Raw genomic sequence first — 115,343 nt, forward strand, 5'->3', positions numbered from 1 at the left:
TTGGAGAGGGACTGCATGGCGGCGGCGCCGGCCACTGCCATCACGGAACCGACGGAAAGGTCGATGCCTGCGGTGGAGATGACCAGGGTCATGCCGGTTGCGATCATCAGGTATCGGGCGGATTCCTGAAGCATGGTGATCAGCGGGCCAGCCAGACCGCCGGTGTTGCTGTTCCAGCTCAGTGCCAGGAAGTCATGCTGGAAGATGGTGCAGATGACGATCAGCAGGATGAATGCCACGATGGACCAGGTCAGGTTGTTGCTCAGCAGCTTCTTCACGAGAGCGTTGCCTTCTTCTTTTGCCTTTTCAGCCATCTCACGCCTCCTTTCCGTTCACGTTGGTGTTAGCAATGGTTTCGACGATGGTCGCCTGGGAGACGGTGTCGCCGTTTTCGATTTCTGCGATCTTGTGACGATCCTTCAGGACCTCGATGTCGTCGGACAGACGCACGACCTCTTCAAGCTCGGAGGAGATGAAGACGACGCCCATGCCCTTGGCTGCGAGGTCGAGCACGACCTGCTGGATTTCGGCCTTGGCGCCGATATCGATACCACGGGTCGGCTCGTCGAGGATGAGCAGCTCCGGGTGGGTGGCCAGCCAGCGGCCGATCAGCACCTTCTGCTGATTACCACCGGACAGGTTCTTGATCGGGCGATCGGGGTCGCGCGGACGAACGTTGAGTTCCTCCATGTACTTGTCGACGATCGCATCCGCTTCCTTCTTCGGAATCGGGTTAAACATACCACGGGTGGCCTGCAGTGCGATGAGCATGTTCTGGCGAACGGTCAGGTCGCCGATGATGCCTTCGTCACGACGGTTCTCGGTAGAGTATGCGATCTTGTTCTTCAGGGCGGTGTACGGATCGGAGATGTTGACCTTCTTGCCGTTGAACTCGTAGGTGCCGGAATCCGGCTTGTCGGCGCCGAAGAGCAGACGGCCAAGCTCAGTACGACCGGAGCCCAGCAGGCCTGCGAAGCCGACGACCTCGCCCTTGTAGATGTCCAGATCAACCGGGTTGATGGTGCCCTTCTTGCCCAGACCCTTGACTTCGACCAGCGGCTTTTCGCCGGGTTCGATCTCACGACGGGACTTCTTGGCGCCGATCTGGGACAGCTCGGCGGCGGACTTACCAATCATCATGCCGATGAGCTCGTCACGCGGGGTGTCCTTGGTCATGACTTCCTTGATGAACTTACCGTTACGCAGGATGGTCAGACGGTCGGTGATCTCATAGATCTGATCGAGGAAGTGGGAGACGAACAGGATGGCCACGCCCGAGTCACGCACCTTGCGCATGATTTTGAACAGATCCTGCACCTCGTTGGCATCCAGCGAAGAGGTCGGCTCATCGAGAATCAGCACCTTGGCGTTGATGACCATGGCGCGGGCGATGGCGACCAGCTGCTGCATGGCGATGGAGATGGAGCTCAGCGGAGTGTGCGGATCGATGTTGTCCAGACCCATCTGGGCCAGGTAGGTCTTGGCGGCTTCGTGGGTCTTCTTCCAGTCGATGCCGAACGGGCCGCGCTTTTCGTGGCCAAGCATCACGTTCTCACCAACGGAGAGGTTGGTGCACAGGTTCACTTCCTGGTACACGGTGGCGATACCGGCGTTCTGTGCGTCCAGAGTACCGTTGAAGCTCTGCGGCTTGCCTTCCACGGTGATGGTGCCGGCGTCGATCTTGTACACACCGGTCAGAGCCTTGATCATGGTCGACTTACCAGCGCCGTTCTCACCCATGAGAGCGTGCACTTCGCCTGGGTAGAGGGTCAGGTCGACACCGTCCAAAGCCTTGACGCCCGGGAATTCAATCGTGATGCCCTTCATCACGACGATAGGGGTTTTATCAGTCATGTCTTTGCCTTAAACGAGAAGGGAATTGTTATCGTTTTGTGATATTTGAGCCGAACATGAGTGATGGTGTGGAAGGATCGTTCCTTCTCACACCATCACTACGAGTTCAGTTCAGTTATCGGTTGTGACAGCCGTGCTATCAGTAAGCGCGGGAGTTGCTGTCCAGGGCTTCCTTGGCGCTGGTGGCGTCGAAGGTCTTGGACTCAATCTGGATGTCCTTCTCAACCTTCTTGCCATCCAGGTAATCCTTGACGGCCTGAGCGGTTTCCTTACCGAAGATCGGGTTGTACTCGATCACGTAGGACAGATCGCCATCAACCAGAGCCTGCAGAGCGTTCTTGGTACCGTCGATGGTGATGATCTTGACCTTGCCCTTGAGGCCGGCAGCGTCAACAGCCTGAGCGGCACCGAGGCCCATCTCGTCGTTCTGGGCGAAGATGAACTGCGGGTTCTCGGACTTGTACTTGTCGAGCAGACCAGCGGTCACGGTCTTGGCCTCATCAGTGGACCAGTTAGCGGACTGGGACTCAAGAACCTTGATGTTGGATGCAACCTTGTCGGACCAGCCGGTGCCACGATCCTTCACCACGGACAGGCCTGCAGGGCCTTCCAGGATGAAGCCGTTGGCGCCGTCCGGGAAGTTCTTGTTGACGAACTCAGCAGCCTGCTGGCCAGCCCATTCGTTGGACGGTCCGATGTGGGAGACGATGGCCTTCTTGGCGTCGGCGTCCTTGACCTCGACGTTACGATCCACGGTGAAGACCGGAATCTCAGCCTCAGCGGCCTTCTTCAGGGAGTCATCCCAACCGGAATCCTCAGTGGAGGACAGGATGATGGCGTCAACTTCGTCGTTCACGAACTTGTTGAAAGCCTGAATCTGCTTCTGCTGATCGTTGTTCTGAGTCGGAGAGTAGACCAGATCAAAGCCTGCATCCTTGAATGCTGCCTTGATGTCGTTCTCGTTAGCGGTACGGAAGCCGCCCTCAGGACCAACGGCCACGAAGCCGACGGTCTTCTTGCCATCCTTGCTACCACCGGCGCTGCTAGAACCGCAAGCCGCGACACTCACCAGTGCTGCAGCCGAAACAACGAGGGCAATGGCCTTCTTCCAATTCTTCATGAATACTCCTCCTCGAGCAGTGTTCTCTGGATGTTCTTCCATCCACATTGATGACTTCGTGTCATCGACAATCTCAAGTATGGAGCGAACACGGCAAATGTTCAATCGTTAGCGGTAACAGTTTGATAACAGCTTTATAACAAATTGATAACAGTGGTCCGTAATAGGTGAAACTTGGCGGTTTTGTGCCGTTTATCCCTCATAATGGTATGTGGTTGCACAGCGGCAATGTCGCTTGCTGGCCAAGCGACATTGCCGCCGCCATACAGTACACAGAAAGGCAAACTATGGATACCGTTTTCCTTATCATCAAGCAGGTTGAGGGCGTCAAGCACCTGGCCGGCGTGGCCGCCACCATCGGCGATGCCGCGAAGCTTCTGGCCAAGTGGGAACCGGAGCGCCCGGATAACTTCAACTTCCTGGGTACCAAGGAAGAGTACGGCGTGACCCGTCACCTGTTCAATATTCCGTTCAACATGGAGTACCTGATCTACGAGGTCCCGATGAACTCCGAAGTGCCGGCCGAACTGTTCAAGAAGGAATACGGCGGTATCTGATCGCTGATTGCGGCATCGATCGAAAAACTCCCGGGTCCATCGCTCGGGAGTTTTTCTATGCCCTGATACCGCTCGATATCACTGCAGCATCACTGCAATATCACTGCAACATCACTGCGACCCCAGTGCGGAGACCTGACTATCGGCAATGGACCAGGAGCCGTCAAGGGAACCGGACACCGAACGTACCGTGCCGGTGTTATCGAGCACGGCAAGACGCCGGTACAAGCTGATCTGACCGGAAGCCATCGACACGATGGTGCCTTCGGGAAGCCGCTGGGCGACCGCGGGACCGGGCACGATCTGCCGGTAGGCGCTCTGCTTGGTACCATCCGAGGATGCGCCGGTGGCGTAGATGAGGTTCAGATCATTGTAGAAGGTCAGCATGCTCACATTGTTCACCACACTGACCTGGGATCCGGCTTTGCTCAAACCGGTCACATCATTGTTGGCATCCCTGATGATTCCGGTGATGGCTACGCCGCTCGACGCACCGCCATCGATGGCCACGGCAAGCCTGGAACCTTCGGTGGATACGTTCACCGAAGTCACGTGACCATCCGCGTCCAGCCAGGGAATCTCCAACTTGGAGGATTTGCCGTCACGGTATACGTAGAGTTCCTTGCCGTTTTGGCCCACGGCCCAAACCTCGCCGTTCAGTCCCGCGGTCAGCGAGCGTATGCGCGCGCCGCCAAACAGCACACCGCAGCTATCGCCATCGGAGCTCAGACATTCGGCCACACCATCGGCGCGCAGCACCGCTCCCCCATTCGTGGAGAACGCGAAACCGGATGCGTCATCGAATCCGGGCGCGTCCCCCACGCGCAGCGGACTGGAACTGGACAGCGAAACCACATGGCCGCCGGTCAACGTATAGACGCCCACCGCAGGCTGATCGGTGCTGAGCTTCATAGCAGCATCGGCATCCGAATAGTCCACGCCATCGCCGGTCACCTTGAGGTTGTAGCCGGAGTTGCCGTCTCCCAAAGTCAACCGGATGCGATGCACCAGCGTACTGCGATCTTCGTCGCTTAACGCGGTCATGCCTTTGGTCAGGCTCACCGTAACGGCTGAATCCTCTACCGGCACCGAATCCACCGCCAGCGAAACCGTGGACAGATGCTGCTCCTGGACGGCACCGTCTAGCCAGCTTGGCACTCCCCCAAGGATTTCGCGCACCGCCTGTGTACGCCAATTACGCCAACTGAGCCAGCGCACATCCGGCACCAGCTGTTTGCCGGACGATGAGACCTGATAGATGGAGACTTGACGGAACACCTGGTCGAAGTCGGCGGTGGATATCACCACACCGTTCTCCAACGACGAGATGCGCCACTGCCCTTTTTGCTTGATCAACGTGTAAGAAAGCCTGCGCGCTTGCGTATCCCGCATCGGCGTATACGATCCACGGGAGTCCAAAGTACCGACCACTTGGACTTCCACTTCCACGATCAGTGAGCTTTCCGCTCCTTGCGGCGCGGTCATGGTGTTGGCTCGACGGCGGAATTCGGGAGTGCCACTGTAGATCACTGCAGCGCCATCGCCGTTCCAGCTTGCGGAAGCCGAGGAGGCAAGAAACTCGCGCGCCACCTGATAGCCGTCTGACTGCACACCGGCTGGCATGGCATCATAGAATCCTTGCACAATCCCTTCCGGTTGGGCATCGTCCGTAGGCCCCTGTGGATTGGTGTACACCCGCTGGGTCTGTTGCTGCACGGGTGCCAGAGTTTGCACGCTGCCGCTGGTCGGTAGTGCCAGAGGACTGGAGCATGCGGCCAGTGTCGTGGCGCAGAGCGCTGCCGCGCAGGTGGCGAACGTCGCGCGTATCCGTCGGCTCATCGGGCACCGCCTTCCTCATCATCAGTAGCAGCATTGCCTGTTTCCGGTTCATCATGCCGGGGCATGAGCTGCTTCGATGCCAGAACCAGCGCGCTGCTGCGCTCTGCCACCGGGCTTTCCGCTACACCGAATCCTCCGGTGATCGAGAAATCATCCGCCGCTTCGCCGGCAAAGTCGACCGTCAGGTCGCTATCAGTCACTTCACCCTGTTCGGGGTCTCTGGGCAACAGCACGAGGAACCACGTACCTTCTCCCACCGCAGAGCGCACACGAATCGAACCATGATGCAGCAGCGCATCAGTCATGGAAATCGACAATCCCAGTCCAGTGCCGCCGGTGATACGCGAACGGGAGGGGTCGCCTCGCCAGAATCGATCAAAAATGTGCGCCACCGTGTTGGCATCCATGCCTACGCCGTAGTCGCGTACGCTGATGGCCACGGCTTTGCGATTGGCGGCAATGCGCACTTCAATCGGCTTGTCTTCGGCAAAGTCCACGGCATTGGCCAGCAGATTGCGAATGATACGGGTCACTCGGCGGGTATCCACCTTGGCAAGCACCTGAACATTGGGCAACATGGCGCGAATATCCACCTGCTTGGCCGCCGCGATGCCGGCAACCTGTTCGATTGCCGCGTTCACCGGATCGCGCACATCGGCATCGACCAAATCAAGTGCGGCATAACCGGCATCATAGCGGGAGATTTCCAGCAGATCGGCCAGCAAATCCTGGAATCGGTTGATTTGACCGGACAGCAGCTCGACGGTTCGCTGAGTGGCTGGGTCGAAGGAATCCTTCTTCATTTCCAGCAAATCCGAAGCCATACGCATCGTGGTCACCGGCGTGCGCAATTCATGGCTCACATCGGAAACGAACCGTTTCTGCGAGGCGCTGGCCTCCTCCAATTCATCGATTTTCTGATTCAACGAGTCGGCCATGCCGTTGAACGAGCGTTGCAGCACGCCAAGCTCGTCCTTGCGGTTCACGTCCACGCGGGTATCAAGGTTGCCGGAAGCCAAGGTTTCCGCCGCATAGGCCACATGTTCCACCGGGCGCACAATGCCGCGGATGACCATCCACATCACCACACCCACCGCGACCGACAGCAATGCGCATACGGCAAGCAGACTCAGCTGAATCTGCGTCAATGATTGCTGCTGTAACGCGTACGAATAAATGGCGAAGAACTCGAGGTTGCCGGCCGCCCCATAATCCAGCACCGTGCCCAAAACCGCTCCCGGCGTATCCGCACCCAATGCGTCCGATGAGATCGGCAGCTTGACCGGCTGATAGAACACGTTGCCGTTCAGGTCGGATGCCACGGCGGAGTGGATATCCGAGGTGATGACATCCTCATACGTGGGTTCGGTGGAAATAGGAATAATCGAACGAGCCGTCGATTCCCTGCTCCACATGTAGACGCCCACCAGATTCGAGGCGCCATCGGATTGCAGATTGGAGGCCAGATCGTTGACCAACTGCTGAATCTGCACGGTAGTGGTGGCATCCGAGGCGTCCAGCCCGGTCTGCGCCTGCTCCACCATATTGGAGAAGTCGGCTTGGGATTGTGACGTGGTTTGCGTCAGCAGCGAGGCGCGCACCGACACCATGGACACCGCGGAAAACACCACGGCAACGCATAGGGTCAGAATCACGGTGAGCGCCACGGTTCGGGCCTGCAGCGAACGACGCACTTCCGATCGGCCGTGGCGCAGCAGGCGTCGGAAACTGAAACTGAACCGATGGCGCGGCAATGGTGGCAGATGATGCGCGCTGCCGGCACCCCTCTGCGAATCAAGCGTGCTGGGAGTGGTCACGGTCAGCTCTCAGGCGTGACGAACTTGTATCCGATTCCTCGCACGGTTTGGATAATCTGCGGGTTTTCGGGATCGTCCTCCACCTTGGCACGCAGACGCTGGATGTGCACGTTGACCAGGCGGGTGTCGCCGGAGCTCTCATAGCCCCACACATCGTGCAGCAGCGAAGATCGGCTGATGGCTTCGCCGGCGGCCGCCGCCAATACGAACAGCAGCTCGAATTCCATCGGGGTGAGCCCCAGATCCTTGCCATCCTTGGTGGCGGTGTGTTCCAAGCGGTCGATGACGATGCTGCCACGCTCGAGATGATTCACATTGGCGGCATTGGAACCGGAGCCCCCTTCCGCCGTTCCTGCGGCAGGAGCCGCGATGCGGAAACGGGCGCGGATGCGCGCCAACAGTTCGGCGACCTTGAATGGCTTGGGCACGTAATCGTCGGCACCGGCTTCCGGCCGGCCACGACGTCCGTGGTATCCGACTTTGCGGTCAGCATAATAATCGGCACGTTTGAAGTCTGTCGAATACGGCGGGCGACCTGCGTGCCATCCAGTCCGGGAAGCATGACATCCAGCAGAATCAAATCCGGCTTGACGGTGGGGAACATTTCCACGGCACGCAACCCGTCCATACAGGTTACGGTCTGGAATCCTTCATTCTCCAGCACAAGGCTCAGCATTTCGCCGATGGCCTGATCGTCGTCCACGATGAAAATGACCGCCATGCCGTTCCACGCTCCTTGAGTCGTATATCCGCTCCCCTACACCGCTGAAAGCGTTCAACTGTTCCGTTATACTTTACCCCTTGTTCCCGTCTTCGCTGTGCAAGATCGGGCGAATCTTATTGAGCCGCTGGCTGACCTCATGCTCATATCCGCGATCATTGGGATGGTAATACTCGGTGCCACGCAGTATCTCCGGCATATATTCCTGCGGAGCCACAGCACCCGGCCAATCATGGGCGTACTTGTATCCCTCATGATTGCCCCATTCCTTCATGAGCTTGGTGGGTGCGTTCCTTAAGTACAACGGTACCGCGCCGATTTTGCCGGCATCCACATCGGCGAGCGCCTGATTGATGGCATTGTAGCTGGCGTTCGATTTTGGTGCGGTGGCCACGGCGATGGTGGCTTCGGCCAGAATGATCCGCGCTTCCGGCATACCGATCAGCGCCACCGCCTGCGCGGCGGCCACGGTGACCTGCAATATTTGGGGCGCCGCCATGCCGACTTCCTCGGCAGCGGCGATCATGATGCGGCGTGCAATGAACCGTGGATCTTCGCCGGCACGGAGCATGCGTGCAAGATAGTGAATGGCGGCATCCGGATCGGAGCCTCGCATCGATTTGATGAATGCGGAGATCACGTCGTAATGGTCATCACCGTCTTTGTCGTAGCGCACAGTGGCGGTGTCCATGACGTTGGCGACTACTTCAGAGGTGATCATTGGTCGATGTGCGCCTTTTTTACGCGCCTCGTCTCCGGTTACGGCTCCGGCTGCGGCTTCCAGAATGGTCAGGGATTTGCGGGCGTCGCCTCCGGCCATGCGCACGATGTCGGCGATGGCCTGATCGTTTGCCTTGACCTCGCCTTTGAGTCCGCGTTCACTGATGAGCGCGCGCTGCACCAGTTCGGTGAGTTGTTCAGGCTCCAATGATTCCAGCTTGACCACCACCGAGCGGGAGAGCAACGGCTTGATGACGGAGAAACTCGGGTTTTCCGTGGTGGCACCGATGAAGGTCACGTCACGGTTCTCGACGGCCGGCAGCAGCGCATCCTGCTGGGATTTCGAAAACCGATGTACCTCGTCGATGAACAGCACCGTCTCCTGCCCTTTGGCCACAAGGCGTTCGTGGGCGCGGTTCAACACGTCACGCACATCCTTGACGCCGGAGGTCACGGCGGACAGTTCCTCGAATACACGACCGGACTGGCCGGCCACGATGGTGGCCAATGTGGTTTTGCCCACCCCGGGAGGGCCGAAGAGAATCACCGAGCTTGGAGCGGTGAGACTGCCACGGCTCGCCGGATTGGCGAGACGGCGCAACGGCGAACCCTCCCCCAACACATGCTGCTGCCCGATCACCTCATCCAAGGTCCGCGGCCTCATGCGTACCGCCAGCGGACGGGTCAACGTCTCTGGCGCATCCATGGCCCCAAACAGATCTTGCTCACTCATAGTTCCATACTACCCCAGCGTTCGAACATGTGTTCGATATAGCATCGGCCTGCGGTCGATTCCTTAGTTGCCGACCCGGTAGTCATAGAAGACGACTTCGCCGGTTTCCTGGGTGGCATCGAGATCCACCGTGCCTTCGATGGCCCAGTCATGGTCGCCATCGGAATCATCGATGATCTGACGTACCTTCCATGTGTGCTCGTCCTGCTCATGGGTGTCGTCGAGCATGAACAGCTTGGGCGAGCGCGCATCCGCTCCGATGCCCACATACTCGTGTTCATCGTAGTAGTCGTCGAGCGCGTCCTCCCATTCGTGCACGCCATAACCCCAGTCCTTGTCAAGTGCGCCGAGCTTGTCTGGATCATCCAGATCCATAAGCTGCACACGGCGGAACAGGGCGTTTCTGACCAGCACGATCAGGCCGCGGCGGTCCTCCACCACTTGGTTCTTCTTGCCCGGGGCAGCCAGGGATGCGGCGGCTTCCGACTGGTCGGTGGAGTCTCCCGCGTTCTCCCACTCATCCACCAGCGAGGAGTCGATGGAGCGTACGAGCACACGCAGCCAGGAGATGATGTCCTTCAATTGTTCATCGCGCTTCTCCGGCGGCACCGTGCGGGCGAGCGTTCGGTAGGCATCGGAAAGATAGCGCAGCAACGTGCCTTCCGATCGTGCGATGTTGTAGCGGGCGATGTACCCGGTGAAGTCGGATGCGGTTTCCACCATGTCGCGCACCACGGATTTCGGGCTCAGATAATAATCATTCGCCCACGGCACATCATGCCGGTATTGCTCAAACGCGGCCTCAAGCATATCTTCCAAAGGCTTGGGGTAGGTGATTTCCTGCAGCTTGTCCATGCGTTCGTCGTAGTCAAGACCGTCCGCCTTCATATCGGCGAGCGCCTTGTCCCTTGCCTGACGTTCCTGGGCCCTGAGCACCTGCTTCGGATCCTCCAGCGTGGCTTCGGCCATCGAAATCACGTCCAGCGCATAGGTGTCGGATTCGGGATCCAACAGTTCCAATGCGGCGAGCAGGAAGGGGCTGAGCGGCTGGTCGAGCGCGAAGTCATCCGGCATATCCAAGGTCATGTAATAGTCCTTGCCACCATCCGGACGGTCTTCGGTTTCGATCACTTCCGTATCGAACAGTGTTTGGAAAATCTCATCGGCGCGCTGATGCAGATGCTCTTTCTGCTCCGGTGTCTGGGCGCTGTCTTCAATGAGATCCTCCACACGGGCGCGCGCATCGCCGCCTTGTGCCACTTCGTTCAAGACCATCGAATGGGTGATCTTCAAGTGCGGCACCAGAGTTTCCGGCTCCGCGTCGATGAGCTTGTTGAATGTGTTCTCATTCCAGGTCACGAAGCCTTCGGGCGCCTTCTTGCGCTTGATCTTCTTGAGCTTCTTCGGGTCGCCCCCAGCTTTGGCGATGGCCTTCTGGTTTTCGATCTCGTATTCGGGCGCTTCCGCAATCACCAGTCCTTCGGTGTCAAAGCCCATGCGGCCGGCGCGGCCTGCGATCTGGTGGAATTCACGAGCCCTGAGCCTGCGCATCTTCGTGCCGTCGAACTTGGTCAATGCGGTCAATACCACCGAGTGAATCGGCACATTGATGCCCACACCCAACGTATCGGTGCCGCAGATCACCGGCAGCAGACCTTGCTGAGCGAGCTGTTCGACCAATCGGCGGTAGCGCGGCAGCATGCCGGCATGGTGGATGCCCACGCCGGTGCGCAGCAATCGTTGCAGAATCTTGCCGAATGCCGTGGTGAATTTCACGCCTTTAATGGCTTCGGCGATGGCCTGACGTTGCTCCTTGCTGGAAACTCCGGTGGATGCAAGCGCCTGAGCGGTTTCCAGTGCGGCATCCTGGGAGAAATGCACGACGTAAATCGGTGTCTCGCCGTTACGGAAGGCGAGCTCCACGGTTTTCTCCAATGGATCAACGGTGTATTCGTAGCTCAACGGCACCGGACGCGGCGCATCGGCGATCACGTCCACATCCGGAGTGTCGTTCAGGTCCGCCAACTTATCGGCTACGGCATCCACATTGCCGAGCGTGGCGCTCATCAGCAGGAACTGGGTCTGCGGCAGGGTCAGCAGCGGCACCTGCCATGCCCAGCCGCGTTCCGGATCGCCGTAGTAGTGGAATTCGTCCATCGCCACCATGCCTACATCGGCATGCGTGCCTTCACGCAACGCCTGATTGGCGAGAATCTCAGCCGTGCAGCAAATAATCGGCGCATCTGCGTTGATGTGGCTGTCGCCGGTGATCATGCCTACGTTTTCGCGGCCGAACACTTCCACCAGATCGAAGAATTTTTCCGAAACCAGTGCCTTAATAGGAGCCGTGTAGTAGGAGCGTCGGCCTGTGCACAGCGCGGCGAAATGCATGCCGAGCGCCACCAGCGACTTGCCGGAGCCGGTCGGGGTATTCAAAATCACATGATCGCCGGCCAGCAAATCCATAATGGCTTCTTCTTGGTGTGGCCATGGCTCGATGCCCTTGGTGTCCTCAACCCAACCGAAGAAGCGTTCATAGATGTCGTCGGCCGTGAGGTTGCGTTCTCGCTCGTCCCCATCCCATTCGGGTGCCAGTCGTCCCAAAGAGCCGTATGCTTGTTCCTTCTCGTCAGTCATGGCTCCTAGCTTACTAGCAGACACAGGAGGCTATCGCCCTATACCGCGACGCAATCCCCGGAATCCAGCACACAAGCACACTCCACACGACGCATTCCCCGGAATCCGTCTCAAAACACCCCCAAACACACCACCTCAGCGACGCAATCCCCGGAATCCAACGAAAAACAGGGTGTTTGCAGCAATCGCATTACCACTGCGACTTGCCGCAAACACCCTGTTGGGAAGTGCCAGGATAACAACATCACGCTGTTATCGTCCGGCACCTATGCTCGCGTACTGGTTTGCGTTACTTGCTTGCGCCATTGCGGCGCTTCACCGCGAGCACCGTGCCGCCGGCTGCCAACACCAGTGCGATGGCGGCGATCGGCGCGATGGCGGCGCCGGTGCTTGCCACGGATTTCGCCGTGGTCTTGCCGGCATCGTTCTTGCCTGGCTGCTGAGTGCCGCCGTTGGATCCATTGGCGATGGTCAGCGGCAGCGTCACCGTGGTCTTATTGGTGGCGCCAACCACGGTCAGCGTCACGGTGCCAGCCTTGACATCAGCCGGGATTGTAACCTTGAGCGCGGCGGTATCACCGTTGGTGACGGCCGCTTCGCCCACGTTCTTGCCGTTGATGGTGGCGACCAGCTTGGTTTCCGCAAGCACCCCAAGCGAGGTCAGCGTGAGCTTGGAGAAGTTCAGCGTGAACGAATCGCCGGCCTTGAGTGAACCGGTCGGGAGACCGGTTACGGCCACTGCACGGCGGTCATAGCGCGGTGCGACCGGCTTGTTCTTGCCGAGGTATTCGATCCACGCGTCGCGGTCGACCAGACCGGAGTCGCGCGTATCGGCGCCTTGGGCGAAGACACGGAAGTTATCGCCGCCCTGCAGCAGGAAGCTGAAGGAGCCGATGCGGTAGTTCTTCTTCAAGTCGAGCGGCTTGCCGTTCACCGTCACCGAGGTGATGTGATGGCCTTGCGCGGCATTCGGATCGTAGGTGTACGAAACGTTGTGCGAGAGTCCAAGCTGCAGGTACGGGCGCGATGGCGTGGTGCCATCCGTGGTGGTCTGCCACTGCTGTTCCAATGCCTCCTTGAACTGCGCGCCGGTTAAGGTGGTGGTCCATAGGTTGTTGAGGAACGGCAGCACGGCGTTGGCCTGCGCGTAGGTGATGTCACCGTTCGTCGCCAGCGAGCACTTCTCATTGTCGCCGGTCTTGCACAGTTCGGCACGCAGACCGCCGGGGTTCACCACACCGATTTCGGCACCGCCGCGGTCGGCGCTGGACAGCGAGTCGAGCAGTGAATCGGCCACCAGGTTGCCGAGTGTGGATTCTGAGCCGCGGTCATCACGCTGGCCATCCTTGAACGCGGTGGTGATGTCGGCGGAAACCTTGCCCACCACCTTATTGCCTTCCTCGGTGCCCTTGGTCACGGCCGCATCCACGATGTCCTTGACCTTCTTGACGGCCTCGTCGCCGGATTGGGCGAGTTCGTCATCCGACTTGCTGGCGTCCACCGCCACATTGCCGGACTTCTCATAGGTCACGGTCTTCGTGGTCTTGTTGTAGGCAAGCACCACTTGGCCGACGTTGGCGGCATAGCTGCCGGTCTGGATGATCGGACGACCGTTCTTTGCCGGATCGGTGTAGGAGTACTTCACATGGGTGTGGCCGGTGAAAATGGCGGCGACGGAAGCATCCGTGTCATCAACGATGTGCTTGAACACCGGGCTTGCGGCCTTCTGCTCATCGAGAGTCGGCTTACCAGTGGTGTCATCCTCATTGCTGGGTGCGCCTTCATGGTATTCGGCCACGATCACATCGGCTTCGCCATTGGAATCGTTACCGTCGGTCAGCTGCTTGGCTACACGGTTCACCGCTTCCACCGGATCGCCGAACTGCAGGTCCTTCACACCATTCGGCGATACCAAGGTCGGCGTTTCCTGGGTGACTGCACCGATGATGCCCACGCGTACGCCGTCATTGTTCTGGATGCTGTATTCCTGGAGGGCCGGCTTGCCATCGCTCTTGCGGTACACGTTGGCGCCCAGATAATCCCACTTGGCGTTACGCTTGTTTTCCGGCCCGATGACGCGGTTCACCAGATCGTCGTAGCCCTGATCGAATTCATGATTGCCCACGGAGGAGGCCTTCAAATCCAAGGCGTTGAGCACATCGATGGACGGCTGGTCCTTTTGCACGGAGGAGTTGAACAGGGATGCGCCGATCAGATCACCGGCACCGAGCAGCAGCGAATTGCCCGGGTACTGGGCCTTCAACTGTTCCACAGTTGCCGCGAACGGCACGGTCAGGTTCTTGTCGATGCGCCCGTGGAAATCATTGGTGTTCAGCAGGTTGATGGTGGTCGTATCGCCTGATGCGGCCTTGCCGACTTCCAGCCATCCCTCACGCAACGAGTGACCATTAGTCACGCCATCATCCGACCAGAACACCGGCTTGTAGGTCTTGCCGTTCACCACCTTGGTGGCTTCGGCATCCGGAGTCACGGCATAGCCTTCGGAATTCTGCGTGGCAATCTCGCTTGGCGTCGCGGTCAGCTTGGTCAATGCAAGCGTACCGTCCTGCTGGAATTCGTAGGTGCCGATCTTCGCGCCGGTGTTCGCATCATTGTCGCCTTCGGCGATGAGCTGCTCATGTTCGGCATCCCAGAACAGATCACGAGGACCCGAGTAGCCGGCATCGGTAGCAGCCTTGGGCAGCGGAATCTGCGCCACCGGGTAGGCGACGTCCTGTCCGCCTACCGTGGCGAGTGCGAATGCGTAAATGCCACCGGTCTTCTCCAATGCCGCGAAGAAGATGCCGCCGAAATCATTGGCGGTTCCCTGCGGATTATAGGCGTGCACGTTGTTCGGATCCAGGTTCGACTGGAACTTGTTGGCCAGCAGCACGGCATCCGGGATGAATGCCACACCTTCCACACCAAGATTGGCATCGTCGCCGTTGTCCAGCTGCACGCCGAACTGGGTGAGCGCGCTCTTCAAATCCCATTCGTGTGTGGCGGTCAGATCCTCGGCGCCATCACCATTGGTATCGGTTGCGGCTTTGGTCACATCGTATTCGAGGATGGAGGGAACCGGCACCTTCTTGTCTTCATTGTTGCGTTCGGCACCAATGAACACGCCCTTGCTGGAGTCCAGTACACCGTTGGCGTTCGGCAGCAGCGTGATGCCTTCGGAATCCACGCCGCCCTGACCGTTCTTGAAGTGCAGCTGCTTGCCGCCCTTCGTCTTGCCGTCCTTGGTGAAGGTCCAGCCATCTGCCGGATCCTGCTGCCACTTGCCGTCCTTGTAGACGAACTTGTTGATGGAGCCTGCGCCCTTGGGACCGGTGACGCCCAGTGTCGGGTTCAGATCATTGTCGGCAGCCCACAGCGTACCTTCCGCACCATTGGCGCCCGGCTCATAGACCAGACCAGAGAGGTTGCCGTCGGTATGGTCACCGGTGGCCTGTCCTGCACCGAACTCATCGACGCCGTCAAGGGCGGTCACGTCGGCAAGACCCGGCCAGGCATCCACGGTGAGTTGGCCGCTGCCTGGATTGCTGGGATCGGTACCCGGATTGCTGGGATCGGTGGTGGAGTCGCCTTCCTTAGTCATGCCATCGGCATCGGTGTTGGCCACATAGACCGCGTTCTTATCATCGCCGCTCCAGCTGAAGCTCAGCACCAGCTTGCCGGATTTGTCGTAGACGCGAACCTTATCTTCCTTGCCGAGGCCGATGCCGGCAAGCTGGTCGAGATTGAACTGCGCCTCGCCGGCAGCCGCAACGGTGGTGCCGTCCGGCACTGTGTAGGTATGGTCCGCACTGTCTTTGTCATCGCGGATCAGGTAGCCGGAAATATCCACGGCAACAGTGTTCTTGGAGCCGATGGTTACCGTATCGGTGCCCACATCGATGCGCTTCAAATACAGTGCTGTGGTTTCATCTTTGATGATGTCGTCAGCGGCGGCAGTCGTCGCTGGAGCCGTCGCCGCAGGTGCTGGTGTCGGAGTCTGTTCGGCAAACGCCGAGGGTGCCATGCCGGCCAATCCCGCCAATGTGGCGATGGATGCGACGAGGGCGATGGCACGAGACGCGCCTCGTCTCAAATCACCTCGCCGCAAATCGTAGTGTTGATGCATTGCTCGATCCCCTTCCTCGGTTGACCATGAGCGGATCGCCAAGGTGGCTTTCCGCTGAGCATTCATGGACTTAATGCCGAGCGTAAGGAGCGAACATGAACCGGATGCCCTATGCACACGAATACAGGGAATCCGCAAGTTGAACTCTGGCCGAACTTTCGTGGCTGGATGCCGGCCAAACGTTATTGCCGCTTTCCGCGCACGCGAAGCAGCACACCAACCAGCGCGGCGGCGATCGCGCCTACGGCCACGGCAATCAGCGCAGGCTTCTGCACCTCATGTAGTGTGGCCAGATCGGGGCCGGCCGGTGCTGCGCTGTTCTCCCCCGCCGCCTTATCCGAAGCGGGATGGTTGCCATTATCCGCGTACTGCGCGTTCACCACGCTCGGACCGGTGAGCGTCACCTGATCGGCCGACTCGACCTTGGTCACGTCGCCGTTCTTGTCGAGCGTCACCCGCGCGCACAATGCCTTGGCCCAGTTGATGCGCTGCCAACCATCCGAGGACTTCCACAGCGGGTAGCCGGAGTCCAAGGCGGTGGCTTTCAAAATCGCGTTGCGCTGATCGGCGTGCAGCTGCGGGTATGCGAGCCGCAATACATCCGCCGCACCGCGCGGTGCCGTGAACGCCGCTCCTGCTTCGGACTTGACTTGCGGGAACGTGTACGTCATGCGGGCAGTGTAGACGCGCACCGCCGAAGCCTGATCTTTGACCGGTTCGGTGGCTACCGGGTCAACGAAATCGTTGGTATAGCCGCCGGCGGTGGTGGCCTTGAGGTTGGCGATGCATTCAGGCAAGGTGTCGCCGTGATGGTCGGCTTGGCACCGTTCGGTCAGATAATCGCGCAGCTGACGGGTGGCGGGAATAATCGACGACGCGAATTCATTGTGCCAGTACTGTCCGTTTTGCGCGGAGGCGCCAATGCGCCCGCCCATAATATCGAGCGGATAATGCACGCCGAGCACAATGCGATTGTTGCCCGCCTCCGACGTGCGCGCCATGATCTGCGGGGCGAGTTCGGGAATCATGCCGGCGAGCGCAATGCCCCACGAATATGCCATGGTGGTGTGGCCGGACGGGTAGGAGCTGTTCTTTTGCAGTGTGGAATAGCCGGGGATATGTTCCAACCAGGATGGCGACTGCTGGATATCCAGTGTTGCCGGCAGGCCCGCCAGATCATTGGTGCCGCCCAAGGTGCTTTGCGAACGATCCAGATAGGGACGCGGATGCATGGCCGCACGCTTGGATTGGAAGGTGGACGCCACGTTGAATTTGAAGAGGTCGGATACCTTGTTGAGCTTGCCTTGCTTGAATCCTTCGCTCATGTATTTGCCGAGCACTGGCCCCAGCGAATCCGGCATGGTTTCCTCGCCGTACAGGTCGGAGTCGATCAGCGCGCGCTTGCGTTGCGCGGTCAAACCGTTCTTATCCGCTCCTTTGGCTCCCAAATGATTGATGGTGACTGCCAGATCCTCATCGAGTTTCATGGTCGTGGCATCGAGCACTTTGCCGCCATGCTCGGCATCCACGGGTGCCTGCCAGTAATCCTTCTCATAGTCGGAAAGCAACGCCACCCAGTCCGGGTTCGGCAGTTCGTCGGCTTGGGCGGTGACTGAGACCGCGCCCAAGGCCAGTGGCAGACAGATGGCGATAGCAAAAACGGAGGATAGATTCCGGAACGTACTCATACGTTCCAACCTATCCTCCGTTTGCCTACGTAGCGGCACAGCCAATAGAACACTCGGTGAACTCTTCGTGCCGACTTAGCCGGAGCTTAGTCACGCGAGCGTCTTCAGCCATCAGTAGCAGTCAGCCTCAGATCTTCGGCTTGCCTCCGAACTGTACATGGCCTTTGCCGATATCGTTGCCATGCTTGAACACGGTTCCATGATCGGCCTGCTCATGTTCGTTGGAGGAAAGCTTCGGATTATTGGCTTTGGGACTTGCCGGCTTACCGGTGTCGCGTTCCTTCTTATCCTCGGCTTCCGGATGGGCCACGTCGTAGCCCTGCTCGTACTTGGTTCTACGCCAGTTGCGAATCGAGGCGTTGGTGCCACGGTGGTGCACATGGTACTTGCGCGGCGTGCCACCGAGCGGCAGTTCCTCGACTTCCTTGGCCACAGCGATCTGGTTCACGTTCGAAGCGTCGCCGGCTGCGATGGGAGCGACCGGTTCGGGCTCGGCGGGCGCGGCTGTACGCTGCTGCATACGCTCGGGCAGCCATTCGGCGAGCCTGGAGAGCAGCCAGCAGGCGATGAAGTAGATGACTGCGGCCATGACCAGTGTCTGCAGAATGTTGAAGTACATCGAGCCGAGTCGGCGGGATTCCTGCAGCAGGTCGGTGTACATGATGATGGAGCCCAGTGCGGTATCCTTCAACACCACAACCAGCTGGGTGACGGCGGCCGGCAGCATGGCGTAGACGGCCTGCGGCACTTCGATTTCCATCAGCGATTGGGTTTCGGTCAGACCCAAGGCAAGCGAAGCCTCACGCTGGCCACCGGGCAGGTTGCCGACACCGGATCGCACCAGTTCGGCGACCACCGAGCCGTTGTAGAGCACCAAAGCCAGCACCACAGCCCAATAGGACGGGCTGGGCAGGCCGGCGAATGCGAACCATCGCCAGAAGAAGATCATCAGCAGCAGCACCGGCACCGCACGGCAGAATTCGACGATGACCGCGGAAATGCCGCGCAGCAGCGGGTTCGGCAGCAGTCGACCAACACCGAACACCAAGCCGAATGCCACGGCACCGACCACGGCGAGCACGGTGGCCTTGATGGTCATCCACAGTCCCGGCAGGTAGAAGTCGGTCCAAGCTTCGCGCTCGACTGCCGGCTTCCACAGCTCCCAGCTCAACTGGTTTTCGCCGTCCGGCGGATTATGCAGACGCATGAGAATCAGCACCAGCACCACAGCGAAGAGGAAGCCGGCGACCCAGTTGATGATGCGAATAGTGCGGCGGCCCTTGGGACCGGGGGCATCAAACAGTACGGAATTAGCAGTATCGGCCATTGGTCACCTCCTCACGGCGAGCTTGTTGGACAGGTACGTGGTCAGCATGCCGATCGGGATGATCAGAATCACGTAACCGAATGCGAAGATCAGGAAGATCTGGATGATTACATCCGGACGGAATTCAATCATCTGGCTCATCAGCGATGAGGTTTCGGTGGATACCGATGCGGCGGCGGCCACGGTGGAGTTCTTCAGCAGTGCGATCAGCGTGTTGCCGAGTGGTGCCACCGAGCCGCGGAAAGCCTGCGGCAGAATGATCTCAGTGGCGGACTGCATGAAGCCCAAGCCCAGCGCGCGTGCGGCTTCTGCCTGACCCAGCGGCACGGTGTTGATGCCGGAGCGCAGGGATTCGCAGACGAACGCGGCCGTGTAGAGGCTCAGGCCCGTCACGGCCAGCCAGAAGAAGTTCGTGGCGAACGTGTCGGAGAAGCTCAACTTCAACTGCGCGTAGGCACCGAGCACCATGAACACCATGATGATGGTCAATGGCAGGTTCTTGAACAGTTCCACATAGGCACCGGCCACGGCGCGCAACGAGGAGATCGGGGAAATGCGCATCACCACGAGGATGACGCCGAGAATCATGGAGAACAATGCGCTCCACAAGGTCAGTTCGATGTTGACCAGGAATGCGCCCAGCACATCATACTGGGAGAAGAGTTCCAGGAATCCGTTCATCAGGCGTCCTCCCCTTCATCCGGAGTGGGCGGGTTGTAGCGCACGTCGGGCGTGTAGTTGGTGCCCTTGGTATTGTCGCTGATGGCGTTCTCCCACGAACCATCTTGAATCATGTCCACAATGGCGTTGTTGATCTTCGTGGCGAACTGCGTATCGCCCTTCTTGATGCCCACGCCATAGTATTCCTGGGTGAACGGCTTACCGACCACGCGGAGCTTGCCACGGGATGCGGAAGCCAGGCCGGCCAGAATAATGTCGTCGGTGGTCACCGCGTCCACGATGCCGGAGAACAGTGCGGTGGCGCATTCGGCGTAGCCGGGCTGCTCCATGAGCTGGACCTCGGATGCGAACTTCTCCTTGACGGTTGCCGCTGAGGTGGAACCGGTCACGGAGCACAGTCGCTTGCCGTTCAGATCTTCCGGGCCGTTGATGGACTGATCGTCCTTGCGAACCAGAAGATCCTGACCGGCCACGAAGTACGGGCCGGCGAAGGAGACGGCCTTCTTGCGTTCGTCCGTAATGGAGTAGGTGGCGAGAATCATGTCCACATCGCCGTTCTGCAGCATGGCTTCACGCTGCTTGGACGGGGCTTCCCTCCAAATGATCTCATCCTCGGAGTAGCCGAGCTTCTTGGCGATGTACTTGGCCACATCCACATCGAAGCCCACATAGGTGCCGGACTTCTTGAAGCCCAGACCCGGCTGGTCGAACTTGATGCCGATGCGGATCTTGCCGGCTTCGTCCTGCCCGCATGCCGCGAGCGACATGGTGCAGGCCAACGCGCAGGCAGCCGCGATAATGCGCCCGGCGGTGCGTTTGAATCGTTTGCTCAATGTCATACGTGCCCCCTTGTTCAGTGGGTGAGGATCTTCGAGAGGAAGTCCTTGGCACGGTCGGTCTGAGGATGCTCGAAGAACTCGTCCGGAGTGTTCTCTTCAAGAATCTGGCCGTTGGCCATGAACACGATGCGGTCGGCGGCCTTGCGAGCGAAGCCCATCTCGTGGGTCACGCAGATCATCGTCATGCCCTCGTGGGCGAGTTCGACCATGACGTCCAGCACTTCGTTGACCATTTCCGGATCGAGCGCGGAGGTCGGCTCGTCGAACAGCATGACCTTCGGGCGCATGGCGAGTGCGCGGGCGATGGCCACACGCTGCTGCTGGCCGCCGGACAGCTGGGACGGCATTTTGTTGGCCTGGCTGGCCACGCCGACGCGGTCGAGCAGATCCATGGCGAGCCGTTCGGCTTCCTTCTTGTCCATGTGACGCACCTTGATCGGGGCGAGCGTCACGTTTTCAAGAATGGTCTTGTTGGCGAACAGGTTGAAGGACTGGAACACCATGCCCACTTCGGCGCGCAGGCTGGCAAGCTCCTTGCCTTCCTGCGGCAGCGGCTTGCCATCGATGCGGATATCGCCGGAGTCGATGGTTTCGAGTCGGTTGATGGTGCGGCACATCGTGGACTTGCCGGAGCCGGATGGTCCGACCACTACGAGCACTTCGCCCTTGGTCACAGTGAGGTTGATGTCTTTCAGAACATGGAGGTCACCGAAGTGCTTCTCCACGTGAGTCAGTTCGACCAGCGGTCGTCCTGCAGGTTCATTGCCCGGCACCAGCGGTGCCACAGGGCGTGCTTCTTCTTGTTTCTCTGACATAAGCGGTCAGTATAACCGCACTGTGTTACCGAAATAACACTTGCTAGACGAATGGTGTTCACTATGTGAGACCATCACGCCCAAATTGCGCAACATAGATGCCGTGAACGCTCACAGATCTAGTGCAGAGGTGGGCAACTCGTTTGGCATACGATGGTGCGTCTCACCATCAATGAAGTATGGCATCGCGAGCGTTGCGGTATATGGCATCGCACTTCCCGCATTCGGCTCATCATCCTCGCGGCTTGCCGAGTGCGGAGACGAACTGCACTCCTGGAATATCGGCGAAAATCGAGCCATCCACCACCAGCTTGGATGGGCGGATGCCGGAGCCCAAGTAGAGCTTCGGAATCGAAAGAATATGCTGGTCGACCAGCAGCGGCCAGCCGTCCGGCAAACCAATCGGCGACATGCCACCGGATTCCATGCCGGTCGCTTCCACTGCGGCATCGATTGGCGCAAAGCTCACCTTGGACACCTCCAACGTGTGCTTGACTACACCGTTCAGATCGGCGCGAGTGTCAGCGGTAACGAATGCGGCTGCGAATTCGGGCGGTGCCTTGCGGGTCTTATGCGTGTGGACCACCACCACATTCCCGGTAATGGCAAACGGAACACCATACTTCGGGCACCACAGGTCGGTGTCCGACTCCTCATCGGTGTTGATGGTCACGCCCAGAATCTTGCTCTCCGGCACTCCGGCCGCCACCAATGCGTTCAACTTGTTGAACACCGGTTCGGCCAGCAAATCCCCATCATGCCAGTCCAGAATTTCCAATGTCATAGCGCAATATCCCCTCGATGATTCCTACGAACTGGGGTCCAAGCATAACGAAAGCGCCAGCAGCACATGCCACTGGCGCTATTCGCATTAGCTATGAAGCGTTATTATTCTCACGCCTTTTCATAGGAAAACGGAATAATGTGTGCGGTAGCAAGGCGCACCGAGGGAAGGCGTACGAAGGTACGTCGACCGAGGAGCAACGCAGCTAACGCTCCATTATTCAGTTTTACTCTTCGTCCGGGTCGTAGTCGACGCCAGTCTCAGCGCGCTGCTCGTCGGTGATCGGAGCAGGAGCACCGGTCAGCGGATCGCGGCCGCCGCCAGCCTTCGGGAAGGCGATGACGTCGCGGATGGTGTCGGCACCGGCCAGAATGGACACGGTGCGATCCCAACCAAGGGCGATGCCCGCGTGCGGCGGAGCACCGTACTTGAATGCCTCGAGCAGGAAGCCGAACTTCTCCTGGGCTTCCTCCGGAGAGATGCCCAGCACGTTCAGCACGCGATCCTGAATGTCATCGCGGTGGATACGCACGGAACCGCCGCCCATCTCCTCACCGTTGCAGACGATGTCGTAGGAGTCGGACATGGCGTGCTCAGGATCCTTGTCGAACTTGTCGATCCAATCCTTGCTCGGCATGGTGAACGGGTGGTGCATGGAGGTCCACTTGGAGTGGCCGACTGCAACGTCGTCATCATCCGGGTCATCGGTCGGCTTGAACAGCGGGAAGTCCACAACCCAAGTGAAAGCGAACTTCTTCGGGTCCAGCAGACCCTCACGGCGGGCGAGCTCCACACGGGCGGCACCCAGCAGCAACTGGGAGGATTCGCGGGAACCAGCGGCGAAGAACACGGCATCTCCCGGCTCGGCACCAACGGCCTCGCGCAGGCCAGCGCGCTCTTCTTCGGAAAGGTTCTTGGCCACAGGGCCCTTCAGCTCGCCGTCTTCGGCGAAGACCACGTAGGCGAGGCCCTTGGCGCCGCGCTGCTTGGCCCATTCCTGCCATGCATCGAACTGACGACGAGGCGTGGAAGCGCCGCCCTTGAAGAGCACGGCACCCACGTACGGAGCCTGGAACACGCGGAACGGAGTGTTCTTGAAGTAATCAGTGAGTTCGACCAGCGGGTTGCCGAAACGCAGATCCGGCTTGTCGGAACCGTACTTATCCATGGCTTCCTGCCAGGTGATGCGCGGCAGCGGCAGCTGAACCTCGTAACCAGCGGTCTTCCAGATGGCGGCGATGACCTTCTCGGCCATGGCCATCACGTCTTCCTGATCCACGAAGCTCATCTCCATATCGAGCTGGGTGAACTCAGGCTGACGGTCGGCGCGGAAGTCCTCATCACGGTAGCAGCGAGCCAGCTGATAGTAACGCTCAACGCCGGAGACCATGAGCAGCTGCTTCAGGAGCTGCGGGGACTGCGGCAGGGCGTACCAGGAGCCCGGCACCAGACGTGCCGGCACCAGGAAGTCGCGAGCGCCTTCCGGAGTGGACTTGATGAAGGTCGGTGTCTCGACCTCGGTGAAGTCCATGTCTTCGAGGGCGTGACGAGCTGCCTTGGCCATGTCGGAACGCAGCTTCAGGTTGTGCTGCATGGACGGGCGGCGAAGGTCGAGGTAACGGTACTTCAGACGCACGTCCTCACCGGGCAGCTTGTTCTCGGATTCGTTCTCGAGTGCGGTGGACACCTGGAACGGCAGAGCGTCGGCCTTGGCGAGGATCTCAATGTTCTCGGCCACGACCTCAATCTTGCCGGTGGCAAGATGGGTGTTCTCGTTACCGTCCGGGCGCAGGCGCACCTCACCGGTGACCTGAATAACGAACTCGCTACGCAGCGGGCGGGCCACTTCCTCGTCATAGATAACGACCTGCACCAAGCCGGTGTTGTCGCGAAGGTCGATGAAGGCCACGCCGCCGTGGTCACGACGACGGTCGACCCAACCGGCGAGGGTGACCTTCTGGCCAACCAGTGCCTCGGTCACGTCAGTGGCATGATGTGTTCTGTAAGCCGTCTGGCTCATTGTCTTGTTTCTCCTCGATTTTTCGCGCGAATTCGTCAGATTTCGACGGTTTGCTGGGCAACCACAGTATCCGGTTCCCAAGACGTGCAATCAGCGGCAACCTGCTCGCCGGTAACGATGTTCTTGACCTCGTCGCCAGTGGCTTCACCGTTCTCGCTGTCCGCGGCGCTGGCCGGGAACCATACATAAGGAATACCGAGCTTGTCCGCGTACTTGATCTGCTTGCCGAGCTTGGCCGCGGTAGGAGCCACATCGGTGGCGATGCCGCGGGCACGCAACTGGGCTGCGATACGGTTGGCTGCCGGACGATCCTCCTCATTCCATACAGCCACGAGCACAGCGGCCGGGGATACGCGGTTGGCGTGAGCACCAGCGGTGTGCAGCATGTAGCTCACCAGTCGGCTCAGACCGATGGACAGACCCACGCCTGGGTACTTGCGGTTGCCCTGGGATGCCAGATTGTCGTACCGGCCACCGGAGCAGATGGAGCCAAGGGATGCGGCACCATCGAGGAAGGTCTCATAGACAGAACCGGTGTAGTAATCCAGACCACGGGCGATCTTCAGGTCGGCAATGACCGAACCTGGGCGAATCACAGCGGCTTCGTCCACGATCATGGCCAGCGTATCGAGGCCCTGACGAGCCAGCGCATAAGCTTCCGAATCCTGTGCGATGCCATGTGCGGCGCACAGCGCATCGAACTTTTCCGCCAATTCCTTGCCGTCCGCCGCGGTCAGCTCGGCAAGTTCGAGGCACGCGCGTGCCTGAGCTTCGCTGGCACCGCAGGACTCGGTGAGCAGTCGGGCCACTTCATCGGCACCGATCTTGTCAAGTTTGTCGATCTCACGCAACACGCCTTCGATGTCCGTCAAGCCAAGGCCACGGTAGAAACCTTCGGACAGCTTGCGGTTGTTGGCATGCACGGTCGCCTTCGGCAGACCGAACGCACGCAGCTCCTCCAGAGCGGAAACCATGACCAGCGGCAGCTCGACCTCATAGTGATCCGGCAGGTCGCCGGCACCGATCACGTCGATGTCCGCCTGCACGAACTCGCGGAAGCGGCCTTCCTGCGGGCGTTCGCCACGCCAGACCTTCTGGATCTGCCAGCGCTTGAACGGGAAGGTCAACGCGCCCGAATGCTCGACCACATACCGGCTCAGCGGCACGGTCAGATCGAAGTGCAGACCCAAACGCTCCTCAATGGGAGTGTCGGATTCATGGCCGACTTCCTGCAGACGGCTCAGCAGGTAAATCTCCTTGCTGGTCTCGCCCTTTTTCAGCAGAGAAGCGCCAGTTTCCACCGCTCTGGTCTCAATGCCGATGAAGCCATTGAGCTCAAAAACCTTACGAAGCGTGTCGATAACACGCTGCTCCACAACACGTTCGGAGGGGAGCCACTCCGGGAATCCTGATATTGATGCACCTTTAGCCACGAAATCAATATAATAGGTGAGGGTTGCGTCAAGCCATGCTGTTTTCCAGCATGCGAGGCGCTTCCACTCACTCACACTACGCTTGTAAGGAGCTGGCCATGGCCGACGAGACTGTCACCGAAACCGAAAACACCGCTGCAACCGAAGAGCAGGCAACGACACCCGCACCCGCGGTCAGCGAGGCCAAGCCGACTCCCGCTTCAATGCCGAAGCCGCACGCCCCCTCCCCTGCCGCATTCGCCAAGAAGACCCCGGCCAAGCAGCATGCTGCAGCACCGGCTCAAAACTCCGCTTATTCCGAAGACGACGTCAAGGCCGCTGAGGCTTTCGGCCGCGTGGACGAGAACGGCACCGTATTCGTGAAGGATGGCGAAACCGAGCGCGAGGTCGGCCAGTTCCCGGATGTCTCCAAGGAAGAGGCTCTGGCCCTGTACGCCCGTCGCTTCCTTGATCTGAAGGCCAAGCTCGATCTTCTGGCTGGCCGACTGACCTCCCCGAACATCAAGGCCCGTGAGATTGACGAATCCTTGAAGCTGCTGGGCGAAGAGACCACCGAACCGGCGGTCGTTGGCGATATCGCCGCGCTGAAGGCCCAGTTCGAGGCCCTCAAGGCCGCTGGCGAAGCCAAGAAGACCGAGCTGGCCGAGGCTCGCAAGGCCGCCATCGCCAAGGCCGTCGCCGAGCGTACCGTCATTGTGGAGAAGGCCGAAGCTCTGGCCGCTTCCCTTGGCGACAACACGAACTGGCGTTCCACCGCAGACAAGTTCCGTAACCTGTTCGATGAGTGGCAGAACCACCAGCGCACCACCATCCGCATCGACAAGCCTGAAGCCGAAGCCCTGTGGAAGCGCTTCTCCGCCGCCCGCACCACCTTCAACCAGGCACGCCGCAAGTGGGCTCAGGCTCGCGACAACGAGCGTAACCATGCCAAGGAAGTCAAGGAAGCGATTATCGCCGAAGCCAACGAGCTCAAGGATTCCACCGCTTGGGGCGAGACTTCCCGCAAGTTCAACGATCTGATGGACCGTTGGAAGAAGGCCGGTCGCGCTGGCCGCACCGAGGATGATGAGCTGTGGGCCAAGTTCCGCGAGGCAGCCGACACCTTCTTCAACGCACGTCAGGCCGACCGTGACCAGATGAACACCGCCGAAAAGGAGAACCTGGCCAAGAAGGAAGAGCTGCTGGTCAAGGCCGAGGCTCTGGTGCCGGTCAAGACCGATGCCGAAGCCAAGAAGGCTCGTCAGGAGCTGGCCAAGATCCAGGAGGAATGGGATCAGATTGGCTACGTGCCGCGTGAGGACATGCGTCGCATCGAAAACCGTCTGGATGCCGTGGACAAGCAGATCAAGTCCGTTGAGGATGCTGCTTGGAAGCAGTCCGACCCGGAGGCCGATGCTCGTAAGTCCAGCTTCGAAGAGCAGCTGAACGCTCAGCTCGCCGAGCTGGATGCCAAGATCGCCGCTGAGTCCGACCCGAAGAAGAAGGCCAAGCTGGAGGCTGAGAAGGCCACCAAGGAGCAGTGGCTGAACGCCATCAAGTAATGCCCGAATGTCCGCCTTGGTATAACAACATCGCTTACGCGGTGTAGGCGGTTGTTTCAGGAACGCAATAGTAATGCCCGTCAGATGATTCTGGCGGGCATTGTTATTGTCGGCTGACCTGTGATGACAAGGTCTGGACTGCAATAGGCCAGATGTTGCAGCGTCTTACGCTTTCACGCCAATGGTCGGCATCTTCTTTGGCGCCAATTGCGGATGCGCAGCCAGATACTGCTTCAACGGCTCGCTGTACGACATATTGAGTTCACCGTAATTTGTTCCCGAGCGGAAGGCGTGATAATCATCGCCGCCTTGCAGCAGATAGGAGTTGGACGCCACAATCACCAGATCATCGTCATCGACCGGCTTGCCATCGATCGTCAGATCTTCGATATCCACCGCGCGATCATCATGATCACCATCGAACGCAGTCTCAGCCGGATGATTGCCATCGCCATCCGAATCGCGTTCCACATAGCGGTAGCTGACGTTCGAGGAAATACCGATCCACCGACGGCGCAACTGACCTTCCTTGAAACGGAACTGTTCAGCCAGAACTGACTTCAAATCCCTGCCGGTCAAGGTCTCATGCGCGGCTTTGAACTGCAGAGCCATCAACGAATCCACTTCGCGAACGCTGACCTTGCCGTTACCGTCCAAATCCAGTTTGCCGGTGCGCAGACTACCGTCATTCGAAAAGCCAACTACCGGCAGACGCTCTCCGGCATACAGCGTCCGCTGAATCATCGCCCGGTTGGCATCGGCCACGAGCATGCCAACCGAATCCTCTTGGCCGTTTTCGATGCGCTTATCAAAGTTCGCGCCTGCAGCCAATGTGCCGACGATCGCACCGCCCACTTGTGCCGCATGCGCATGAGCCACCGCATACATGCGCTGCGAACGGTCGACCATGCTCTCGCCTGTCGAGCCGGCGGACATCCAAGCCGATTGCGTGGTATGCGCGTCCAATCCTTCCACACGAATCACACCCGGCACCGTGGGCGATGCCTGTTCGGTACCGTTGCCCAAATCCACGTTCTCAACGGTTACCTTGGCACGGCGTCCAGATCCGGTAATGACCAAATCCTGTACCGCCATAGCCCTGCCGAAGCTTCCGGCTTCATAGATTGGCGCTCCCCCATCCGTATGCCCGAACTTCACCGCATGCGTATGTCCGGTGTACGCCACATCAACATCCTTGCCAAGACCTTGTGCAGCCGTGGCATCGGCGTGAATCAGCGCCACCACCGCATCCACTTTGCCGGACTGCTTGAGCTCGTGCGCCACGCGATTGACCGCATCCACAGCGCGTTCGTCCAAATCAGCGTCCTTTGTGATCTGCGGCGTCGCCACCGAACCCAGCGCGTCAGTCAGTGCACCCACGAATCCGATGCGCTTACCGTTCACGTCACGAATCGCATAATCCTTGACATTGCTCAACTTGCCGCCCTGAGCCTTGTTGCGCGCGGACACGTTGGCGCATAACCAGTCAATGCCGTTGGCGGGTGCTGCGATGCGATTGTTGAAGTCGGCCACGGAGCGATCGAACTCATGATTACCGACCGCCGAAATCGTCAATCCCCAGGCTTTCGCCATATCCAGCGTCGGCTGATCCTTGGCCACCGCGGAATCGTACGGGGAGCCGCCAACCAGATCGCCAGTGGACACTGGCACCATATTGTCTGGATTGTGGCTGTCGGCAAGCGTGAACGCCGCAGCATTATCCGCGCCACGTTCAATATGCCCATGAAAATCGGTGATATCCGCAATGGTCACCGTACGGGTGCCTGTTGCGGCATCATTCCCGGAAAAAGGAACGGTTCCCGCCGCCCCTGCCACAGCATTGGGAACAATGAGAACCGTAAGAACAGTCGATATGATTGCAGCTATGGCGACCCCCGGCCGCCTGCCGGACCACATGCGCCGGCGATTCATGCCCTTGCTCACACTTGTACGCTATGGCTGCTAGTTGAACGGTTTTCCGCGCTCATTTAACGTGGAAGTGAACTCTTAGCGACTTCTATGTTGCCTGCGAAATCAATACGCGTCCGAATCCTCACTATGTACGCGACACCATGGTTCTCACGCAAACATAGTGTCTGTTTACTCCATGGAATCCTCACTATGTACGCGACACCATGGTTCTCACGCAAACATAGTGTCTGTTTACTCCATGGAATCCTCACTATGTACGCGACACCACGGTTCACCCGCAGACATAGTGAGGAATTGCATCTGATGAGGTTCAGAACAGAGGCGTTTCTCGCATATCCCGACTGTTACACTTCCCTAACGTGAATACACCGATTGAGCATACCGAGCACACCCGTACCGTAGCCGACCTGTTCGTGGAATGCCTTGTCAACGAAGGCGTGGAAACCATGTACGGCATCCCCGGCGAAGAGAACATTCCGCTGATGGAAGCCATCGCGCGCGACGGGCGCATTCGTTTCATTCTAACGCGCCATGAACAGGGCGCCGGCTTCATGGCCGCCACACAAGGCCATTTGACCGGCAAACCCGGCGTCTGCCTGGCCACGCTGGGCCCCGGCGCGCTGAATCTCACACTGCCTGTGGCGCAGGCAAACGCCAGCACCACGCCGCTGGTTGCGATTTGCGCGCAGGGCAATGTGAGCCGCTTGTATAAGGAATCGCATCAGATTGTTGATTTGGTCTCCGTGTTCCGTCCGCTCACCCAGTGGACTTCGATGATTGTGGAGCCGGCTTCCGTGCCGGAAATGGTGCGCAAGGCTTTCTCCATCTCCCAGCGCAATCGTCCGGGTGCCACGTGCCTGATCCTGCCAGAGGACGTGGCCGAGATGCCAGCTCCCGCGGATGCGCGTCCGCTGCCATTGCCGAATCCGATGAGCTTCGCCCCTACGAACGACACGATCGCCCGCGCCGTAAGCATTATCCGCGGCGCCAAGCATCCAATCATCCTTGCCGGCAATGGTGTGGCCCGCGGTCATGCCGAGAATCGACTGCTGGCTTTGGCTGAGCAGCTCAACGTGCCGGTGGCCACCACGTTCGAAGGCAAGGGCGTAATCTCCGATCGCATTCCGCTGGCTCTTGGCGTAGTGGGCTTCATGCGCCACGATTACGAGAATTTCGCCTTTGACGAGGCGGATCTAATCATCGCCGTCGGCTTCTCCATCCAGCAGTTCGACCCGAAGAAGATCAACCCGAACGACGATAAGACCATCATCCATATCAACACGTTCATCGAAGATACGGATGCGCATTATTCCACCGCGTTGAACATCATGGGCAACATCGATGCCACGCTGCAGGCCTTGATTGCACAACTGCATGCCGAACGTGTGACGTTTGGCGTTTCGCATCCCAAGATTCATGAGCTGCTGGAGCACGAATACACGTCGTATGCGGATGATGATTCGTTCCCGATGAAGCCGCAGCGCATCGTGGCCGATACTCGCCGCGCAATGGAAACGGATACGGATATTGCTTTGGTGGATACGGGCGCCCTGAAAATGTGGATGGCTCGCCTCTACCCCACGTATTACTCGAACACCTGCGTAATCGACAACTCCCTGTCCACGATGGCTTGGACGCTGCCCGGTGCCGTAGCGGCCTCGCTGGAGAACCCTGGGCGTCCGGTGCTCGCGGTGATGGGTGACGGCTCGTTCATGATGAATGTGCAGGAGATCGAAACCGCCGTGCGCGTAGGCGCGCGCATCGTGATTCTGGTGTGGGTGGACGAGGCATATGGCCTCATCAAATGGAAGATGGATCTGCATGACGGCGGCCACGAGTATGTGGACTTCAATAATCCGGATGTGGTGGAGCTGGGCATGAGCTTCGGTGCCAAGGGCCATTTGATTGAGTCCGCTGACCAGCTTTACCCCACGCTGCGCTCGGCATTGCGCTCAGGCTCCGGTATCGATATCATCGCCTGCCCGGTCGATTACTCCGAAAACATGAAGCTTATCGAAAAGCTTGGCGAGGTGGACTTCTCGGGCTGAGCCGTTAAAAAACAGTCCGGTGGACTGTTTTTAGGCTCAGCCGAGCGGCGACAGCCGCGAGGTAACATTGAGCCTCGTCACAGACGAGTCCATAATTGCAGGACTGAGCCATTAAGCGTACAGTCCAGTGAACTGTACGTAGCATCGGCCTGAGTGCGGCGACAGCCAAACAAAGGAATGACTGAACCACCATCAGGCTCTCCTTATCAGGGTCGCTGTCACCGTAGGTGATTGAAAGGTAGCCCAGTACATAAGATAAGCGCCTCGGTTCCACTTACGGAACCGAGGCGCTTATCTTATGCGTTGTCAGCTGGATTATTCAGCAGGCTGCTCTCCAGCGTCGCCGCTATCGGCGGCTGGTGCTGAGTCATCCGCAGCCGGTGCGCTGACCAGTTCCGGCTTGTCGCCTTCACTGGTTTCGGCGTCAGTGCCAGCTACATCATCAGCCTTGGCTGGCTCCTCGAACTTCTCACCCTTGAAGGTGAACTCGCCTAGGATGCCCTCGCCTTCAGCATCAACCACCACACGCTGGCCGTCTTCGAGATCGCCCATCAGAATCTTCTCAGAAATGGCATCCTCGATGTCGCGCTGAATCACGCGGCGCAGCGGACGTGCACCGAGCAGCGGGTCGAAGCCCTTCTGCGCAAGCAGATCCTTGGCGGCATCGGTGAGTTCGAGCGACATATGGCGATCGAACAGGCGGTCGTTGAGCTGCTTGACGTCCAGATCGACGATCTGACGCACCTGCGGCTCGGTGAGCTGCTTGAAGACGATGATGTCGTCCAGACGGTTCAGGAACTCCGGACGGAACTGCTGCTTGAGTTCGGAGCTGACCTGATCCTTCATGCGCTGGTAGCTGGACTCGGTGTTGGCGCCCAGGTTGAAGCCGGTGTTGGCCGCCTTCGCGATGTCGCGAGTACCAAGGTTGGTGGTGAGGATGATGATGGTGTTCTTGAAGTCCACCTTGCGGCCCTGACCATCGGTCAGGTGGCCATCATCCAGCACCTGCAACAGCGTGTTGAAGATATCCGGGTGAGCCTTCTCGATCTCATCGAACAGCACTACGGAGAACGGCTTACGGCGCACCTTTTCGGTGAGCTCACCGCCCTCTTCGTAGCCAACGTATCCCGGAGGCGCACCGAAGAGACGCGAGGCCGCGTACTTTTCGGAGAACTCGGACATGTCCACGCGAATCAGCGCGTCCTCATCGTCAAACAGGAACTCGGCGAGGGTCTTGGCCAGTTCGGTCTTACCCACGCCAGTCGGACCGGCGAAGATGAACGAACCGGACGGACGCTTCGGATCCTTCAAGCCCACACGGGTACGACGAATCGAACGGGACAGTGCGGAAACCGCTTCATCCTGGCCGATGATGCGCTTGTGCAGCTCGGCTTCCATGTTGAGCAGCTTCTTGGACTCGGCCTGAGTCAGCTTGAACACCGGAATACCAGTGGTGGAGCTGATGACCTCGGCAATCACGTCCTCGTCCACAACCATCTTGACGTCGGACTCGCCTTCGCGCCAGGAATCTTCCTTGGCCTTACGCTCAGACTCAAGTTTCTCCTGATTATCGCGCAGCTTGGCGGCGTTCTCGAAGTCCTGAGCCTTGATGGCCTCATCCTTCTTGGCCGCCACCTTGGCAATCTTCTCGTCAAGTTCCTTAAGCTCCGGCGGGGCGGTCAGACGCTTGATGCGCAGACGTGCACCAGCCTCATCAATCAGATCGATAGCCTTATCAGGCAGGTTGCGATCCTGAATATAGCGGCTGGAAAGTTCGGCTGCGGACTGCAGCGCACCATCAGTGATAGTCACATGGTGATGGTTCTCGTAACGGGAACGCAAACCCTTCAGGATTTCGATAGTCTCGGCGATGGTGGGCTCGTGCACCTGAATGGGCTGGAAACGACGTTCCAGAGCCGCATCCTTTTCGATGTACTTGCGGTACTCGTCGGTGGTGGTGGCACCAATGGTCTGGAGCTCGCCACGAGCCAGCATCGGCTTCAGCATATCGGATGCACCCAAAGCACCATCTGCAGAGCCAGCGCCCACAATGGTGTGAATCTCATCGATGAACAGCACGATGTCGCCACGGGTCTTGATTTCCTTGAGCACCTTCTTCAGGCGTTCCTCGAAATCACCACGGTAGCGGGAACCAGCCACCATGGAACCCAGATCCAACGAATAGACCTGCTTGCCCTTCAGAGTCTCCGGCACATCACCGGCATTGATCTTCTGAGCCAATCCTTCGACCACAGCGGTCTTACCCACGCCGGGCTCGCCAATCAGCACCGGATTGTTCTTAGTGCGGCGGGAGAGCACCACCATAACGCGCTCGATCTCGTTGGTGCGGCCAATCACCGGGTCCAGCTTGCCTTCGGCAGCCTCCTGCGTGAGGTTACGGCCGAACTGGTCGAGAATCGCGGAACCGGACTTGTTCTGCTTATCAGCAACACCGCCGGCGTTGGCCAAATCACCCTTACCATCGCCGGAAGTGCCGGAGTTACCGCGAATCATATCGATGGTGGCGCTGCGAAGTTCACCCAAGTCAACGCCCATCTTGATGAGCACCTGGGTGCCAACGCCTTCGCCTTCACGAATCAGGCCGAGCAGAATATGCTCAGTGCCAATGTAGCTATGACCCAGCTGCAGGGCTTCACGAAGCGAAAACTCCAGTACCTGCTTGGCGTGCGGAGTAAAGGGGATGTGCCCGTTCGGAGCAGCGTTGCCCTTGCCGATCATCTCTTCAACCTGCTTGCGGGTGGCGTCAAGCTCCACGCCCTTCGATGCGAGCGCCTTGGCGGCCACGCCCTCGCCCTCACGAATCAGGCCGAGCAGCAGGTGTTCGGTGCCGATGTAGTTGTGCTGAAGAGACCTTGCCTCTTCCTGCGCCAACACAATCACGCGCCGTGCACGGTCGGTAAACCGTTCGAACATGCTTGTCCTTCCTCAATAGACATTCCGTTTTACTCTACCGATTCACGGTGACGTTTATTCACCTGATTCCATGAATTGCGCCGTAAGCGGGAAAGAAAACGATATGCTGGACTTATATTCATCATCCGCACTGATGCCAAAGGAGGTTGTGATGACTGAATTGAACACCAAGGCCGACATTGTGGTTGGCGTCGACGGCTCGGATGAGTCCTTTGCCGCATTGAAATGGGCTGTTGAGGAGGCTTCCCTGACCGGTCAAAGCGTTAATGCCGTGTTCGGCTGGACGCAGTCATGGGATATGGGAGGAGAACCGGATAGCGAAGAGGCATGGGCTAAAATCCGCCATGACATTGCCAACGAACTTCGCGAATGGGTGGAGCGTGCCACCAAAGGCATCGATTTCGATCCGGCGAACCTGAAGCTCACCTCGGTGAAGGCATCCGGCACCACTGCCCTGCTGCAAATCGGTCACGATGCACAGCAGATCGTCGTCGGACGTCGTTCGCTGAGTCGTGTGGCCCGCTGGTTCCTGGGTTCCTTGTCCGCTTCACTTGCCGAGGAAGCCGAAGTGCCGGTTACCGTGGTGCGTTTGAGCGGCAGTGAGGAGGAGAGCGTCACCGATGCCATCGCCAATGCATTGACTCCCGGCGATGAGCCGGTGCATTACGAGCCACAGTCTCCGGTAACCGAACCCAGCACCCGTCCGATTGTGGTCGGCGTCGATGGTTCCGAGACATCCCGTAGAGCTTTTGATTTCGCCTTGGAAGAGGCTCGCATCCATCATCGTCCGCTGCACGTGATGTTCTGCTGGCAGTTGCGCGACCTTGGCGTAGTGCCCGGCTATGAGAACGCCGTGCCGTCGGTTGAGGTCGGACAGCAACGCGCTGAAGAACTGCTGCAAGGGCTGATGGCCAAGGCTACCGTTCCTGCCGACGTGCCAGTGACCGCGAACGCCTTCCACATCCGTGCCTCCAAGGGACTGATTGCGGCTTCGCGCTACGCCTCGCATCTGGTGGTCGGCTCGCGTGGCCTCTCCGGCTTGGACGCGCACTTCCTTGGTTCGGTGTCCCGTCAGATCGTCAACTTCGCCGAATGCACGGTGACCGTGGTGCACTGAATGATGCACTGATCTAATCAGCCATTTCTCTGATGCAGCATTACGCCAGATGGTGAGATCCCCGTCAATCTCAACATCTGGCTTTGTTGTAAGCCCAAGGCCTTCACTTCCACCATGAATCCTCATTGACCATCGGTGAATATCATTTGAGACACCGCCTCGGGCTGGGCATTGATTGGAACGCTCAGCCCTTAATAGAAATCAATAAGATGGGCGGTGGGGCTCCCCTTCATTAGTCTCGCCGTCCATTTCCATATTGTAGTTCCATAGCGTTCTCTGGGTTAGCTCTGTATGGAACATCACAATTCACTGGCGTTTTCTATCGATAATGCTGCATCGAAGCAACATATCACTCTGGATGCGATTCCTCCAGTGCCCCCCTCGAGGGTTTCTGCCCTCTTCCAATGCCTATGTCACCCTCTTGAAAGTCTCTGGATTCCCATCCAATGCCGCCAACTTTCCCTCGGGGGTCCCTGAATCCTCTTCAATGCCGCCGACTTCCCCTCGGGGGTCCCTGAATCCTCTTCCAACGCCTCTATTGCCCTCTCGAGAGTCCCTGTTTATCCACTTCATCCCCTCCAGCGCGGTAAATTCTCGAGGAAAACGGCCATCCCGAGATTTCGCCGCACTGAGGGAAGCTAAGCGCGGTGAAATCTCGAAAAGAACCCATTGCCCGAGAAATTACCGCACTGACGACAGCTCAGCGCGGTAATTTCTCGAAATCAACGATTGTTTCGAGAATTTACCGCGCCGAGAGGTGCGAAAATACGGTTTTCCTCGAAACGAAAGAACCCCATTCGCCGTAACAGCATAACCGCTACCGCTCAAGGACCACGCTCATCGTCTCACCGTCATACATCCATGTGGCTTTGATGCCGCCCCACGAATCGGTGAGCGTTCCATCCAGTGCTCGTGTCTTCGACATCTTCGCGTGAACCGAGTCCGGCATGCCGAGCTTGTCAAACACGCACGTGGCGATGTCGGCATTGTAATCCGTGATTTCAGCGGTCAGCGTTTTCCCGCCATCACTAATCTCGAACATACTCGGGTCTTCGTTGACATTGAGGTTCCAATGCTCCGAATCAAATTGACTCTGGCACGAATCAATCGCGCCTTGGAACGAACGATGCGAAACCCTCAGATAGAAGAACACGCAAAACGCCAAGACCACCACGCACGCTGCCGCAATCACCACAAGACGCGTGTTCTTATCCAGACTGTTCCATCCACTTGACTTTGCTGTGGCAGCTGTGGCAACCGCGGCAACTGACGGAGCCGAGTTTGGCATCGCTCCCGGCTGAGCCCCCGCAGCAGACGAACCGACTGCTTGCTGCACGAATGGGCCGCTCCCTGGCGACTGCGGCGTTGATGACTGCGGCGATATCTGCGACAGCACTGATGACTGCAGCGATTGTGCTGACGCCACCTGTGCTGACGGCACCTGTGCTGACGGCACCTGCGCCGAGGCCAACGGCATCGCCCCTACCTCGGCCGCCACCAGTTTCGTGCCGCACTGCGGACAGAATTGCTGTCCTGGCACCGCTTGGGCTCCACATTTATGGCAAAACATCGCGCCCGTCCTCTCCTTGTTTTTCCTCATCACTCGTCTTTTTCACTGATCAGCAGCAGGATGCCGCTGACCAGGTTCACAAAAATCAATGTGCATACGGCAAACGTGGTGGTGTTCGGTTTCTCACCGGTGGAGATCTTCCAGCCGTACAGGGTCATTGGAATCATCCAAGCCAAGCAAATCAGGAACAGGATGGAGCTCGCACCCACTTCCGTAAACCCAGTGAGACCCAGCAATCCATACCCTGCGCAGAACACAATATCGACGATGGCGGCAATCAAACGCAGCGTATAGTCTCGGCTGGTTTGTATGTAGCCTTTTGGCGTGAACGTGGGCGCAGGCTGCTGTACGTAGATGTACTGCGGCTGAGGCTGTGGTCCACCGTACTGCTGCGTCGGCGGTTGGAATTGCGTCTGCGACGGCTGTCCGCTCGGCGGCATCGCCTGCTGCTGCGCTTGCTGCCCGGCAGACTGCGGCATCGTTGGTGACTGCGGCATCGCCGGTGACTGTGCCGATGCCGCGAAGTTCGCCGTCGCAGCCGGCTGCTGCACTGGCTGAGCTGACGATGGGACAGAAGAAGGCACCGACCGTGCAGCGATTAGCTTGGCCCCGCATTTGAGACAAAACACCTGACCGGGAATGCTGGTTCTGGCACCGCACTGACCACAGTACGGTGGCACTGCTGCGTCCTTTGCTTGAGCTACGGTCGATGCCTCGTTCTTTGGCAGCTCCGCCCCACATTTGAGGCAGAATCGCTGTCCTTCAATCGGAGCATCGGCCCCGCACTTACTGCAAACCATGCGCCTTTTCCTTTCTCCAATAACCTTGCCAACCGAAAAACAAAGCATCATCCCACTTCATCGGGGTCCCACATACCGTTGCTGTTCTCGTCGACTTGGATATAGCAATACGAACATGAGGGTTTAAGATTGTTTTCTTTGCCAAATGGCAGATGATTCATCTTCCCTGCATCCATATCCGCTTTGATTTCGCTGCAAGGGATAATCATGCCGCTATTGCCCGCCATGCACCCACTATTCTTATATTGCTCATATCCTGGCGTGTCCGCATCATCGGCAGCAGTGGACGAATCAGACTCGTCGTTGGAATCTGAAGCATCAGAAGAATCACCTGATGAGCTTGAGTCTCCGGAAGCCGACCTCATATGGCAATAAATGATGCTGTTCACCAGATCCGTGTCGCAGCGGGCCTCCAAATCACCGCCCAACGACTCATAATCAATGCTGCCCAAGGCATTCTGCGCGGCATCGCCATAATAGGAATTATGTTTTGCAGCGATGCTGATCACGTGTGTGGTCAGCGTCATGCCTTCGGTAAGCTGATCGTTTGACTGGTCCTCGGCATCACTGATACCCGCGCGCGACGCAATGCAGCCCAGCAGCATCGGCGCGGAATAATCATTGGAATTCTCGCTTACATCAAAAGACAGCGACAAATGATCATGCTCATCGGTGAACGTCGCCGTACCATTGTCTACCGCCCAACCGCATCCGGAAGCCACTTTTGCAGTAAGCGGGTCGCCGCTGGGCGTGTCAGAGGAATCAGAAGAATCAGAGGAATCCGAGGTCTGAGATGATTCCGCTGACTCGGCATCGGATTGATCGCGAATCATGGAGAATACACCGAGCGCAACGAGCCCGAGGAACAGCACGATGCCGACGATAATGATGATGCGGAATCGTTTCTTCGTATCGTCGAATGTCGCCGTGGTCGGGGTATCGGCGTCAGTATTCGGTTGCAGTTCGGCAGGCACAGGAGTAACCGAATCGGAGTCGAATTCCGCGGCATCGTCCAAAACCGTGGAGTCGGCAGCGCCAGAATCAACCGTACTGCCGGCAGCGACGGCAGAATCTACAGTGCCAGTACCGGTGCCGGTGCCAGTACCAGTACCAGTACCATCCATGGTGTCTGCAGTGCTGATCCCGTCCGCAGCACCGATAGCAGCATCGATAGCGTCCGTGTCCAACGCTCGCACCGTGGATGATTCGTGTACTTGGTCGCTGGACTGCGGCTCCACTGGTGATGATGCCGCTTCCCCAGCTGCTTGCTGCTGCACCGCGGCCAGCGAATGACCGCAGCTTGGGCAGAAGACAGCAGACTCCACTGTGATATAGGACCCGCAAAATGGGCAGAACATGCGATACGCTCCTTTGACCAATTGAGAGATTCCACCGATGTGATGCCAACGCTTCAGGCAATCAATCTGGCAGTGCACTTAGCAACATCATCATTGCTTGTAGAACACCGTGGCATCGGAAACCGGGTTTGTACCGTAGCTGTCGTAATCAGAATCCGACCCATAGACACCATCTTCGAGTTCACGTATGGAGTTCACTGAACCGACGATGAGATACGCCTTTGAGGAATCAGGAAGATCAGAGGAATCAATATTGAATCCTCTGAGCAACACATCGGTACTGTTAGCACCTTGCCCCGCAACCGCCATCAGATCCATGCCTGCCGGAGCATAGTACAGATGCTGCTCAGTGCAGTCCGATTGCATCATCGAGCCGCACATCTCATCATGCAGACCGGCTTTCAAATAGATTGATTTAATGACCGATGGCAGCAATGTTTCCGCTTGATAGTTGAAGTCCAACTCTAGTGGCCCTGCATCAAATAGCGGATTGCTACCGCCACCTGCATACTTCACAGTGCCGTATACGTAATCCGTTGGTGCATGTGCCACCTGCAGACACGCACCGTCTTTGCGACAATAGGTTCCGTCCAGCGCGTCGCTGCCATTCGTCGGATTGCCCATGCTCAAGCCATCCCACAACTGTTTGAAATTCGAATACAAATCCAGCTGCTTTTGCGTATCGCTTTGCTGTGCTTGCACCGTCTTGTTGACCTCGGCAAGCACACTCGTCATCGTCTTCACCTGCGCCTGATACTGTGCCGCAGTCGTGCGCAGCTGATCGGTTGACGTTGCGGCACATGATTCCTTGCCTACCTTGTCCGCCAACGCGCGCAATTCATCAACGTGCGCATCATCGGTATCCTGTGCGACCTTGCCCAGCGCATCATCGGCATTGCTGCGAGCCTTGACCAATCGTTGATACTGTTCGGAACAGTACGCTGATGCAGCATTCCACTCATCGATCTCACGCTGGCGCATCGGAGCCGCCCAAGCCAACGTGGCGATGCTGATTGCCACGGCAGCCAGCGAGGCAATCATCGATACGATGAACGGAGCCCACGACGGCTGTTTCGACGGGATCGTTGCAGCTTCAGCCGGTAATTGTTCGGCAGTCGATGCTGTGGCTTCGTTACTGTCCTGCGTAGTTTCCTGAGGATTGGATACGACAGCACTAGTGCCAGCGGCATCAGCATCGCCAGTATCAGTGCTCTGAGCATCAGCCGGCGCTTCGTCTGCGCTGGACTGCTGCTCATCTGGCACATCCATGCCGATGGCTGTGGCAATCTCATCCAAAGTGATCGGTAATGGCTTCGCTTCCTGATATGCGTGTTTTCTGCCGGCGAAGTCATTCCTCAGGTCGGCTTTCACCATCGCATCACCGAAGCTTGACGCCGAATCCGATTGCTTGAGCACACGAATCACATACGCTGGATTGCGCAATTTTTCAGGCAACCGGCGTTCCAAAGGCGCGATGGCCTCTTCAATCCCCTGCTGCATGTCGCGGGCTTCTGCCGCTTCCTGTTCAGCCGTGCGGAGCGCGGCAAAGCAGGAACGGAATCTGAGCAGCGCCACTATGTTCGCAATGAACAGGACTGCCGATACGCCGGCGACGCTCCACGCAATCTGCCACATGGAGGGTAGTTGGTAATTGAGTATTGCCCATAATGTAATGCCCGCGGCAATGGCGCAGATTATGGAACATATGAGAGCAACGCGCACGGCTATGCGCACATGAGTCAGCTTGGAGCGCAGCTTCTCAGCCTCGTCGATGGCGACCTGGGCGTCTTCCATCCCCTGATAGGCATCGCGCAGAATAGCGAAAGCCTTGACCGCCTGGTCGTTTTCGAGACCAATCAGATGCACTGTGTTGATGGGAGGCACTTTGCGAGGCTTTGGGCGAGCTGCTGCTGGCTTGGATGCTGCAGAAAATGGTGCTGGCGTCGTAGATGGTGACTTCGATGTTGATGCTGCAGCTGCAGCTGTTGACGCCGCCACTGCTGACGATGCTGCCGTTGCGATCGGCACCCGTGACTGTTGAGCATTCGAGGTGTGCGCTGCTGAATTGTTCTGAACAATCGCAGCCAATGATTTGCCACATTTCGGGCAGAACAGCGGATCATCAGCGTCAATCTTGAATCCACAGAATGGGCAGAATATCGTACTCATTAATCAACCCTCCCGCGACTATGCGAAACAGCAAGGAGAGCGCACGCTCAACCCTTCTTCTGGCTTTGACGCTACCCCCCCCCCGAGGTGGTTTGTCAAACGACAGAGAGTCGAACACATGTACGACAATGCGATGCGTGCTTGCGAGCTATGTTCCACCAACAATGTGGATAACTCGGCAAGCTCGAACCACATACCCCGGTTCAGCTTGAAGAACTCGGCACCATTGTTTTAGCGTCGCAGTATGAAGGAACACAAAGGAGTGTCGGCATTGTTGCGAGCCGCCGAGTATGAAAAACGCTGCGCCATCGGAGACGGCGGCAGGCTTAGCGATGCCTTGCAGCGTCGCGTCCACACCAGAGAAATCGTGTCACCATATCCTAATCTGTTCGCGTCAGCGCAGTACTGGACCTCGCTAACGCCGGAAGACCAGTCATTGCATTGCATTCGCGCATTAGCGCAGTTGCATCCGCAATGGGTGTTCGCAGGGCTGAGCGCTACATGCATATACGGTTATCAGCATGCCTATTCCTTGCATGACGGGTCGATCAGCATTGCCAGTACCGGAGGGCTTACCCATAGGGACTTCAAACAATTACGACGTATCTATATGAATACAATCCCCAGTTGGCAGTGCAATGGCATCTTCGTCACTTCGCCGGCGCGCACACTTATCGACTGCGCGACTCTTCCTTTTGAACGCGCGATCGCCATTTATGATTCGGCGTTACGCGCCAAGCACGTTTCCAAGACGGACATCGATACGCTCAGGCTGCAAACTCGATGCGACGAACAGGCGGTGAAACGACTGCTGCTACACGCTAATCCGTTGCGAGAGAATGGTGGTGGATCATGGGTCTATGCACGTATAATTCGACTCGGCTATGCCGAACCACTCTTTCAGGTTGAATTCGAGAATCCCGATAACGCATCGCTGCCGTACCGGGTGGACTTCTGCTGGAAACTGGCTGACGGACGAATCATCGTGGCCGAATACGACGGCATGGCAAAATACGCCGATACCAGCAATCCGAATCGTGCGAATATGCAAGCGAAGCTTGAATACGAGCGACAGCGTGAACGACGCATCAAAGCGCAAGGTGTCACAACGATTGTTCACTTGTTCTTTGAGCAGGTGGCCAATCTCAATCAGTTGGATGCCAAACTGGCTGATGCTGGAGTACCAAAAATACGGTGAAGCTACGTATGTTCATTTCACGGAACGTCGAGAATATCAAGAACACCTGATGAGCGCTATGTGGACGATTATCGATACAGTACCCGACCTTATTTGGCACGATATCGACTTCCCCATGTGCTCGTCATCTCCCAGCGCGGTAAATTCTCGAGGAAAACGGCCATCCCGAGATTTCACCGCACTGAGGGAAGCTAAGCGCGGTGAAATCTCGAAAAGAACCCATTGCCCGAGAAATTACCGCACTGACGACAGCTCAGCGCGGTAATTTCTCGAAATCAACGATTGTTTCGAGAATTTACCGCGCTGAGTTATTAACGTTCGTTGTCGGAAGGTGTCTCAGAAACGGTGTTCGAAACACTGTCGGCAGTGATACCCGAAGGACTGTCAGACGCAGTATCCAAAGACGTGTCGGAAACGGTGTCCGAAGCGAACTCGGAAACGGCATCCAAAGACGCATCGGAAGGCGTCTCAGAAGCCGCGTCCGAATCCGTCTCGGAATCAGTATCCGGGACAGTGCCGGAAGCACTATTAGAATCAGCCTCGGAGGCGCTACCGGAATCAACGCCAGATTCGTCCCCGGAATCGTCGGAATCATCCACCGTATCAGCCGTAATGACGGAATCGTCAGTATCGGCATCGACCGCGGAATCAGAATCGTCAATACGGCTTTGACGCAGCTGCTCAATCAAATCAATGACGGTTTCAAGTTCCGGAGTCACTTCTTCAGTAACTTCGGCATCATCGTCATCCTCAAAATCGTCGTCACCGGTATCGATGGCGGTGTTGTTGATGATGTCCTCTTCGGTGGCCTCGTCATCGTCAGTGTCCGATTCCGCATCAGCATCCGACTGCTCACCATCAACGGCATCAACGGATTCAACGGAAGCACCGGCACCCACGGCTTCAGTTGCAACGTCATCAACGACAATATCGTTATCAGCCGCACCATTGTCAGTGTCCGCGGCATTATCGACGTTCGCATCAGCCTCAGCAACGCCATCCTGAGCTGCAGCAGCATCACTGACTTCATCAACAGGTGCCGTACTTTCAGCAGCACGAACCTTAGGCTCTGACTCACCTTCGGCATCGCTGGACTGAGACTCAGGCTGAGACTCAGACTGAGTCTGGGACTGAGACTCCGAGTCCGAATCAATGCCGGACTCAGCCGCTTCCTCAGTCTTACGCGCCTTCGGACGGGCCACGATATCGATATGCAGGTCATCCAACGCCGGCTTGGACTGCACCCACAGGTGGCTCGGCTCGGGAGGCTCGATTTCGGAATGCTCGCCGCATCCATGGTCCAACGAGACCACACGGCCATCGTCCGGACTCCATTTGTTGGCGCACACGCCGAACATACGATCCAGTTCGCCGGTCAACGGCACAAAGAACCCGCAATCGGAGCATAGATTGCCGTCCGCGGTTTTGGTGCTCAACGCCTTGGGACCACGCGGCCCTTCATACCAACGCTTGGCAGCCTGTGCACGACCCAACGGGCTCAGCACATGGCGGCGCGTCAGGCGAAACGTCTCCGCAGCATCGTTGACATCCGGCACGGAGGATTCCTCCACTTCGCCGGTTTCCAAACGCTCGTCGTCAGGTTCGGTGCCGATCGAGTCGGTGGGCGACAGATCCGTGGGCTCCAAACGGTCCTTCCACGGAATCCACTTCGGCGGCAGCAACGCATCTTCGGTAGGAATCAGTGAGGATTCGTTGACGGTCCAGGAGTCCAGCTCAATATCGTGATACAGCGTCACCGACCACTGCCAACCCTCATAACCGCGAATATGTGCGGCAAACCGGAAGTCGGTAACATGATCTTCAAGCTCGTTGGCTTGAACGAACTCGCCTACCTGCTCGGGCTCATCAGCCACTTCCAGCAGTACCGCATGGGCAATGGCGCGAGGATCCGGCGTCACCGAGGATTCGTCTGTAGTTTCGGCCGTGGTTTCGATGGTGTCACTCATGAGTGGAATCAGCCGCCCTATCAGTCCTGAACGTCGAATTGGTCTGCCACTGCACGCAGCAATCCCGCCAGCTTCTTGCTTTCGGCGGCGGAAGGATAGCGGTGGCGACGCAGCGTGTTGCCTGCGGAATCAAGCATCTTAATGAGGTCTTCGCAGATGGCAGCCATATCATCCGGCTTCGGACGAGTGGCCTTGACTAGGCTCGGCGTCGAAGCGATCAGCTGCACGCCCATTGCCTGAGGGCCACGGCGGCCATCCACCACGGAATACTCCACCTTGGCACCCTTGCGCAGCGTAGTGGCGCCGGAGGGTAGGGCCTGAGCCGGCAGGAACACATCCTTGCCTTCCTCACTGGTGATGAAGCCATACCCCTTGGCTGCGTCAAACCAACGAACTCGACCGGTGGGCATTGCAAAACCTTCCTTAGTGCTTAGGGAATAATGAACTGAAGGAACAGTGTACCTCACAGGCCTTGACCGACGCTACTTGGCAGGAACGTCTTTCGCTTTGCGCTCACCGGAGAACCATGATGTTTTTGCCTTTGATTCCTTGGCGCTGGCGCCCGAAGCCGTTTGCGCCGGCTGTGCTGGTGCGATGCGCTCGACCGGCAGGATCACGGTAAAGGTCAAGCCGCCTCCATCGGTACCGGTGGCGCAGATGAATCCATGATGTGCCTTGACCACGGATTGTGCGATAGCCATACCCAAGCCGGTACCGCCCTTCTGACGGGCACGCGATGGGTCGGCTGTGTAGAATCGTTCGAAAATCTTCGAGCGCGATTCCGCCGGCACGCCCGGGCCATGATCGATGAATCGCAGCACCGCATACCGGTAGCCGGTTTGCATTGACTGCCCGACTTCCGCAGCATCGATAAAGCGTCGCATGGACGCCTCGGTGGTGGGCATCTGGGCAAGCTGCCGCGGATCGATGGCTGCTGGAATCATGCCAAGAGCCACTTCGGCTGGGGAATCATCCGGCGTATACCGATGGATGTTTCCCACGATATTGGTGACTACCTGGCGCAACCGTGACGCGTCGCCGTGCAAGGTGACCGCATCCCAATCGCCGGCTGCCAGCTGCAATGAGGCTGGATGACTCAGATCCTGTGCCGGCATCAGCTGCAGTCGATTACGGGTGATGGCTCGATCAGGGTCGAGTGCATGCAGGTCATCCATCGCATCGGTGACCAGCGACGACAGGTTCACCGTGCCGGTCACATCAATGCCACGCCCCTCATCCAGACGAGCGAGAGAGAGCAAATCCTCCACCAGCACGGTCATGCGCTGGCTGGAACGTTCGATATGTTCGATGGATTCGTCCGCTCGCTCCAGTGCCCCCGGCATGTCACGCTGCATTTTGTAGAGTTCCGCATACCCGTGGATGGCCGCCAATGGCGTACGCAATTCATGACTGGCATCGGAGACGAATCGCTTCATTTTCTCGGTGGTTTCCTCTTGCTCATGGAAACTCACTTCGATTCTGGTCAGCATGGTGTTGAGCGATGCCGCCAAAGAGCCGACTTCCGTATTCTCCGGTGCGGATGGAATACGCTGGCTCAAATCCCCGGCGGCGATTTTCGCGGCGGTTTTCTCCATACGCTTCAATGGCTGCAGGGTGTGCTGGATGATCAATGTGGACAGGGATCCGCCCAGCAATACCACGGCGATGCCCACCACGATGCAGTAGTAGGTCAGGGTTTTCAAGGTGTCGATCTGATCGGACATGGACAGTCCGATGTAGACCACACCACGAACTTTCTCCGCGCCGTTGGTCTTGATGGTCCATTCTTTGGCGATGATGCGCCACGGAGCGCTGGCAGCGGTCACCGCCGCATGATTGGCACCCGGCTTCGGATTCGAGAGTACTTTGGTCACGGAATCCGAGGAATCCGAACTTCCCGGAGCCGGGCTGCCGGAAGCGTCGGGGGAAGGAGTGGTACCGGTGGACCCATTAGCGTTTCCGGTGCCGTTTGTGCCGCTGTCATTGCCGGAAGCATCAGAGGAGGAGCCACTGGAGGATTCGCTGGCTTGCACTTCCACCACCTGCTTGGCCACGGCCGGGGCCGTGAATACCTTGCCCAGCGTGATGCCATCGGTGTTGCCGTACGTGGGAAGTACCGGAACCGAGACGATCCCGTCTTGCAGCTGCGGCAGCAATGGGGTTACCACCAGTGGCTTGCCGTCCGCATCGGTGGTGCCATCGGTGTACTGAATCTGCAAGAAATATGAATTCGGACCGGACAGTCCGCTGGAATTATCCGTCTTGGAAAGCCAGTCGATGTTGTTGAACACCAGATTGGCCTGCTGGGAAAGCTGGCTATCGGTTTTCTCCAACATATAGTTGCCCACGAGCGCACGCAGCGAGAACGAAATCACCGTAATGCCTACCAGCAGCACGGCGATGGTGGCGGCCATGAGCTTGCCGCCCAACGATATGCGGTCGAAATGCTGGAAGAAGATGTTCTTCTTGCGTTCGTGATGTTCCCGGACTCGTTGGGCGACCTGGTCACGGGGGCTTAATTGAGACTGCTGCTGCCCCATCTGCGGCGTCGGAACTGCTGGCTGCTGCGGATTAGTCATGGTGATAGTCCATATGGTGATAGTCCATCGCCAAGATCAGCGCTTGGGTTCGCGAATCATATAGCCGATGCCGCGCTTGGTTTCGATCAGCGGGGTGACCTTGTGCTTTTCGCCGTTTTCGTCGGTGACTTCCACACCGTCGACCTTCTTGCGCAGGTAGGAAATGTACGATTCCACGATGGCGGCGTCGCCACCCCAGTCATACTGCCAAACATGATCCAGAATCTGGGCTTTGGAAAGCACGCGGCCTTCGTTATCCATGAGATAGCGCAGCAGTTTGTACTCGGTGGGGCTCAAGTCGATAGGCTGGCCTGCACGGGTCACGTCGTGGGAATCCTCGTTGATTTCCAAATCAGCCACGCGGATGATCGGATCATCCTCAACCTGTTCGCGGGTGCGGCGCAGAATGGCGCGGATACGAGCCACTACTTCTTCCAAGCTGAACGGCTTGGTCACGTAATCGTCGCCACCCACGGTCAGACCCATGATCTTGTCTTGCGTATCATCGCGTGCGGTGAGGAACAGGACCGGTGCGTTAATGCCTTCCTGCCTGATACGGCGGGTTACGGTGAATCCGTCGATATCAGGCAGCATGACATCGAGCACAATAAGATCCGGCTGGACCTTCTCGATCACTTCAATGGCCTCGGAACCGGAGGCCGCGGTGTTCACCTCGAATCCGGCGAAATGCAGCGAGGCAACCAGCAGTTCGCGGATGGACGGCTCGTCGTCAACAACAACAATCGATGCTTCAATAGGCTTACTCATGTTTCCTAGAGTGGCGCGGCCATCTGGGTGTTTCCTGAATGCCGGCTTGGAAGTTATTCGTTGTCGGCGTTTTCGGTGCCTGTTTCAGAATCCGTTTCAGAATCGTGGGACTCCTGGGCTTCCTGTTCAGCCGCCTCACGTGCCTTCCTTCTGGCCTTGCGTTCGGCGATTCGAGCCTTCCTTGCCTTCTTCTCAGCACTGGTCAATGCCTGGCGGTTGGCGCGACGCGGCTTCTTGCCCTTGCTACGCACACGGATGATGATCATCAGGACCACCACAATCACCAGAATCACCAGCACCACAACCATGACGATGATGCCGATGGTGATGGAGGAACTCGACGTGGAGGTCTTCTTGGACTGTACAATCTGATCCATCATGGCGGTTGCCGCGCCGGCCCAATCCGGGTCGTCCTTCATCAGCGGTTCCTGGGCAGCGGCGGAAAGCTTGTCTACCGTATCCTGGCTCTTCAACCATTCATCGGAGTTCGATGACACCGCAACGACGAGATTGCCATCGTTCGAGGCAACGGCCAGCATCACCGTGTTGGCCTTGGGCTTGGTGGATTCCAACACATTGCTCGCCCATTTCTGTGGAGTCTGGTCACTGTTGAAGCTCGACAGGTACAGCAAATGCACATGAACGCCGGTTTCCTGCTCGGTTTTGGCAATGGCATCGGATACCTCAGCCGCATGGGAGCCCAGCAGGTTCTCCGTATCGGTGATGTTGTCGGTAATGGTCACACCGCTGTCCGAACTGGTCGAGCTGTTCGAACTGTTCGAATCCCCAGAACCACTGTCTGAGTTATCCCCATATGCCACGGCGGTAAGCCACACACAGCTCAACACCAGCGCCATCAGCATGCAAATGGCTCCAACAAGCCATTTTGAGACCCTGCGATCCTGCCGCGACACTACGTCTGGGGAAGCTAGAACCACATGATTCGTACGAACGGATGCCCAAGAAGAATTTGCCATAAGCTCCACCTTAGCGTTCGGTATTCACAATGACGAACGCTTACATCAGATATGTTCATTTCCTAGAAAGGAGCTCATCATGCCCCAGTATCAAGTGGATTCCGAGCGGATCCAATCTTCGTCGGCCGCAGTCGCCTCGTCGGTCTCCCAAATCCGGCAAGCGGTCAGCGGCATGTACACGAATCTCAACGCGCTGCAGGAAGCGTGGCGAGGCTCGGCGGCTTCCCAGTTCACATCGGTGATGGCGCAATGGCGCGCCGCACAGCAGCAGATGGAGGCTTCGCTGGAGTCCATTCAGCGTTCGCTGTCTTCGGCCTCCACCGTGTACGCGGATGCGGAAGCGGCGGCGTCTCGCCTGTTCGCTCAGTAGTGGAGGCGACGCTTAGTCTTACTACGTTCGACAGCCCGCCTCAAAGAGAAGCCCACAACGGAACATCCTTGCACGTACCAGCTCCTCTCTCAGGGGGAATCCAACCAATACGCGAAAGAGGGGAGCCTCCCGTAGGAGACTCCCCTCTTCAGCTCGCGAACGAGCTAGCTCAAGCTATCGGCTCAGCAGTGCCGATCAGTAGCCCATGTCAGCGCCAGCGGCCGGGGCAGCAGCCTTCGGCTCCGGCTTGTTGGCAACGACGGCCTCGGTGGTCAGGAACAGACCAGCAATGGAGGCGGCGTTCTGCAGAGCGGAACGGGTCACCTTGACCGGGTCGGTGACGCCGGCGGCCAGCAGATCCTCGTAGGTATCGGTGGCAGCGTTGAAGCCTTCGCCGTCCGGCAAGGAACGAACCTTGTTGATCACCACGTCGCCGGACACGCCAGCGTTCTCGGCGATCTGCTTGATCGGGGCTTCGATGGCGCGGAACACAATGGCGGCACCGGTAGCCTCTTCGCCGGTCAGCGAGGTCACAGCCTCGTCGGACTCGGCCTTGGCAGCAGCCTGAACGAGGGCAACGCCACCGCCGGGCAGCAGGCCTTCCTCGATAGCGGCCTTGGCGTTGCGCACAGCGTCTTCAATGCGGTGCTTGCGTTCCTTGGCCTCAACCTCGGTAGCAGCGCCAACCTTGATGACGGCCACGCCGCCGGCCAGCTTGGCGAGACGCTCCTGCAGCTTCTCGCGATCGTAATCGGAATCGGTGTTCTCGATCTCAGCGCGAATCTGAGCCACGCGAGCATCGATGTCTTCCTTGGAGCCAGCACCCTGAACGATGGTGGTCTCATCCTTGGAAACGATGACCTTCTTGGCGTGGCCGAGCACGGAGACGTCGATGGAGTCGAGCTTGAGGCCCAGCTCATCGGAAACGACCTGAGCGCCGGTCAGGATGGCCATATCCTGCAGCATGGCCTTGCGGCGGTCGCCGAAGCCCGGAGCCTTGACGGCGCAGGACTTGAAGGTGCCACGGATGTTGTTCAGGATCAGGGTCGGCAGAGCTTCGCCGTCGACGTCCTCAGCGATGATCAGCAGCGGCTTGCCGGTCTTCATGACCAGCTCGGCAACGTGGACGATGTCCTGCTGAGAGGAAACCTTGCCGCTAGTCAGCAGGATGTACGGATCCTCGAGAACAGCAGTCTGGTCGTCAGCGTTGGTGACGAAGTACGGAGCAATGTAGCCCTTGTCGAAGCGCATGCCCTCGGTGAAGTCGAGATCCAGGCCGAAGCGGTTGTTGTCTTCAACGGTCACAACGCCGTCCTGGCCAACCTTGTCCAGAGCCTCAGCGATCTTCTCGCCAACCTCAGGATCAGCGGCGGAAATGGTGGCGGTAGCGGCGATCTGGTCCTTGGTCTCCACGTCCTTGGCAGCTGCGACGAGCTCCTTGACGATGACTTCGGTGGCCTTCTCGATACCACGGCGCAGGGCGATCGGGTTGGAGCCTGCAACAACGTTCTTCAGGCCTTCGTGAACCAGGGACTGAGCCAGCACGGTTGCGGTGGTGGTGCCATCGCCGGCGACGTCGTCGGTCTTCTTGGCGACTTCCTTGACCAGCTCGGCGCCGATGCGCTCGTACGGATCCTCGAGATCGATCTCCTTGGCGATGGACACGCCATCGTTGGTGATGGTCGGAGCGCCGTAGGTCTTGTCAAGCACGACGTTGCGGCCCTTCGGGCCCAGGGTGACCTTGACGGTGTTGGCGAGCTTGTCGAGGCCCTCCAGCATGCCCTGACGGGCTTCCTCATCATAAGAAATGATCTTTGCCATGGTTGTGTGTTCCTCCAAATGGCTATGTATACCGGTTCTCACCCGTAGCAATCGATCTGTGAGCGCCGGCCGTCAGCTGCCGGTTATCACTCTCGACCTCCGAGTGCTAACTGAGACATTAGCACTCACCACCCGAGAGTGCCAACAAGCGCGTTTGCGATTGCGCTATGGGCATGAAATTCGAGGAACATCAGATACGAAAAAGCCTCGGTCGCAACCCGCCAACCGAGGCCTCAACAGCATTATCGTGGAAGCAAAGATACTCACTCGCCACGTTCTTCGCCAGAAGACAACTTGACGACATCCTTAGCCTGAGTACCTTTACCAGACGATACAGGCGTATACTCCACCCGATCGCCTTCATACAGCATCTTGAATTTGTTGTTGCTGCCGTCGTCCTTAATTTCCGCGTAGTGCACGAAAACGTCCTCGCCTCCGCCGTCCGGCTGTATGAACCCGAACCCCTTCTTGGCAAGGAAGAACTTTACGGTACCTTGTGCCATGTTTGATCTTTCCTTTTGTTCCCTAGGCGTCGCGAAAAATGCCATTTAGGGAACGTAGAAAGAACCGCATCGCGCTCCCCCTACCTCGCGACTAGAGAAAGATTGTACAGTGACGAGGGAACATTACAAATCCAGCACTAGCGAATAGGCAAAACCGTCTCAATAATTGAGCTGCAATCAGACTGCGCTCACACGCCCATACGCCCCGCGAATACTACGAAAATGCCGCCCCGACCTCACGGCCGAGACGGCATTACCACGATTCCGCTATTCGATATGGTTATGAGCCACACTGACCCCGTTGCGACATCGGCACGGCACCATGCAACTAGTTCAGCAACACCACCATAATGGGTGTGGCAAGACCCTGCACCTGCTCGACGCTGGTGATGCCCAAGGAATTCGCCACATCCTGCGCAGTGGCCTTATCGGCTTCGTTCTGGTACCACACCACCGTCGCAGCCGGCAACGAACCGGTCGGGTTCGCGGCTTCCACACTGGTGTAGCCGTTGGTCTTGAGCACATCGGCCTTCTGCCCAGCGTATCCGGCGATTCCGGTACCGTTCACCACGCGAATCTGAGTGGCCTTGTTCACCGTGGACTGGGTTTCAGTCTGCTGCTGACTCGTGTCCGAGCTGGACGAGCTCGACGAATCCGAGGAGGAGCTGGAAGAGTCCGAGCTCGACGAATCCGAGGAATCAGACTTGGCCGAATCCTTGGAGGAACTGGAGCTGGATGCCTTCTTCTTGGTGGTCGATGTCGACGACTTGGTTGTGCTGCTGGTACTGGAGGACGACTTCAGATTCAGCAGGTTCACATATTCACCAGTAGTGACCGCCCAAGCACCGGCGCCAAGCACGGCTGCCACGAGCAGCACGATAATGTACGGGGCGATGCGCGTGAATACCGGACGCGATCCACGGTGAGCACCCACCGGGCCTTCCGGCGGATTGTCAAAGACGTCCTGCTCATATGATTCGTAGGTCACCTTGTCGCGAGCCATAAGCCGCCCTCCTTTATACACAAACTATCCACGAGTGTAACCGTCCGGCACGAAATGAGCCACCGCGCCACAGTGCGTCAACCGCTACATGCACCGTATGTGCACGTTTGATAAGTGGTTTTGATTACAGTAGTGAGCATGATTAAACCGTTGAGTGAACTGGTCGACCCGGGCTGGGCCGAGGCATTGCATGACGTAGAGCCGGCGATTCATCACATGGGAGATTTCCTGAGAGCGGAAAACGCCGCAGGTCGGCCTTGGCTGCCGGCAAGCCATAACGTGCTGCGCGCGTTTACCATTCCCTTCGACTCCATCAAGGTACTGATTGTGGGGCAGGATCCCTATCCCACGCCGGGGCATCCGGTTGGTTTGAGCTTCTGTGTGGCCCCGGACGTCCGCCCACTGCCGAAAAGCCTGATCAACATATACAAGGAATTGGTGGATGACCTTGGCGTGCCGATGCCGCCGAATGGTGATCTAACTCCGTGGACCGAACGCGGGGTCATGTTGCTCAACCGATGCCTGACCGTAGGCGTAGGACACCCGAACTCCCATCAGGGCAAAGGCTGGGAGCAGGTTACCGAAGCGGCAATTCGCGCATTGAACGCGCGCGTGGATGCCAACGGCAAGCCGAAACCGCTGGTGGCTATTCTCTGGGGGCGTAATGCGCAAAGCCTCGAACCGCTGTTGACGAACGCCGTGATCATCAAGTCACCACACCCAAGCCCACTATCCGCATCCCGCGGATTCTTTGGTTCCAAGCCGTTCTCTCGCGCAAACCAGGCGTTGATTGCCATGGGTGCCGAACCGGTGGACTGGCAGCTGTGAACTCCCCCACAGTGAGCGCAAAGCAGTCTGCCAGTTGGCTGATTCATTACTGATGATGGGCATTCTCCCAGCTCCTCAGTCAGCGTAGGTAGTTACAGTGGTGGGCATGACTCTGTTCCCCACGCAACCGAATTTGCCTCCGCAACCCTCGCTTCAGCGTCCGCTGCCGACTCCAGCCGCAGCTCCAGTGCCCGGTGCCGCCGCACCCCTGGGCCTTGATGACGCCAAGCGCGCACGCCTGTTGGCGGACACCATTCGCTCCCGGTTCTCCCAGACCTTGGTCGGTCAGGACAACCTGCGCGAATCGCTGATCGTCACGCTGGTTGCGGGAGGCCACATCCTCATTGAATCCGTCCCCGGTCTGGCGAAGACCACGGCCGCGCAAACGCTGGCCACCTGTGTTTCCGGCACGTTTAAGCGCGTGCAGTGCACTCCGGATCTGATGCCGTCCGATTTGACCGGCACCCAAGTGTTTGACTTCGCCTCACAGAAGTTCACCACGCAGATTGGCCCGATTCACGCCAACTTCGTGTTGTTGGATGAGATCAACCGCTCCAACGCCAAGACGCAATCCGCCATGCTGGAAGCCATGGCCGAAGGCGCCACCACCATCGGTGGTCAGCGCATCGCTTTGCCGCAGCCGTTTATGGTGATCGCCACCGAGAACCCCATCGAGGAGGAAGGCACATTCAACCTGCCGGAAGCCCAGATGGATCGTTTCATGATGAAGGCCGTGATGACCTACCCCACCGCCGACGAGGAGACACGCATGCTTGCCATGCTCACCCGCCGCGGCTCGGATATGATCGGCCCGGATACCATCACCGGCGAACGCATCAGCGTTGCCGACGTGGAGTTCTTGCGCAAGGCCGCACGCCGCGTGCACGTGTCCGACGCCATCATGAAGTATGCGGTTGATATCGCAGCCACGTCCCGCGGTGCCGGCTCACGCCCGATCAAGGGCCTTGCCTCGCTGGTCCGCTTGGGAGCCTCCCCGCGCGCCACCATCGCCCTGACTCGCATTGGTCAGGCGAAGGCGCTGCTGTCCGGCCGCGATTACGTGGTGCCGGAGGATATCAAGGCATTTGCCCATGAGGTGCTGCGCCATCGCATCGTGCTTACGTTTGAAGCGTTGGCGAATGGCGTGGTCAGTGACCAGATTGTTGACAAGATCGTCGAAACGGTTCCTGTTCCGTGAGTTCCGATTCCATTCGCAGAAAGATTGAGACCCTCGGCACCCAGATCAGCCTTCCCACCGTGCGCAAGGCACTTGGGGTGCTTGAGGGCGAACACGCGTCCGGCCGCCGCAGTGGTGCCGGTGACGTGATGGATGTGCGCGCCTACGAGCCAGGTGATGAATCCCGCCTGATCGACTGGAAAACCAGTGCACGGCAGGGCCAGCCTATGGTGGTTGAGCGTGAGCGTCTGTCCACATCCCGCGTCTGGCTGCTGATGGATGTGGGCCGTGAGATGCAAGGCATTTGCCCGTCCGGCGAGCATGCCTATGAGGTGGCGGCTAATGCGCTGCGCATGTTCGCGGCGCTCTCGCTACGCCGCTCCGACGATGTCTCCATCGTGCTCGGCGACGAATCCAGCATCACGCGCATCCCGTTCAATGGCGGATTCGCACAGTTCGAGCGCACCTTGGATAAGTCGCTCGAGCGCGAGTGGAATCATCAGCGCAATATCGATGCGTTGCTTGAATATGCCCGTCGTATCAAAGACACCCATGCGCTGATTGTGCTGGCCACCGACGAATTGGCTTTGGCTGAACGCCATATCGCCGAATTCCGCCGAATCGCGCGCACGCATCCGGTGGTGCTGATCGACGTGGCTACCTTGAATCCGTTCAAACCGTTGGCGCGCGGCCATGCGGCTCCTTTGGACGGCCTCACCAATCGTAGGGTGCCGGCTTTTCTGCGCTCGGCTGCGAGCGCCCAACAGGTTGAGACTCATCGTCAGTATCTGGCGGCCGCACTGGAACAGGAGCTGAATCGTACCGGATCGTTCATGATTCGCGCCGGATCGAGTGAATCCATGTTCAATCAGTTCGTCTCATTGGTGTCCGTGGCATTGGCCCGCACCACACGCAATCAATTGGGCGCGGCGCCTGCACTGAGTTTGGCAGGTGAGCGCTGATGACCATGCTGTGGCATTCCTCTGTTTTTGCAGCCAATACGGATGATTTGCATCCGGTGGGTACCTTGTCGCTCACCGGTCCGCTGATCGCCGTCATTGCTGTGTGCGTCGCACTGGCTGCCCTGCTGGTGATTGTGGCCATCGTGCTGTCCCGGCCTCGGCGCCGGTCTCGTAAACAGACGCAACTGCGCGGCGCCCATCGCAACGCCAGTTCCAAGGCCGAGTGGCGCCAGCGTATCGACGATGTGCTGGCCCGCCATGCCAAAGGCATACTGTCCCGTGAGGATGCGTTCGTGGAGTTGGCGCTGATCGCCCGCGATTTCGCCACGGTGGCCAGCGGCAAACCGCTCAACGCCAGTACGTTGACTGATCTGACGCTGATTGATCGCACGTCGACGAATCGGCAGGGTTTGGATACCTTGCGGCAGACCATCGAGGCCATGTATCCGCCTGAGTTCGCGGATCCGGCGTTCAATCATGCGGCACGCACGGTTACGGTCGAACAGGCCGGTGAATGGGTGGCGAATCTGGTGGAAAGGTGGCGAGCATGATGCTGGTCTGGCATTGGCCTTGGGCCGCACTGGCCGGCGTGCTGGTTGCGGTGGCGATTATCGTGCTTGCCGTGGTGTTCGCCAAGCGCAACGCCGCCGCCGACGATAACGCCGTGTTCTCTTTGGACGACGACCTCAATACGGAGCATGCTTCTCGCTTGTTCCGCCAATGGCGTGCATTGAACCGCCTCACCGTGGTACTGCTCGCAGCAGCGCTGGCATTGGCGATTGCACTGGTGGCGCGCCCATCTCAAGTGGATACCAGCGACGAACGCGCCTCCAGCAGGGATATCGTGCTGTGTCTGGACGTGTCCGGATCCACACTGCCTTACGACCGTGAGGTCATCGACACGTATCTGGAGCTCATCAAGCATTTTGAGGGCGAACGCATCGGCTTGAGCATCTTCAACTCCACATCGCGCACGGTGTTTCCCCTAACCGATGACTATGCACTGGTCACCGAGCAGCTGACGGCAGCCAGTAAAGCGCTGAAGGGTGTGGAAACCCAGGACGATATCGATAATATGTCCGACTCCGATTATCAGAAGATCGCGGATTGGTTGGAAGGCACTCAGAATCGTAAGGATGCCACGTCGCTGATTGGCGACGGTGTGGTCTCCTGTGCAGCCATGCTCCCCGGTTTCGCCTATGGATCTGCGACCCAAGCAAATGCCGAGCGTCAGCGTGCCGCCTCGATTGTGCTGGCCACCGATAATGTGGTGTCCGGCAAACCCACGTATTCCCTGTCAGAGGCGCTTGATCTGACCCAACAAACCAAAATCACCGTGGACGGCTTGTATTCGGGACCTAAGTCCAGCGAAGGCGATCAAACCACACTGGATATGAAGTCGGCCATCGAATCCCATGGTGGCGTGTTCCTCACCCAGTCGGACGGCCAGAACGTGAACGAACTGGTCAAAGACATCCAGTCGCGCCGCGACACCGAATCGCAGAACAAGGCCAAAGCCTCCATGTCTGACGCTCCAGGCTGGTGGACATTGGCCGTGGTGGTGATTGTGGTAGTCGCCATCGCTTGTGCTTGGAGGCTGAGACGATGAACGGATTCACCTTCTCCCCCGCTTTGGGCTGGATCGCAGGCGGTATTCTCGCCGTCCTGTTGGCCGTATTGGCTGTGGCGGAAATCGTGCAGTTCGTGCGCCGTAAGCATGCAAACGCCACGGACGAAACCGTATGGGCATGCACGCGCCGCACACTGATGCTGCTGGTGGCTGCCGTGATGGTGCTCACCCCGAGTGTTGTGGCACCGACCACGTCCCGCGCCATTAATGCCACGGATGTGATCATCGCGGTGGACACCACCGGTTCGATGGCGGTTGCCGATGCGCATTATGGCTCGAATGACACCGTGACGCGTATCGAGGCTGCGCGCAAGGCGGTGCACGATGTAACCAGCACCTATGCGGATGCCAGTTTCGCGGCCTTGCGATTCGGTGCCTCCGGCACGTTGGATGTGCCGCTGACTCCTGACACCCCGGCTATCGACAACTGGGCGGATACGTTGGCTGTGGAATCCACCTCGGTATCGGCGGGTTCCAGTTTGGATGCCCCGATTAATCAGCTGCTGGTTACCGCCAAGTCGATTCGTGACGCTCATCCGGATGATGTGATTGTGCTGTACCTGATCACCGACGGCGAGCAAACCTCGAATGTGGCACGTCGCTCCTTCTCCTCACTGCGTCAGTATGTGGATGATGGCTTTACCGTTGGCGTTGGCTCCAGCGAAGGTGGCAAAATCCCGCTGATTGCCGACGGTGTAAGCGCTGGTGATTCCAACACCACTGATCAGTGGGTCACCGATCCGGATACCGGTCAGCCCGGCATTTCGAAAATGGATGAACAGAACCTCAAGGATATCGCCGACGAAATCAGCGGCACCTATATTGCACTGAATGCCAGCAATACGTTGGCCGGGCAGGCCTCTTCCAAGGCTTCCAAGCAGTGGAGAGTCACCAATACCGCCAAACCACGCACGCGCACCACGCCTGTGGTATGGCCGCTCGCCATCATACTGGCGCTGCTGTTGGTATGCGAGGTGGGAGCATGGATCGCAACATCAAGGAGGCTCATATGAGGGCTATGAAGACCGGCCATGCGGGTGGCGCACGCGGCAAACTCGGCCTGCGCATTGCCTTGGTGATTGCCGCAGTGCTGCTGTTGGTGATTGCGGGGCTTGCCGCAGTCAATCTGTCCGCAGCAGTCAAATTCAATCAGGCCACTACCTCGCTGAATGCGAACATCAAGGCGGCACAGGATGAATCCACGGATTTGAGCACGCTGAATGCGCAACAGCAGCAGACCGATGCCCAGTTCGCCGAAGCCGGGCAGATGCGCTCGGCATTGTTGCCGCAAATCCGCGACGCAATCGATGCCAATGCCTCGGTTTCCGCGGAGCTGACCAAAATCACGCTGAAGAAGGTCGAAGCTCAGCAAACCGGTTCCACTGAGAATCAGACTGAGGCCAACGGGTCCGCGAGCTCCTCGAAGAAGAACGCCAAGAAGGGCGGCTCTTTGACCGAGGAACAAAAGAAGCAGGTGGAAGAGCTGATGAAGGCCAATCAGCAGTCCACCGACACGCAGGCCAACACCAAAAAAGAGCAGAAAGAGACCCAGAGCAAAACCAACGGCACCACCAAGCCGTGGTGATATCCGATTCGTTCAGATACGGCAGAGCATCGAATCCGACACGCCGATAGCTAGTGGTTTTGCCCCTCAGGGCCGGTTTATCCACATTTGTTGTGCATAAACCGGCCCTTTTTGCATAAGCTCGAACCACATAGGTCGATTCAGCTAGACAGTTGCAGGCTCCATCCTTTTTGCTGGATGCATGAGCACTTTTAACACACCACCAGAGCCGAATCCCATCAACGGGTTCGTAGGCAATCCTGTCACACCATTCAGCTACGGCGAATGCCCCTGCCATCAGGCCGTGGAGCGCAGCCGCAATCTCATCAACGCACAACAAGCCGCCACCAGCGCCGTCTGCGAGCGCATGTCTGTGGCATCCGCCAAGGCCAAAGGCATTGTCTGGACCGGCAACGCCGCGATCCTGTTTCGTGCCAGGCTCGATCAGATCATGCAAGCGGCGCACACGCTTGCACAGGAATGTGAATCCACGCACCGTTTGGCTTGGGGGTAGTCATGAGCGAGAACGATTATTACTGGCAGGTTGAATCCTCCGTGTATGGCGGCACCGGCTATGCGCCGGCAACATTGGAGGAATACACGGCCATCGCCCGAGCGCTTGATGATGAGGCCTCGGCTCTTGCCGCGCTGGCAACATCGTGGAGTAGTGCCGCGTTGCAATTGCAAGCGCATCGCACCAGTGCGCCCATGTGTCCGGCGCTGTCGGCGGGCGAACCGCTTACTGCAACGGCAGGGCATACCACGGTCTCCTATACGGTTTTGGGAGCGCGCTGCCAGGAGCACGCCGCCGAATGCACGAGGCTCAGCAGCGAGCTTTCGAGTACGGCCAGCCTCCTGATTCGCGCGCACGCCTTGTATTCGGATGCGGAATTGTCTGCCAGACGTATCTTCACCGAATCGGTGCAGGCCGGCGTCCAGTTCAAACCGAAGCATGGACTGATTGGCACAGCGGCTGTGGCAATCGGCGGACTAATTTCCGGCTGGGTGATTGAAGGCAAACCGAATCCGACATGGATGTCTACCTCAACCTACCCGTTCCAGGAGGGTGTGATGAGCGGATTGGGATCCTTTATCGGTGGCATTGCGCTTGGCGAGGGCGTGGAGCAAACCGATGAGGTCAATCAGGGTGCCGGAAAAATCGCGAATGTATCCGGACCGGTTAAAGACATTGTGCAGGGCAACCATCTCGAAATCACCGAAGTGCATGCGCGCAACGAGGTGGTGCGCTCCAGCAACAGTGTGGGCAGCGCCCTGGAGAATCTGCGCCGACTCGGCGAGGAGCGGCTGGGCAAAATCAATCTCAACAGCGGCCTCGAATACGGTACCATCGCCGTCCAGCGTTACCAGAAAGCGGACGGTAGCAATGCGTGGCTGGTCACGATTCCCGGCACAGACGGTAAGAAGGATTCACCATTCGGCTGGGAACAGAACGTGGAGCTGATGAGTTCGGATAAGGAACGTCGCATGCGTGCCGACAGTGTGCGCATGGTGACGGGTGCCATGGAACAGGCGGGTATCGGTAAGGATGAGCCGGTGGCCTTGATTGGGCATTCGCAAGGCGGTATCGTGGCCGCAACCATAGCTTCCGATTGGTCCGAGGACTACAACATTGAGCATGTGGTCACGGCGGGATCCCCGGTGGCGAATCATCCGATTCCTTCCGACACGTGGGTAACAAGCGTGGAAATCGATGATGAGCTGGTTGGCGCCTTGGATGGTGCGGCAAATCCCGCAACGGAGAATTGGCTGACCGTTCGCGGCCACGTCTCCCCTGCCCCGGCAGCAAGTGCGAGCACCGTCAACGCCGATGGTTCCTGTACACCGGGCGCAACGCCGATTTATGGGGCTACTTCATATGATGCGGCACCAGTGGCGGGAGGCGCGACCAACGGCCGCGAACTCAGTCATTGGCTGAAGTACCATCAGGCCGCCTACCAGAACGCCACTGATTTGGGGTCGCCTGCAGTGCAGCGCCATGAATCTCATTTCCAAAGCGTGATTGATGGTGAGCTCAAGGAAACTCGCTACTTCCAAGGCCGCATGACCTCCAGCACCACGCAGGCTCCAGCCGATTACTCCTCCCAAGTCCAAACCTTTGAGCAATAACCGTCAATCCCAATATTGACAAAGTTGTCAAGAAAGGACTTAACAGTACAATGACGAGTAGAAGACTGATAATCAAAACGCTGTGTCAGGCGATAAGTCGATTAATTGGAAGTGACGAGCATTGAGTTGGGTCCCTTTGGTTCTCGGCAATGCAGTGAGCATTGTATTGCTGATTACCACGCCGATATTCTTGATCCTGCATATCGGACGAGCAGTAATCGCTGCAACATGGAAGCAATTTGGTAACGCTCTACTGCATATAGCCGGAGCGTTAGCCGCCTTTGCCGCCGAAGTGTGTTTCGTAGTACCCGGCCTATTCCCCTTCCAGGCCGGGTGCAACGACTTGCCGATTGCCGATCTCGGTCAGCAGACATTCCTCACCGACGAATGGAAAGCATGCGCTCCCGCTGCGTTCTGGGTGGTGCTCATCGGTATGATTCCATGGATTGTTTCGTTGGTAATCATGGTTCGCACTCCCAAACCGTCACGCGACAAGTCTGAGGAGCCAACGATACAACCGCATACAAACCTTGAGGTTCACGGCTGGAAGTAACCTAGGAGATTATGAAGCTTACTGATATTTCCCCTGCAATCGCATTGACCCCGCTTGATGGCCGTTACCATAACGCCACCGCTCCGCTCGTGGAATACCTGAGCGAACCCGCCCTGAATCGCGAACGCATGCGCGTCGAGGTCGAGTGGATGATTCTTCTGGCCAATGGCTTCGAGGGCAACGGCAACCAGCCGATCGTGGACGGCGTTCACCCGTTCACCGAAGAGGAGAAGGCGTTCCTGCGCTCCATCCCCGAGGACTTCGGCGCTGAAGGCATCGCCGCACATGCCGCTCATGAGGCCGTGACCCACCACGACGTGAAGGCCGTGGAATACTACATCGACGACCAGTTCGCCAAGGCTCCGGCCGAGATGACCAACATCAACGATGCGCTGAAGACCCTTGTGCACTTCGCCTGCACCTCCGAAGACATCAACAACCTTTCCATCGCCCGCTGCGTGAAGAACGCGATGGAGAACGTCTGGACCCCGGCCTTCAAGGAAATCATCGACCATCTGGCCGAAAAGGCTGAGGAATACAAGGACAAGGCACTGCTCTCCCTGACCCACGGCCAGCCGGCAACCCCCACCACTCTCGGCAAGGAACTCGCCGTCTACGTGTACCGCTTGAACCGCCAGTTGAAGCACATCGAGAATCAGGAGTATCTGGGCAAGATCAACGGCGCCACCGGTACGTTCGGCGCCCACCTGGCCGCATGCCCGGATGTGGACTGGGTTGCCGTCTCCCGTGAGTTCGTGACCAACCGTATGGGTCTGACTTGGAACCCGCTGACCACCCAGATCGAATCCCATGACTGGCAGGCCGAACTGTACTCCACCGTTTCCCATGCGAACCGCATCATGCACAATCTGTGCGTGGACGTGTGGATGTACATCTCCCGTGGCGTGTTCGCTCAGGTGCCGGTCAAGGGCGCCACCGGCTCCTCCACCATGCCGCACAAGGTGAACCCGATTCGCTTCGAAAACGCCGAAGCCAACTTCGAGATTTCCTGCTCGCTGCTCGACACGCTCTCCGCCACCCTCGTGGAATCCCGTTGGCAGCGCGATCTGACCGACTCCACCACCCAGCGCAACATCGGTTCCGCACTCGGCTACTCCCAGCTGGCCCTGTACAACCTGATGGGTGGCCTGAAGTCCATTCACCCGAACGATCATGTGATCTCCCGCGAGCTGGACGAGAACTGGGAGGTGCTTGGCGAGCCGATTCAGACCGCCATGCGCGCCTGCGAGCTTCGCGGCCTGCCGGGTATGGACAAGCCGTATGAGAAGGTCAAGGAATTGATGCGCGGCCACGAAATCAACAAGGAACAGGTCGAGGCGTTCATCGACCAGCAGTCCTTCGACCCCGAGACCGCGGCCCGTTTGAAGGCGCTGACTCCGGCCACTTACACCGGCGTGGCGTCCAAGCTGGTGGCCTTCGACCGCTGAATGGCGTAAACCACACAGCAATATCACTGACAGGGCGCGTGCGCGATTGCGTACGCGCCCTACTATTAGTATCGAATCACTGTTATTAGTATCGAGTCCACACTATCCAACGCGAACAGGAGTTCAGGTGGCAGAACCGGTTATCGACGATGTGGCGCCACGCCGCACCCGTGATTTCGCAGACCTCACCAGAGCCGCACTCTCCTTGCTGACCGCGGTCATCGTCATGGTGTTCGCCGTATTCATGGGCGGTATCACCCGCGGTGTGGAATCGGATGCGCACACCGCCGCGCAAGCCATCAACTGGCTCGCCAACTATCCATCCACCGTACTGACCCAATTGGTCACCATCATCATGGTGGTGATGGTGCTGGCGCAAATCCTGCTAGCCCGAGAATGGTTGCAGGCAGCGGTTTCCGCCATCGCCATGTTCCTTGGCTATGGCACGGTGTGGGCACTCTCCTCCCTGATCAGCAGCCTCAGCGATCAGACACTCGCCTTGGCGCTGGTCTCCGCCGCCACCTCGTTCGGATCGGGACTTTTACCGGACATCTATGCCGGCATGGCCGCGTTCCTTACGGCTGCCGGCCCCCGCCGCACGCGTTCCAGCGTGAAGTGGAGCTGGAACATCCTTTACATCACCGCCGGTGTCATGGTGGTATTGTCCTGGCATTCGGTGACCGGCATGCTGGTGTCCATGACGGCTGGTCGCACCGTAGGCATGCTGATTCGCTTCATCGTAGGCACGCAGAACAAGGGCGTCTGGGGCACCTCACTGGTCACCGCTTTGAGGGGCATCGGCTTGGACACCGCCACGTTGACACGGCATCAGGAACCGGTGACCCTCAACCGTGGTTCGTTCGCCACCTCGCTGGAAGACGACCTCACGCAAGGATCACGCCTGTACGATCTCACCACCACCAACGGGCGCAAATTCATCGTCTCCGTATTGGACGCGCAAACCCACACGGTTGGCTATTTGAAGCAGGTGTGGGATTGGATTCGTTTCACCAGCGTGTCCATTCGCCGCGATAAATCCGTGCGTGATGCCGTGCAACATCATTTCTCGATGCTGCTCGGCCTGCACAATATCAAACTGCCTGCGCCATCCCCCTATGGCATTGCGGATACCGATGAATCCGCGATTCTGGTGCTCGATGCCAACACCATCGCCATGCCTGCCAATCTGAAAACGTTGACCAAGGCCGATGCCATCGCCTACATGCGCTATGTGTCCGTGGCGAACCGCCGCGGATACACGCATCGACGCATCACCCCCGATACGCTGGCCCGACTTGAGGATGGCACCCCGGTAATCGCCGGCTGGTCGAATGGCGACAATGCATCCAGCACCGCAAACACCGCGCTTGACAAGGTGCAGATTCTATCTCTGCTCGCTGCGCTGATCGGCATGCAGCCCGCAATGGATGCCGCCCGTGAAGCCTGGGGCGATCTGACACTCAGCACATTGGTTCCGTTTATCCAAAAAGTGGCGGTTCCCTCCCCCACGAGAGCACTGGACACGTGGGATAAGCAGCTGCTCAAATCGTTGCGCAGCTCAATCACCGCATTGTCTGATGAAGACACCTCCGAAGCTGCGGAACCGGTGACGCTCGCCCGCTTCTCGTGGCGTTCGATGATTACGATGCTGCTGGTATTGGTCGCCGTGGTTGTGGTGTTCACCCAGCTCAAACCCGAAGAAATCATTGACGCACTCACCAATGCGAATCCGATTATGGCCGTGGTGACGCTTACCTTCGGCGTTTGCGGCTGGATTGGTTCCTCAATCTCGCTTGGCGCACTGATGGATGCGCACAAGCGCGACAATACCGGAGTATTCATGAGCCAGGTTGCCGGTGGTTTCGCAACGGTTTCCATGCCCGCCGGCGTAGGTCCCTCGTTTGTGAATCTGCAGTTCCTGCGCAAGTCCGGTTACCGCAACACCACCGCCAGTGCCATTATGAGCGCTGCGCTGGTGGTGTATTACGGCGTTTATTTCGCCATGCTGGTGCTGATTGGCATGTTCACCGGCCGCAACATGCTTTCCGGTGCCATTCCTACCAACACACTGGTGATTGTGCTGGGTATTGTCGTGGTGGTGGTGTCGATAGCGATGATGATTCCGCCGGTTCGCCATTGGGTCACCCAGCAACTGATGCCGCTGGCCAAAACCTATATCAATCAGCTGCTTGACGTGCTCTCCCAGCCGAAGCAACTCACCATCAGCTGCGCCGGTGCATTGTTCCAGAACATCACCACCGGTTTGGCATTCTGGTCTGCACTGCAGGCGTTCGGATATGCCACGAATCCGATTGAGACCACGTTCGTGTTCATGCTCGCCTACGCATTGGGTTCCGCCGTGCCGACTCCTGGCGGTTTGGGCGGTGTGGAAGCCGCGTTGACGTTTGCGTTCGTGGCGGTTGGCGTACCGCAGGCTGTGGCATTGTCCGCAACGCTGCTGCACCGTGTGGTGTTCTACTGGCTGCGTATTCCGCTGGGCGCTGCAGCAATGAAGTGGCTCGATCAGCACAATCTGGTGTGACTCTGACGTGCAGCGGTCCCTTGTGCTTGAAAAACCTTGTACGCACAAGGATTGCAAGCGACTAACAGCATGTCAGAACAAGGCGAAACGTCAACAAAACCGTGCGGAATCTTCCCCTATAGTGGCCAAGCTTCCACACAATGGGCACATTAGGCAAAAAATCGCTAAAAAAGATGTGAAAACCCTTATAAAATGCGGGTTTAGGTGGGGCCATGCGCTATTATCATGTGATGAATCGGACAGGTAACCGTGCCTGCCCACTGACCCAAGAAGGATGCTTTATGGCATACAACAAGTCTGATCTCGTCTCGAAGATTGCCCAGAAGTCCAACCTGACCAAGGCCCAGGCCGAGGCTGCTGTTAACGCCTTCCAGGATGTTTTCGTCGAGGCCATGAAGTCCGGCGAAGGCCTGAAGCTCACTGGTCTCTTCTCCGCTGAGCGCGTCAAGCGCGCTGCTCGCACCGGCCGCAACCCGCGTACCGGCGAGACCATCAACATCCCGGCTTCCTACGGCGTGCGCATCTCCGCTGGCTCCCTGCTGAAGAAGGCTGTCACCGAGTGACCCTTCGCTCCTAGTGAGCCTCTCGCGCATCACGAGATAAGTAAAACCCCGACCATGACGGCCGGGGTTTTCTCGTATTGCAGGGACTGCTACTGCAGGAATTACTGCAAGGTATCCATCAGCGATTCGAACTCCGCAGTGGGTTTGGCGCTGAACGGATCCAACAGCACCGCTTCCTTACGTTCGGGTGCCGTAACGGTCAGGTGGGTCCAGTCGGCGGAGAACTGGACGCCGGAGGCAAGGGCCGCTTCCACGAAACGTCCGCGCAAAGCCGCGCGCGTATCCGCCGGAGCCTCGTGAACCGCATGCTCCACCGCTTGCGCGGCCAACAGCTGGCGCATCTGCTCGCGTGTGGTCAGCGAACCATAGAGCCGCCCATTGGCGATGTCGTGATAGTCGAGTTCCAACTGCTCCAGTTGCGCGAACGTCACATTCGGACGACGATGGCGCAGCGCCTCGAAAACCCTCCGTTTTGCAGCCCAGTCCACGCGGTCGGCAAGTGCATCATAATCATGCTGTGCCAGAGCTTCCAACGCGCTATTCCACTCCCCCATGATTTCGGCAATGGAAGTGTTCGACAATGACGTGCTCATCGTGTCCGCATGCTGCTTCAGGAATGATTCGACGGCAGCATAATACTGGCGCTGCAGTTGCAGTGCGGTGACCGTTTGACCGGAGGCAAGCGCCAGTTCGGCATCCGGCGTGTCCAGGAATCGGCTTACCGCACGGTTGGCTTGTGCGGGGGCGGCAAAAGCCCACTGCTCGAAACCGGACGGCTCGCCTTGGCGGAACGCCTCCTCGATTACGCACAGCACCAGATGGGTTACGGCAAGCTTCATCCATGTGGCCCACTGCGAACGATTGGAATCGCCGATAATCACATGCAGACGGCGGAAGGAATCAGGATCGGCGTGCGGTTCGTCACGCGTGTTGACCATCGGGCGGGAGCGCGTGGTGGCCGAAGAGACCGCTTCGTCCAGAAAGTCGGCACGCTGGGTGATCTGGAAACCATCCGAGGTCATGCGTCCGGCACCGGTGAATAGCTGCCGGGTAATCAAAAACGGCAGCAGCTGATGTTCGATGGTTTCCAATGGTACGAAGCGGCGTACCAGATAGTTCTCATGGCAGCCAAACGCGTGGCCTGCGGAATCCACGTTGTTTTTAAACACATGGATGGTGGCGTGTTCACCGTAGGATTCACGCAACTTGGCCTGCGCCTTCAAGGCCAGATTCCGCATCACCTTCTCGCCGGCGAGATCCTGCGCCAAGGCTTCACGGGGGTCACGAGCCTCGGCCGTGGCGTATTCGGGGTGGGAGCCAACGTCAAGATAGAGGCGCGAGCCGTTCGTCAGGTAAGTGTTGGTGGAACGGGAGCGGGAGACGATGGGCTGGAACATGGTCATGGCCACTTGGCCGGCATCCACCGGCTTGTTGGCACCGGTCACCGCCACACCGTATTCGGTTTCCACGCCGAAAATACGGCAGAACCCGTCCATCTCAGCGGATGGCACGGGTTCTGTGGCGTGGAGGGTACGGGTACCGCTATCACGCAATTGGGGCATCACTCGCCGCCTTTTTGCACGAAGCTGTTGACGTATTCCTCGGCATTGGTTTCCAACGTGGATTCGATGTCGTCAAGAATGCTGTCCAGCACGTCGGATTGGTCGTCGTTCTGCTGCTGTTGATTGGTTTCAACGGCAGCGAGCGCATCCTCCTCGTGGTTTTCCTGCGACTGGGATTGTGGTTGTTCGAATTGCTGTGGCATATCTGTTATTGCCTTCTTCTACTTCAGGTACTGTTTCAGATCACGCACGATCAAACCGTTGGTGGCTACCACGTCGTTGTCATGACGCCAGTGGATACGGTCGCCATCCCAACGGCTCAGCGTGCCTTGGGCTTCCCACACCACCACGGTGCCGGCGGCGATGGCGGGAATATCCCACACGTGCAGCATCGGCTCGAAGTAGGCGTCATAGGTGCCGTCTGCCACCTTGCACAAGTCCAGGGATGCCGGGCCCACGCGCTTGATGTCGGCGGGCTTGCCGGCCACCAAAGCGGAGGCCACGTCCAGCGCGCGCTGGGATTCGCCCGGCAGGAACGACATGCCGTAACTCAATACGGAGCCTTCCAGCGAGGAGGTCATGGAGGGCACTACCTTGTCGCGCTTCTCACCGACTGCGGTCTTATGGATGCGCACTGCGCCTGCGCCCTTGGCTGCCAAGTAGGTCAGTCCCAGCGCGGGGGCATGTACCACGCCGAGAATCGGCTTCGGCTCGTTGTTCTCGTCGAATTCAAACAAGGCCGCGGTCAACGTCCATTCGCTCATACGACGCACGTAGTTGATTACACCGTCGATTTTGCCGATGTACCAGTATTTTTGACCGGGGCGGCTTGTGGACGGACGCGTGGTCCAGAAGCCGTCGAAGTGGGCGATGTCAGCTAGGCGTGTACTCATGAAACGCAATATTCTGCTGTCGGCTTCCAGCTTGTAGCGATTGCCGCCGCTGGCGTGGCTGTCGCTGACCGACTGCACGATGCTGCGCGGGTTGATCTGATCATGGAGGGCATGTTTGCCTGCTTCTTCAAGAAGCGCGGCTACTGTCAGCGCAAGACTGCGCAGTTCCTGTGGACTCTGTGTCGTTGTGTCTTCCATAACAGTCCAGTTTATCCTTCCATGCTGATGGCCAGTGACTTCAATACATCAATGGCGTGTTCCGCAGTGTTCAGCCGAGCTTCGCAATCCTGTTTGCCGAATCGCAATGGATTGGAGATGTCCAACGAGAACAGGTGTGCCGCCGATGCCGTGGCGTGGCTGGCGTTGCCGTAGAATTCCGCGGAATCGCTGTGTTGTGCGGATTGCGGATCGCGCGCGGTGAGCCGTGACCAGCTGACCGCGGCCACTTCGCTGCCGAACTTGCTGACCAGTTTGCCGCGCAACCATGCGCGCGTGTGTTCAGGAGGCTCGACTGTAGCCTGTGCGATGTCCGCATCGCTCACCACGCGCTCAGTACGCGATTCCAACTTGGCGAATACGCTGGTTTTCGGGTCCAGTGCGGCCCAAGCGAGATCAATGACCTTGAGTTTCGGACTATCCCAGCCGAGCGAAGCCGGCACGGTTGCCGATATACCACCGGCGTTTTTGCGCCGCATTTTCTCCAAAAGCTGCCATTTGAACAGCCATTCCACACGACTTGCCTCATTGCTGAGAGCCAGTCGCGCATCATCATCTTCGGCATGGCGGATAGTGGCCACGTCGGCGAGAGCCTGTCCCCACATCGCCATGACGGATGTGGTGGCCTTATCCGGCCAGGCTGGCTCGCCTGTGGTGTCGGTGCCGTCGATCAGCGCGGCTACCTGGTAGACGGCTTGGCGCAGTTTCAGCTGGATCAGCCATGCGGTGGTTTCGCCGCCATGCTCCAGCGGCAACGATGCGGCGAGTGTGAGGTCATGAGACACCGTGCGCATGGCCTCAACCGGGTCGGCCAGTTCCAACTCATCGAGGAAGGCAGCCATGTCGAAACCGGCTTCGTCGGCATGCTCCAGCAGCCAGAGCAGCATGCTGGTGGTGCCGAGCTTCAGCACCTGCGGCACCTGCATACGGTTGGCGTCGCCTACGATCACATGCAGACGGCGGTATTCATCGGTGGAGTGGGATTCGTCGCGCGTGTTGATGATCGGGCGTTCAAACGTGGTCTGCAAGCCGACTTTGGCATGAATGTAGTCGGCACGTTGGCTTAATTGGAATCCGGCTGTTTCACTGTGCTCACCGATTCCTACGCGCCCTGAGCCGGCGTAGATCTGGCGGGTGACGAAGTGCAGGGTCATCAGGCGTGTCACCTGTTCGAATGGCACGCTGCGCACCATCATATAGTTCTCATGCGTGCCCCAGCTGGAGCCTTTGCCGTCCACATTGTTGCGGTGCAGCACGATTGGCGTGCCAGTTGCGGCGGCGGCACGCTCGGCGGCATGTTGCATGATGAGGTCTCCGGCATGGTCGTAGCGCACGGCTTCGAACGGGTCGGTGGTTTCCGGAGCGGAGTATTCGGGGTGCGCGTGGTCCACGTATACGCGGCCGCCGTTGGGCTCAATCACGTTCGTGATGTTGAGCTGCGGGGAGTCGGTGAGCATGTCCGGACGAGCGGCGGCGCGTTCCAGTCTGGTACCGCGAGCGTCGTTGACCGGATCCTCCTGCCGGTAATCCCAGCGAATCGTGGTGCTGTGCTGGCCGGCCGCCCCGTTGACCACATCAAAGGATAGTTGCACCGGGTTATAGTGGCCGGCGGCCTTCAGTGAGACCGCATATTCGGTCTCGGTTCCCATCACACGTTGCACAGTCATATACACTCCTCACTCCGTTGCTCACAATCCTCGCAAAACCGTAGGATGGTGGAGCCTCCGTCCCCTCGTTCCTGCCGATTTATCCTACCGACTGAAGGTTTTCCAACACCGACTGAAGGTTTTCCAACACTGACTGAAGGTTTTCCAACGAAATACGTTCAAAATCCGTCAGTCAAGGTTAGAAATCCGTCAGTCAAGGTTAGAAATCCGTCAGTGGAATGGTGGCAGCAACATGATTGAACCATCATGCCACCGCACGAATGCGGCGAACCGGATCCATACCGTTGATACGGGCCCATTGTTCGGGGTCCACGTCGGCCATCGAGTCGCGCGTCTCCAGGAATTCCTCCTCTACGGCTGCTGCCAGCAGCGGTACGGTCAGGGCAACGTCCTCGCCGGATTCGATCGACTGCTTCACCGCCCTCGTCTTGGCGCGATCCACGATGTTCTTGAGCATGGCGCCGCAGACCACATCCGCCAGGAAAAGCGCCGACCACTGGCCGGACTCCCCCTGCACATCGCAGATATGGCGGCGTTCCGAGGTCTCGTAGATGTCCCGTACAAGCACCGAAGACAATGCACGCGCATCAACACCGGACTCCAGCGGCAGATCGTCGGTCAGATAATGGCTGACGATGGCCACGGCTTGTTCCCTTGTGGGCCTGCCGATGCGAATCTTCACGTCCAACCGGCCCGGGCGCAATACGGCCGGATCGATCATGTCCACACGGTTGGACGCGCCGATCACCATCACATTATCCAATGATTCCACACCGTCCAGCTCAGACAGGAACTGCGGCACGATTGTGGTCTCCACATCCGAGGAGACGCCGGAGCCGCGCGTACGCAGCAGGGAATCCATCTCATCGATGAACACCACCACTGGCCGGCCTTCCGCGGCACGCTCGCGGGCACGTTGGAAAATCAAACGAATCAGACGCTCGGATTCGCCCACATATTTGTTGAGCAGTTCCGGCCCCTTAACGGAAAGGAACACGCCTTTGACCATGTGTTCGGAGCCAGACACCGCACCGTCGCCGTTCAGGTCATACCCACCTTCACACAGCGCGTTGGCCACGGCTTTGGCGATCATCGTCTTGCCATTGCCGGGCGGACCATACAGCAGCACACCTTTCGGCGGCTTCAGATCGTAGCGTTCGAACAGCGCGCGATGCTGGAACGGCAACTGTACGGCGTCGCGGATGCGACTGATTTCCGCATCCAAGCCGCCAATGTCCGCGAAACTCACGTCCGGAGTCTCCTCCAGCACCAGATCCTTGTCGCCTTCAACCGGCAGCACTTCCAATGCCAGTCGCACCGAAGGATCCACAATCAAGCGATCGCCCTGATTGATGACCGTATGCGCCACCGCGCCGGCCCTGCGAATCAGCATGGGATTGCCGGACGCGTCGGCAACGATCAGACGACCATCGTCCAAGGTCTCTTTCACCACGCGAATCTGGCCTACGGTGTCGCTGTCACGCTGCTCCACCAGCACCAGCTTCTCATTCAGCATCACCGTGGCGCCGGCGGTCAGCCGCGCGGCGTTCACGTTGGCGGCGACCGGCACCACCATGCGGCGAGTGCCGGCAATCACCTCCGCCGAGGCATGCTGCACGCCATCGGCATCGATATGCGAGGAATCAACCTTGACCATCGTGGCGAAGGTCAGCGGCGGCTGCGCCAGCTGAGCCAACTGCGACTTGGCTTTGGTCAGCTCCTTGCCCGCTCGGCTCAACGCCTCGGCAAGCGCATGGTTACGCGCCATCAACCGATCGTTCAATGCGGCAAGATCTTCTGCTTCGCTCATTCGACTCCCTTGCGACTGCCCTGACCGTACGGTTTCTCTGATCATACGGCTGCGCGGCCGAGCACACAGCAGTTGCTGCTCTTGGCCAGGTTCGACCCGCTACGTCTACTGTTGTTTCCTATTACGCACCACACTACGCACTTTGCGCGCCACGAACCACACGATGATCACAATCACCGCCGCGATCACCACATCCTCGAACACGCCGAGCGCACCTTGAATCGAACACCATTGGTCACCGAGCAGGTAGCCGGCGGAAACCAGAATCGTGTTCCACACAGCGGAACCGACGAGCGTCCAGCCGGTGAATTGCAGGAAATTCATGCGGTTGAAGCCGGCGGGAATCGAAATCAGTGAACGCACCACGGGAATCACGCGACCGATCAGCACCGACCATGTGCCGTATTTGGTAAACCAATCGTTCGCTTTGCTCACATCGTTGCGGCTGACTCCCGGAATCTTGTCCGCGGCGCGATTGATGCGATGCAATCCCACCCAACGGGAGATGCCGTACAGTGTCCAGGCGCCAAGCACTGAGCCAATGGTCGCCCAAATGATCGCGCCGGGCAGGCTCAGGGTTCCGCGCGCCGCCGTGAAGCCGGCGAGCGGGAGAATCACTTCGGATGGAATGGGAGGGAACACGGATTCCAAAGCGATGGCGAGCGCCACACCAATGCCGCCGATGGTTTCCATCAGGGTAATCAGCCATGCGGTGATGGTTCCGATGAGCCCTCCATCGGAAACGGTGCACATGGGGGTAGGGTCTGCCGCCAATGCCGCGGCAAGCTCTGGGGAAAAACTCATAACGGGCATTGTCCCAAGGTTTTTCGACAATCTAAGGCATGACGCAAGAACATGTGCACTTTGTTGACAAGTCCGCCGAGGGCGAAACTGGGGATGCTTCCGCGGATTTCGAGACGCCCACGTTGAGCCAGCCGGGTCTGCTGGTGATGGATGTGGATTCCACGCTGATTGATGAGGAAGTTATCGATGAGCTGGGCGAGGCGGCTGGTAAAGGTGAGGAAATCGCCGATGTGACCGAACGCGCCATGCGCGGTGAGCTAGAATTCTGCGATGCTCTGCGCGCCCGCGTGGCACTGCTCAGGGGATTGCCGGTTTCGGTGTTCGATACCGTGCACGATAAGCTGCACTTCACCAATGGCGCTTTGGATTTGATTGATACGCTGCATGAGCATGGTTGGAAGGTCGGCGTGGTGTCCGGCGGCTTCCATGAGGTGGTGGATAAGCTCGCCGCGGAAGGCAACATTGATTTCTGGATTGCGAACCGTCTGGAGACCGAGGATGGCAAGCTGACCGGTCAGGTGCTCGGTGAGATTGTGTGCAAGACGGTGAAATTGCATGCGTTGCGCGCGTGGGCGGAGCGTCTTGGCATACCGATGAGCCAGACGGTGGCCGTGGGCGATGGTGCGAATGATATTCCGATGATTCAGGCCGCCGGCCTCGGTCTGGCATTCTGTGCCAAGCCGAAAACGCAGCTGGCCGCCGATGATGCCATCAATACGCGCGATTTGCGTCTGGTGCTCGACTACCTAAGGTAAATTTTTTCCCTAACCGAAAACCCCGCTTATAGTGGTTTCATGACTTTTGAGGGTGCGGAACAGTTGACGCTTGCGGGGCTTGCCCCACGCAAGCGTCGCAAGCGCGCACCCGCGGAGCATGTGCCGGCTGAACATCACCCGATTGCGCAGGTGGTGTTGGAGGTGCAGGCGCTGCATTTGGGGCAGACGTTCGATTATCTCGTTGATGAGAAAGACAGCGATGCCGCTCAGCCCGGCGTACTGGTTCGTGTGCGATTCGGCGGGCAACGGGTCAATGGCATTATCTGGAATCGTGCGGCATCCAGCGCTACGCCGCGTTCCTCATTGCGGTATCTGGAACGTGTGGTGAGTCCGGACGTGCTGGTGCCGGAATCCATGCGCGAGGATATCTCGTTGATTGCCAAAGCGTATGGTGGCACGCGCGCGAATATCTTACGTTTTGCGGTGCCGCCGCGTGTGTCCAAAGTGGAGGCTGAGCAGCGGCTTGCGGCATCGTTCACACGGCCTGCCAATTCCCGTCTGGCCGAGGGAACGGAGCAAGGCTATCAGCGTATTGCCGCCTCGTATGGTGACGCGCATGTGCTGCAAGAAGCTTTGGTCGGCAATCGCTTCCAAGCATTCGTGTTTGATTCCATGCCGGGCGCGCAAGAGTGGCAGAAGAACATGGCGTGGATGGCGGCCACGGCATTGGCTGCCGGCAAGCGTGCCGTAGTGGAACTGCCAACCATGCGTGAGGTCAATGATCTGCTGCCGGTGCTGCGCAATTATGGACTGATGCCGTTCGCCCCGTCGGCGTCCGGCGGCTGGGTGGGCGATGTTGCGGTGCTCAACGCAGAGGCCATGCCCGCCGCCGACCGGTATCGCACGTATCTGGCCGTGGCCTTGGGACAGGTCAACGTGGTAATCGGTACACGCGCCGTGGCGTATGCTCCGGTTGAAGGGCCTGCATTGTTCGCGATCCTTGAGGATGCCGCCTATCAGAACATGGATGGCATGATGCCCTACCCTCAAGCTCGTGGCGTGATGCGATTGCGGGCCAAAGCACATGGCGGCGTTTTCGTGGCCATGGCCAATGCGCGCACGCCGCAAAGTCATTGGGAGAACACTGGTCCGGATACGGTGGAGACTCCAGTGAGTGGTTTTTCCACGGCGATTCATCCGCTGGTCTCGCCTCTCAAGGATGCCACGCCATGGGTGCGTTGGCTGAATCGTGAGGAATTGACGCGGCTCGCCGACCCCACTATCGGGGCGCGTGTGCCGCATACCGCTGTACGCGTGTTGAGCAAAGCATTGGAAAGCGGTCCCGTACTGCTTTCCATTCCACAAGACAGCATGAGTGATACCTTAAGCTGTGCGAAGTGCCACCGACAGGCGCGCTGCCCGAAATGCACCGGCCCACTGCAAGTACCATCCGACCGTGCGGACAGTACGCCACGATGCCGTTGGTGCGGGGCGCCTGCCTTGGATTGGTCATGCCCTGGCTGCAAGAACGAGCGTATGCGCGTGGTGCGTGTGGGCGCGGCCGGCACTGCGCAGGAACTTGCCGGCCTGTTCCGCGGTGTTCCGGTGGTGGTGTCCAGCAAGGCGCGCGGATTGGTGGCGGATGTGCCGGCCAAGCCGATGATAGTGATTGCTACACCGGGCTTCGAGCCACGCGTGCACCCGGTGGAGGGTTCGCAAGGTGCCGCAGGCCGTGAATACCGTGCTGTGGCGATTTTGGATGCGTGGACGAGCTTGTACCAGCTCGGCGTGGATGCCCGGTTGGATACGCTGACCGCGTGGATGCGGGCGGTGTCGCTGTGCGCGCCGCGATCGCGCGAAGGTCAGGCGTTGATTCTGGGAGAAACCGATCCTGCGATCGCGCAATCGTTGATGACCTGGGATTCCCGCATTCTTGCCGCCAAGGATATGCAGGAGCGCGTGGAAACCGGCATGCCACCTGCCGTGGCCGCAGCCTGTGTGTGGGGTCGGCGCGATGCGGTGATGACGCTGATGCAACGCGTTGGCGCGCTCGGCGGCGATTGGGCTGTGTGCGGTGAGCTGCCCGGCATGCTAGGCCCGGTGCCCATCCCCCAACCTGAAACGGTGGATGCCCGCGAACTGGAGGCCACTGCGGATCGTGTGAAAGCCGTGGTACGCGTACCGCAAAGCCAGCGCGCGGAGCTTGCCGAACGGCTGCAACGGGAAACCGCCCGTCATGTTGCGGCGCGCGAACCCGGCGAACTGCGCTTCCGAGTAGACCCCAAGGATCTGATTTAGGCAGCGGCGTCAACAGTCGCCAACACATGGAACCATAGGAAGACGAACACATATCCACTATTACAGAAAGAGGCTGCGATGAAGGGTTGGCCAGGAGAACCGGATATGGAATACGACGTGCTGGTGGCGGACGGCGAAGCCGCCGCGAACGCCGGCAAGCCGATCACCGATGTGATTTTCGACTTCGGCAATGTGCTCATTTACTGGGATCCGGCAGCCGTGCTCATCCCTCGCTACAGCCAGAAAACCATTGACGAATTCTTGGATAACGATATTTCCGGTTTCTATGATGTCAACGATCTGATGGACGGCGGCATGAGTACCGACGAGGCCATCGCCGTTATGCGCAAGGACAAAGGCGATAAGTGGGCGGATATACTGCAGTATTACATCGATAACTTCCGCGATTCGCTGACCGGTATTGTGCCGGGCGCACGCGTGCTGGTCAACGACTTGAAGGCTGCCGGCATTGGTGTGTGGGGCCTGAGCAATTGGGAAGCTAGCCTGTTCCATGTGGCCGAGGAACAATGCGATATTCTGCAGCAACTGGACGGCAAGCTGGTGTCCGGCTTCGTGAAACTGCGCAAGCCGCATAAGGAGATCTATGAGGCTGCGCTGAAGGAATTCGGCATCACGGCGGATGGCGCGGTGTTCATTGACGATAAAGCCATGAACATCGTCGGTTCCAATGCCGTGGGCATTCGTGGCGTGCGCTTCCAGGATCCGGTGAAGCTGCGCCAACTGCTCATCGCCAACGGTGTCAACATTCCAGGCGTTCAATAAACACTGCTCAATCACCAACATCCAAGCCATAAGGAGATTCATGCTGAAACTGGTGTTCGCAGGCACCCCTGACGTAGCCGTGCCTTCACTGAAGGCGTTCGCCGCCGACCCGCGCTTCGACGTGGTGGGCGTCATCACCCGCCCGGATGCGCCAACCGGACGCGGCCGCAAATTGATGCCCAGCCCGGTTAAGGCGGCGGCAGTGGAACTTGGGCTGCCGGTTATCGACGCCAAGCCACGCTCCCCCGAGTTTCTGGATGCACTCAACGCGCTCGGCGCGGATATCGCAGCCGTGATCGCCTATGGCAATATTCTGCCGAAGAACGTGCTGGATGCGGTACCGATGGGCTGGTACAACCTGCACTTCTCCAACCTGCCAAAGTGGCGTGGTGCGGCTCCCGCGCAACGTGCCATCTGGGCAGGAGATGCCACCACCGGCGCTGATGTGTTCAAAGTCGGCGAAGGGCTGGATGACGGCCCTATCATCGCCTCGATGACAGTGGCGCTCACCGGTCGTGAGACTTCCGGTGAACTGCTTGATCGTCTGGCCGAAGAAGGTGCGCCCATGTATGTGGATGCACTGGCCGCCGTGGGCGATGGCACGGCCACGTTCACGCCGCAGCCTGCCGAAGGCCTGGAATACGCGCACAAAATCACCGTTGAGGATGCGCGAATCGATTGGGCTGATTCAGCCGAGGCGATTGACCGTCAGATTCGCGCCTGCACGCCGCACCCCGGTGCTTGGACCAAGTTGTATGCAGAAGGCCTGCCGGAAGATGCAGACGCTGAGTCCGCTGAAGGTTCCACTCGTCCGCTCACCCTGCATGTGCTCGCCGCACAGCCGGCTGATGGCACCCATCCGAACACTCCCACCGACTTGCAGCCCGGTGAAATCAAGGCTGGAAAGAAGAACGTCTGGGTTGGCACTGGCACCACAGCACTGGAACTCACTCAGGTCAAGGCGCAGGGCAAGAAAGCCATGCGTGCCGCCGACTGGGCCCGCGGCGCTCGCCTCAGTGATTCCGCCTGCGTGAGGTAGCGGCTTCACCATATCGCTGTACAGTCAGAGCTGTTATACACTCCCCACCGCTCTGACTGTACATTTTCCACCAGTTTGATTGCGCATTTCCCACCGTGCACGCCAATGGCTGGAGTGGGGCGACTTGCGCGAACGGTGATTATCATGGTGAGCATGACATCAGGTCAGCCCACTGGCGGAACACCATCAACAACGATTCCCCACACCGCATCGCAAGGCACGTATGCGATGCCTGCTGACGACCGCTGGCCCATCGTCGCGCAATCGCGTGATTTGCACGGCAACCTCGTCCAAGGCCGCAAAGAAGCAAAGATCTGCCTGGTCATCGGCATAATACTGGGCGTCATATTCGCCGCAATGGCCGTTATCGCAAACCACACATCCACGCATATACCAACCGTCATTTGCGGCATTATCGGAGCTGCATCTCTCGGAGCTATCATCACCGCGTTCGACATCGCATACGACAATCATCGTCGTAAGAAACTGCCGCAAACCCCCTGCTATACCATCTCGGCACGAGATATTCAGGAGGCTTACCGAGGTCTTATCCCGATTCAGCGGCTCACTACATCAACACCAATCATCCGGCACGATCCCCTTGCAAGCAACGATCTAGATTACTTCTTCCACTTTGAGGTTCTGACTAACGACGTGGGACTCCTCTGTTTCATGCCCGACAATCGCCTCCACCGATACACGTTGTATTGGAGCGAACGCCCCTGCACTGACTCCGAGCTACGCAAGCGTACCTTCGGCCACTATCATCTTGGCCCGTATGGCAAACCGACGCACAGATCATTGCAGTCATCCGTTAGAGCGATGAGAAAACTAGCGGAGAACAACGGAATCGACCTGAGACTACGCCCATGCACGTTGGAGATTTATGGCACCCGAGCACGACTATTGGCGATTCCGGCCGCGCCTCAGCTCGAAGTCGGGCAACAAGATCCGAACATCGGCGAACAACTCGATGGTGTCTCAATGCTGACCGATATGTTCTGACCCTATTGCCCCGCCAACGAATCATCACCAACCAAAGCGCACGTACCTACGCATTGCGCGTAGTCTTCTAAAAAACACAATAGCCTTTCGCGATTTGGCGAAAGGCTATTGCATTGCAGTGTTCCTGTGGAGCTACGCCTCAGTCACCTATCGGCGACAGCTCCCCTGACAAGGGGAGCCAAGGCAGGCAGCCCCAGCAGAGCCGCTATCAGGCGAGGCCGGAAAGCTTGTTGATCAAGTCGGGATCTCGCGTAGCACCCTTGTCGGCGGAGCGGGCGAAGGCGGCGTAGGCCTTCAGGGCCTGGGAGACCTTGCGGTCGCGGTGGGCCACGTAGCCGTCTCCGGCTTCGAGTTCAGCGCGACGCTCGGCCAGCTGCTCATCGGTCAGCTCCACGTTCACCGAACGGTTCTCAATATCGATGTTGATGATGTCGCCGTTCTTGATCAGTGCGATCGGACCCTTGTTGGCAGCCTCAGGAGCGATGTGGCCGATGGCCAGACCGGAGGAACCACCGGAGTAACGGCCATCGGTGAGCATAGCCACCTGCTTGCCGATGCCCTTGCCCTTGACGAAGGAGGTCGGGTACAGCATTTCCTGCATACCCGGGCCGCCCTTCGGGCCTTCGTAGCGAATCACCAGAGCCATGCCGGGCTTCAGAGTGTCGTCCAGAATCACCTTGATGGCTTCCTCCTGGGATTCAACCACCAGAGCCGGGCCACGGAACTTCCAGATCTCCTGCGGCACGCCTGCGGTCTTCACCACGCAGCCGTCGGGAGCCAGGTTGCCGCGCAGCACGGCGAGGCCGCCTTCGTGGATCTCCGGGTGGTTGATGTCGTGGATGGCACCGTTCTCACGGTCGGTGTCGAGCGTGTCGAACAGGGTGGTGTGCGTCCACGGATCCGGGGAGATGATGTGGCCAGGAGCAGCCTTGTACATCTGCTTGGCTTCCTCGGTGCAGGTGGGGCGCATGATGTCCCAATCGTTGAGCTTGTCCTCAAGGGTCGGGTAGTCGATGGAGTGCACGTTGCGGTGCAGCTTGCCGGCACGGTCGAGCTCGCCCAGAATGCCGGTGATGCCGCCGGCGCGGTGCACGTCGGAAATCTCCCACTTGCCGGACGGCGAAGCCTTGCAGATGCAGGGCACGGTGTGGGAGATGCGCTCGATGTCATCCAGCGTGAAGTCCACGTCCGCAGACTGGGCCATGGCCAGAATGTGCAGCACGGTGTTGGTGGAGCCGCCCATGGCCACATCCATGGTCATGGCGTTCTCGAAGGCTTCCTTGGTAGCGATGGAGCGCGGCAGCACGGAATCGTCGGAATCGCGGTAGTACTGGTTGGCAATCTTCACCACCTGCTCGGCGGCACGCTTGAACAGGTCCTTACGGTAGGAGTGGGAGGCCAGGATCGTACCGTTGCCCGGCAGAGCCAGGCCGATGGCCTCGGTCAGGCAGTTCATCGAGTTGGCGGTGAACATACCGGCGCAGGAACCACAGGTCGGGCAGACGGTCTTCTCGTAGTTGAGCAGATCCTCTTCGGAGACGTTGTCGTCTGCGGAGGCGTACATCACGGAGATCAGATCAGTGTTCTTCTTGACGGTGCCATCAGCCAGCACGGTGGTGCCGGCTTCCATCGGGCCGCCGGAAACGAAGACGGTCGGAATGTTGAGGCGCAGTGCGGCCATCAGCATGCCCGGGACCACCTTGTCGCAGTTCGGGATGCAGATCAATGCGTCGGCGCAGTGAGCGTTGCACTGGTATTCAACGGTGTCGGCGATGATATCGCGGGAAGGAAGGGAGTACAGCATACCGGTGTGGCCCATGGCGATGCCGTCGTCCACGGCCATCGTATTGAACTCGCGGGGAATGCCGCCAGCTTCCTTGATGGCTTCGGAGACGAGACGGCCCACCTTGTTGAGGTGCACGTGGCCAGGCAGGAACTCATCGAAGGAGTTTGCGATGGCGATGATGGGCTTCTTGCCCATATCGTCGCCGCTGACGCCAGCGGCACGGTACAGGGCGCGCGCACCTGCGAAGACGCGGCCGGACATGAGTTTTGCAGATCGCATTTCAGTCATGACTCCATTCAAGCCCTTGCACGGGACACGGTTCTTGTCAAGAGTCGAATAATGGAATTTTCGAAAATGTAACCTTTTTCACACCCTGCCACGGCACTTCTTGCCATGCAAACTGGTATGCGGGATGTTCCACCGACCAAGTCAGCGAACGATCACTGCACCGAGTACAGCAGCGATGCCCTGCCAATTGCCGCGAAGTCCCGCCGCAAGGCTACACTTGCTTCGGTTGAGATAGATTTTCCAACGTTTGGAGACACATACTTATGGCAGAAGATACCGAGGTCCAGGGTAACGAGGCGTTCGGCACTGACCCGCACCCCACCGGTCTTGCAAATCCGCCGATTGACGACCTGATGAAGCACGCCGACTCCAAGTACGCGCTGGCCATTTTCGCCGCCAAGCGCGCGCGTCAGATCAACTCCTACTTCACCCAGCTCAACGAAGGCCTGCTGCAGAACGTGGGTCCGCTGGTGGAATACCAGAACAATGAGAAGCCGCTGTCCATCGCTTTCCGTGAGATCGACGAAGGCCTGCTTGAGGAGACCTTGGGCGAGGACGACGTCAACGAAGGTAACTGACGGACCGCTGCTTCCCGCTCCCGATGTGGCCATCGATGGCACTACCATTGCCGGTTCTCATGCCGCTGCAAACGCTGTAAGCTAAGTCACTCGCAGTTTTTCTACTGATTCGCTTGCTTTACCTTCATCGATAGGCTATAAATCGAACAAGAGCAAACATGCACAGGGCTCGCGCCACCGCGCTGGTTGGCACGAGCCCTTTTGTTATGTCTGCCCTGCTGTATCAACAATTGAAGAACCGTATCATTGTGCCTCGCCTGTTTGCGCGGGGCGATAAGTCCTGAACAGAAAGGGATGATATGACTGAAGAGAAGCGGCTTATTTCCGCGGAATCCGTGACCGAAGGCCACCCCGATAAGGTTTGCGATCAAATCTCCGACGCCATTTTGGATGACCTGCTTGCCCAAGACCCCACGAGCCATGTGGCCGTGGAGACCTCCGCCGCCACCGGCGTATTCCTGGTGTTCGGCGAAGTCACTTCCGAAGGCTACTGCGATGTGCAGTCCAAGGTCCGCGAAACGTTACGCAACATTGGCTACACCTCCTCCGAAGTCGGCCTTGACGCCGATTCCTGCGGCGTGATCGTGGCCATCACCGGCCAAAGCGCCGAAATCAACCAGGGTGTTTCCCGCCTCACCGCAGCCCAAGAGACTGCCGCCAGCCGCGAAGAGCGTTATGAAGCGCAGGGCGCTGGCGATCAGGGCGTGATGTTCGGCTACGCCACCGATGAGACCCCGGTTCTGATGCCTCTGCCGATTTATTTGGCCCATCGTCTGGCCTTCCGCCTGACCGAAGTACGCAAGTCCGGCGAAGTGCCGCATCTGCGCCCGGATGGCAAGACCCAGGTCACCGTTGAATATGACGACAACGACAAGCCGGTTCGTCTGGATACCGTGCTGATCTCCACCCAGCATGACCCCGAAGCCACCCACGAATGGCTTGAGGCTCAGCTGAAGGAACATGTGATCGATCCGGTATTGAAGGAAGTCCTCGGCGACAAGGTGCCGTATGAAGGCTACCGTCAGCTGGTCAACCCCACTGGTTCCTTTATTCTTGGCGGTCCGGCGGCTGATGCCGGTCTGACCGGCCGCAAGATCATCGTGGACACCTATGGCGGTGCCGCTCACCATGGCGGTGGCGCATTCTCCGGCAAGGATCCCTCCAAGGTGGATCGCTCCGCCGCCTACGCCACCCGTTGGGTTGCGAAGAACATCGTGGCCGCTGGCCTGGCGCATAAGGCCGAGGTGCAGGTGGCCTACGCGATTGGCGTGGCCGATCCGGTGTCCATCAACGTGGAGACCTTCGGCACCGAGCAGGGTGTGACCCGCGGTCAGATTGCAGCCGCCGTGCGCAAGGTGTTCGACCTGCGTCCGGCCGCCATCATCGATGAGCTTGATCTGAAGCGTCCGATCTACCTGAAGACCGCCGCCTACGGCCACTTCGGCCGCACCGATGTCGAGTTCCCATGGGAGCAGACCAATAAGGTCGAAGAGCTTAAGGCTGCCATCGCCGAAGCTTAAGCTCCCCTAATCCATCGGATTCTCGCAAGTCAGTACAGCTGACAATAAAGCTGACAAGCGAGTCAGTAACAATAATGGCTTCCTCGCGAACAGAGGAAGCCATTATTGTTATTTACGGACGACTTCGCGCCCCTGCACCCAAACAGTGCGAATATTCTCAGGCACTGCAAGGTTCACAATCTTTTGGAAGATGTCCGAAGCGGGCTCATTGCTCTCGAAGATGGGCAGGCGGGCACTGGCGAATTTGGTATCCACCACTTGGGCATCCCACGCGTAGCCGGCTTCCAATCGGCCGATCGGCAGCCCCAGCGATTCGCCGCCGCCGGCCGTGGCCAGATAGAACGCATTGTTCAATGTCAGGGCGCTACCGGCCACGCCCCTCTCCCCTGCAGCAAGGTCACGGTTCACGCCGGTTTCCAGCATGCGCGAGGAGGTCACGGCCTGGCGAATCGCACCATACAGGTCCGGGTTGTAGCCGCCGGAGATATCACTGCCCAGCGCCACATGCATGCCGGCGGCCAAGTATCGGCGGATTGGTGCCACAGCACCGGCGAAGAACGCGTTCGACAACGGGCAATGCACGGCAATCGCACCGGTTTCCACGAACACGCGCATATCCTCCTCGTTGGGATACACGCTGTGCGCCAGAATGCTGCGACGAGTGAACAATCCGAATTCGCGCAGCATATGCGTGTCGCTCTTACCGTATCGCTCATATGCGTAGCCATGCTCCCAGTCGCTTTCGCTGCAGTGGGTTTGGATGTAGGCATAGGACTGGTATCGTTCAGCCAGTTCGCCGAGTCCGCGCAACGCCTCATCGGTGCAACTTGGGATGAAGCGCGGGGTGATCACCGGGTAGACGCCTTGCACACTGTGCTCGTTCAGTTCGGCGACTTCGTTGATGAATCGTTCGGTTTCCTCAATGGCGGCTTCGGCGGAAGGGTCGCGATAGTAATCCGGATTAGCTTCAGCATCATCCATAACCACTTTGCCTACCAATGCACGCTGCCCCAAGCGTTCGGCTTCCTGAGCCAGTACCAGGGAACCTTTGCGGTCGACTGTGGCGTAATAGGCTGCGGTAGTGGTGCCGGTGGCAAGCATACGGTTCACCAAATCCTCATACACCACATGCGCGTATGATTCATCAGCGAACTTGGATTCAGTGGGGAACGTGTATTTGCCGAGCCAGACTTCCAGTGGCTCATCCAATCCGGTACCATCCTGCGCCCATTGCGGGGCGTGCACATGCAGATCGATGAATCCCGGCAGCAGATAGGAGCCTTCGGCAAGAGCCTGATAGATGCCGCGCTCCTGCGCCTGCGATTTTTCGCTCGCATAGCGTTCGTCGCCGGGCTCAAGCACGGACTGGATGATGCCCTGCTCATCAATCAGGAACAGCGAGTGATCAAAATACTGTACTTCGTCGCGCGTGCGCGAAGTGAAACCGGATCCTTCAATGGCCAAGGTAATCGTCATTGACTATCTCCTTTATCTCAATGTCATAGTGAGAAAAGGCTCGCACACCATGCGGCATGCGAGCCTTGCAGCAGTTGACCTATCAGTTCTGGCTGTAGATCTTCTTACGGAAGATGAGGAACACGATCAGGCCAAGCAGAATCACGCCGGCACCGATGAGCAGCAGGTTGGCGTAGCCGGCGGCCGCTCCCGTGGCACCGGTGATGCTGGAACCGGCCAGCGACTGGGAACCCATCAGGGAGCCGATGACGGTGATGCCGATGGATGCGGTGACGTTCATCACCAGATCATTCATGCCCACGCCACGGCCGGATTCGCTCTGCGGCAGCGTATCGATCACCGTGGAGACCACCGGGGAGTACAGCAGGCCGACACCGCAGTAGAACAGGCATGCGGTAAGCGTCAGCACGAGGAAGCCGGCATTGACGGCGAGGGCGGCGGTCACGAAGCCGGCGACCATCAGCACGGCGGCGGTGATCAGCGCAGCCTGGCGGCCGATCTTGCCCATAATCCAACCGGAGGAGGTGCCGACCACGGCGGCGCACACGAATGCCCATACGATGTAGGTGGACACCTGGGCGGTGGTCATGCCGTACACGGACGTGCCGATGGCGTTGAACAGCGGGGAGATGCAGTAGTTGGTGAAGTAGAACACCAGAATAAGGCTGATGGCAGCCAGCCAACGCGTGTTCTTGAAGAAGTCCGGGGTGATGAACGGCTTGGCGGCCTTGTGAATGTACACGGCGAAGATGATGAACAGTGCCACGGCCACGCCCAGCATCCACCACGCCATGTAGGAGAAGAACAGGGTGAGGAACGCGCTGGCGAAACCGAAGATGGTGAAGCCGAGCCAGTCGACGTGCTCGTTGCCGCCTTGGCGTCCGGGCAGGTTCTTGAGCAGGGTCGGCAGGAAGAAGATGGTCACCACGGGGATGAGGAACAGGTACTGCCATGCGATGGAGCTCAGCACGCCGGCAGCGAATACGCCGATGGAGGCGGACAGCTGGTAGGCCGCGGTGTACAGGCCGAAGAAGATGACCTTCAGTGACGGCTTCAGGTACTTGGTGGCGATGACCAGGAACACGGAGCCTGCCACCTGCTCGCCGGCGGTTTGCAGCACACGGGCGATGATCACGGTCCAGATGTTCGCGGTGAAGAAGAAGTTGGCCACGAAGCCGAACAGGGAGCCGACCAGCAGGGTGATGAGGCCGGCGACGACCAGTCGCTTCAGGGAGACGAAGTCACCGAGGGAACCGTAGATGAAGCAGACGATGCCGAGCACCAGCGAGGGGAACGCGGTGATCAGCGAAGCCTGTGCCGGAGCGCCGACGTCTTCACCAACCTGATTGAAGACCAGGTTGAAACCCTGCAGACACAGGGTGCCGAGGATGAAGGTGATCAGCAGCAGGATCAGGGCCTTGATGGCCATCTTGTTGCTGGTTTCCGGGTCGGCCCAAGGATCGGCGGCAACCGGAGTGGTAGTGGTTTGTGTCATTATTTCTTCCTTTATTCTTGCTCTCTATTGGGGAAGTCTGGTGATATGGCAACGACGGCGTCACTTGGCGTGCTTGGCGAGGCCGGTGATGCGGGTCATGAATTCGTTGAGGAAGCGCGGCACGTCAACGTCGATTGCGGCCTTCATGGTTTTGACCGGATCGTTCATGCGCGTGTTATCGCCGATGGTGCGGCCGCGGGTGGGGCCGTCCACGTCCACCTTCATGTTGATGGGCAATGCGGTGATCAGGGTCGGATCCACGGCCACACCGACCGCGAGCGGGTCGTGCAGACCGCAGCCGCCAAGGTGCGGCGACGTGGTCTCATAGGCCTTGATGTAGTAGTCGGTCATATCCGCAAGGAACTCACCCGCCTTGGTGCCGAGGTCACGCCACTGCTGGGTTTCCTTGTACGTGAGCAGTGTCTGCAGGGTGACATCGAGGCCGACCATGGTGGCCGGGGCTCCGGAGCGGAACAGGTAGTCGGCGGCCTCCGGATCCTGGGAGATGTTGGCCTCCTCCCAGCCATTCACATTGCCGCAAACGGTGAGGGCGCCGCCCATCAGCACGATCTTGCCGATTTCATCCTTGATCTCGGGAGCTTTCTTCAAGGCGGCAGCGATGTTCGTCATCGGACCGGTGGGCACGTAGACCAGATCCTTGCCGTAGGTCTTGACCGCGTCGATGATGAAGTCAACTGCGGATTCGGTTTCCGGCTCACGGTTCGAATCGGGAATATCCACGTCGCCAATGCCGTTCTTGCCATGGATGAAGGCGGAGATATCAAGCACTTCGAAGGAATCGGTGGTGCTGGAATGCGGCAAGCCCTTGTACACCTTGACCTCGGGATGACCAAGCAGGTCAGTGATGGCCAAGGCGTTGCGCACACCCTGGTCAAGCAATACGTTGCCATACGTGCCGGTGATGCCGATCAACTCGACTTCCGGACTACCAAGTGCATACGAGATGGCGAGCGCATCATCCACACCGGTGTCAAGGTCAAGAATCAGTTTCTTTGTCATGGGAGTGCCTTTCCCTGAGTTGTTATCAAGAGCCGAACGACTATTGATTTACCTCGTTAATATTAACCGAAAATCGGCCACGGCAGGCCTGAGCATTGACAATACGTCAACATAACGCCCGCCATCAGCACACAAGTAAGGCCTGTGACCATCAACGGTCACAGGCCTTACTCTTCGCTGGAGGTCAGCTTGAAATCAGTCACTTCTCGTCTTCGGCGACGCGGGAACGACTGTAGATCATCTTCATCGAGCAGATGAAGATCACCATGGCACCGAGCACGATGATGCCGCCAATCATGAAGACGTTGGCATAGGTGGAGGCCAGACCGGCTTCAGTGCCGAACACCGAGCCGCCACCCATGGCGCCATTGGCCATCAGCTGGCCGAAGATGGCCACGCCCACGGAGCCGGTGATTGCCTGCATCAGATCGTTGAAGCCCAGTGCACGGCCGGATTCCTCGGCTTCCACAGTCAAGGTCGCGGTGTCCACGATTGGCTGGTAGAAGAAAGAGGTACCAAAGTAGTAGATGCACGGAGCCACGGCGATGCACCAGACCTGACCCATCGGGATGAAGAAAGCCACGGCGATCAGACCGACGCCCATGCAAGCGAGCGCGAGAATCACAGAGGCCTTACGTCCGATCTTCTGGATGATTGGACCAGCAGCGAAGCCCATGATGGCTGCGAGGATGATGGACCACACCAGCAGGTTGGAGACCTGGGAGGAGTCAATGCCGTATACGTTCAGACCGATGGCGTTCACGCCGGCGTTGAGCGTGTAGCTGAAGAAGTAGCCGACGAAGATGACGACCATGGTCATGGCGAAGGCCGGGTTGGTGAGCATCTTCGGGGTGATGAACGGGTCGGCTGCCTTGTTGATGTACACGACGAAGGCGATACCGGTGATGACAACTGCGGCGCCCCAGAAGATGTTCATATCGGTAAAGAACATGGTCACAGAGCCGGCGAACAGGCCGATGAGGGTAAAGCCAATGGCATCGATGCGAGCACCCTTGGCATGCTCGTCAGGCAGGTTCTTGGACAGGATCGGAATGAAGAAGACGGCGATGATGCCGATGCCGAACAAGATTCGCCAATCGACGAGGGTCATGTAACCGGCGAGGAAGACGCCTAGGGCCGCGGCAATGCGGAAGACGGCCACGAAGACGCCGTACCAGATGACGCGCTTCTTCTTTTCGATGTACTTCGAGACGAGCACGAGGAAGATGGAGCCGGAGACCTGCCAGCCTGCGGACTGTACGGTACGTGCGGCGATGACAATCCAGATGCTGAAGTCGCCGAAGCAGCCGAGTACCGAACCGAGCACGAACACTATCGTGCCGAGTGTCATCATCTTCTTCAGGGAGACGAAGTCACCCAACGAACCGTAGATCACACATACGATGCCGAGCACAATGCCCGGAATCGAGGTGATCAGCGGTGCCAGATTGGCTTGGCCAAGCTGATCACCGATGTTCACGTAGATCATGCCGAAGGCCTGCTGCTGCAGCACGCCCATGGTGAAGATGATCAATACGATCGGGATGGCGATCTTTGCCATCTTGTTCATACGTGCGAACTCTTCGGTCCCTTCCTCGGGCACCGGAATGCCGTTCGCCTTCTCCTTGACAGTGGTTTCTGCCATGGTTGTTCCTTTCTCTAATACTGAGTTATCGATGGAAAGTCTTATGAATGTTCAACGCTGGCGAGGGATGAATGCACTGACCTCCTCTCGCTGTGGTATTGAAGGTGCCGCGCCGGGTCTTGATACGGCAATCGCGGATGCTTTCGCCGCGGTCTCAAGTGCTTCGCTCATGCTGCAACCGTCCATCAGACCGGCGAGCAAGTATCCGGTGAACGTATCTCCGGCCGCCGTGGTGTCCACGGTGTCCACGAGATATGCAGATTGCATATCCGTGTGCCCGTCATGTACGGCCAGCGATCCGCGCTCCCCCAGCGTCAATATGACCTGGGCGTGCGGGAAGCGTGTCTGCATCGCCGACGCCAAGGCACGTCCGTCGTTCCCTCCGATGCCGGTCAGCATGGCGGCTTCACCTTCGTTGAGGATGAAGCAGTCAATCAGGTCGAGATTGATTTCGGTCAGCAGCGCATCCGCCGGAGAAGGGTTGAGCACCACGTACATGCCCAGCTGTTTGGCGCGCGAGACGATATACGGCATGGCGCTGATCTCGTTCTGCAGCAGCAGCCAGTCGCCTTCGCCATAGCCAGACAGGGCCTTGTCCACGAAATCGGTATCGATGGCACGGTTGGCACCCGGGAACAGGATGATACAGTTATCGCCTGCAGCATCGTTTTGGATGATGGCGTTGCCGCTGCGCACGTCATCGCGCACCGCGACCGATCGGACATCCACACCGTTTCCGGCGAGCAACTCCTTCAGAAACACGCCATCAGTGCCCACTTGGCCGGCATGCCGCACGTCAGCGCCGGCTCGGGCGAGCGCAATCGATTGGTTCAGGCCTTTGCCTCCCGGGAATACATTCAGCGTACGGGAGGTGATGGTTTCTCCTTTGGACACGAAATGCTCGACACCGTATACGTAGTCGATGTTCAGCGATCCGAAATTCAGTATGCTCATCGTGTTTCCTCCCCTTCCGAGGTTCGTTGCGCCGCCATATGGAAGATGCGGCGGCAGTCTTCCCGGTTCAGTCGTGCGACCGAGCCAATCGTTGCGTCTGGCCCGTAGAAGACGATGTTGTCCAGCATGCGTTCGATGCCATCGGAGGGAATGTTGAAATCCGTAAACGAAATGGGCATGCCCAATGATTGGAAGAATGCTTCTGTGGCTTCGATGCCGAGCCTCGCCCTTGTCTGTTCCGGCAGGGATGGGTCGACATCGAATACTTCGGTGGCGTAGCGCGCGAAACGCATGGGATTGCGTTCGCTGGCCACCCGCATCCACGAGCCCATGATGATGGACAGGGTGGCCCCATGCGGAGTGTCGTAGAGTGCGCTCAGTTCGTTGGCAATCAGATGAGTGGACCAATCCTGCTCCCGCCCAACGCCCAACGTATTGTTCTGGGCGATGGTGGAGATCCACATGATCTGCGCCCGCAGATCATAGTTCTCAAGATCCGCCAGTGATTTCGGCCCGACGTCGACCAATGTGGCAAGCGCGCCTTCGGCCATGCGGTCGATGACGCCGATTTCCTGATCGGCGCTGAAATACCGTTCGCAGATGTGGGAGAACATGTCCACGATGCCGCATGCCGTGGGAAAGGCCGGCACGGTGGCGCTAAGGGCCGGGTTCATGAACGCCCACGCGGGTCGCAGCACTGGCTCGCTCAAGGTGAGTTTGGTGTGCTCCTCCTCGTTGTTGATGACGGTGACCTGGCTGGATTCGCTGCCGGAGGCCGGGCATGTCAGCACCACTGCGACAGGCAGGGTGTGTTCGACTGGTGCCGCGCCGGTGAAATAGTCCCATATGTCCTGCTCTCCGGTGGCTCCAAGGGCTATGGCTTTGGCGGAGTCGATGACGCTGCCGCCGCCGATGGCCACCAGCGCCTCGACGTTATGCTCTTGGGCCAGCGCAATACCTTCGCGTACTAGGGATAGTCTCGGATTGGGTTGGACTCCCCCAAGTTCCACGGCTTCGATGCCGGCATGGCTCAGACTGTTCCGTACGGTGGCGAGTAGGCCGCTGAAGGTGAGATATGCTCCACCGTCATGATGGATAAGCACGCGATGGATGCCGCGTGCGGCCAGTTGCTCTCCTATCTTGGTTTCGGCGTCATGTCCGAAGACGAACGTGGTGCCGATGGTGATGGTGAAATCCCTCATATCGTGCTCCTTGCTCCGATGACGGTGTGTGTGATGATGTCTTGTAATTCGGCGACGTTGCTTGCCACGTAATTCGGTTCCTGTTCCAGAAGGGTGAGGGTATCGCCGTCCCCGTATGTGACTGCAATCGGAATCACGCCGTTGGCTCTGGCTGCCAACACGTCGGAGAAGGTGTCTCCCACGTAGACGCATTGCGCTGCTGTGATGCCGTTTGCGGCAAGTGTTCTGGCAATCATGCCGTTCTTATCCATTGCTTGGTCCGGGTCCGAATCCGGGCATGTCCAGCCGTCGAAGAGGCTGCGCCACCCTTTGTTGTCGAGGATGCGTAGCAAAGCGCCCTGCGGCTTGTTCGTCACGATGATGTTGCGCACCCCCATCGCGTGCAGTTTCTCCAGCAATGGGCGGATGCCCTGATACAGTCTGGTTTCGGTGAATTGGTTCAACGTGCGGTAATGCATGCGTACGTCATCATCGAAGTCAGTCAGATGGTCTGATCCTGGATATGGGGTCACATGGCGCATGATCTCACTCATGGAATCAGCCAGATGCGCGTCCTGCGCCCTATAATCCTTCTCCAGGCTGCCGCCGGAACGCCGCGCCGCGTATTCGAGGGAGGCCCACACGTCTTTGCCGGTATCGGCGAGCGTGCCGTCGAAGTCCCAGAGGACATACGGTCGAATCATGTCCGCTCTCCTTGTCTATCGGATTGTTGTTGGCGCGACGCATGCATCGGATGCCAGAGGTTGTCGGTCGGGAATAATCGCCGGCCGGCGAAAAAAAGGGAAATCATCGACCGGCGATTATGGAGGGGGTTGGTTCAGGGGTAAGTCTCAGTCGTAGTTTTCCAACGTCGAGTTGAGCAGATTGACGAAGCCTGGGAAATCGAGCTCCAGAGCGGCTTCGGCGTTCGGCTTCTCGCCGCGGTAGTCCATCGTCGGCGTGCGTTCCAGATCAACGGCCGGCTTGGTGCCGCGCAGATGACGGTAATCGCAGACAGTCATGCCGCGGGTGAGCTTGCCGTTGAGTTCGATGTCGATGTGCATGGGCACTGCCTTGATCAGCGATGGGTCGATTATCCAGGCCACGGCGCAGGCATCGTGCATGGTTGCGCCGGTCAGCTCGGATTCCTCCTCGCATGCCTCGATGAAGAAGTCGGTCAGGTCGGCGGCCAAGTTCGCGGCCTTGGTGCCGATTTCTCGGAACTTCGCCACATGCTTGGCAGTCAGCTCGCACTGACGGGTGAGATTGATACCGGTCATCTTGACGTGCAGTCCCGAATTGAACACGCGGGATGCGGCCTCCGGATCCACGAAGATGTTGAATTCCGCCGCCGGCGTCCAGTTGCCATATGTCACGGAACCGCCCATGATGCATAGTTCCTTGACACGGTCCACGATGCGCGGCTCTCGATTGATAGCGGCTGCGATATTGGTGAGCGGACCGGTGGCGATCAGCGTCACGTCATCGGTGCTCATCACGGTGTCGACGATGAAGTCGACCGCGTGCTTGTTCTGCGGCTGATGGGTGGGTTCAGGCAGCACTGGGCCGTCCAGACCGGTTTCGCCGTGAAACTGCGGTGCCGTGACCAAAGGAGCCACCATTGGACAGCTGTGGCCTGGGTAGACGCCGATACGGTCGGCGGCTCCGAGCACTTCCAGCACCTTGATGGCGTTGCGAGTCACGTTCTCCAGCGTGCAGTTGCCGCCAATGGTGGTGATGCCCAGCACATCGAGATGCTGGACGGCCAGCATGATACCGAACGCGTCATCGTGCCCGGGATCGCAGTCGAGAATGACCTTCTTCTTCATGGATTCCATATCAATTACCTCCGTTGGTTGTTTGTTGATAGTTGTTTCGCCGTGGCTGATGCCGCAACCATTCAGTGGTCGTGTTCCTTGAGGAAACAATCCAGTTGTCTCCTATCTGGCGAGGAGCGGGCTCCCGTACGTTCCACTTTGTAGGCGGATACCGCGTTGCCTTGTTCAAGCGAGCGCCAGAGTGAAGCCCCGGACAGCCGCGCCGCGATGAATCCGGCGTTGTAGACGTCGCCGGCGCCGATCGTGTCCTCCACCCGCACCTTGAATGCAGGGCAGTCGACTCGCCCCTCCTTCGTCAGGGCAATCGAACCGTTGGCACCATCGCGCACAATCACCGTTCGATCGCCTTGCGCGTATCGTGCTGCGTTGGCGAATATCCCCGCATGTCCCAAATACGCGAACTCGTCCGGCCCGGAGCCGAGCAGATAATCCACGTTCGGGATGATGCGTTCCAAAGCCGACGCGAAATCCGGATCGAGCACGCCATCATCCACTCTGAGATTCAGATCGAACGAGGTGGGGATTCCGATTCTGTGCGCCTTCTCGAAGATACGGATGATCGTCTCGCGTGCGCTGGTGTCATAGGTCAGACACATGCCGGAGGAATGCACCCAATCGGCTTCGAGAAGCATATGCATGGGAACCAGGTCCTCATCAAGCACCTTGAACGACTGTCGTTCGCGCGGCCAACCCCACAGATAGCGTTCTCCGCGATCATCGACGAACGCGAACACGCCTACCGTATTCAAGGTCGAATCAGCGACTAGACCGGTCACATCCACCCCGGCGTTCTTGAAATCCTGGATGACGAACCGTCCGTATTGGTCATCGCCCACGGTTCCCACGAAGGCCACGTCCATGTCGAGCTTAGCCAGAGCGACGGCGGTGTTCGCCGCCGTACCGCCTCCCTGAATGCCCACTTTGGGGTATTCGACCCTCGTACGCTCCTCATTGAGGAACCGCGGGTAGGGCACGATGATGTCCACATTGGCATCACCCACGCATACGACTTTAGGCATTCTTGGCCGCCTTGATGAACGCCTCGACCTTGGCTGGATCCTTGCAACGATCGGTGTTGGCTCGTTCGTCGCTGTAATTAGTCAGTGAGAAGGAATCAACGCCATAGGGATGGGTTGCATGAATCGCCTCAGCCACATTGGATGCATCCAGTCCACCGGCAATGATGCATGGCACGTCGGTGGATTCGATGATGGCACGGTCGATGGCGCGGTCATGGGTGAGACCGGTGGCCCCGATGTCACCGGCTGAAGGCGCCTTGGTATCGATCAGGAAGAAATCGGAGACAGACTCGTAGTCTTTCACATAGTCCATCACCTTCTGCTCTTCCAACGGAACACCGGCGAGCACGGGGATGGCCTGCATAATCTTCAGCCCCGGGAAACGACTTTTCAATTCGGCGATTTCATCCGGTGTGATGCCTTCGATATCACCGGACAAGTGAAGCACGTCAGGCATGGCCTCGCGCAGATTCTCACTGATCTCGTCAATATCCTCCGCGACGGTCAGACCGATGCGCACCGCCTCGGGCTGCACGCCTTCGAAGATTTCCCTAGCACGCTCGCAGTCCAGCTGTCCCGGGGTGCGCTTGATCTTGCCGTAGGAAACCCCGATATGTTCACCTCCCATATCGATCACCATGCGGGCGTCCTCGACGTTCCTTATTCCGTAGATTTGCGCAATGACGTCAGCCATGATGATTCCTTTCCTTAGTGATGGCATTGATGAACGCTGGAACGGTAAACACCGTCTCCTTGAGGCCGGCACCTTGGGCGACCCGCGTGATGGGCGGCGGCGTGATGAACGAACGCCGCAATATGTCGGTCTGCGCGAATACCTCGTTCACAGAACCGTCCAACAGCACTGTGCCGTGACACATCACAATGACCCGCGAGAAGTTCGCGGTGACGAACTTCATGTCGTGCGAGATGGTGATACACAGCTTGCCTTGGCCGCGCAGCCGTTCGATGATGGTCTTCAGACGGGCGTTGCCACTGCGATCCTGGCCGCATGTGGGTTCATCGAAGATCACCGCTGCGGGATCCATCATGATGACCGCGCCGATGGTGCAGAATTTCTTTTCCGTGGGCGTCAAGTCGAACGGATGCACGTCGAGTTTCTTGGACAGGCCCGTCAATTCGGCGACTTCGTTGACCCGGCGCGCGATGGTGTCGGCGTCCATGCCGATCTGGCGGGGACCGAACTCGAATTCCTTGCGCACGCTTTCGAGGAACAGTTGGTCATCTGGGTTTTGGAAGACGTAGCCGACTTCGCGAGACCATTCGGCAGTGGAACGTGTGTTGATGTCCACGCCGTTGATTTCGACGCTGCCGCCGGTGGGCCGCAGAATGCCGTTGAAATGCTTGACCAGCGTGGTTTTCCCCGCGCCGTTCTGGCCGATGATCGCCACCGGTTCGCTGCCTTCGAGTACGAGGTCGACGCCGTCAAGCGCCTTGTCCGTCTTCGAATAGGCATGTTCGAGGCCTTTGAGCTCGATTCTCATGCGAGCACCTCCTTGACCGCCGCGATGGTCGGCTCCTCGCGAATCTCGATTGGCAACCCCAACGCACGAGTCAATGGCACATAATCCGGCGGCTGCACTCCATGGGATTCGAGTTCCGGGTCGGCGAAGACCTCATATGGAGCGCCGATGGCTGCCACCGACCCACGGTCGAGCACCATCACCGTATCCGCATATTGGGCCACGCGTTCCATGTCATGATCGACCATGATGACGGTGACTCCATCGGCGTTGAGCTGCTTGACGATATCGAAAATCTCCGAAGCGCCCAATGGGTCGAGCTGCGTGGTGCATTCGTCCAGCACGAGCACGCGCGGTTCCATAATGAACGTGGAACCGAAGGCCACACGTTGCACCTGACCGCCGGAAAGCTCCAGCGGATTCTTGTCGAGAATGTGGTCGATGCGCATCAGCTTGGCCACGGCCTCGACGCGTTCGATCATCAGCTCACGCGCAACCCCATGGTTGCCGAGCCCATATGCGAGCTCTTCGGCCACGGTTCCCGCCGTGTAGGACAGTTGGTTGAACGGGTTCTGGAATACCAAGCCAATGGTGTTCGACAGTTCCGCAATCGTCGATTCGGCCACGTCCACGCCGTCAATCAGGATGCGTCCGGCTCTGGCTCCTACAAAATAGTGCGGAATCAGACCCACCAGCGCATTGCAGAGCGTGGATTTGCCGGAACCGTTCGCTCCGATGATGGCGAAGCAGCTGCCTTCCTCGACGTCGAAGCTCACATGCTTGACAGCCCGGCGTTTAGTGTCGCGATATTTAAAGGAGAAATCCTCAACGTGCACAATCGCACTCATCAGACACCTCCCCAGGTAATCAGCATCGGAATCACACCGATGCGCATCAATATCGAGACCACAACCACTGCCAGCAACACAATCCCGAGCACCCAATTGGCTACGGTGTCCATCGTGTTCCAATCCACCTTGACGTAGCTGGTCTGCCTGACTCCGGTAATGCCAAAACCTCTGGTTTCCAACGTCATGCCACGCTCCTGCGCATCAGTCAGCGAGGACAGGACCACGGGACCGAGCAAGGGGATGTACGCCTTGATTCTCGAGAGCATGCCACCGGTTGCATCCAACCCGCGAGCGGATTGCGCTTCCTGGATAACCGCCATGCGGCGCTGCATTTGCGGCACCACGTTGAGACTGGCCAACACCAAATAACCGACTTTGGCATTCAATCCCACTGCGGTGAGCGCGGCGACCATGGAACCGACGTACGTGGTTTTGTTCATGATGTAGAAGCTGCCGAGAAACACCAAGAGGCTTACAACCACCTTGGCCGCGTACAGCACCCCTTCCAGACATAGCTGGGAAAAACCGAGGTCAAGCAACACGGTTTTGTTCTTGGGGCTGTACATGCCTTGGATAAACATGAGCATCACCGTGACCGGGATGCCGAATCCAAACATGATTTTGGCGAAATCCTTCTGGATATGCGCCATGAACGAGACCACGAACAACAGCGCCACAACAATCAGTCCAAGGGTGAAATCAGGCCAGGCAAGGGCCGACAAACCGAGTGAGAATACCGCCACTATCTTCGTAATCGGGTTCAGCCTCCCAATCACGGTGGTATTCATTGCAGGCATATGATGCGGCATATGTCACTCGTTTTCCGCGTCATCGTCGGCATCGTCATCCAGCACGGTAGACGATGAACCACCCACTGCGTCAGCCGCATACTGGCTGAGGAAGCGACGTGGAATCTTCTGCACGATGATCCATGCGATGATGACGGTGATGCCCTTGTCCACGAGATTCTCGATCAGCGACGAGGAGATCACGGAGGCCAGAATATCCTTCATTGCCACCACCAAAGTTGCCGTTAACACCGAGGTACCGTTAACGCCGGTGGCTCCTCCATAGACGAATGTGGTGATCAACGAGGCAGAGATAGCATTGACCAGCGTACACACCAGCCAGATGGCCACCACGCCTGACTTTTTGCGGAATAATCCGGCTTTGACCATATAGCCGACCACTAGACCGCATAGCACGGAGACCACGGCGTATGGCAGGTAGACCGGGTTGGCCACCAGCGCAAGGAACAGGTTGGTCAGCAAACCGGTCAAGGCCGCCACCCACGGACCGGACAGGCATGCCACAACGATCGTGCCGATCATGTCCAGGAACAGAGGCAGTTTCAATGTCGAGCACAGCGTTCCTCCAATAAGATTGATGCCCACCGCAATCGGAATCAGCACCAATGATTTCGTGGAAAACTGGGCTTTGATGCCCTCCCAGAACGAAAGCTTCCTTGCCATGACGGCCTCCTTTTACCGCTCCAACCCCGGTATCCCGCAGCTTGCAAGCCTCCTTGTTTGCTTTGCGGAATACTAAGAAAACATTTTCCTAAAGTGTTTTCTTAGCTTTAGAGTAACCGGAACCACGCATCGTGTCAACCCGGCGGGTTGAAGAGGGGCTAAAAACGCAGCAAACACCGATGACACAACCGAAGAACGCCCTATCGCCTCGCTTGAGGCTTGTAAACTGGTATCGCCAGCATCGTGCACCGGCGCGCAGCAGTGGAGGATTATTATGAACATCAAGGACATCGCTCGCATCGCAGGCGTCTCCACTTCGACGGTGTCGAAGATCGTGAATGGCAAGGACTCCACCATCAGCGAGGAGACCCGGAAAAAAGTACTGGCCATCGTCAAGGAATATCACTACAAGCCCTACGCCGCGGCTTCCAAGCGCACACGCAGCTACACCATCGGCGTACTACTACGCTCCCCAATCTCCTTCGATAGCACGCTAGATGGCATCATCGAGGCGGCGCAGAATGCTGGATATGCCACCGCCGCCTACAACAGCTATTCCGATCCGGAGCAGGAACTGAAGAATATAGCGGCCGTCTGCGGACGTAATGTGGACGGCGTCATCTGGGAGCCGGCCACTCCCAACAGCCTCGAATATGCCTCACAGTTCCCGCAAGGCACCCCGCTGTTGACTATCGGCCCCAACGGCGGAGACCAGTCACTGCTTCTGCCGTATAAGGAAGCCGCCTACAAACTGACCAATGAGCTCATCGAGCGCGGACACCGACATATCGCATGCCTGATGACCAAAGGCAGACGCACCCATGATTTTCTTGAGGGATTCCGCACATGCCTGTTCGACCATCAAATGCCATTCGACGATGACATGGTCCATTACGAATTGGATGATTCCCTCGCCGGGCAAATCGGCAGCCACGCCATCACCGGCTTCGTCTCCTCCCACTATCGCAGGGCCCTTGAATTCATGCAAATGGTTCGCCCACTGCATTACCGGATTCCCGAGGACGCCTCGCTGGTGTCCATCAAAAACGACACCGCCGAGGCACTCGCTTTCCCGAGCAACACAGAAATCTCCACATACACCATCCGCAATTCCGATTTCGGCTCATACCTGTGCGCCAAGCTCATCGCGCAGATCGAGCACGATAAGGAACAGCATCCGTCCTTCGTTCAGGATTTCCATCTTGACAACACCAGCACCCTTGCCGCCCCACCTTCATCCATCGCCAAGCATGTACTGGTGGTCGGTTCCATCAACATCGACCACTACATGTCTGTGCCGCGTCTGCCGCATGTGGGCGGCAGCGTGTCCACCAGATCGGACGCGCGATATCCGGGAGGCAAGGGCGTTAACCAGGCCATCGGCGCTGCGAAGCTTGGGCATCGGGTCGCGCTCATCGGCAACGTCGGCATGGATACGGGATCCGATTTTCTCTTCAAGGAATTGGAACAATACGGCATCAACACCGCAGGTATGAGACGATGCGCCGAGGAAAGCACCGGCTCGTCATACATCTTCCTTGACCCGGATGGGGAATCCATCATCGCGATTCTTTCCGGTGCCAACGCCTTGCTCCAGCCAAGCGATATCACCAACAACGATCATCTGTTCGAACACGCCGGATATTGTCTGATCCAGACGGAAATCCCCATCGAAACCGCATTGACCGCTGCCCGAGCCGCGCATCAGCACCACGCCAAAACCATCGTCAAGCCGTCTTCCATCGAACGACTGCCGGATGAGCTACTGGCCAATACCGACATTCTGGTGCCTAACAATCACGAATTATCCATCATCGAACCCACTGGAAAAACAATGGAGGATCGCGCGGCGAATCTCATCGAACACGGCGCAGGATGCGTGATCGTGACGATGGGCGAACGCGGATGCTATCTCCTGAGCCGTGATGGCGAGGCGTATGTCCCCGCCGCTGACTTCCTTTCAGTGGACAGTACCGGTGCCGGAGATGCCTTCATCAGTGCACTGGCCGCATATCTGATGTATGGGTACGATTTGAAGCACGCGATACGAATCGCTACCCTTGCCGCCGGCTATTCCGTGACGCACAAGGGCGTGATTCCCTCGCTGATCGATCAGCTCACGCTGGATATGTATATCCGGCAGGACACTCAACGGTAACCTGCCGGATTCAGTCGGTTTCGTTATTGCTACTCGAGTTCTACCGCGCCTGTGTACAACTGATAGTATTCACCCTTCTGCGCGATCAGCTCGTCATGCGAACCGCGTTCGATGATGTTGCCATGGTCGAGCACCATGATCACGTCGGAGTTACGCACAGTGGACAGGCGGTGGGCGATTACGAAGACCGTACGGCCCTTCATCAAGGCGTCCATACCGGCCTGCACCACTTCCTCGGTGCGGGTGTCAATCGAGGAGGTTGCCTCGTCGAGAATCAGGGCCGGCGAGTCCGCCACTGCGGCACGGGCGATGGAGATCAGCTGACGCTGGCCTTGGGAGAGTCCCGAGCCGTCGCCTTCGAGTACGGTCTGGTAGCCTTGCGGCAGCATGCGGATGAAGCCGTCGGCGTTCACCAGCTTGGCGGCCTCGATGCATTCCTCATCGGTGGCGTTCAGTCGGCCGTAACGGATGTTGTCCATCACGGTGCCGGTGAACAGGTTCACGTCCTGCAGCACGATGCCCAGCGAGCGGCGCAGATCGGGCTTCTTGATGTTCTTCACATCGATGCCGTCGTACAGGATCTGACCTTCCTGAATATCGTAGAAGCGGTTGATCAGGTTGGTCACCGTGGTCTTGCCGGCACCGGTGGCACCGACGAGCGCCATTTTCTGACCGGGCTTGGCGAACCAGGTGATGTCGTGCAGCACCGGCTTATCCGGGTTGTAGCCGAAGGTCACGTTGGTGAAGCGCACGTCGCCCTGCAGCAGCGTCAGACGGCCGTCCGGCGAGGTGATGGCCTGTTCCTTGGCCTTCAATGCCACTTCGCGAGCGGCACCGTGGAGCTTTTCGGCGGCCTTCAACGACCTTGTGCCGTCGTCGCCTTCCTCACGCTTCCATGCCCAATGGCCGGTCTCATAATCGACCTCGGTCATCGTGCGACCGTCTTCGCCCAGTTCCACGTTGACCAGGGTCACCGTGCCGTTGTCGGATTCGATCGGCTCATCCATCAGCGCGAAGATGCGGGAGGCGCCGGCGAGCGCCATCATCACCATGTTGAGCTGCATGGAGACCTGGCCAAGCGGGTTGATGAACGAGCGGGACAGGGTCAGCAGGGAGATCAGGGTGCCGAGCGTCAGCGGGCCGAAGCCGTTCAGACCCACGTTGCCCACGCCGACGAGCGCCATGGCGCCGCCCACGATGGCGAGCAGGATGTAGAGGATGTAGCCCATGTTGCCTACCACCGGCATGGTGACGTTGCCCCAGGTGTTCGCTTCGGCGGCGGCTTCGAAGAGTTCCTCGTTCTTCTCGTCGAAGGTCTTCTGTGTGGCCTCCTCGTGGTTGAACACCTTGATGACCTTCTGGCCGTTCACGGATTCCTCCACGAACGCGTTCACGTCGCCCAGCCAATGCTGCTGCTTGACGAAGAAGCGGCCGGCACGTCCCACAATCGTCTTGACGATGAAGAACAGCAGCACGGTGAACAGCAGCACGAACAGGGTGATCGGAATGGACAGCCACAGCATGGAGATCACGGCGGCGATGGCGGAGATGCCGGCGGCGAACATCTGCGGGAAGGACTGGGAGATGGCCTGGCGCAGCGTATCCGTGTCGTTGGTGTAGCGGCTCATGATGTCGCCGTGTTCATTGGTGTCGAAGTAGCGGATCGGCAGATGCTGCTGGTGGGCGAACATGTCGTCGCGGATCTTCTTCAGCGTGCCCTGTTCCACGGTGACGATCAGCCACTGCCAGAGCCAGCTGGCTACGATACCGGCCACATACAGGCAGCCCATCAGGGTAATCGCTCGCAGCAGCGGCCCCCAGTCCGGATCCTTGACACCGACCATCGGCAGGATGTAGGTGTCGATCAGCGACTGGAGGAACAATGCGGAACCGGCTTGCGCGGCGGCGCCGATAAGAATGCACGCCACGATGGCCACCACACGCCACTTGTATTGCATGATGTAGCCGAAGATGCGCTTGGTGGTGCCGGGGGCCGGCTTGCCCATGGCGGGCTTGCGGTTCTTGAAGCTTTGCTTATCGCTCATCGTGCCTCTCCTTCCTCAGCCGCGTTCTTCATGCGCTCGGCTTCCTTGGCGGCGGCCTGTTCAAGTTCGGCTTGGCCTGCCGCGGTGTTCTTGGTCTGCGATTCGTAGATGGAGCGGTATTCGTCGCAGGTCTTGAGCAGTTCCTCGTGCGTACCGCTGGCCATGATGCGGCCTTCGTCCATGACCAGAATCATGTCGGATTCCTGCACCGAAGCCACGCGCTGGGCGATGATGATCTTGGTGGTGTCCGGGATCTCATGGTGGAAGGCTTCACGAATCAGCTTGTCGGTTTTGGTGTCGACTGCTGAGGTGGAGTCATCCAAGATTAGGATCTTCGGCTTCTTGAGCAGTGCGCGGGCGATGCACAGTCGCTGGCGCTGGCCACCGGAGACGTTGGTGCCGCCCTGTTCGATGTAGGTGTCGTACTTATCCGGGAACTCCTGGATGAAGCCGTCGGCCTGGGCGAGCTGGCAGGCGTGGCGAATCTCCTCATCGGTGGCATCCGGGTTGCCCCAGCGCAGGTTTTCGGCGATGGTACCGGAGAACAGCACGTTCTTCTGCAGCACCATGGCCACTTGGTCGCGCAGGACTTCGAGATCGTATTCGCGCACGTCGCGGCCACCGACTTTAAGCGAGCCGGCGGAGACATCATAGAGGCGTGGCACCAGCTGCACCAGCGAGGACTTCGCCGAACCGGTACCGCCGACGATGCCGACCGTGGCACCGGAGGGAATGGTCAGGTTGATATCATCTAGCACCGGCTTTTCGGAGCTGTCGGAGTAGCGGAAGGTCACGTCATCGAATTCGATGGAACCGTCGGCCACGGTCTTGACCGGGTTCTCGGGGTCGACCACTGTGCTCTTCTCCTGCAATACCTGGCAGATTCGTTCGGCGGATGCCTGGGAGATGATGAACATCACGAAGATCATCGACAGCATCATCATGGCCATCAGGATCTGCATGGCGTAGGTCACCAGTGCCGTAAGGTCACCGGTGGTGAGTCCCAGTGCGGCGTTGTTGCCGGAGGCCACGATCTGCTGGGCGCCCATCCAGGAGATCAGAATCATCGAGGCGTAGATGCAGAACATCATAATCGGGCTGTTGAAGCTCATGATGCGCTCGGCCAGCGTGAAGTCTTTGAAGATGCGCTTGGAGATGCGGTCGAACTTGTGGATTTCGAAGGATTCACGGTTGTAGGACTTCACCACGCGGATGCCCTGCAGGTTCTCGTCCACCACGTTGTTCAACGCGTCGTAGGTGTGGAACACGCGCTCGAACACCGGGTGCACCAGCACGGCCAGTCCGCACAGGCCGATGGCAAGGATCGGGATGCATGCGAGGAATACCATGGAAATCGACGGGCTGATGCGGAACGAGAAGATCCAGGCCACGATGACCATGATCGGGGCGCGCACGCCCATGCGCACCATCATGCCGTAGGCCATCTGCAGGTTGGTCACATCGGTGGTCAAACGGGTGATGATGGAGCCGGTGGAGAAGCGGTCGATGTTGGTGAAGCTGAAGCGCTGCACCTGTTCGAACTGGTCGCGGCGCAGGTTCTTGGCGAAGCCGGCCGCGGCGATGGCGGCGTACTTTCCGGCCAGGAAGCCGCAGGCGAGGGAGACCAGCGAGCAGATCAGCAGAATCAGACCGAACTTGATGATGGCGGGCATGCTGCCGCCGGTGATGCCCTGATCGATCAGGGTGGCCATGACCGTGGGGATCACGATTTCCAGAATGGCTTCGATGAACACGAACAACGGAGCCAGCAGGCTTTCCTTGGTGTATTCGCGCATCGATCCGGCCAATGTGCGGATGATATGCTTCGGGCGCTCTGGTTCGACGGCTTTGCGCAACCGTTCGATGGCCGCTTCGGTGGCGGCTGCGCTGTCTTCCGCGCTCACGGTGCCGGCTGCGGCATTGCGCTTGGCTGCGGTATCGCTCATTTACTCTCCTCCTTCATATCCAGTTCGTATGCTCGTTGTGCGGCGTCGATGTTCTCCCGCATGCGCCGGACGCAGTCGCGCATGGACGCTTGCTCTTCGGCGGTGATCCCGTTGAGCAGCAGGCGTTCGACGCGCTCGCCGTTGGCTTTGAGATCGGCCACGATGGCATCCGCCTTGTCGGTGAGCACGATGCGCTTGAGTCTGGCATCATGAGCCACCGGCTCGCGTACGATCAGCCCTTTCTTTTCCATCAGCGTCAGCACGCGCGACGCGGTGGATCGGGTGATGCAGAACTTCTGCTCAATGGTGTGCTGGTAGACATCGCGGTCACGATTGCGCGCCAGGAAGATGATGATATGGGCGTTGCCGCCGGTGGCCATACGGGCTGACTCCGGCATGCTTTCGCCCAGATAACGATCCACGGCTTTGCTCAGTGAGCGCATTTCGACGCTGAGGGCATGATGATCCATGGCTCTCCCCCATTCGATTGTCGTATTGTGTTTGGCGATTATGACGCCAATGCAACTGTTGTATATGCAACGAACTAGTCTAATATGCACCATATACAACAGTTGCACATGCAACAATCAGCGTGTCGCACACACATAGCCCACACAGCGCAAAAGGCTCCCCTCAAGGAGGGGAGCCACAATCGTACAGGATTTTACTTGGTCAGTTCGGCGTAGCCGTCAAGCAGGAACTTGGTGACGTCCTTGCCGGCCTCGCCCATCAGCGTGGGCAGCGAATTGATCGGCATGGAATTCAGGAACATGCGCATCATGGCGTTATCGGTAAGCTTCGGCAGCGTGCCGGCCTCGCCCGCAGCGGTCAAGTCCTCGACCACCTTGGAGCCTACCGGGTCTGCGGACCATTCGCCGAAGGTGGACCATTCGGTCAGCGGCTGGGTCTTGCCGTCGCCGTCAAGTTCCACGCTCACCGTCGCGGCGATGTCACGCGAGCTCACGCCGACTTCGATGCCGTATTCGCCGGCTTCCACATGCCAGTCGTTGAACTTCTCGGACCAGTAGGCGAACGCGCGTTCGTCAAGGTCGATGGTCACGCTCTTGGATTCGCCGGCCTTCAGGAACACCTTCGTGAAGCCCTTGAGCTCGTGCACCGGACGTGCCACGTCCGCCTTGCCGGGTGCCACGTAGACCTGCACGGTTTCTGCGGCATCCACTGCGGAGGTGTTGGTCACGTTGGCGGTCACGGACGCGGTGTTGGCGCCGGTCTTGGCGGCGGAGACATTGGAGACCTCGAAGGTGGCGTAGCTCAGGCCGTAGCCGAACGGGTAATCGACGGCCTTCTTATAGGTGTCGTAGTAGCGGTAGCCCACGAACACGCCTTCGCCGTAATCCACATGACCTTCCTCGCCCGGCCAGTTGAGCATGCTCGGGTCGTCGTTGATATCCAGCGGAATGGACTGGGCGAGCTTGCCGGAAGGGCTCACCTTGCCGAAGATCACGTCGGCGAGCGCCGGACCACCGGCCTGACCGAGCAGCCAGGATTCCAGAATGCCCTTGGCGTACTGGGCCCACGGGTGCACGGAGACCACGGAACCGTTGGAGAGCACCACGGCCACGTTCGGGTTCACTGCTGCGACCTGCTTGAGCAGTGCGATCTGCTTGGCCGGCATGTCGAGGGTTTCACGGTCGAAGCCTTCGGATTCGGCGGCCTCCGGGAGGCCGAGGAACATGAGCACCTTGTCGGCCTTCTTGGCGGCTTCGACAGCTTCGGCTTCCAGCGCCGGGTCGGCCAGTTCGAGATCAAGCGTGAAGCCCGGGGCGAAGCTGGCTTCGATGCCGCGCTCGGCGAGCGTGTCGAGGAAGCCGGTCATCTTGGTGGGGGTGATGTGCGAGGAGCCGCCGCCCTGGTAGCGCGGGGTGCGGGCGAATTCGCCGATGACGGCGATTTTCTCGCCGGCGTTCGGGTCGAGCGGCAGGATCGACTCATCGTTCTTGAGCAGCACCATGGATTCCACAGCGGCCTGATGGGCCACCTCGTCGTGTGCATCCACGTCGAAGCGGTAGCCTTCGATGCTCATGGCGGCACGGGCCTTGTTGGTCAGGTCGATCATGCCCTGAGCCATACGGTCGAGCTGGGCCGGGGAGATACGGCCGTCGCGGGCGGCGTACACCACTTGGTCGTCGGTGTAGCTCGGCGGCATTTCGAGGTTCAGGCCGGCGTTCAGGGAAGCCACGCGGTCGTGGTCGGCGCCCCAGTCGGACATGACGATGCCTTCGAAGCCCCATTCGTCGCGCAACACGTCGGTGAGCAGCCAGTGGTTCTGGGCGGAGTGCACGCCGTTGATGCGGTTGTAGGAGCACATGATGGTCCACGGCTGAGCGGTCTTGACGATGTGCTCGAAGGCCGGCAGGTAGATTTCACGCAGGGCGCGCTGGCTGATGCGGGCATCCACACGCAGACGGTCGGTTTCCTGATTGTTGGCGGCGAAGTGCTTCAGCGAGGTGCCCACGCCCTTGGACTGTACGCCGGCGACGATGCCGACCGCTTCATGGCCGGCCAGATACGGGTCTTCGGACCAGTATTCGAAACAGCGGCCGCCGAGCGGGTTGCGCTTGATGTTCACGCCCGGGCCCAGGATCACGGCGACCTTCTCCTGAATGCATTCCTCGGCCATGGCCTCGCCCACCTGGTGAATCAGCTCCGGGTTCCACGAGCTGGAAAGACCTGCAGCCGGCGGGAAGCAGGTGGCGGGCACGGAGTTGTCCAGATCGGTTTCGCCGGTGCTGGAGGCCAGGGACTTGCGCAGGCCGTGGGGGCCGTCGGTGATCATGTAGCCGGGGATGCCTTTGGATTCGACGCCCTGCAGGTGCCAGGCGTCACCGCCGGAGGTAAGGGACGCTTTTTCTTCGAGGGTCAGGTCCTTGACGGAAGGGTAAGTCTGCTCGCTCATGGGAACCTCTTTCTTTGAGTTGTGCGATATCAGTCTGTCCGTGCGGTTTGGCTCGGGTTGGCATGCGATGCCTTGGCGTATTCACCAGCTAACACATCAACGAACCCGTGCGATGGAATTCTTCCGTGAATCCCAGGTCGTTTTCTCTCGACCAACCGGTTGGTAGGTAGATTATCAAATTCATCATCGCAACACGCCAGAATCATTTGAAAACGCTACTAACCGACCGTAAGGTTGCCTTCATGAGCAGCAACTCCCCCACTCCACAGGCCGACGATCGCCGCAATGCCATCATCGAGGCAACGGTCGATTCCTTCGGCAAGCTCGGCTATTACGGCACCTCCCTGCAGCGCATCGCCACCGAGGTGGGGCTCACCAAAGCCGGCGTGCTGCACTATGTGGGCAGCAAGGAAGGTCTGCTCAGTCTGGTGCTCAGCGAGGTGTACGACGGGGAAAACTTGGATATCATGACCGCCATGGTTGCCAAGAGCCGGCCGCTTATCGCGGACATGTGGCGCAAGGTCGTAGCCATCAACGCCAAGCGCCCCGCATTGGTGCACATGTTCTCCACCCTGAGCGCCGAGGCATTGGACCCTGAACACCCGGCGCATGAATACTTTGTCAACCGCGAGCGCCAAACCGTTTCCAGCGCGCTGAACATTAATTGGTCCGTGCCCGATGGCGTGAATGTGGAGCACGTATTGCAGGCGGGCCTTTCGATGATGGACGGCATTCAGCTACGATGGCTGCGCTCCCCCGACCAAGACCTCAACGCCATGTGGGCCGATTGTGAGGAAGTGCTGTTCCCCCTACCGCAATGGAACGGGTACCGGTAGGCTCAAGCAACCTCGAGCATCAGCGCAGCAATCGCTCCGGTAGACAATCGGCCGCAGACATCACTTTGTCCTACGGCCTAGCGGTATCCTTCCCACTCCGGCAATGGATAGAAGAAGTCCTCGCACACCTTCCAGTGCTGTTCAAGATCAAAATCACGCTCGCCCAGCCAACGCATCTGCAAACCATCCAACGCGCTACCCATCGTGAGATACAAATCGACGAGGGCTTGTGGATTGCGGTAGCGCTCAGGCACATTCCACGCGACGCTCGCCACGTTCTGGCGACCTTTCAGGCCGCGCTGCGCAAAGTAATCATGGGCGGGGTGCTGCGGATCCATGGCTTCCGCTCGCAGCACCAAATACAGCTGCGTCAGGCGCGGATTATCCAGCGCCTGCTTGACCGACGTGCGGTAGATGGCGGGGAAGCACTGCGGCTTGCCGGTCTGGCGATAATCCTTTGCCATGGAATCCAAGCATGCCTGCGTGGGATTATCCGATTCGAACTGCCCCAGCACCAGCAGCAGCAGTTCGTTCTTGTTCTTCACATGGCGCAGCATGCCGGCCTGGGTGATGCCGATGCCGTCCGCGATCTCCTGCAACGAGGCGCCGTAGAATCCGCGCTCGGCGATGACCTTGGTGGCCTCCCGAATAATCTCCTGCCGACGTTCGTCTCCACTTTTGCGGCGACGAACCGTTCGTCCGGTATCCGATGAGGCAGCGGCAGCCATAATCACCCTTTCTTGCAATGCTTCAACAATCTCATACCATCATAGCCGAGCCGCAAAACCCTTGCAGTGCAACGAAACACGCCGTATGCCACCGTTGCGTTGCCGAAAATGGCACCCCTCGCTATCATCTCTTTTTGTAAGTAAGTACTTACTTACTTGAGACAACGGGGTTCTCAGGATTACAAGGAGGTTTCACAATGTCCACCAACGCACCGAAGACCAAGGCTTGGAGGCCGTGGTTCGTATTCGCAGGCTGCTGCGTACTCTCGTTCATCGGCTTCGGCCTCATCGTCAACACCCAGGGCCTGTACTTCAACGCGCTGTCCGCCGAGTTCGGCGTCGGCCGCTCCCAGGTCTCGCTGCCGCTCTCCATCGAGCAGATCACCGCAGCCATCACCATGCTGTTCGCCGGCGCACTGCTCAAGAAGATCGATTCGCGCATCGTGATCAGCGTCTGCATCGCACTCGCCGGCAGCGTGTTCATTCTCGGCTCCACCTTCACCGCCATCTGGCAGTTCGATGTGGCCTTCGCCGTGCTCGGCGTGGCCTACGTGATTCCGATCGCTCTGACTCCACCGGTGCTGCTGTCGAACTGGTTCAATAAGAAGCTCGGCACCGTAATGGGCATCGGCATGGGCATCTCCGGCATCGGCGGCGCCATCTTCAACCCGGTCGTCTCCAACCTGATCACCGCCCAGGGTTGGCGTACCGCCTACCTCATCACCGGCATCGCCGTGCTCGTGTGCATTCTGCCGTTCTCCATCTTCGCGCTGAAGTTCGCTCCGGATCCAACCAAGGGCGAGCTGCCGTACGGCTACGAGGAGCAGGCCGGCAAGGGCGCTGCAACCAACGCCGCCGCCCAGGGCCTCGACGCCAAGAAGGCCTTCATGACCCGCGCCTTCATCTTCCTGTCCATTGCCATCATCATCCAGCAGTTCTCCAACTCCCTGCTGCAGCACATCTCCGCCCACGAAGTGCAGTACGGCTTCACCCTTTCCCAGGGCGCTCTCGTGATGACCGGCACCCTGCTCGGCGCCGCCGCCGGCAAGATGCTCATCGGCATCCTGCTCGACCACCTGAAGCCGGCCGTCGTGGTCTCCCTGTTCACCTGCATCGGCATCCTCGGCTGGGGCGGCCTGCTGGTCTCCCACATGCAGGCCCTCTCCATCGTGGCGGGTCTCTTCGCCGGCATCGGCCAGGGCTTCGTGCTGGTCGGCATCCCGTGGGTCATCCGCAACTCCTTCGGCCCGAAGGACTACAGCACCATCCTGTCCATCATCTCGATGTTTGGCTCCTTCGCCAACGCCGCGTTCACCACCCTGCACGGCACGTTGTTCGACTCCACCGGCAGCTACGTGGTCTCCATCTCCGGCGGCATCGCCATCTACGTGGTCGCCGCAGCGCTGGTCATCGCAGCATACGCCGGCCGCCCGTTCCACGAGCACAAGGACAAGGAACTGGTCGAAGCCGAAGTGGCAAGCGCAGCATAACAGCACTCACCATCCGCAACCGCACTCTATAAATCTCAGAACAAATAAGGAATAATCATGATTGTCGATCGTCAGGAAGCCATTGATCTGCTGGCCGAGCGCGCCGCACTGATGGCCAAGAACGATGCGCCGCATCTTGCAGCCCAGCATTTGCCGGAAGGCATCGAAACCATCAAGGACATCCCTTACGTGGATGATGCCCTGTCCGATCATCTGCTGGACGTGTACCGCCCGGAAGGCGCTGCCGAAGGCGAGCCGCTGCCGGTGTTCATCGACTTCCATGGCGGCGGCCTCTACTACGGCACCAAGGAAAACAACCTCTGCCGCGACATGATCCTGGCCGGCAAGGGCTTCGTGGTGGTCAACGCCAACTACCGCCTTGTGCCGCAGGTGAGCTTCTTCGATCAGATCGGTGATGCTCTGGCGGTGATGTCTTGGGTCAAGGATCACGTCGCCGAATACCAGGGCAATCCCGATCAGGTGTTCGTCACCGGTGATTCCGCAGGTGCCACGCTGGCCATGTATGCGCTGGCCGTCAACAATTCCAAGGTGGTGCGTTCGCGTTGGTTCATGGCTCCCAGCGGCCTGACCCCGCTCGGTTTCGTGGCGACCTCCGGCATGTTCCGTCTGGAGGGTGGCGTTTATGAGCCGCTGATCAGCTACTACACCGCCGCCTACTTCACCAAGCCAAGCGAGATCATCGCCATTGCGCCATACAAGAACGATCTCGACCGCCTGATCGTGGACGGCAACCTGCCTCCCACCTACCTCATCACCAGCGATGAGGATGTGCTCGCCGACAATTCCCTTGAGCTGGCACGCATCATGGTGCACCGCAACCGCGATTGCGAACTGCGCATGTGGCCGCTCGGCCAAGGCAAGGTTCTGGGTCACATCTTCAACGTGACTCAGGCCGGCGACGCTTCCAACGCCGAGGCTTTGGAGGTTATTGACGATATCGCTCGATTCGCACGGCGGTATCTGTGAGCTTCGCATCGCGCGCCTTCGCCATCGCGAGCGCCACACCACTGCCTCAGGCAGGTGTGGCGCTCGCCGCGTTCTCGTTCGGCAATCTCGCCACCTCCCTACTGCCGGAATCATGGTGGGCGCCGACGCACATCATCGGCGCGGTGCTCGGCTTGACACTGCTGATACCGGTATTGGCCAGGCACTGCATCGCCATCCGCAGCACCGCGGTACGCGCCGCGCTGGCCGCCGACTATCGCAATCCGATGATTGCGCCGCTGGCCACCACCATGCCGATGGCGCTGATCACACTGGGCACCTACTTCGCTCGCTTTGGTTCCGCAGGCTTACTGTGCGCGCAAATCATCTGGTGGTGCGGGGTACTGTGCATCGCCTCGCTGATGATGTACTTTGCGTGGACTTTCATTGTGCGCGAGTTTCGCTTGACTACCGTGTGCCCGGCATGGCTGGTCGGCTTCGTGGGCATTCTGGTGGCTGCTGTGACTTCCGGAACCGTTGGCCTCGCATGGGCGGGACACATTATTTATGTCATCGGTTTCGTTATCGACATCATCATGCTGGTGTTGATTTCCAGCCGTATCGCCTGGCATGGCTTGCCGACTGGCTTGCGGCCCACGATGACCATCTACAGTGCGCCCATCAGTCTGCTGGTCGCCTCATACTTCAGCACCAGCACTGTGCATAATCCACTATTCATGCTGATGCTGCTCACCTGTTCGCAACTCCTGTTTGCATTCGTCGCGATACTGTTGCCGTGGATGCTGGCCACGCCACCCTCCCCCGCGTATGCGGCGTTCACCTTCCCGCTGGTAATCACCGCCACCGCGCTCAAGAATGCGCTGATCATATTCGAGCAGGCTGGGTGGCAGGTGCCGCAGTGGGCATACTGGCTGCAGATCGGGGAAACGATGCTCGCCGGAGGCATGATTGTATTGGCGACGGTAACGTTCGTCGGGATTGCTCGGCAAGCGATACATGCATGATCTCGCATGCATCTTCGCCCGCCGAGCATATTGCCATAATGGGTCAATCACCCATGCCAGGTCCGACGTCGGCGTCCAGCCAATTCGACTGCGATGCCGGCAACCTTGGTATCAAGGTCATAGAACCACAGCAACACAGCCATAACGACGACCATCGCAATCGGCAACCATACGAACGTGTTAACCATAGCAGCAATCGCCACGGCGGATTGTTCAGCTGCGCCGCCATCGTAACCGCTCATGCCGAGAATCCACGCGATAGCCGCAGCGGAAACACCCATCGCCACCTTCATGGAGAAGCTGGATGAGCTGAATACCATACCGTCGGAGCGTACACCGGTTTTCCATTCACCGTATTCCACCACATCGGCGCTCATCGCATTCAGAGCGGCATTCATCGGCACAATACCGACCATGCGCACGATAATCGAAACGAAGAAAACCCATAGACTGCTTGGATTTACCAACACCAGCAGGCTGCCGGCAACCACCAGTGCCAGTCCAGCTAGTGATGAATTACGCTTGCCGAACCGTGCGACCAGCGGACCAGCGAATGGCAGGCCAATCACCAGCGGAATCACGGTCGCCAATCCGATGACTGCGGTCAGATTGGAATTGCCGAGTACATATTTGGCGATGTATGCGGCCATGCCGTTGGCAATTCCGTTGTACATCCACAGCGCGAAGTTCAGACCAAGCGTCAACCACCAGTACTTATTGCGAGCAAGCGCGCGGAAATGATCGGCGACAGCGTGATGCCCGGTACCGGAGGCTCGGGAACCGTTCCCAGCGGATTCATTGCCTACGATTTCGCGCGTATTTGCGAACGTGAACCAGTAGCCGAACGGAATCATCACAGCGATTACGCCGAAGAACAAGCTCCAACCGAACGACGAACCGGGGAACAAGCCGACTACCGGCATCACCAGCACGAACATGAGCATCGCGGCAATATTGGCGAGCGTCATGCGGAAGATATTCAGTTGGGTTTTCTCGTCGGTATCGTGAGTAATCAACGATGTAAGCGAAGCATATGACACATTGACTGTGGAATACGCGACATTGACTATCGCATAGACAGCCCAAGCATAGATGACGCCCGCCAGCGAATTGCCAAACGGATCAGCGAATAGGAACAGGAACGCGATGCCATATGCGATGCCGCCAAAGAGCATCCATGGGCGGGCCTTGCCCCAGCGCGATTTGGTTTGGTCCACGAGAATACCAACGGTCAAATCCCAGAAAGCGACCACAAGTCGCACAATAAGCAGCATCGACGCGACCATAGCCGGGGAAAGACGCACGACATCCGTATAGAACATCGTCAAGTACGTAGACATGGCGATGTTGCCGATGGAGGTCCAGAAATCGCCCATGCCGAAGGCGAATTTGGTAAGGAATGACAGTTTGTTTGATGGTTGTACAGTGTATTGAGACATAGAAAAACCTAGAAACAAGGCTCCCCATACGGGGAGCCTGAAAACTACTCAACAACGAATACGAACGAATCAAGCGACTTTGCAGATTCGCACGGCCATGTACTGCTTGCGACCAAGATCGACATGCGCCTTGCCATGGTAGGTGCCGGGCAGACGGTCGATGGTCATATTCCACGTATCGATGACATCCACCGTATATTCGCCGTTCTCCGGGAGCACCATATCTCGGTACAGCGAGGCATTGAATCCAAAGTAGAACAGTCGCCAATCCTCACCGCTGGTCATCACCGTGACATCCCAGTAGTCCTCGGATGCGTAAGGCGTCTCGCGAATAGGCACTACATCCGCTGGAGCTTCGGCCATAATCGAGCGCAGGAAACCAATGCGTGACGGAGATTCGCCATGCAGTTTGCCGCCATGAGCCCACCATAGCTGTTCGCCTTTGTCGATATACACTTCGCCATGGGTCACGTAGCCGCCACGCAACACACCTTCCCAGAAACGCCGGGTCTCCTCCTGCGCGGTCAGGTTGCCCCACCCCCAATAGATGTCTCCCTCATATCCAGGCTCATCCACAATCACCGGCTTATGGAATTGCTTGCGCCAATCCGACACGCATTCGGTGGTGCGGGTCACATCGATGCGTTGGATAGAGCAATGCGTGATCCAAGATTCGTTGTAGTCGAACAGGATTCGGCAATTATGAATCGAGCGGAGATGATTGTAGGGGTCATTCGCCATTACCACGCGAGCGTAGCGGCGCCAATCCTCTTTGCTTTTCTGCGGCATGAGATCATACTCGTTGGCGAACGACCACCATACGTTCTTATAGGCGGCATACCGTCGGGCAATGTAGCTTAAGTAGAACATGTCATCGTCCGCACCCATGTCGCTAAAGCCCCATTCCGGCTTGTCATACGGATGCAGCAGGATGATGTCCGCCTCTATGCCGAGTGCGTCCAGTTGGGCGATGCGATGATCCAGATTCTCAAAGAACGGCTCATGGAAACGACGATGATCGAAGCCCTGTTCCATGGATCCTTCGTATGCGAACATCTCCGGATCGGCAGTGTTAAAGTCGTAGAATTTAGGGAACACGCACATGCGGATTTTGTTGAACGGTGCTTGTGCAAGCGTTTTGAGCGTTTCCTCTTGAACGTCTTCTGACTGGTTGGTCCACGCGTAGCAGGTGGTGCCATAGGGTTGGTATGGGGTGCCATCCTCATATGAGAACCGGTAGCTCAGATTCTCTTCTTCGCCGGTAACGAGCACAGTGCCACGCTGTACGTCCGTGGCAAGCATGACGCGACCATGATTGTTCCCACGTGCGAGTACGCAAACAAATGAACCACTCACGCCATCGAGTGTGGAATCATTGGCATGCGTGACATAGGACCATTCTCCGATAGCCGCTGGCATGAATCGGATACTGTACCTTCCTTGGCCACGGTAGAACCCGTTCACCGTCATCTTCTCGCCAGTCAACGCGTTGAAGAAACTCGCCGACAGCACGACATCCTCATACGGATTGCCTTGAGAGGTTCCGGTCAGGTTGATTTCGAATACCTTGTACTGCTCGGTAGCCGGTTGAGCAACTGTCATGATTATCACCTTTATCGTTGAAGCATGCGCACGACTTCGTGCGCGATAATTCATGTTCATCGAATAGCAACCGAACAATGAATGCCGGAACTCATTCATTATCGGTTACTGATAGGTAACTTATCAGCGATGTGCGAAGTAAGTCAAATCACCGACACGCCGTGAACGAACCATCAACGGTACCCATCCCACTGTGGGGACGGAAACAGATAGTCCGAATATCGTTCCCATTCGGCCACGAAATCAATCGTGTCCGGGTTAGCCAACCAACGGCCTTCCAGACCGTACATCGTAGCGTTCGCCAGCATATACACGAACTCCCCGTCCACCCCATCGGGAACCAGCCAATCATGCTCGCGGAACTGCTGCGCCAAGCGAGCAGGGCGCTCGGCGAAATACGCATAGGCGGGATGCGCCGGCGACATGGCCTCCGCGTTGAGCATCTCGAATACTTTGACCATTTCAGGCTGTGCAGCATTTTGCGCCACAACCTCACGAAGCACTTCGGGAATTCTAGGCCTATCGCCTTCGCGCGAGCCTCCTCCCACGAATTGCGACAAATACCGCTCGACGGCATCCACTTTGTCGTAATGCCGTTCGATCACCGCAATCAGTAGCCCCTGCTTGCTTTTGACTCGATGAATCACCGCCGTCTGGGAAATGCCAATCTCGTTGGCAATATCCTGCAAGGACATACCGTAGTAACCCTTCTCACCGATGAGCCTCACCGCCACATCCACAATCTGATTGAAACGCTCTTGTGAACTCATGCGCTTCTTCGCAGCTTCCCTCTTCGGTGAACCAGCAGCATGTCCGTTAATCAGTTCGGCAATACGAGACCGCTCTTCCAGGTCCTTCATCTCACCCTCCAGATGTGAAGCATCGGCAGTATTCCCCGATAATCGGCATCAAATCAGTACTTACCGTATAGTAACAAAGTTTGCTTTTTCACCACAGAGAAGGCGGAACGACACGCCTTCTTGACAGACACATACAAGCCATTTATATTCTTAAGTTACTAGGTAGTAATAAATAACTACCTGTCCGGAACAGCG

89 protein-coding genes, 2 pseudogenes and 1 riboswitch (1 of these 92 running past the window's edge) are annotated in these 115,343 nt (G+C 58.5%); of the genes and pseudogenes, 31 read left to right on the plus strand and 60 right to left on the minus strand.

The genetic code is table 11. The features are described 5' to 3' along the window. From fruF to fruE, 3 genes are all read right to left on the minus strand, one after another. Positions 1 to 314: the start of a fructose ABC transporter permease FruF gene (fruF, locus tag JS530_RS05390; RefSeq protein WP_214376171.1), read on the minus strand. It extends 757 nt beyond the left edge of the window; only the first 314 of its 1,071 coding nucleotides appear in the window; its start codon is at positions 312 to 314; its stop codon lies beyond the left edge, outside the window. Between the two features lies 1 nt (position 315). Next, entirely contained in the window at positions 316 to 1,854 is a 1,539-nt protein-coding gene (gene fruK / locus JS530_RS05395; RefSeq protein WP_214376172.1) for a fructose ABC transporter ATP-binding protein FruK, read from the minus strand. A gap of 139 nt (positions 1,855 to 1,993) precedes the next feature. Beyond that, entirely contained in the window at positions 1,994 to 2,974 is a 981-nt protein-coding gene (gene fruE, locus JS530_RS05400) for a fructose ABC transporter ATP-binding protein FruE (protein WP_214376173.1), read from the minus strand. 287 nt (positions 2,975 to 3,261) lie between these two features. Between fruE and JS530_RS05405 the strand changes: the two genes are divergently transcribed. Next, the gene (locus JS530_RS05405) at positions 3,262 to 3,531 is read left to right on the plus strand and encodes a hypothetical protein (RefSeq protein WP_214376174.1); all 270 of its coding nucleotides are present in this window, start codon (positions 3,262 to 3,264) and stop codon (positions 3,529 to 3,531) included. A gap of 111 nt (positions 3,532 to 3,642) precedes the next feature. Here the strand turns inward: JS530_RS05405 and JS530_RS05410 are convergent, their stop codons facing one another. The 14 genes and pseudogenes from JS530_RS05410 to hisS form a co-directional block, all read right to left on the minus strand. Further along, on the minus strand, positions 3,643 to 5,370 hold the full coding sequence (locus tag JS530_RS05410; RefSeq protein ID WP_214376175.1) for an LpqB family beta-propeller domain-containing protein: 1,728 nt from the start codon (positions 5,368 to 5,370) through the stop codon (positions 3,643 to 3,645). Beyond that, complete coding sequence (mtrB, locus tag JS530_RS05415; RefSeq protein ID WP_217625456.1) at positions 5,367 to 7,124, minus strand: MtrAB system histidine kinase MtrB; 1,758 nt, start codon at positions 7,122 to 7,124, stop codon at positions 5,367 to 5,369. Before mtrB ends, JS530_RS05410 begins: the two co-directional genes overlap by 4 nt. A 65-nt stretch (positions 7,125 to 7,189) precedes the next feature. Continuing rightward, positions 7,190 to 7,908: pseudogene (mtrA, locus tag JS530_RS10980) on the minus strand (MtrAB system response regulator MtrA). 73 nt (positions 7,909 to 7,981) lie between these two features. Further along, entirely contained in the window at positions 7,982 to 9,361 is a 1,380-nt protein-coding gene (locus JS530_RS05425) for a replication-associated recombination protein A (protein WP_214376176.1), read from the minus strand. 63 nt (positions 9,362 to 9,424) lie between these two features. Then, the gene (locus JS530_RS05430; RefSeq protein WP_214376177.1) at positions 9,425 to 11,998 is read right to left on the minus strand and encodes a DEAD/DEAH box helicase; all 2,574 of its coding nucleotides are present in this window, start codon (positions 11,996 to 11,998) and stop codon (positions 9,425 to 9,427) included. A gap of 289 nt (positions 11,999 to 12,287) precedes the next feature. Then, positions 12,288 to 16,124, minus strand: coding sequence for a bifunctional metallophosphatase/5'-nucleotidase (locus JS530_RS05435; protein WP_240541104.1), 3,837 nt, complete (start codon positions 16,122 to 16,124; stop codon positions 12,288 to 12,290). A 182-nt stretch (positions 16,125 to 16,306) separates the two neighbouring features. Continuing rightward, on the minus strand, positions 16,307 to 17,812 hold the full coding sequence (locus JS530_RS05440) for an acid phosphatase (protein ID WP_214376179.1): 1,506 nt from the start codon (positions 17,810 to 17,812) through the stop codon (positions 16,307 to 16,309). A gap of 127 nt (positions 17,813 to 17,939) precedes the next feature. After that, a complete protein-coding gene (locus JS530_RS05445) occupies positions 17,940 to 19,139 on the minus strand; it encodes an amino acid ABC transporter permease (protein ID WP_240541105.1) in 1,200 nt (399 codons plus the stop codon). Positions 19,140 to 19,142: 3 nt separating this feature from the next. Next, positions 19,143 to 19,820 carry an amino acid ABC transporter permease gene (locus JS530_RS05450; protein ID WP_214376180.1) on the minus strand — a complete coding sequence of 226 codons (678 nt, stop codon included), beginning with the start codon at positions 19,818 to 19,820 and terminating at the stop codon, positions 19,143 to 19,145. Beyond that, complete coding sequence (locus tag JS530_RS05455; RefSeq protein ID WP_214376181.1) at positions 19,820 to 20,659, minus strand: glutamate ABC transporter substrate-binding protein; 840 nt, start codon at positions 20,657 to 20,659, stop codon at positions 19,820 to 19,822. The genes JS530_RS05450 and JS530_RS05455 overlap by 1 nt, the downstream gene beginning before the upstream one ends. 14 nt (positions 20,660 to 20,673) lie before the next feature. Continuing rightward, positions 20,674 to 21,474 (minus strand): amino acid ABC transporter ATP-binding protein, encoded by an 801-nt coding sequence (locus tag JS530_RS05460; RefSeq protein ID WP_342590057.1) that lies wholly within the window; start codon positions 21,472 to 21,474, stop codon positions 20,674 to 20,676. A gap of 232 nt (positions 21,475 to 21,706) precedes the next feature. Further along, the gene (locus tag JS530_RS05465) at positions 21,707 to 22,258 is read right to left on the minus strand and encodes a YbaK/EbsC family protein (protein WP_214376182.1); all 552 of its coding nucleotides are present in this window, start codon (positions 22,256 to 22,258) and stop codon (positions 21,707 to 21,709) included. Between the two features lie 226 nt (positions 22,259 to 22,484). Continuing rightward, positions 22,485 to 24,278 carry an aspartate--tRNA ligase gene (gene aspS, locus JS530_RS05470; protein WP_214376183.1) on the minus strand — a complete coding sequence of 598 codons (1,794 nt, stop codon included), beginning with the start codon at positions 24,276 to 24,278 and terminating at the stop codon, positions 22,485 to 22,487. A 35-nt stretch (positions 24,279 to 24,313) separates the two neighbouring features. Continuing rightward, entirely contained in the window at positions 24,314 to 25,711 is a 1,398-nt protein-coding gene (hisS, locus tag JS530_RS05475; protein ID WP_033890447.1) for a histidine--tRNA ligase, read from the minus strand. A gap of 98 nt (positions 25,712 to 25,809) precedes the next feature. On the opposite strand from hisS, the gene JS530_RS05480 reads away from it, so the two are divergent. Further along, positions 25,810 to 27,252 carry a DUF349 domain-containing protein gene (locus JS530_RS05480; RefSeq protein WP_214376184.1) on the plus strand — a complete coding sequence of 481 codons (1,443 nt, stop codon included), beginning with the start codon at positions 25,810 to 25,812 and terminating at the stop codon, positions 27,250 to 27,252. A 165-nt stretch (positions 27,253 to 27,417) separates the two neighbouring features. On the opposite strand, the gene JS530_RS05485 is transcribed toward JS530_RS05480, so the two are convergent. Further along, the gene (locus JS530_RS05485) at positions 27,418 to 29,184 is read right to left on the minus strand and encodes a bifunctional metallophosphatase/5'-nucleotidase (RefSeq protein ID WP_214376185.1); all 1,767 of its coding nucleotides are present in this window, start codon (positions 29,182 to 29,184) and stop codon (positions 27,418 to 27,420) included. Positions 29,185 to 29,543: 359 nt separating this feature from the next. On the opposite strand from JS530_RS05485, the gene JS530_RS05490 reads away from it, so the two are divergent. Further along, complete coding sequence (locus JS530_RS05490) at positions 29,544 to 31,232, plus strand: acetolactate synthase large subunit (protein ID WP_214376186.1); 1,689 nt, start codon at positions 29,544 to 29,546, stop codon at positions 31,230 to 31,232. Positions 31,233 to 31,547: 315 nt separating this feature from the next. Here JS530_RS05490 and JS530_RS05495 read toward each other — a convergent pair whose 3' ends face one another. Beyond that, a complete protein-coding gene (locus JS530_RS05495; RefSeq protein WP_214376187.1) occupies positions 31,548 to 34,166 on the minus strand; it encodes an ATP-dependent Clp protease ATP-binding subunit in 2,619 nt (872 codons plus the stop codon). A gap of 151 nt (positions 34,167 to 34,317) precedes the next feature. Here JS530_RS05495 and JS530_RS05500 point away from each other — a divergent pair, with 151 nt between their 5' ends. Next, positions 34,318 to 35,283 (plus strand): universal stress protein, encoded by a 966-nt coding sequence (locus JS530_RS05500; protein WP_214376188.1) that lies wholly within the window; start codon positions 34,318 to 34,320, stop codon positions 35,281 to 35,283. Between the two features lie 817 nt (positions 35,284 to 36,100). Here the strand turns inward: JS530_RS05500 and JS530_RS05505 are convergent. The 4 genes from JS530_RS05505 to JS530_RS05520 all read right to left on the minus strand — a co-directional run bounded on the left by JS530_RS05505 (position 36,101) and on the right by JS530_RS05520 (position 40,895). Continuing rightward, positions 36,101 to 36,883 carry a zinc ribbon domain-containing protein gene (locus tag JS530_RS05505; RefSeq protein ID WP_214376189.1) on the minus strand — a complete coding sequence of 261 codons (783 nt, stop codon included), beginning with the start codon at positions 36,881 to 36,883 and terminating at the stop codon, positions 36,101 to 36,103. Beyond that, on the minus strand, positions 36,883 to 37,653 hold the full coding sequence (locus JS530_RS10805; RefSeq protein WP_240541106.1) for a zinc ribbon domain-containing protein: 771 nt from the start codon (positions 37,651 to 37,653) through the stop codon (positions 36,883 to 36,885). Before JS530_RS10805 ends, JS530_RS05505 begins: the two co-directional genes overlap by 1 nt. Positions 37,654 to 37,700: 47 nt before the next feature. After that, positions 37,701 to 39,011 (minus strand): zinc ribbon domain-containing protein, encoded by a 1,311-nt coding sequence (locus JS530_RS05515; protein WP_214376190.1) that lies wholly within the window; start codon positions 39,009 to 39,011, stop codon positions 37,701 to 37,703. A 90-nt stretch (positions 39,012 to 39,101) separates the two neighbouring features. Continuing rightward, positions 39,102 to 40,895, minus strand: coding sequence for a hypothetical protein (locus tag JS530_RS05520; RefSeq protein WP_214376191.1), 1,794 nt, complete (start codon positions 40,893 to 40,895; stop codon positions 39,102 to 39,104). Between the two features lie 547 nt (positions 40,896 to 41,442). On the opposite strand from JS530_RS05520, the gene JS530_RS05525 reads away from it, so the two are divergent. Beyond that, entirely contained in the window at positions 41,443 to 42,378 is a 936-nt protein-coding gene (locus JS530_RS05525; protein WP_342590058.1) for a hypothetical protein, read from the plus strand. Positions 42,379 to 43,190: 812 nt separating this feature from the next. On the opposite strand, the pseudogene JS530_RS10985 reads toward JS530_RS05525, so the two are convergent. From JS530_RS10985 to JS530_RS05550, 5 genes and pseudogenes are all read right to left on the minus strand, one after another. Continuing rightward, a pseudogene (locus JS530_RS10985) lies at positions 43,191 to 44,345 on the minus strand (DUF3027 domain-containing protein); the annotation flags it as partial. 20 nt (positions 44,346 to 44,365) lie between these two features. Next, complete coding sequence (locus JS530_RS05535; protein WP_214376193.1) at positions 44,366 to 44,755, minus strand: cold-shock protein; 390 nt, start codon at positions 44,753 to 44,755, stop codon at positions 44,366 to 44,368. 72 nt (positions 44,756 to 44,827) lie between these two features. Continuing rightward, the gene (locus JS530_RS05540; protein ID WP_425350858.1) at positions 44,828 to 46,930 is read right to left on the minus strand and encodes a sensor histidine kinase; all 2,103 of its coding nucleotides are present in this window, start codon (positions 46,928 to 46,930) and stop codon (positions 44,828 to 44,830) included. 30 nt (positions 46,931 to 46,960) lie between these two features. Next, positions 46,961 to 47,692, minus strand: coding sequence for a response regulator transcription factor (locus JS530_RS05545; RefSeq protein ID WP_214376194.1), 732 nt, complete (start codon positions 47,690 to 47,692; stop codon positions 46,961 to 46,963). Positions 47,693 to 47,745: 53 nt separating this feature from the next. Further along, positions 47,746 to 48,528, minus strand: a complete 783-nt coding sequence (locus JS530_RS05550; RefSeq protein WP_214376335.1) for a TPM domain-containing protein — start codon at positions 48,526 to 48,528, stop codon at positions 47,746 to 47,748. Positions 48,529 to 48,748: 220 nt separating this feature from the next. On the opposite strand from JS530_RS05550, the gene JS530_RS05555 reads away from it, so the two are divergent. Then, on the plus strand, positions 48,749 to 49,039 hold the full coding sequence (locus tag JS530_RS05555) for a WXG100 family type VII secretion target (protein ID WP_214376195.1): 291 nt from the start codon (positions 48,749 to 48,751) through the stop codon (positions 49,037 to 49,039). Positions 49,040 to 49,234: 195 nt separating this feature from the next. On the opposite strand, the gene groL is transcribed toward JS530_RS05555, so the two are convergent. The 3 genes from groL to JS530_RS05570 form a co-directional block, all read right to left on the minus strand. Next, the gene (groL, locus tag JS530_RS05560; RefSeq protein WP_033890234.1) at positions 49,235 to 50,860 is read right to left on the minus strand and encodes a chaperonin GroEL; all 1,626 of its coding nucleotides are present in this window, start codon (positions 50,858 to 50,860) and stop codon (positions 49,235 to 49,237) included. 263 nt (positions 50,861 to 51,123) lie between these two features. After that, positions 51,124 to 51,363, minus strand: a complete 240-nt coding sequence (locus JS530_RS05565; RefSeq protein ID WP_214376196.1) for a cold-shock protein — start codon at positions 51,361 to 51,363, stop codon at positions 51,124 to 51,126. A 328-nt stretch (positions 51,364 to 51,691) separates the two neighbouring features. Continuing rightward, a complete protein-coding gene (locus tag JS530_RS05570) occupies positions 51,692 to 52,366 on the minus strand; it encodes a LytR C-terminal domain-containing protein (protein WP_214376197.1) in 675 nt (224 codons plus the stop codon). 138 nt (positions 52,367 to 52,504) lie between these two features. On the opposite strand from JS530_RS05570, the gene JS530_RS05575 reads away from it, so the two are divergent. The 13 genes from JS530_RS05575 to JS530_RS05635 all read left to right on the plus strand — a co-directional run bounded on the left by JS530_RS05575 (position 52,505) and on the right by JS530_RS05635 (position 65,760). Then, positions 52,505 to 53,194 carry a uracil-DNA glycosylase gene (locus tag JS530_RS05575; protein WP_214376198.1) on the plus strand — a complete coding sequence of 230 codons (690 nt, stop codon included), beginning with the start codon at positions 52,505 to 52,507 and terminating at the stop codon, positions 53,192 to 53,194. A 106-nt stretch (positions 53,195 to 53,300) separates the two neighbouring features. After that, a complete protein-coding gene (locus JS530_RS05580) occupies positions 53,301 to 54,392 on the plus strand; it encodes an AAA family ATPase (RefSeq protein WP_214376336.1) in 1,092 nt (363 codons plus the stop codon). After that, positions 54,389 to 55,333, plus strand: a complete 945-nt coding sequence (locus JS530_RS05585) for a DUF58 domain-containing protein (RefSeq protein WP_214376199.1) — start codon at positions 54,389 to 54,391, stop codon at positions 55,331 to 55,333. The genes JS530_RS05580 and JS530_RS05585 overlap by 4 nt, the downstream gene beginning before the upstream one ends. Then, positions 55,333 to 55,884: a hypothetical protein gene (locus JS530_RS05590; protein WP_425350854.1), complete on the plus strand. Its 552-nt coding sequence runs from the start codon at positions 55,333 to 55,335 to the stop codon at positions 55,882 to 55,884. The genes JS530_RS05585 and JS530_RS05590 overlap by 1 nt, the downstream gene beginning before the upstream one ends. Next, the gene (locus JS530_RS05595; RefSeq protein ID WP_214376200.1) at positions 55,881 to 56,942 is read left to right on the plus strand and encodes a vWA domain-containing protein; all 1,062 of its coding nucleotides are present in this window, start codon (positions 55,881 to 55,883) and stop codon (positions 56,940 to 56,942) included. Before JS530_RS05590 ends, JS530_RS05595 begins: the two co-directional genes overlap by 4 nt. Continuing rightward, positions 56,939 to 57,976: a vWA domain-containing protein gene (locus JS530_RS05600; RefSeq protein WP_214376201.1), complete on the plus strand. Its 1,038-nt coding sequence runs from the start codon at positions 56,939 to 56,941 to the stop codon at positions 57,974 to 57,976. The genes JS530_RS05595 and JS530_RS05600 overlap by 4 nt, the downstream gene beginning before the upstream one ends. 5 nt (positions 57,977 to 57,981) lie before the next feature. Then, a complete protein-coding gene (locus JS530_RS05605; RefSeq protein WP_425350859.1) occupies positions 57,982 to 58,548 on the plus strand; it encodes a DUF6466 family protein in 567 nt (188 codons plus the stop codon). Positions 58,549 to 58,729: 181 nt separating this feature from the next. Continuing rightward, on the plus strand, positions 58,730 to 59,041 hold the full coding sequence (locus JS530_RS05610; RefSeq protein WP_214376202.1) for a hypothetical protein: 312 nt from the start codon (positions 58,730 to 58,732) through the stop codon (positions 59,039 to 59,041). A 2-nt stretch (positions 59,042 to 59,043) separates the two neighbouring features. Next, entirely contained in the window at positions 59,044 to 60,654 is a 1,611-nt protein-coding gene (locus JS530_RS05615) for a PGAP1-like alpha/beta domain-containing protein (protein ID WP_214376203.1), read from the plus strand. A 136-nt stretch (positions 60,655 to 60,790) separates the two neighbouring features. After that, positions 60,791 to 61,207, plus strand: a complete 417-nt coding sequence (locus tag JS530_RS05620; protein WP_214376204.1) for a hypothetical protein — start codon at positions 60,791 to 60,793, stop codon at positions 61,205 to 61,207. A gap of 11 nt (positions 61,208 to 61,218) precedes the next feature. After that, positions 61,219 to 62,655 carry an adenylosuccinate lyase gene (purB, locus tag JS530_RS05625; protein WP_214376205.1) on the plus strand — a complete coding sequence of 479 codons (1,437 nt, stop codon included), beginning with the start codon at positions 61,219 to 61,221 and terminating at the stop codon, positions 62,653 to 62,655. A gap of 127 nt (positions 62,656 to 62,782) precedes the next feature. Then, positions 62,783 to 65,197 carry a lysylphosphatidylglycerol synthase transmembrane domain-containing protein gene (locus JS530_RS05630; protein WP_342590059.1) on the plus strand — a complete coding sequence of 805 codons (2,415 nt, stop codon included), beginning with the start codon at positions 62,783 to 62,785 and terminating at the stop codon, positions 65,195 to 65,197. Positions 65,198 to 65,478: 281 nt separating this feature from the next. Further along, on the plus strand, positions 65,479 to 65,760 hold the full coding sequence (locus JS530_RS05635) for an HU family DNA-binding protein (protein WP_003830278.1): 282 nt from the start codon (positions 65,479 to 65,481) through the stop codon (positions 65,758 to 65,760). A gap of 101 nt (positions 65,761 to 65,861) precedes the next feature. Here JS530_RS05635 and pafA read toward each other — a convergent pair whose 3' ends face one another. The 6 genes from pafA to JS530_RS05665 all read right to left on the minus strand — a co-directional run bounded on the left by pafA (position 65,862) and on the right by JS530_RS05665 (position 72,712). Then, positions 65,862 to 67,322, minus strand: a complete 1,461-nt coding sequence (gene pafA / locus JS530_RS05640) for a Pup--protein ligase (RefSeq protein ID WP_214376206.1) — start codon at positions 67,320 to 67,322, stop codon at positions 65,862 to 65,864. After that, the gene (locus JS530_RS05645; protein ID WP_214376207.1) at positions 67,322 to 67,525 is read right to left on the minus strand and encodes a ubiquitin-like protein Pup; all 204 of its coding nucleotides are present in this window, start codon (positions 67,523 to 67,525) and stop codon (positions 67,322 to 67,324) included. The genes pafA and JS530_RS05645 overlap by 1 nt, the downstream gene beginning before the upstream one ends. An 18-nt stretch (positions 67,526 to 67,543) precedes the next feature. Beyond that, positions 67,544 to 68,413 carry an inositol monophosphatase family protein gene (locus JS530_RS05650; protein ID WP_214376208.1) on the minus strand — a complete coding sequence of 290 codons (870 nt, stop codon included), beginning with the start codon at positions 68,411 to 68,413 and terminating at the stop codon, positions 67,544 to 67,546. A gap of 11 nt (positions 68,414 to 68,424) precedes the next feature. Continuing rightward, on the minus strand, positions 68,425 to 70,098 hold the full coding sequence (dop, locus tag JS530_RS05655) for a depupylase/deamidase Dop (RefSeq protein WP_214376209.1): 1,674 nt from the start codon (positions 70,096 to 70,098) through the stop codon (positions 68,425 to 68,427). A 244-nt stretch (positions 70,099 to 70,342) separates the two neighbouring features. Next, the gene (gene arc, locus JS530_RS05660) at positions 70,343 to 71,953 is read right to left on the minus strand and encodes a proteasome ATPase (protein ID WP_425350855.1); all 1,611 of its coding nucleotides are present in this window, start codon (positions 71,951 to 71,953) and stop codon (positions 70,343 to 70,345) included. Between the two features lie 60 nt (positions 71,954 to 72,013). After that, a complete protein-coding gene (locus tag JS530_RS05665; protein ID WP_214376211.1) occupies positions 72,014 to 72,712 on the minus strand; it encodes a DedA family protein in 699 nt (232 codons plus the stop codon). A 38-nt stretch (positions 72,713 to 72,750) separates the two neighbouring features. Between JS530_RS05665 and serB the strand changes: the two genes are divergently transcribed. The 5 genes from serB (at position 72,751) to JS530_RS05690 (ending at position 78,553) form a co-directional block, all read left to right on the plus strand. Next, positions 72,751 to 73,467 (plus strand): phosphoserine phosphatase SerB, encoded by a 717-nt coding sequence (serB, locus tag JS530_RS05670; RefSeq protein ID WP_214376212.1) that lies wholly within the window; start codon positions 72,751 to 72,753, stop codon positions 73,465 to 73,467. Positions 73,468 to 73,506: 39 nt separating this feature from the next. Then, the gene (locus JS530_RS05675) at positions 73,507 to 75,726 is read left to right on the plus strand and encodes a primosomal protein N' (RefSeq protein WP_214376213.1); all 2,220 of its coding nucleotides are present in this window, start codon (positions 73,507 to 73,509) and stop codon (positions 75,724 to 75,726) included. 78 nt (positions 75,727 to 75,804) lie between these two features. Beyond that, positions 75,805 to 76,509 (plus strand): HAD family hydrolase, encoded by a 705-nt coding sequence (locus JS530_RS05680; protein ID WP_214376214.1) that lies wholly within the window; start codon positions 75,805 to 75,807, stop codon positions 76,507 to 76,509. 40 nt (positions 76,510 to 76,549) lie between these two features. Continuing rightward, complete coding sequence (gene fmt, locus JS530_RS05685) at positions 76,550 to 77,548, plus strand: methionyl-tRNA formyltransferase (protein ID WP_214376215.1); 999 nt, start codon at positions 76,550 to 76,552, stop codon at positions 77,546 to 77,548. 144 nt (positions 77,549 to 77,692) lie between these two features. Next, on the plus strand, positions 77,693 to 78,553 hold the full coding sequence (locus tag JS530_RS05690; RefSeq protein WP_214376216.1) for a hypothetical protein: 861 nt from the start codon (positions 77,693 to 77,695) through the stop codon (positions 78,551 to 78,553). Between the two features lie 208 nt (positions 78,554 to 78,761). Here the strand turns inward: JS530_RS05690 and ilvD are convergent, their stop codons facing one another. After that, the gene (ilvD, locus tag JS530_RS05695) at positions 78,762 to 80,627 is read right to left on the minus strand and encodes a dihydroxy-acid dehydratase (protein WP_214376217.1); all 1,866 of its coding nucleotides are present in this window, start codon (positions 80,625 to 80,627) and stop codon (positions 78,762 to 78,764) included. Positions 80,628 to 80,890: 263 nt separating this feature from the next. Here ilvD and rpoZ point away from each other — a divergent pair, with 263 nt between their 5' ends. Both rpoZ and metK read left to right on the plus strand, forming a co-directional pair. Next, a complete protein-coding gene (gene rpoZ, locus JS530_RS05700) occupies positions 80,891 to 81,205 on the plus strand; it encodes a DNA-directed RNA polymerase subunit omega (RefSeq protein ID WP_214376218.1) in 315 nt (104 codons plus the stop codon). Positions 81,206 to 81,444: 239 nt separating this feature from the next. Further along, a riboswitch (SAM riboswitch) is annotated at positions 81,445 to 81,509 on the plus strand. Next, positions 81,505 to 82,725 carry a methionine adenosyltransferase gene (metK, locus tag JS530_RS05705; protein WP_214376219.1) on the plus strand — a complete coding sequence of 407 codons (1,221 nt, stop codon included), beginning with the start codon at positions 81,505 to 81,507 and terminating at the stop codon, positions 82,723 to 82,725. It overlaps the preceding riboswitch by 5 nt. Before the next feature lie 108 nt (positions 82,726 to 82,833). Here metK and guaD read toward each other — a convergent pair whose 3' ends face one another. From guaD to JS530_RS05775, 14 genes are all read right to left on the minus strand, one after another. After that, positions 82,834 to 84,201 carry a guanine deaminase gene (gene guaD / locus JS530_RS05710; protein ID WP_214376220.1) on the minus strand — a complete coding sequence of 456 codons (1,368 nt, stop codon included), beginning with the start codon at positions 84,199 to 84,201 and terminating at the stop codon, positions 82,834 to 82,836. 82 nt (positions 84,202 to 84,283) lie between these two features. Then, positions 84,284 to 85,696, minus strand: a complete 1,413-nt coding sequence (locus tag JS530_RS05715; protein ID WP_214376221.1) for an MFS transporter — start codon at positions 85,694 to 85,696, stop codon at positions 84,284 to 84,286. A gap of 60 nt (positions 85,697 to 85,756) precedes the next feature. Beyond that, positions 85,757 to 86,716 (minus strand): nucleoside hydrolase, encoded by a 960-nt coding sequence (locus tag JS530_RS05720; RefSeq protein WP_214376222.1) that lies wholly within the window; start codon positions 86,714 to 86,716, stop codon positions 85,757 to 85,759. Between the two features lie 199 nt (positions 86,717 to 86,915). Next, positions 86,916 to 88,361, minus strand: a complete 1,446-nt coding sequence (locus tag JS530_RS05725) for an MFS transporter (protein ID WP_214376223.1) — start codon at positions 88,359 to 88,361, stop codon at positions 86,916 to 86,918. 51 nt (positions 88,362 to 88,412) lie between these two features. After that, positions 88,413 to 89,315 carry a ribokinase gene (locus JS530_RS05730; RefSeq protein WP_214376224.1) on the minus strand — a complete coding sequence of 301 codons (903 nt, stop codon included), beginning with the start codon at positions 89,313 to 89,315 and terminating at the stop codon, positions 88,413 to 88,415. Beyond that, complete coding sequence (locus JS530_RS05735) at positions 89,312 to 90,517, minus strand: iron-containing alcohol dehydrogenase (protein ID WP_214376225.1); 1,206 nt, start codon at positions 90,515 to 90,517, stop codon at positions 89,312 to 89,314. The genes JS530_RS05730 and JS530_RS05735 overlap by 4 nt, the downstream gene beginning before the upstream one ends. After that, on the minus strand, positions 90,514 to 91,200 hold the full coding sequence (locus JS530_RS05740; protein WP_214376226.1) for an HAD family hydrolase: 687 nt from the start codon (positions 91,198 to 91,200) through the stop codon (positions 90,514 to 90,516). The genes JS530_RS05735 and JS530_RS05740 overlap by 4 nt, the downstream gene beginning before the upstream one ends. Positions 91,201 to 91,347: 147 nt before the next feature. After that, positions 91,348 to 92,334 (minus strand): nucleoside hydrolase, encoded by a 987-nt coding sequence (locus JS530_RS05745; protein ID WP_214376227.1) that lies wholly within the window; start codon positions 92,332 to 92,334, stop codon positions 91,348 to 91,350. A gap of 62 nt (positions 92,335 to 92,396) precedes the next feature. After that, positions 92,397 to 93,353 carry a carbohydrate kinase family protein gene (locus tag JS530_RS05750; RefSeq protein ID WP_214376228.1) on the minus strand — a complete coding sequence of 319 codons (957 nt, stop codon included), beginning with the start codon at positions 93,351 to 93,353 and terminating at the stop codon, positions 92,397 to 92,399. After that, positions 93,346 to 94,047 (minus strand): phosphoribosylanthranilate isomerase, encoded by a 702-nt coding sequence (locus JS530_RS05755; protein ID WP_214376229.1) that lies wholly within the window; start codon positions 94,045 to 94,047, stop codon positions 93,346 to 93,348. Before JS530_RS05755 ends, JS530_RS05750 begins: the two co-directional genes overlap by 8 nt. After that, positions 94,040 to 94,855: an energy-coupling factor ABC transporter ATP-binding protein gene (locus JS530_RS05760; protein ID WP_214376230.1), complete on the minus strand. Its 816-nt coding sequence runs from the start codon at positions 94,853 to 94,855 to the stop codon at positions 94,040 to 94,042. The genes JS530_RS05755 and JS530_RS05760 overlap by 8 nt, the downstream gene beginning before the upstream one ends. Beyond that, entirely contained in the window at positions 94,852 to 95,682 is an 831-nt protein-coding gene (locus JS530_RS05765) for an energy-coupling factor ABC transporter ATP-binding protein (RefSeq protein ID WP_214376231.1), read from the minus strand. The genes JS530_RS05760 and JS530_RS05765 overlap by 4 nt, the downstream gene beginning before the upstream one ends. Next, positions 95,682 to 96,494 (minus strand): energy-coupling factor transporter transmembrane component T, encoded by an 813-nt coding sequence (locus tag JS530_RS05770; protein WP_214376232.1) that lies wholly within the window; start codon positions 96,492 to 96,494, stop codon positions 95,682 to 95,684. The genes JS530_RS05765 and JS530_RS05770 overlap by 1 nt, the downstream gene beginning before the upstream one ends. 3 nt (positions 96,495 to 96,497) lie before the next feature. Next, the gene (locus tag JS530_RS05775) at positions 96,498 to 97,157 is read right to left on the minus strand and encodes an ECF transporter S component (RefSeq protein WP_214376233.1); all 660 of its coding nucleotides are present in this window, start codon (positions 97,155 to 97,157) and stop codon (positions 96,498 to 96,500) included. A gap of 274 nt (positions 97,158 to 97,431) precedes the next feature. Between JS530_RS05775 and JS530_RS05780 the strand changes: the two genes are divergently transcribed. Further along, positions 97,432 to 99,315 (plus strand): PfkB family carbohydrate kinase, encoded by a 1,884-nt coding sequence (locus JS530_RS05780; RefSeq protein WP_214376234.1) that lies wholly within the window; start codon positions 97,432 to 97,434, stop codon positions 99,313 to 99,315. A 29-nt stretch (positions 99,316 to 99,344) separates the two neighbouring features. Here the strand turns inward: JS530_RS05780 and JS530_RS05785 are convergent, their stop codons facing one another. The 4 genes from JS530_RS05785 to JS530_RS05800 form a co-directional block, all read right to left on the minus strand. After that, on the minus strand, positions 99,345 to 101,360 hold the full coding sequence (locus JS530_RS05785) for an ABC transporter ATP-binding protein (protein ID WP_214376235.1): 2,016 nt from the start codon (positions 101,358 to 101,360) through the stop codon (positions 99,345 to 99,347). Further along, positions 101,357 to 103,156 (minus strand): ABC transporter ATP-binding protein, encoded by a 1,800-nt coding sequence (locus JS530_RS05790; protein ID WP_240541117.1) that lies wholly within the window; start codon positions 103,154 to 103,156, stop codon positions 101,357 to 101,359. The genes JS530_RS05785 and JS530_RS05790 overlap by 4 nt, the downstream gene beginning before the upstream one ends. 146 nt (positions 103,157 to 103,302) lie before the next feature. Further along, positions 103,303 to 103,776, minus strand: coding sequence for a MarR family winged helix-turn-helix transcriptional regulator (locus JS530_RS05795; RefSeq protein ID WP_214376237.1), 474 nt, complete (start codon positions 103,774 to 103,776; stop codon positions 103,303 to 103,305). 194 nt (positions 103,777 to 103,970) lie between these two features. Continuing rightward, a complete protein-coding gene (locus tag JS530_RS05800; protein ID WP_214376238.1) occupies positions 103,971 to 106,223 on the minus strand; it encodes an exo-alpha-(1->6)-L-arabinopyranosidase in 2,253 nt (750 codons plus the stop codon). Positions 106,224 to 106,465: 242 nt separating this feature from the next. Here JS530_RS05800 and JS530_RS05805 point away from each other — a divergent pair, with 242 nt between their 5' ends. After that, on the plus strand, positions 106,466 to 107,059 hold the full coding sequence (locus JS530_RS05805; protein ID WP_214376239.1) for a TetR/AcrR family transcriptional regulator: 594 nt from the start codon (positions 106,466 to 106,468) through the stop codon (positions 107,057 to 107,059). A gap of 77 nt (positions 107,060 to 107,136) precedes the next feature. On the opposite strand, the gene JS530_RS05810 is transcribed toward JS530_RS05805, so the two are convergent. Then, positions 107,137 to 107,787 (minus strand): TetR/AcrR family transcriptional regulator, encoded by a 651-nt coding sequence (locus JS530_RS05810; protein WP_214376240.1) that lies wholly within the window; start codon positions 107,785 to 107,787, stop codon positions 107,137 to 107,139. Between the two features lie 197 nt (positions 107,788 to 107,984). On the opposite strand from JS530_RS05810, the gene JS530_RS05815 reads away from it, so the two are divergent. The 3 genes from JS530_RS05815 to JS530_RS05825 are packed head-to-tail and all read left to right on the plus strand — an operon-like array spanning position 107,985 to position 111,247. Beyond that, entirely contained in the window at positions 107,985 to 109,277 is a 1,293-nt protein-coding gene (locus JS530_RS05815; protein ID WP_214376241.1) for an MFS transporter, read from the plus strand. Between the two features lie 57 nt (positions 109,278 to 109,334). Next, on the plus strand, positions 109,335 to 110,264 hold the full coding sequence (locus tag JS530_RS05820; protein ID WP_240541109.1) for an alpha/beta hydrolase: 930 nt from the start codon (positions 109,335 to 109,337) through the stop codon (positions 110,262 to 110,264). Further along, the gene (locus JS530_RS05825; protein WP_214376242.1) at positions 110,261 to 111,247 is read left to right on the plus strand and encodes a TDT family transporter; all 987 of its coding nucleotides are present in this window, start codon (positions 110,261 to 110,263) and stop codon (positions 111,245 to 111,247) included. The genes JS530_RS05820 and JS530_RS05825 overlap by 4 nt, the downstream gene beginning before the upstream one ends. A gap of 47 nt (positions 111,248 to 111,294) precedes the next feature. On the opposite strand, the gene JS530_RS05830 is transcribed toward JS530_RS05825, so the two are convergent. The 3 genes from JS530_RS05830 to JS530_RS05840 form a co-directional block, all read right to left on the minus strand. Beyond that, positions 111,295 to 112,686, minus strand: coding sequence for an MFS transporter (locus JS530_RS05830; protein ID WP_214376243.1), 1,392 nt, complete (start codon positions 112,684 to 112,686; stop codon positions 111,295 to 111,297). 69 nt (positions 112,687 to 112,755) lie between these two features. Beyond that, entirely contained in the window at positions 112,756 to 114,288 is a 1,533-nt protein-coding gene (locus JS530_RS05835) for a DUF5605 domain-containing protein (protein ID WP_214376244.1), read from the minus strand. A gap of 173 nt (positions 114,289 to 114,461) precedes the next feature. Continuing rightward, positions 114,462 to 115,058, minus strand: coding sequence for a TetR/AcrR family transcriptional regulator (locus JS530_RS05840; protein ID WP_240541110.1), 597 nt, complete (start codon positions 115,056 to 115,058; stop codon positions 114,462 to 114,464). Positions 115,059 to 115,343: the final 285 nt, after the last annotated feature.

This window comes from Bifidobacterium colobi (genome assembly GCF_018555455.1).
GTDB classification, from domain to species: Bacteria; Actinomycetota; Actinomycetes; order Actinomycetales; family Bifidobacteriaceae; genus Bifidobacterium; species Bifidobacterium colobi.

Excerpts from the sequence above, each read along its gene's own strand:
- JS530_RS05775 (WP_214376233.1), bottom strand. The coding sequence starts at position 97,157 with ATGGCAAGGAAGCTTTCGTTCTGGGAGGGCATCAAAGCCCAGTTTTCC.
- JS530_RS05430 (WP_214376177.1), bottom strand. The coding sequence starts at position 11,998 with ATGACTGACGAGAAGGAACAAGCATACGGCTCTTTGGGACGACTGGCA.
- JS530_RS05405 (WP_214376174.1), top strand. The coding sequence starts at position 3,262 with ATGGATACCGTTTTCCTTATCATCAAGCAGGTTGAGGGCGTCAAGCAC.
- JS530_RS05535 (WP_214376193.1), bottom strand. The coding sequence starts at position 44,755 with ATGCCCACCGGTCGAGTTCGTTGGTTTGACGCAGCCAAGGGGTATGGC.
- JS530_RS05690 (WP_214376216.1), top strand. The coding sequence starts at position 77,693 with ATGGTGAGCATGACATCAGGTCAGCCCACTGGCGGAACACCATCAACA.
- JS530_RS05615 (WP_214376203.1), top strand. The coding sequence starts at position 59,044 with ATGAGCGAGAACGATTATTACTGGCAGGTTGAATCCTCCGTGTATGGC.
- JS530_RS05820 (WP_240541109.1), top strand. The coding sequence starts at position 109,335 with ATGATTGTCGATCGTCAGGAAGCCATTGATCTGCTGGCCGAGCGCGCC.
- ilvD (WP_214376217.1), bottom strand. The coding sequence starts at position 80,627 with ATGACTGAAATGCGATCTGCAAAACTCATGTCCGGCCGCGTCTTCGCA.
- JS530_RS05645 (WP_214376207.1), bottom strand. The coding sequence starts at position 67,525 with ATGCCACAGCAATTCGAACAACCACAATCCCAGTCGCAGGAAAACCAC.
- JS530_RS05740 (WP_214376226.1), bottom strand. The coding sequence starts at position 91,200 with ATGATTCGACCGTATGTCCTCTGGGACTTCGACGGCACGCTCGCCGAT.
- JS530_RS05605 (WP_425350859.1), top strand. The coding sequence starts at position 57,982 with ATGAAGACCGGCCATGCGGGTGGCGCACGCGGCAAACTCGGCCTGCGC.
- JS530_RS05445 (WP_240541105.1), bottom strand. The coding sequence starts at position 19,139 with ATGGCCGATACTGCTAATTCCGTACTGTTTGATGCCCCCGGTCCCAAG.
- JS530_RS05680 (WP_214376214.1), top strand. The coding sequence starts at position 75,805 with ATGAAGGGTTGGCCAGGAGAACCGGATATGGAATACGACGTGCTGGTG.
- JS530_RS05790 (WP_240541117.1), bottom strand. The coding sequence starts at position 103,156 with ATGCGCGAATACACCAAGGAAAGCCTGCTGGCTCCGTTGTTCGTGTTC.
- fmt (WP_214376215.1), top strand. The coding sequence starts at position 76,550 with ATGCTGAAACTGGTGTTCGCAGGCACCCCTGACGTAGCCGTGCCTTCA.
- JS530_RS05770 (WP_214376232.1), bottom strand. The coding sequence starts at position 96,494 with ATGCCGCATCATATGCCTGCAATGAATACCACCGTGATTGGGAGGCTG.
- JS530_RS05835 (WP_214376244.1), bottom strand. The coding sequence starts at position 114,288 with ATGACAGTTGCTCAACCGGCTACCGAGCAGTACAAGGTATTCGAAATC.
- JS530_RS05460 (WP_342590057.1), bottom strand. The coding sequence starts at position 21,474 with ATGTCAGAGAAACAAGAAGAAGCACGCCCTGTGGCACCGCTGGTGCCG.
- JS530_RS05665 (WP_214376211.1), bottom strand. The coding sequence starts at position 72,712 with ATGAGTTTTTCCCCAGAGCTTGCCGCGGCATTGGCGGCAGACCCTACC.
- JS530_RS05480 (WP_214376184.1), top strand. The coding sequence starts at position 25,810 with ATGGCCGACGAGACTGTCACCGAAACCGAAAACACCGCTGCAACCGAA.
- JS530_RS05485 (WP_214376185.1), bottom strand. The coding sequence starts at position 29,184 with ATGAATCGCCGGCGCATGTGGTCCGGCAGGCGGCCGGGGGTCGCCATA.
- JS530_RS05800 (WP_214376238.1), bottom strand. The coding sequence starts at position 106,223 with ATGAGCGAGCAGACTTACCCTTCCGTCAAGGACCTGACCCTCGAAGAA.
- metK (WP_214376219.1), top strand. The coding sequence starts at position 81,505 with ATGACTGAAGAGAAGCGGCTTATTTCCGCGGAATCCGTGACCGAAGGC.
- JS530_RS05570 (WP_214376197.1), bottom strand. The coding sequence starts at position 52,366 with ATGGCTCGCGACAAGGTGACCTACGAATCATATGAGCAGGACGTCTTT.
- JS530_RS05580 (WP_214376336.1), top strand. The coding sequence starts at position 53,301 with ATGACTCTGTTCCCCACGCAACCGAATTTGCCTCCGCAACCCTCGCTT.
- JS530_RS05635 (WP_003830278.1), top strand. The coding sequence starts at position 65,479 with ATGGCATACAACAAGTCTGATCTCGTCTCGAAGATTGCCCAGAAGTCC.
- JS530_RS05425 (WP_214376176.1), bottom strand. The coding sequence starts at position 9,361 with ATGAGTGAGCAAGATCTGTTTGGGGCCATGGATGCGCCAGAGACGTTG.
- dop (WP_214376209.1), bottom strand. The coding sequence starts at position 70,098 with ATGACTGTGCAACGTGTGATGGGAACCGAGACCGAATATGCGGTCTCA.
- JS530_RS05715 (WP_214376221.1), bottom strand. The coding sequence starts at position 85,696 with ATGACACAAACCACTACCACTCCGGTTGCCGCCGATCCTTGGGCCGAC.
- JS530_RS05610 (WP_214376202.1), top strand. The coding sequence starts at position 58,730 with ATGAGCACTTTTAACACACCACCAGAGCCGAATCCCATCAACGGGTTC.
- JS530_RS05810 (WP_214376240.1), bottom strand. The coding sequence starts at position 107,787 with ATGGCTGCCGCTGCCTCATCGGATACCGGACGAACGGTTCGTCGCCGC.
- JS530_RS05765 (WP_214376231.1), bottom strand. The coding sequence starts at position 95,682 with ATGAGTGCGATTGTGCACGTTGAGGATTTCTCCTTTAAATATCGCGAC.
- JS530_RS05750 (WP_214376228.1), bottom strand. The coding sequence starts at position 93,353 with ATGCCTAAAGTCGTATGCGTGGGTGATGCCAATGTGGACATCATCGTG.
- JS530_RS05805 (WP_214376239.1), top strand. The coding sequence starts at position 106,466 with ATGAGCAGCAACTCCCCCACTCCACAGGCCGACGATCGCCGCAATGCC.
- JS530_RS05465 (WP_214376182.1), bottom strand. The coding sequence starts at position 22,258 with ATGACATTGGAAATTCTGGACTGGCATGATGGGGATTTGCTGGCCGAA.
- JS530_RS05785 (WP_214376235.1), bottom strand. The coding sequence starts at position 101,360 with ATGAGCGATAAGCAAAGCTTCAAGAACCGCAAGCCCGCCATGGGCAAG.
- JS530_RS05730 (WP_214376224.1), bottom strand. The coding sequence starts at position 89,315 with ATGAGCATACTGAATTTCGGATCGCTGAACATCGACTACGTATACGGT.
- JS530_RS05725 (WP_214376223.1), bottom strand. The coding sequence starts at position 88,361 with ATGGCAGAAACCACTGTCAAGGAGAAGGCGAACGGCATTCCGGTGCCC.
- guaD (WP_214376220.1), bottom strand. The coding sequence starts at position 84,201 with ATGACGATTACCTTGGCCATTGAAGGATCCGGTTTCACTTCGCGCACG.
- JS530_RS05555 (WP_214376195.1), top strand. The coding sequence starts at position 48,749 with ATGCCCCAGTATCAAGTGGATTCCGAGCGGATCCAATCTTCGTCGGCC.
- serB (WP_214376212.1), top strand. The coding sequence starts at position 72,751 with ATGACGCAAGAACATGTGCACTTTGTTGACAAGTCCGCCGAGGGCGAA.
- aspS (WP_214376183.1), bottom strand. The coding sequence starts at position 24,278 with ATGAGCCAGACGGCTTACAGAACACATCATGCCACTGACGTGACCGAG.
- rpoZ (WP_214376218.1), top strand. The coding sequence starts at position 80,891 with ATGGCAGAAGATACCGAGGTCCAGGGTAACGAGGCGTTCGGCACTGAC.
- JS530_RS10805 (WP_240541106.1), bottom strand. The coding sequence starts at position 37,653 with ATGGTTTGCAGTAAGTGCGGGGCCGATGCTCCGATTGAAGGACAGCGA.
- JS530_RS05515 (WP_214376190.1), bottom strand. The coding sequence starts at position 39,011 with ATGTTCTGCCCATTTTGCGGGTCCTATATCACAGTGGAGTCTGCTGTC.
- JS530_RS05840 (WP_240541110.1), bottom strand. The coding sequence starts at position 115,058 with ATGAGTTCACAAGAGCGTTTCAATCAGATTGTGGATGTGGCGGTGAGG.
- JS530_RS05410 (WP_214376175.1), bottom strand. The coding sequence starts at position 5,370 with ATGAGCCGACGGATACGCGCGACGTTCGCCACCTGCGCGGCAGCGCTC.
- JS530_RS05450 (WP_214376180.1), bottom strand. The coding sequence starts at position 19,820 with ATGAACGGATTCCTGGAACTCTTCTCCCAGTATGATGTGCTGGGCGCA.
- JS530_RS05575 (WP_214376198.1), top strand. The coding sequence starts at position 52,505 with ATGATTAAACCGTTGAGTGAACTGGTCGACCCGGGCTGGGCCGAGGCA.
- JS530_RS05435 (WP_240541104.1), bottom strand. The coding sequence starts at position 16,124 with ATGCATCAACACTACGATTTGCGGCGAGGTGATTTGAGACGAGGCGCG.
- JS530_RS05600 (WP_214376201.1), top strand. The coding sequence starts at position 56,939 with ATGAACGGATTCACCTTCTCCCCCGCTTTGGGCTGGATCGCAGGCGGT.
- JS530_RS05565 (WP_214376196.1), bottom strand. The coding sequence starts at position 51,363 with ATGGCACAAGGTACCGTAAAGTTCTTCCTTGCCAAGAAGGGGTTCGGG.
- JS530_RS05720 (WP_214376222.1), bottom strand. The coding sequence starts at position 86,716 with ATGACAAAGAAACTGATTCTTGACCTTGACACCGGTGTGGATGATGCG.
- JS530_RS05745 (WP_214376227.1), bottom strand. The coding sequence starts at position 92,334 with ATGGAATCCATGAAGAAGAAGGTCATTCTCGACTGCGATCCCGGGCAC.
- JS530_RS05755 (WP_214376229.1), bottom strand. The coding sequence starts at position 94,047 with ATGGCTGACGTCATTGCGCAAATCTACGGAATAAGGAACGTCGAGGAC.
- JS530_RS05595 (WP_214376200.1), top strand. The coding sequence starts at position 55,881 with ATGATGCTGGTCTGGCATTGGCCTTGGGCCGCACTGGCCGGCGTGCTG.
- fruE (WP_214376173.1), bottom strand. The coding sequence starts at position 2,974 with ATGAAGAATTGGAAGAAGGCCATTGCCCTCGTTGTTTCGGCTGCAGCA.
- JS530_RS05505 (WP_214376189.1), bottom strand. The coding sequence starts at position 36,883 with ATGAGGAAAAACAAGGAGAGGACGGGCGCGATGTTTTGCCATAAATGT.
- JS530_RS05780 (WP_214376234.1), top strand. The coding sequence starts at position 97,432 with ATGAACATCAAGGACATCGCTCGCATCGCAGGCGTCTCCACTTCGACG.
- JS530_RS05500 (WP_214376188.1), top strand. The coding sequence starts at position 34,318 with ATGACTGAATTGAACACCAAGGCCGACATTGTGGTTGGCGTCGACGGC.
- JS530_RS05815 (WP_214376241.1), top strand. The coding sequence starts at position 107,985 with ATGTCCACCAACGCACCGAAGACCAAGGCTTGGAGGCCGTGGTTCGTA.
- JS530_RS05830 (WP_214376243.1), bottom strand. The coding sequence starts at position 112,686 with ATGTCTCAATACACTGTACAACCATCAAACAAACTGTCATTCCTTACC.
- JS530_RS05495 (WP_214376187.1), bottom strand. The coding sequence starts at position 34,166 with ATGTTCGAACGGTTTACCGACCGTGCACGGCGCGTGATTGTGTTGGCG.
- JS530_RS05590 (WP_425350854.1), top strand. The coding sequence starts at position 55,333 with ATGACCATGCTGTGGCATTCCTCTGTTTTTGCAGCCAATACGGATGAT.
- JS530_RS05545 (WP_214376194.1), bottom strand. The coding sequence starts at position 47,692 with ATGAGTAAGCCTATTGAAGCATCGATTGTTGTTGTTGACGACGAGCCG.
- JS530_RS05735 (WP_214376225.1), bottom strand. The coding sequence starts at position 90,517 with ATGAGGGATTTCACCATCACCATCGGCACCACGTTCGTCTTCGGACAT.
- JS530_RS05675 (WP_214376213.1), top strand. The coding sequence starts at position 73,507 with ATGACTTTTGAGGGTGCGGAACAGTTGACGCTTGCGGGGCTTGCCCCA.
- JS530_RS05440 (WP_214376179.1), bottom strand. The coding sequence starts at position 17,812 with ATGAGTACGTTCCGGAATCTATCCTCCGTTTTTGCTATCGCCATCTGT.
- groL (WP_033890234.1), bottom strand. The coding sequence starts at position 50,860 with ATGGCAAAGATCATTTCTTATGATGAGGAAGCCCGTCAGGGCATGCTG.
- purB (WP_214376205.1), top strand. The coding sequence starts at position 61,219 with ATGAAGCTTACTGATATTTCCCCTGCAATCGCATTGACCCCGCTTGAT.
- pafA (WP_214376206.1), bottom strand. The coding sequence starts at position 67,322 with ATGCCCCAATTGCGTGATAGCGGTACCCGTACCCTCCACGCCACAGAA.
- JS530_RS05760 (WP_214376230.1), bottom strand. The coding sequence starts at position 94,855 with ATGAGAATCGAGCTCAAAGGCCTCGAACATGCCTATTCGAAGACGGAC.
- JS530_RS05795 (WP_214376237.1), bottom strand. The coding sequence starts at position 103,776 with ATGGATCATCATGCCCTCAGCGTCGAAATGCGCTCACTGAGCAAAGCC.
- JS530_RS05455 (WP_214376181.1), bottom strand. The coding sequence starts at position 20,659 with ATGACATTGAGCAAACGATTCAAACGCACCGCCGGGCGCATTATCGCG.
- arc (WP_425350855.1), bottom strand. The coding sequence starts at position 71,953 with ATGATCAGAGAAACCGTACGGTCAGGGCAGTCGCAAGGGAGTCGAATG.
- fruK (WP_214376172.1), bottom strand. The coding sequence starts at position 1,854 with ATGACTGATAAAACCCCTATCGTCGTGATGAAGGGCATCACGATTGAA.
- JS530_RS05650 (WP_214376208.1), bottom strand. The coding sequence starts at position 68,413 with ATGGAAGACACAACGACACAGAGTCCACAGGAACTGCGCAGTCTTGCG.